This is a genomic window from Paenibacillus sp. NPDC058177 (assembly GCF_042883835.1).
Lineage (GTDB): Bacteria > Bacillota > Bacilli > Paenibacillales > Paenibacillaceae > Paenibacillus_AQ > Paenibacillus_AQ agri.
In genome coordinates this window covers 96,802-212,144 of the sequence record NZ_JBHVVB010000007.1, presented here as the reverse complement: position 1 = coordinate 212,144, position 115,343 = coordinate 96,802, and the positions used below count along the sequence as shown (strand labels likewise).

The following is a 115,343-nucleotide window of genomic DNA, read 5'->3' as shown; positions in this document are numbered from 1 at the left end:
GGCAAGCGTACAGCAATTACATGGCATTCATTTTCTTACTGGTGGGGGCGCAGATCTCTACAGAGCCGCTTGATTGGCGCCTATGTATTTATTATCCTGGGACCGTGTCTGATGGTATCCTATTATTCTTACCGGGCTATCAATAACACGTATGTCCGGGATGCGGTGGAGAAGAACAGCTACTTACTGGAAATGGAGAAGCTGCACATCCTCAACCAGATTGAAGCGATGGAGCGTGCAGCTCAAATGGCTTTTGAAGATAGAGATGTTAAAAGCTATCTGGCCAATGAGCGTGAACCTGATGTCGGAGAGCTTGTCGATTTTAATACAAACGCTTACATTAATTTGATGCGCATTCAGTTTAACAATCCTAACATCGAGCATTTACGCCTCTACTCACAGAGTCCAAGTGTGCATGAAATTTGGCCGATGATCTACCGGGAAGAGCGTGTGATCTCTGAACCTTGGTTCCAGAAGGGCATGCGAGGCAAAGGGCAAGAGGTATGGGCATTTCAAAACACGGATTCAGAGCCAATGCAGAGCTATATCGGGCTGACGCCAAAGAATACACCGAAGATTTCCCTGCTGCGGGAAATGAGCATTCCGGCGGGCCATCATATCGGGATGGTTCAGGTGGATATGCTGCTGGAGCGATTCACGCCCAAGACGTACACCAAAGTGCAGGACAGTCAATCCCAGATGTTCCTTGTCGATAATGAAATGCAGTTATTTACACGAACAGACCATTCCTTTTTGCCGGGCAATCCCAATATGACTAAAGCTATTGCAGACCGTACCCGGAAGTACCAGGAGACGGGGGAATGGGATATTCACTATGAAGAGAACGGTAAAAACTATCTGCTGATTAACACCCCGCTGGATCTCATTCCTGCTTCATTGGTGAATGTCGTGTCCATGGAGGGCGTTATGAGCGATATTTCCCATACACGTAATCTGATTATCGGTGCCAATATAGGCTTCATCGTCCTGGTCACTGTGATTGCCAATGTGCTGAATGCTTTTATATTGAAGAATCTGCGGCGGCTGACGGAAGCGATGAAGAAAGTGCGCAGAGGCGAAGCTTATAGCGGAATTACCATCCGTGGCGGCGGAGAAGTGGGCGAACTCGCGCACCATTTCTCGAAGTTGATGAATACCATCAACACGCTGGTAGCTCAGGCGGTGCAGAAGCAGGCGCTGTCTAAGGAAGCTGAACTTCGCACACTGCATAACCAGATCGACGCTCATTTTCTTTACAATACACTGGAGAATATTAAAATGCTCGCCGAAATCGAGAATCAGCGGACGATCTCTGACGCGTTGACCTCGCTCGGGGGCATGATGCGCTATAACTTTAAATGGTGCGGTGAGTATGTGAAGCTGCGCGATGAAATCCGCCATATTGAAAATTACATTGATGTTATGAATATCCGTTTTGAACACCCCATTGAGTTAGTCCTGAATATTGCGCCCGCCTATCTGGAGCTAGAGGTGCTGAAAATGTCGCTGCAGCCTATCGTGGAGAACAGTGTCAAGCATGCCTGGCCCGGAGGAGATACGGAAACCGCCTCCCGAAAGATTCACATTGAGGTAGAGGAAGCGGATAGCGATATCTTCATTTCGATCCGTGACAATGGTATCGGGCTTACTCCAGAGAGGCTGGCCTCGTTAAATGATGCGATTTTTAATACCAAGGAGCCGGATATTGAGCTGGCCGGACCGGGAAAAGGCAGCCGTCAGGCCGGCGGGATCGGTCTGCGTAATGTCTACCAACGCCTGCAGCTGTTCTATGGTGAATCGTATGGACTTGAAGTACAGAGCAAGACAGGGGAGTGGACAATGGTATCCATGTGTCTGCCGAAAGTTCTATTAACGGGGGAAAACAACTATGATGAAGCTTCTAATCGTGGATGACGAGAAGAATATAAGATATGGGCTGAAAATCATGATTGAACGGGAATATCCGTCCATGTATACGATAACGATGGCTGGAAACGGCGAAGAGGCGCTCGCGTATTACGAGGCTGAGGGGGCCGACATTGTAATTACTGATATCCGCATGCCCGTCATGGACGGCATTGCCCTGCTGGAGCAGCTGTCCGCACAGAACCGGGTGGGGGAAGGTCCCGCACTGGTTATCCTTAGCGGTTATGATGATTTTGAATATGCTAAAAGTGCCATACGTTATCGGGTGAAGGACTATCTGCTTAAGCCGATTCGCCGTGATGAGCTGTTCGGTATTCTGGAGCGTATCCAGAAGGAACGTGACGAGCGGGAGAACAATGTCCGTCTGCAGGAAGAGAAAGCAGCATGTCTTCGCCAAGAGCTACGCGCAAGTAGGCTACGTGGATTGCTAATTCATGAGGAATTACAGCCTAATAGGGAGCAGGCGGAGGAGCTGGTCAGCCTGTCCCTGCCTTTTACCGTTGGGGTTCTGAGTTATTATTACAATGACGGTACAAGGATGAAGCCCGCTGAGATTCAGGGACTAACGGAGCGCCTGTCTGGACCGCTGGAGAAGAAGTATCCGGAAATATTAACAGACTGGGAAGGTAAACTGGTGCTGATCGGTAGGAGCAAGAAGGATTTCATGGAGTTGTCGCGGCAGGCCGAAGCCAGAGAACTGAAGGGACTGCTGATTGGTGTGAGTAGCCTGGGGCGAGAGGGGATGGACATCCGCCGCTGCTATCAAGAAGCTTGCCGGGCGCTACAGTACACCTTCCTGTATCCCCAAGTGAACTTGATTGATTATGAGAATATCAAAGAAGAGCGTTTGAGTTTCCCCAAACCGGATCAGGAGCTTCACAAGCTGCTTAACATGCTCGGTACAGACCGTGAGAAGGAGCTGAAGTCTCTTCTGGCTGCTATTTTTCAAGTAGAACAGATCAAACAGCTCGATCTGGCGTATCTGGAAATGGTGGGGCGTAGGATCAACGAACGCGTGTTGGACGAAGTCTTTCGGGTGCATGGCGAGGCCTCGATGGAGGTGCTAAAACTGTACCGGTCTGTAGGGAGTATGTACAATTTCCGGCATTTTCACGACTATTATCGAACGCTAGAACATTTGCTCCTCTGCGTGAACGAATATATTATTGGAGTAAGGACCGCCCACACCGAGCATAAGGATATGAAGGAGGCGCTGGCTTATATTGAAGCTAATTACAGCCGTCCGCTGAATATGGCTATGGTCAGTAATCACGTTTCTCTGAATTATTCCTATTTCAGCGAAGCTTTCAAGGCATACACCGGTGAGAACTTTATTATATATCTGAAAAAAGTACGCATTCGTCACGCCAAAATACTGCTATCCGAGGATTCTGGCAGGCTGGCCTACATCGGGGAGGCTGTCGGTTTCGAGAATAGTAAGCAGTTCGCGCGGGTCTTCAAGGAACTTGAAGGCATCTCTCCCGGTGAATACAGAAGCAAAGCTCTACAGGAAATGTATTACGCTCAGGAGGAACGGGAGTCCTAGTCTGCTGATGCCGCTCGGCGGCTCTCTTTGCCAGGGGCGTGGCGGGTTTAGTCGCATAGATGTGGAGGGATTTGAGGGTGGAAATGATTCAGGGCGATCTAATTACAGTAGAGACATTGGCGGAGGACTTCCGCCGCCTGGGGGTGCATGAAGGAATGACGCTGGTTATGCACTCTTCGTTTAAATCGCTTGGAGAGTGGGTAGCAGGTGGGCCTGTTGCTGTTATTTTGGCGCTTGAAGAGGTATTGGGGGAAGAGGGTACGTTAGTTATGCCTACGCATTCGAGTGATTTATCCGATCCTTCCGGATGGTCACGGCCCCCGGTTCCTGAGGCCTGGTGGGCTTCAATCCGGGAAAAGATGCCTGCGTATGATCCGGATATGACTCTGCTAAGTGGGATGGGGATCATACCGGATACCTTCCGTAAGCAAAAGGGTGTCAAGCGCAGTGGTCACCCCATTCATTCGTTCGCAGCATGGGGTAAACATAGGGATCGGATCATAGATGGGCATGATCTGGACTTCGGGTTGGGAGAACATTCTCCTCTGGCCCGCATTTATGATCTGAACGGAAGCGTTCTGTTGTTAGGGGTGGAGAACCTCAACAACACCTCACTGCATCTGGCGGAATGCCGGGCGTCTTTTCCAGGCAAACAGGAAATCGTCAGTGGAGCGCCAATGATGGTAGACGGGAATAGGCAGTGGGTGGAGTTCAAGGAGCTAGACTGGGAATCTGAGGATTTCACGACCCTGGGTGAGCAATTCCAGCAGGATACAGGCCGAATTGCTTTAGGCCAGGTTGCAGCGGCTCCGGCTAAGCTGATCCCTCAGCGTGAGATCGTGGATTATGCGGTAAGCTGGATGGAACGGAACCGTACATAAGGAGGAACGGCAATGGGTACAACAACAATTTATTTGACCCGGCACGGGCAGACGGAGTGGAATGTGCAGCACCGCATGCAAGGTCATAAAGATTCGGCGCTGACACCGCTCGGTGTCCAGCAGGCAGAGTGGTTGCAACGGGGTCTGGCCACCGAACGAATAGATGCTGTCTACGCAAGCCCGAGCCCGAGGGCTTGGCGGACGGCAGAGATCATTATCGGGGAGCGGAATATTCCGCTCCAGTCTGCCGAAGAATTCATGGAGATCGGGATGGGCATATGGGAAGGCTGTGACTCCACAGAGCTTGAGGTCATCCACCCGGATCAGTACGAATATTTCTGGAAGGACCCTGCCAAATTCAAGGTGAAGGGCAGCGAGACCTTTGCAGAAGTACAGGAACGGGCACTGGACAGGCTTGCCGCGATCGTAGATGCCCATCAGGGTGAAGCTGTACTGATCGTCACCCATACGGTGGTGATCAAACTGTTAATGGCATACTTCGAGGGTAGACCCCTTCCTAAGCTGTGGGATCTCCCGTATATCCATCCTACCTGCCTAAGCCGGATTGATTTTACAGGGGACATTCCGGAAATCGTGCTGCATGGAGATATCAGCCATTACGAATCTAATGCTGACGAAGTAAAATCCTGACAGATTACTTTATACCATATCATTGAACTATTACTTATAGAGTTGTTGATCAAAAGGAGATGCTCCGTTATGCCGGAACATCTCCTTTATTCGTTGTTAGATGTTGTTTTTGCCTCTGTTTCGCCTCCAGATCTGACAGATCTCCGTTAATTCCTTTTAGAACAGGTAGTAGCATTGCTACTCCTGAACACAGGATAGGAATCAGACCAGCGGCCAGGAAAAGAATAGGCAGACCGTAAGCATGTGCTATTGCTGCTCCGCCCATAGCACCGACTGGTTGCAGGCTGCCGCCAATCAAAAAGCGGATCGAGTTGACCCGCCCCTGCAAATGGGACGGAACCAGGCGCCCATGTAAGGAAGAACTTAGCGAACTGAAGAAGGGGGCTGCCACTCCGGTGATGAACTGAGCCGCCAGCACCAAGGGATAACTCGAAGCAAATCCTATTAATGTCGTAGAGAGGCCGATAACCATGAGGCTTGATAGCATGACCGTCTGCCTTTGTTTGATTTCTCCAAGGAATGAAATCATGGTTAGCCCGACTAAGGTACCCAGTGCAAAAACTGTAGTCAGAGCACCTATAGCGACGGCATCCCTATTCAGCACATCTCTTACAAAGGGAATGATCATCGTCCAGACAGCAATATTGCACATATTACTGATTGCCACCATGCACATGATCGCCAGCATGGCTGGAAAGTTCTTATAGAAAGAGAAGCCTTCTGTAATCTCCCGGATGTAGCGGGCCAAGGATAAATTGCTCCCGTTCTTTGCAGGTGTCTGCATCTTGGGCAGCCATAGTAAAGTAACGATGGCCCCCGTGTAGCAGACGGCGTAAACACCCATGGCCGGCAGCGCTCCGGCGGCGGCTGTCAGAGCGCCGGCCATGGCAGGGCCCAGCAAGGCAGCTGCGTTCTTGAAGCCGTCAATTACGGCAAACGCACGCACTAGCTTGCGAGTGTCCGCCACGTCGGGCACGACAGCCATCGCTGTTGGCATAAAGAGGGCGGCACATGCACCGCTGAGTCCGGCTGCAAGAAACAGATGCCACAGCTGAAGCTGTCCGGCCAGACCCATCGTCAGCGGCACCAGTATGGCCAGCAAACGCACTGCTGCCAGGCCGGCCATAAATCGGCTGCGGTGCAGCCGATCAGACAACGGTGAACCGATGAGCCGGAGGATGAACTCGGGAATGCTGGAGCTGAGCGCTAAGGCACCCATGGCCAGCTTGGAGCCGGTCAAATCATAGACCAGCCACTCCATCGCCAGCAGCCCGAAGGTATCGCCCAGGGAACTGAGCGATATTGTGGCCAGCAAACCGTAGTAACCGCGTTTTAACATGTGATTCCTCCCTAAAGCTTGGGTTCTCCCTAATGTGCCTTTCCCATCAGCTCTTCATGTAATCGCCGATTTGCCGGGGCAGATCGTCCAGTGCCTCCAGGCGCAGGCTATAGTCTGTAGTCTTATTGTTATAGTGCACGATAACAAGTCCTGCCGCTCGAAGGGTGATGAGATGGTAGTGGATCGTGCTTTTGGATAAGCCGACCTCCCGAACGATCTCGGTGAACGTAAGCTGCTTCCCTGTCAGCAAGCGAAGGATGCAGAGTCTTGTTTCATCCGACAGCGCATGTGTTAGCCGCAGCAGTTCTGCGGGCGGCCGGCCTTCTCCGGGCGGAAGAACATCGCAGGAATAGCTGGTGAAAATAACCTCATCATAAATAGCACTGGTCACGAGTGGACGTGTATGATACTGGGGAATGATCACAACTTGCTTCAGAAGATCCGTAGGATACAGCCGCATGCCTTGTGTAGCCTGCTCATAGACCTCCATACTGTTATCTTTGTTCAACATTTCGCGCCTGTACTCGGCTTCGCGCTCAAGGCCCTCAATGATAGCCTGGTTGATGCCGCTGAAGTAATGGGTGTTCCAAACCCGTAAAGCCTCAGAGGCTAGGTCGCGTAGTTCTGGAAGATTAGGAGGAACGCTGAGGTTATACCGGGCAGCGATCTCATAGAGCTCCCCTGAGGAGAGGGCGTCCAGCCAATCCAGGAAGCTGGTAACAGAACGATCACCTGGACAGTTCCAGATATAAGGATAGAGATTGGACTCATCCGTTGCATCCATGGCTTCTCGCATCTTTTGTAGCTGCGCAGGTGATAAGTGCTGCTGAACTTCCCGAACCCAGAGCTTTCCTGAATCCATGACCGCATGACTCTGCTTGCGGAGAAACGCGTTAAAGCTATTCACACATTCATAAATGGGTGCAAAATCTACTTCCACGGTGTAGTTGATAGGGGGCATAGGTTCACTTGTCCTCTCAGAGTTAATTGATATTGATTAGTTAGGTTAAATGCGATCATTGAATATGTTCTATAAATATAGAACTTAATATAGGTTTCATTATAATAGAACAATTTTGAAAATTCAATCCCCGTTTTACCATGGAAATAGCGGTTGTGTTGCAGGCCTGACCTGATGCAGGCTCCGTTCTATGCAAAATAATAAGAGGGACCCGGACGAAAATTTCGCCCAGGTCCCTCTTTATTGATGCTTTACGATCTGTGGTTTAATGATGGATCGACTTGAAGTCTAGTTGATGAAGTGAAGTGACTTCAGAGTCTTCTCCAGCATAGTTACGGCCTCCGCACGGGTTGCCGCTTTTTGTGGAGCGAAAGCTCCGTCAGGTGTTCCCTGGATGATGCCAGCGGCCGCAATTTCTGCTACGGCTTCGCGGGACCAGGCCGGAATACCGGCTGCATCGCTGAACTTGGCCAGTACAGCAGGGTCCGCATTCAGAGTAGCGCCTGTATACTTGATGGCTTTAGCCAATACAGCTGCCATTTCCTGACGGGAAATCTGACTGTCCGGACGGAAAGTCCCATCTGTATAACCAGAGATCAGGCCAGCTGCAGAAGCTGTCTGGATAGCGCCCGCATACCACTTGGACGAGCTGACATCGCTGAACGTTGTTCCGCCGCTAACAGTTTCCAGGCCCAGTGCCCGTGTGATCAATGCTGCGAATTCAGCACGGCTGACCGATTGTGAAGGGGAGAAGGTAGTGCTGCTCGTTCCGCTCACAATCTGTTTGGAAGCCAGCAGATCAATAGATGACTTCGCCCAGTGTCCGGCAGTATCTCCGAACGACTTGCTGGATTGGATCACAGTATAAATGCTGTTGCTGTTGCGTGTAATTGTTACTTCTGTTGTTCCGTCTGCTTTGGCTGTAAAGACGGATGGCACGAAGATTAACTGTCCGCTAGCTTGGTCGAAGACCACTGCTGTAGCGTTCTGTGCATTCAAAGCGCCTGGAACTGTGATTGTCCGCTTAACATAGGTGCTGCCAAAGCTGTTTACTGGAACATTCTTCGTTCCGGCTTGGGCTGTGACGCTGAATTCAATCACAGGTCCGGCAAGGGTAATGGAGCCTTGTTGTGCCGCAGCACTGTTAACACTGCTCAGCGTAACAGAGTCAGCTGGTGTCATAGAGACAGTAACTGTAAAGTCACTTGTACCCAATTGATTAGCAAGTGCAGCTCCTTTGATGATGCTTACAGGCATGGAATAGGAAGTGCTGCCTGCAGTAAAGGTCAGAATAGTATTCGGTTGAGCAGCTGCCTGAGCAACAATAACGCTGCCTGGAAGCACGATTTGTGCGCCACCTGCAGAAGCAGTGACCGGGATGACCAGTTCATTGCTGCCAGCTGGCAATTTAGCCAATTGTGCAGTCAGCTCAGATGGTGTAATGGTCGTCACCTGTTGCGTTGCCGCTGGAGATGGCGCTGCTGTAGGTGAAGTTGTTGCACTTGCTGTTGCTGTTGGTGCTGGAGTGGATCCCGATCCTCCAGATGGACTCGTTGGCACCGGCGTTGGTGACGGTGTTGGTGAAGTCTCAGGTGTAGGTACAGCACCTTTCAGGTCTTTAATCCGTCCCTCAAGAGCGATGTTCACATCACCAATTTGTTTCAGATAATCTGTGAATACTTCATAGTCTGGCAGATATAGCTCATAATAGCGTCCGTCTGCCTTAGCTTTCGCCAGGGAGCGATAGAAGTCACCGCCGCCTGCCATGAAGGAATTCGTGGACAGGATATAGTAACCTTTTGGATCAATAGCAACGTAGCTTCCATCTGCTTGTTTGATCTCTACAGATACCATCCGTTCCCCTTTTTGCTCCAGTACATTGGTGGTCGGGTTAATGATTTCCGGTTTCTTGGATGAATCATAGGTGTACTTCATACCGGATACTTGTGCAAAACGTCCTTGGTCACTTTCCAGTCCGCTCACACCGTTTTCCAGGGATTCAATAATTTCTTGTCCCGTTACTTTCAGGGCTACCAGACTGTTGGAGAATGGCATTACTGTCAGTACATCGCCGAGAGAAATATTACCTTTGTTGATACCAGCGCGGATACCGCCGCCATTTTGAATTGAGACAAAACCTTTGATAGTAGCCAGATCATCAGAAGACAACAGCTTGGTAACCAATTCCTTGGACTTGCTGTTCACGCCGTCTGCGATCAGATTCCCGATAGCTGTCTCTTCCTTACGTACGACACGAGTCGATTTGCCATCGATTTCGCGGTTCACACTTAGCTCTACATTCGTTTTGCCCACCTGGGTGCCACGAATTTCTGTCAGCTCTTTATCATATTTCTCAAGCATAGACTTAGCTGTTGCATCGTCTGCAAATTTGTTGACATCCAGCAGCTTGCCTTTGTAGGAAGTGATAACACCCTTGTCGTTGAAATTAACATCCAACTCACCAAGGTTTTGTCCATACTCGCCGGTTTGCAGAATCAGTGTTGGCTCGGTGTCCTTGTTCTTGATGACAGGTGCATCCAGCTTCGTATGCGAGTGACCGCCGACGATAACGTCGATGCCTGGTACTTGTACAGCCAGTTGCTCATCCACAGTGTAGCCCAGGTGGGAGAGAGCAATGATTTTGTTAATGCCTTGATCTTGCAGCATTTTTACAGTGTTAGCTGCGCTGGTTTTGTAGTCCAGGAAGGCGATGTTGTCGCCTGGCGAAGCCAGTCCAACGGTGTCTTCAGTAGTGAGACCAAAGATTCCGACTTTCTGCCCGTTAACTTCTTTAATGATGGCAGGGTAGATGTGGCCATTTTGAACGGAAGCGTTCAGTCCGCCGATCTCATTCTTGAAGTTGCCCTTCAGCTCATTGTCTTTAGTTGTAAAGTCAATGTTGGAGCTGACAATTGGGAAGTTCGCCTTATCTACAAAGGTCTTCAGTGTTGGCAAGCCTTTGTCGAACTCGTGGTTCCCGAAGGTCATGGCATCGTAACCGATGTAGTTCATGAACTCCAGGTCAGCAAGTCCTTCGAATTTCGTAAAGTACAAAGTACCGGAGAATACATCACCTGCATCTAGCAGGATAGAGTTGTCGGTACGTTCTTGCTTGATTGCTGTCATCCGTTTCACAACAGTCTCAAGGTGACTGTGGGTGTCGTTCGTGTGCAGGATGCGCAGCGGGAATTCTTTGCCTGGTGCTTGCGAGCCTTTCAGATCGGTAATCCGGCCCTCAAGCTCCATATTCACCTCGCCAATCTTTCCTAAATATTCCGTGAATACTTCAAAGTCTGGCAGATAGAGTTCATAGTAACGTCCATCGGCCTTAGCTTTCGCCAGGGAGCGATAGAAGTCACCGCCGCCCGCCATGAAGGAGTTCGTGGACAGGATATAGTAGCCTTTAGGATCAATAGCAACGTAGCTTCCGTCTGCTTGCTTGATCTCTACGGATACCATCCGTTCCCCTTTTTGCTCCAGGACGTTGGTGGTTGGGTTGATGATCTCCGGTTTCTTCTTGGAGTCATAGGTATATTTCATACCAGATACTTGTGCAAAACGTCCTTGGTCACTTTCCAGTCCGCTTACACCGTTCTCCAAGGATTCAATAATCTCTTGACCTGTTACTTTAAGCGCTACGAGACTGTTGGAGAATGGCATTACGGAAAGTACATCCCCAAGGAAGATGTCGCCTTTCTTAATCGGTACGCGGATGCCGCCACCGTTTTGAATCGAGACGAAACCTTTGATCGTGGCTTGCTCTTCTGGAGATAATAGCTTGGAGACCAATTCCTTGGACTTGCTATTCACACCATCTGCGATCAGGTTTCCGATTACTGTTTCTTCTTGGCGTACAACACGTACGGATTTACCATCGATGATGCGGTTGGTGTCCAGTTCCACGTTCGTTTTACCAACCTTGGTTTTGCGTACTTCTTCTAATTTGGCGTCGTAATCCTTAAGCATTTCCTTGGCTTTCGCATCATCAGCAAATTTGCTAACATCCAGCAGCTTGCCTTTGTAGGAAGTAATAACACCCTTGTCGTTGAAATTAACATCCAACTCACCAAGGTTTTGACCATACTCTCCGGTCTGTACGATCAGGGTTGGCTCGCTGTCCTTGTTCGTGATGACAGGTGCATCCAGCTTCGTATGCGAGTGGCCGCCGACGATTACGTCGATGCCTGGTACTTGTACAGCCAGTTTCTCATCCACAGTGTAGCCAAGGTGGGAGAGAGCAATGATTTTGTTAATGCCTTGATCTTGCAGCATCTTCACAGTGTTAGCTGCGCTGGTCTTGTAGTCCAGGAAGGCGATGTTGTCGCCTGGCGAAGCCAGTCCAACGGTGTCTTCAGTAGTTAGACCGAAAATACCGACTTTCTGTCCGTTAACTTCTTTAATAATAGCAGGGTAGATGTGGCCATTTTGAACGGAAGCGTTCAATCCGCCGATCTCATTCTTAAAGTTGCCCTTTAGTTCATTGTTCTTCGTTGTAAAGTCGATGTTGGAGCTGACAAATGGGAATTTCGCTTCATCGATGAAATTCTTCAGTGTCGGCAAGCCTTTGTCGAACTCGTGGTTCCCGAAGGTCATGGCGTCGTAACCGATGTAGTTCATGAACTCCAGATCGGCAAGTCCTTCGAACTTCGTAAAGTATAAAGTACCGGAGAATACATCACCTGCATCCAGCAAGATAGAGTTGTCGGTACGTTCTTGCTTGATCGCTGTCATCCGCTTCACCACTGTCTCAAGGTGACTGTGCGTATCGTTCGTGTGCAGGATGCGCAGCGGGAAATCTTTCTCTGGTGCCGGTGAAGGTGTTGGTGCTGGTGTTTCTGTTGGTATTTCTGTTGGCTTAGGTGATGGCACAGCACCTTTTTGATCCGTAATGCGTCCTTCCAGACCCATGTTCACATCACCATGTTGTTTCAGGTAATCTGTGAACACTTCATAGTCCGGCAGATACAGCTCATAGTAACGTCCGTCTGCCTTGGCTTTCGCCAGGGAGCGATAGAAGTCACCGCCGCCCGCCATGAAGGAGTTCGTGGACAGGATATAGTAGCCTTTAGGGTCAATAGCAGCGTAGCTTCCGTCTGCTTGCTTGATCTCTACGGATACCATCCGCTCCCCTTTTTGCTCCAGGACGTTGGTGGTTGGGTTGATGATCTCCGGTTTCTTCTTGGAGTCATAGGTATACTTCATGCCGGATACTTGTGCGAAACGTCCTTGGTCACTCTCCAGTCCGCTTACACCATTCTCCAGCGATTCAATAATTTCTTGTCCTGTTACTTTCAGGGCTACCAGACTGTTGGAGAATGGCATTACTGTCAGCACATCTCCTAGAGTGATGGTGCCTTTGTTGATCCCTGCGCGGATACCGCCGCCGTTTTGGATCGAGACGAAACCTTTGATAGTGCTAAGTTCAGTAGGAGAGAGCAGCTTGGAGACCAATTCCTTGGATTTGCTGTTCACGCCGTCTGCAATCAGGTTACCAATAGCCGTTTCTTCCTGGCGTACGACACGTACGGATTTACCGTCGATAACGCGATTGACGCTCAGTTCCACATTGGTATTGCCGACCTTGGTGTTACGGATCTCTGTCAGTTCAGCGTCGTACTTGGCAAGCATAGTCTTAGCTGTTGCATCATCAGCAAATTTGCTAACATCGAGCAGCTTGCCTTGGTATGAAGTAATAACACCCTTGTCGTTGAATTTAACATCCAATTCGCCAAGGTTTTGTCCATACTCGCCGGTTTGCAGAATCAGGGTTGGCTCGGTGTCCTTGTTCTTGATGACAGGTGCATCCAGCTTCGTATGCGAGTGACCGCCGACGATTACGTCGATGCCTGGTACTTGTACAGCCAGTTTCTCATCCACAGTGTAGCCCAGGTGGGAGAGAGCAATGATTTTGTTAATGCCTTGATCTTGCAGCATCTTCACAGTGTTAGCTGCGCTGGTCTTGTAGTCCAGGAAGGCGATGTTGTCGCCTGGCGAAGCCAGTCCAACGGTGTCTTCAGTAGTTAGACCGAAGATGCCGACTTTCTGTCCGTTAACTTCTTTAATAATGGCAGGATAGATGTGACTATTTTCAATAGAAGAGTTCAGTCCGCCAATTTCATTCTTGAAATTGCCCTTCAGTTCATTGTCTTTGGTTGTAAAGTCAATGTTGGAGCTGACAAATGGGAAGTTCGCCTTATCTATGAATTTCTTCAGTGTAGGCAAGCCATTGTCGAATTCATGATTACCGAAGGTCATGGCATCGTAACCGATGTAGTTCATGAACTCCAGATCGGCAAGTCCTTCGAACTTCGTATAGTACAGGGTACCGGAGAATACATCACCAGCATCAAGCAAGAGGGTGTTTGGAGTCCGTTCTTGTTTGATGGCAGTCATGCGTTTCACAACTGTCTCAAGGTGACTGTGCGTATCGTTGGTGTGCAGGATGCGCAGCGGGAAATCTCCTGTAGCTTTTACATCAATCTGAGCCATTACAGCATCATGATCGGATACACGTCCTCTGGAGGATGGGAAATCAGCGTTCAGGTGAATAACATCCACATCAGCAGAAGCTGTCAGTTTTTTGCTGACCAGAATATGGTCAAGGACTTGAGAGTTACCGTCATAAGTATACGTATACTGCTCATTCAAAGGCAGTTTGTCGATCAGATTATCCAGTTCGTCGCCTTTCAGAATCGTCGCAGTCGGCGTGAATTGGAAATCGTTTAGGTCGCCAAGTGCTACGATGTTGGCATCAGGATTGGCTGTCAGTACTTGCTTGACGAAGCCATTCACAACAGCCGCGATCTTGTGGCGTTGAGTTTCACTGGACAATACCGGAGGTTGAGTGCTGCCGAAAGGAGCAGTGTCTCCACCTTTGGAGTTGAAGTGGTTGGCAATAACAATGACTTTCTCACCGCGGAAGATAAATTGTGCTGCGAGCGGTTTACGCGAGCTTGTAAATGCTTCGTTGGTTGGATCGATCCGGCCAGGGTTGTAGGTCAGCTTATCGGCTGCTTTATCGTAACCTACCGATTGTGTAGAGGTACCCTTTTGACCATTAACACTGTCTGCCAGCTCTACGCGTTCCGGGTTGTACAAGAAGCCTACGCGGATGTTACCGCCTGGAGCTCCTCCGTCTTTCTTATCCTGTGGAGCAATATCAATGTACTTGTATACTGGACCGCCTGCAGCCTGAATGGCTTGAATAAGCGGAGTGGCGTTGGCTTCAACCGTTCCATTGTCGGTTTCGCCATTGCTGTCTTGCATTTCAACAACGCCGATAATATCCGGCTTTTTCATGTTGGCTGTGATGGATTCGGCGAGTTTTTTGGTCTTGGCATCGCCTACACCCGGGTAATAGTTCTCGATATTGTAGGAAGCGATCAAGAGCTTGTCCGCATTAACCTCAATCGTCGATGTCTCTTGCTTGAACGGGCTTGTGGTGATGGAAGGCAGCTTGCCATACTCCGGAATCACCTTAAAGTTGCCGTTGTTGTAGCCGATTACGCCGGTAATGTCACCGTTGAAAGTATCTCCAGTGCCGACTTCTTGGCCGGGATTGCTATAAGCGATCAGGAGGCGCTGCGGGTTGTAATTCTTGTATTCTGTCAGCGCAAGGCCGCCTGCTGGCGTAATAGCATCTTCAGTTCCGTTATCAATTCTTGTTGCGATGTTGTACACCTGGGAAGTACCGTTACCACTTGTCCAATAAGGACTGAGGATGGTTGGTGAAGGAAGCTTCACCAGCATGCCTTCCAGGGATTCATAAAAATCGATGGCATCCTTATCGGATTGGAACTCAGTTCTGTTGTCGAGCACGGATGTAGGAATGACACGTCCACCCTTACCGAGCACGACTGGTTCAGGGAAAGATACACCTGTTTTAGGCAGTTGTTTGAAGTCTGTCAGAGTAATTTGTGTAGAAGTCAGGTTTGTGCTGCTTCCTTCATTATATTCGGATACTACACCTGTTACGGCTACAAAGTCTCCAACAGCAGGCTTCTTGCTTGCGTTTGTGCTATAAACAAAAATCCCTTCAGAAGTATTCGGATTGTTGTCTGGCTTCGGATCTTGGATAAAGAATCCTTTGTATGAGCCGTTCGCAAAAGTATATCCATATTGGGTAACAATACCTTCTATATCCGTGACGGTCTGTCCGTCAAATTCGGACTTGTGGGTCTCGCCCTGAATATCATGGATACGCGGAGCTTCAGAAGGTGTGTAAGCAAAAGTGTAAACCTTGCTTGTCTGACCTCCAGCCACGGCAATGGCTTTAATAGTAACGTTTTGGTTGACCACAATCGGGGCTGTATACTTGGTGCTTGCCGCTGTTGGGTCTGTTCCGTTGGTTGTGTAGAAAATCTCTGCGCCAGCCGCTGGACTGGAGAGAGTTACCTTACTGCCAGTAATGATGCGGCCTGCGCCTGGGCTGGCCATAACGGAAAGAGTTTCTTCAACCAGTGCGTTCTCATTCAGCGGAATGAACTGGTAGGTCGTATTAAATTGCTTAATTACACCTGTAATGCGTTCAAAAGTTTTCCCGCTAGTTCCAGGATCAAGCTTGGACAACGGAGAATAAATTGTGAATTCTTGATCGCCTTGTTTTGCGGTTACTGTGCTTCCGGCTTTTTTAACGATAGTGACATTTTCCATCGTTACAAGTTGAGCTTCAAGTTTCTCGCCGTTAGCTGTGCTCAAATCAGCTGCAGTTATCAATTTTGGAGCAGGTACGCCTACATTGGGCGTAATGACTTTCTGAGACAAGCCAGCTTGCGGCTTGATTTCTTGCAGACCGTTATAAATTTCCATCACACCGGAGGCTTCAACTTCATCTCCAATGTTAGCAAATGCCGGGAAACCATAGAGAACGATCCCTGCATCTCCATCCTGTATGTACATTTCAGCGCCGTCGATATGCGTCACGATGCCTTTTGTCCACACATTTTGCCCTTTTTCCATAACTCTTGTAGCAGGAATGGTACTTTGGTAGAGCACCGAGTAAACAAAATTAGCGACAGGACTGTCAGCCAAACCAGGGGCCGAAGCAAAAGCGTTAATTCCTGTATCAGCAATTAATTGAATCGGCTGATCGAAGAGCTGATAGTCTCTTGTACCGCCGTTGCCATACACGGCAGCATAGACAGACGCTCCTACAGTAGGAGAGCTAAGGGAGATTGAAGTCCCTACAGGCCATGCATTCGGAGCCGGTGAGGCCACGACAGGAGCTGCCGCAGTTGGCGCTTCCGGCGCTTGTCCGTAGCTGCTGTTGCGCGGGCTTGGTGACTCCACTGTGAAGTCGTTGAGGTTATTGTCAGTATCCAGTCCGCGGTTATCAACAGGGCCTAAGGTATGCGCCTTGCGGATCGCGGATGTGGAATTGGTTAGAGCTGGGGCAGGTTTGCCCTCGAAATCACTGGCTGTTGGGCCATAACTTATCAGGTCCAGTCTTTCGCCGGAGCCGTTAACGAGGTCAACTTTTCCGCCTGTTCCACTCATTGCTATTTCGCCAATGATATCTGGTATAGGTAGACTTGCAGCGTTGTTGGTGCCTGCAGCTTCCTGAATAAGATAATATCCGTTCGCAGGAATGGTTCCTTTTAACTCAGTAGTATTTGAAAAAGCACCCGTTAGGCTGGCATAGCGAACTTTCCAACCACTCAAATCTACTGAGGAATTCGTAGGATTGTATAATTCAATGAAGTCATTTTTATACGGTGCTCCACCGTTTCCTCCGCCGCCATAAACCTGCGATATGACCACCGCATTATTATCCGGCGCTGCTTGGGCGGTATGGACAGCAGGGAATACATTGCCGACCGTAATCAGCATCGCTAGCCCTGCTGCGAGCCATTTCCTTACCCTTTTAGAGATAACCATTTGTTTAAATCTACCCCTCTCAAGAACTAAATTTGACAACCTATACAATCCTACCATTTGATTGTTAAATGAAAGGTTGCCTCACATCAATATATATTAATTTAATGTTAATTTGAACGGATTTATAATAAATTTATAGTTAATAAACTTAAAATAAAGAGAAAGTACCATGAAAATTATAATACATTGGTTAATTATATGTATTATGCACTATTGATTTCATCTTTTTCTTGATTTGTGTAAAATGCATGTTAAATATACTTGTATCTTCATGTTAGATATATCTTTAGGACTAGATGTTCCTATTAATATGCCCACAGGTAAGCAGACAGCACTAAAAGGCAGCGGGAATCCGCTGCCTTTAGGAGTGACTCTATCTATTTTTTTCAAAAGGTGACTCTTCGAAATTACTAGCCTTCTTTGGCGTTAGAGATTGAGTTTGGTTTGCCCATCCATATATTTGCGCAAGGCCTGGGGAATATAGATGCTGCCATCCTCTTGTTGATGGTTCTCCAGGAGTGGAATCAGAATCCGCGGCGTAGCCACGGCAGTGTTGTTCAAAGTATGGCAATACTGTAGTCGTCCATCGTAATCCCGATAGCGAATGCCCGACCGCCGAGCCTGGAAATCCAGCAGATTGGAGGCCGAATGGGTCTCTCCGTATGCGCCTCTGCTAGGCATCCAGGTCTCGATATCGTACTGCTTATGCGTCTTTAGGGCCATATCCCCAGTACAGACGGCAACTACTCTGTAAGGCAGTTCCAGCAGCTCAAGAATATATTCGGCATTGGCCGTAATTTCCTGAAGAAGGCTCTCCGATACGCCCTCATCTTTCCGGCAAAGAATAACCTGCTCAATCTTCGAGAACTGATGCACCCGGTACAGTCCGCGTACATCCCGTCCCGCTGAGCCGACCTCGCGCCGGAAGCAGGCCGACATGCCGGCTAGGCGAAGGGGGTTATCCAATTCTACAATCTCGTCGCTGTATAGCGAGACGAGCGAGACCTCCGAGGTTCCGGCGAGCCAGCGATTTTCCCCGTTCAGCTCATAGGTCTGGTCCATACCGCCAGGGAAAAAGCCGGTGCGCTGTAGTGTCTCCGGACGAACTATCACTGGCACATCCATAACGGTGAAGCCGCGCTCGGTCAATACATCCAGCGCGAGCCGCTGTACTGCAAGGTGCAGGTAGAGTCCGGCTCCCTTAAGCACATAGCTGCGCGGTCCACCGGCCTTGACACCTCGCGGGATATCCAGAATATCATGCATTTCACCGAGTTCTACATGATCACGCGGCGTGAAATCGAATTCCGGCGGTGTCCCGACTCGGCGCAGCTCGACATTATCGCTATCATCACGTCCTACGGGCGTATCCAGCGATACAGGGTTCGGGGCGAGCAGCATCAGCTCGCTACAGCGCTGCTCAGCTTCGGCCAGACTGGCCTCCAGCCCCGTTAGCGCGCTATTGATCTCGCGCACACGTTCCTTAGCGGCCTCTCCGGCAGGGCGGTCGCCCTCTCGTAGCCGTTGCTCCACCTCTTTGGTCAGCACATTGCGCTTCGCCCGCAGCTGTTCCGTCTCCTGAAGCAGGCTGCGCCGCTTATCCTCCCATGCCAGCAATTCATCCAGTGGAAATACCACATTCTTCTGCGTTGCCGTGTTTCTGAGAGTCTCCGTGTTGTCCTTGATCCAATTCATATCCAGCATACCGTTTCGCTCCTTTTGTCTTATAAAAACACAAAAAACGCCCTCATCCATGGGACGAGGAGCGTCAGCTCGCGGTGCCACCCAGGTTGACCGAATCACCCTATAGCATGATGAATTCGATCCTCTTTGGTCTTCGCGGTAACGGGCGAAACCCGGTAAACTTAGGGAACACATAGAATTGCTCCGGTCGCAGACGCCTCACGGTTGGATGCCGGTCATTGGCCTGATCTCAATTTAATATTGTTGCTTAGTATAACGTAAGAAAGAAATCAACGCAAGGGGGAGCGACTTCACGTTTATGTTTGACAAAAATCCGCTCCCTTTGTTACGATTAGATTTAATTTAAAGTATTTTAGTCGGAATAAACAGCGCAAGCTGATAAACAGAACAGAAGAGGTGGAGAAGTTGGCTAAAATTGTTGTCATTAACGGAACGCCATCCCTGGTATCACGCATCAATGCAGTCATCGAATATGCTGAGGCGGATCTGGTCCGTCGCGGTTTTGAGGTTGACCGTATTAATGTAGCGGAGCTGCCAGCGGAGGATTTGATTCATACCAAGTTTGAGAGCGAAGCCATCGTTAAAGCGAATGGCCTGGTCGCGGAAGCGGATGCCGTAATCGTAGTCAGCCCGGTATACAAAGCCTCTTACACAGGCGTGCTGAAGACTTTCCTGGATCTGGTTCCACAAAAAGGGCTAGCCGGCAAAGTCGTGCTTCCGCTCTTTATGGGCGGCAGTCTGGCGCATTTATTGTCTATTGACTACGCGCTGAAGCCTGTGCTATCCGTACTGGGTGCACGTTACATCCTGGGCGGCGTATACGCTGTGGACTCCCAGGTCGTTCGTAACGATCAGGGCCAAGTGAACGTCGCCGAGGAATTGCAGCTGCGTCTGAATGCTGCTCTGGAAGAGCTTGCTGAGGAAACCGAGCATCGTGTTGCCCGGGGAGTTAATGCCTAAGAGGGTAGCAATTATTCCGCTATCATAATATGAATGAAAGAAGCGTCTCTTCCGCACCGTTAGGGTGGGAGAGACGCTTTTTATGTAATGGCATCAGAAATAATCAATATAATGCAGCCCATTTGTGATTAAAGGGTATTACCTCAACCGTTCTCATCGTCAACCTCCTTGATACACTCATTTATTCCTAAATAAACAAGCACAAGAGCGGCTTCATTTTAACAGATCTATAAAAGAAAAAGCAGAACCGCACTAGACGGTCTGCTTATTTTTATCTTACAAATCATCAAATCCGTTATCGTCGCCTACCTTGCCGTAGTTGCGGGACTTGGCTTCGAAGAAGTCGGTTTTGGTCGCGTTCAGTGCGTCATCAGAGAAAGGCTTGATCCAAGGCATGCAGTTCACATCTACACCTTCATAAGCTTTTTCCATACCCATCAGGGTTAGGCGCTTGTTCGCAATGTACTTGATGTAGTCGCCGAGTTCGTTCAGGTCAATGCCTTCTACATTCGAGAGGGTGTAATGAGCCCAGTTGGTCTCCAGTTCCACCGCACGGTCAAAAGTACGATAAACATAATCCATATTTTCCTTGGTGTTCAGCTCCGGGAAATCGGCCAGCAACTGCTTGAATACTTCAGCGAAGAAGTAGCAGTGCTGATTCTCGTCACGTTGGATATAAGAGATCATCTGGCTGGTCGCCATCATCTTCTGGTCACGGGCCAGATTATAGAAGAAGGCAAAGGTGCTGTAGAAGAAGACCCCTTCGAGAATGAGATCGGCTACGAGCGCACGGAAGAAAGTGTCCTTGGACGGCTCATCGCGGAATGCTTGATAGATTTCGGAGATGAACTGATTGCGTTCCAATAGCACAGGATCTTTTTTCCAATATTCGAAAATTTCCTTCTGCTCGCCCTCCGACACGATGGAAGAAAGGACGTAGGAATAGGACTGGTTGTGTACAACCTCCTGCTGTCCAATAATGGCGGAGATTGCCTCCAGCGAGGAATCGGTTAAATACCGCTTCACATCACCTACATACATCGTTTGCATGGAATCCAGCACGGCCAGCAGGGCGATGTTGATTTTGAATACACGCTGCTCCTCAGGGTCCAGGTTCGGGAATTGTTGAGCATCCTTGGACATTGGAATTTCATCGGCGATCCAGTGGTTCAGCAGCAGCACCTTGTACAGTTTGTACATGTGGGGCATGCGGATATCGTTCCAGTTCAGAATCCCGGAGCATTCACCTTCGATGATGCGTGTGGATTGGTTGGGTGCTTCGGTGTTGAATATTTTTTGCAATTGCATTTATTTTTCCCTCCATTTTTTGCGCGTTTAAACTAAGCAGATCGTTTTAAAATCCGAAGCCTTAAAAGTCACTTCGAGCAATGTTTGAATTTCCAGTCACTGTAGACAGCCTACGTTGCGAGCTTTCCTACGGAAAGCTTTCAGGCGAACGCTATGCTCCTACAGTTCCAAACGTTCCTCTCCGTGACTACGGCTGTGTAATTAACGGCATTTTTGTACCTTAAAATTACTGTACTACCGGGGTTAGTGGTAATTAAGGGCAATTTTGTACCTTAAATCTGCTATAAGACCTCTTTTTAGAGCATTTTTTCTAAAATAAGGTACAATAATGCGCTTATTTCCTTTATTCACCTTCATTTAATAAATATAAGGTACAAAAATGCTCTTAGTTGGGGAGGTAACCCCTTCACTTCTTCCCGCCCTTTATTAGCTCGCGCAAGATTCGCACTCTTCAATAGTTAATGCACGGCTGCGCACATAATAAGTCGATTTCAGGCCGCCCTTCCAGGCGTTCAGGTGCAGTTCCAGGAACTCTGTTGCTTTGATGTCAGGGCGCACATACAGGTTGAAGCTTTGCGCTTGATCGACATGGCGCTGACGGGCCGAAGCCATGCGGATCGACCAGTTTTGGTCAATCATGAAAGCTGTTTTATAGTACCAGATAGTCTTCTCGGACAGATCTGGGGCAGGGTTAGCAATCTTGTATGTTGTTTTCTCCTCGTAGGAGAGCAGTTCGTACAATGGGTCAATACTGGCTGTAGAGCCGGCGATGATCGAAGTGGAGCCGTTCGGCGCAATCGCGAACATCCAGGCGTTACGAACGCCATCCTTGGCAACTTCTTCTTGCAGTTCACGCCATTGCTCAGTGGTCACATACTTGCCTTCTTGCTCGCCGCTGGTGTAGCCGCGTGAAGTAAAGTATGCGCCAGATTCCCAATCGGAACCTGCGAATTTCGGATAACGTCCTTTTTCGCGGGCAAGCTCCATGCTGGAACGTACCAGTAGATAGTTAATATGCTCGTACAGATGGTTGTTGTATTCTACGGCCTCTTCGGATTCCCAACGGATGCCTTTCAGGGCCAGCAAGTGATGCAGACCGAAAGTTCCGAGGCCGACGGCACGGTATTGGCTGTTTGTATATTGAGCTTGCAATACTTCAATGTTGTTGATGTCGATAACGTTATCCAGCATACGAACCTGGATCGGTACCAGACGCTCCAGCACACCTGCAGGAACTGCACGGGCCAAGTGGATGGAGTTCAGGTTGCAGACTACGAAATCACCAGGGATTTTGGAGATAACAATCCGGGTCTGGCCGTCTTTGGTTACCAGTTCTTCCTGTTCAATAACAGTAGCGGATTGGTTCTGCATGATCTCGGTGCACAGGTTGGAGGAGAAGACCATACCTGCATGTCTGTTCGGGTTAGCACGGTTAACGGTGTCACGGTAGAACATGTATGGTGTGCCTGTCTCAAGCTGAGACTTCATAATCCGTTTCATAATGTCGATGGCAGGAACTGTGATCCGGGACAACTCCAGGTTAGCCGTAGCTTCTGCATATTTCTCACGGAAGGTGCCTTGTCCAAGCTCTTCGTCGTAGAAATCTTCAAGACCGAGCGGGCGGCCATTCTCGTCCTTCCAACCCATCACTTTTTTGATTTCATGCGGACAGAACAGGTTCCAGTGGCTGCGTGCTTCTACAGCTTCCATGAACAAGTCTGGCAGGCAGACGCCGTGGAAAACGTCATGCGCGCGCATCCGCTCGTCGCCGTTGTTCAGTTTAAGATCCAGGAAGGCCAGAATGTCCTTGTGGAAGACGTCAAGATATACAGCCACGGCGCCTTTGCGCGTACCTAGCTGGTCTACGCTGACAGCGGTATTGTTCAGCTGGCGAATCCACGGGATAACGCCGGAGCTGGTGTTCTTGTGACCACGGATATCGGAACCGCGGGCCCGGACTTTACCAAGGTAGACACCAATACCGCCGCCCATTTTGCTAAGCCGAGCTACGTCAGTATTGGAGTCGAAGATCCCTTCGAGAGAGTCGTCTACGGTGTCGATGAAGCAGCTGGAGAGCTGACCGGCTACTTTTTTACCTGCATTGGACATAGTTGGAGTAGCAGCAGTCATATAGATGTTGCTCATCGCCCAGTAGGCTTCTTTTACAAGCTCCATACGTTTCTCTTCCGGCTCGGTGTGCATCAGGTACATCGCAATGATCATGTAACGCTCTTGCGGCAATTCCATGACACGGCCGTCAAAATCATGCGCCAAATAGCGGTCAGACAGGGTCAGTAGGCCAATATAGTCAAACAGCAGATCGCGGGTATAGTCAATTGTAGCGCCAAGCTCGTTAATTTGTGCCTTCGTATAGTGGGAGAGCAGTTCTTCGCGGTAGATCCCTTTTTTCACCAGATCAGCAATCAGGGGATATAGCTCACCGTAGGGCTCTTCCGGATAGGCTTTATAACGGCGGTTTACAGCAGCTTTCTTATATAATGAAGTTAAAAGCGAACGTGCAGCAGCAAATTTCCATTCCGGCTCTTCTTTGCTTACCAGTTCCAGGGCGCTCATCGTGAATGCGCTGCTGATTTCTTCTCCGCTCACTTCGTCACGGCGTAGCTTAGATTGTACTCCACGCAGGAGGGACTCCTTGCTAAGTTGTTCAAGTCCGTTCAGAATGCGGTCAGCGTATACGGAAAGGCGGATTTCATCAAAAGCCAATTGGCGATTATCGGGTTTTACTACGAGTTGCGGCATAATTGTACATCCCTTCATATTTTGAATTTAATTATGATTATTAAAAATTGATCTATTAGACCGTAAAAGGCGCCAAAAACGGCTAAAGCGTCGTTGGCTGCCAAAGTACGATGTCAGGGCCGGCAAGGCTGGCCTCAATATCAATAATGCGCTGATTGGAGCTCCCGCGGTAGGGGAGAGTGGTATCCTTTAATGCTTCTTCAAAACGTCCGTCAATCAGCACCTGACACTGGCTGAGCAGACGCCATTCCGGCGAACCGGAGACCACTGTAATCTCTTCGTACGTGTACCCGCTGTAGATCCAGACGGGGAAGTCTGGGAGCGTGGCACGAAGTTCCTCAATGAACTCTACTACTTCTTCTGCAGAAAAGAAAGGGTCACCGCCTGCCAATGTTAGTCCGTCCAGTAGGGGGTTGGCCGCAATCTCCGCGATTAGCTCGCGTCTGCGCTCCGGGGTAAAGGCTTCCCCGTAATTAAAATTCCACGTCTTCGGATTGAAGCAGCCCGGGCAGCGGTGGCGGCACCCGCTAATGAAGAGGACGGCCCGCAGGCCCTCACCTTCATTGATTGACTCGGGGTAGTAGCCGCAAATATTCATAGATGCTTAACCCGGTCCCTTACTTCCGCCTGCTTGGCCGCATTGAAGCGGGTCTGATAATCTCCGGTCAAATATCCCGTTACCCGGCGTAAACGCCGGATATGAACTTCATTCTCATGGGCGCCGCAGGAAGGGCAGTTCGTGCCGATAACCCCTTCATAGCCGCAGCCCTGGCAGCGGTCTATAGGGTGGTTGATGCTAAAGTAGCTAATCTCCTGCTGGAGAGCGTATCGGATAATTTTTACAAAAGCGGCCGGGTTGCTGCGTGCGTTGCCATCTAATTCGACATACGAGATCGCACCGGCATTGCAGTACTCATGGAAAGGAGCTTCCAGACTGATCTTCTGGGCAGCGCCCAGAGTGTAGTATACAGGAATGTGAAACGAGTTGGTATAATATTCGCGGTCGGTGACACCGGGAATGGATCCCAGTACCTTATGATCGATCTTCGTGAACTTGCCGGACAATCCTTCGGCAGGTGTAGCGAAGAGGGTGATATTGAGATTATATTCCTCGCTCTTCCGATCGCAATATTCCCGCATGTGGCGGACGATAGCCAGCGCTTTGGTGTGAACATCCATGTCTTCTCCGTGGTGCTTACCGTACATCGCCTTCATACATTCGGCAATCCCGATGAAGCCAAGGGACAGACTGCCATGTTTCAGTAGCTCACCAACGCTATCCTCTGGCGCCAAATGTTCGCCGCCTTCCCAGACTCCTTCACGCATCATGAAATCGGATGCTTTGGCCTTCTGGGAGGCTTGAATGCGGAAGCGGTGAAGCAGACCGTCCAGCGCAACGTCCAGATAATGATCAAGGTCTCTATAGAAGCCTTCTTCGTCGGCTACCATGCGGCGACCTGTGACGATGCCATGTGCCAAACCGAGTCGCACCAGATTCAGCGTATTAAAGGAAAGGTTACCTTTACCAGAGCAATGATTGCGGCCAAAACGGTCGCTAAGCACGCGGGTGCGGCAGCCCATGGTGGCGAACTCGGTATCGGGATTAGAAGAATCATAATACTGCATATTGAGCGGTGCGTCCAGGTTGGCGAAGTTCGGATATAGTCTGCGTGCAGAGCACTCAGCCGCCTTGATGAACAGTTCGTAGTTCGGATCACCTGGCTGCTGGTTGACACCTTGCTTACACTTGAAGATTTGAATCGGGAACACTGGCGTCTCGCCACTGCCGAGTCCGTGCATCGTTGCCGTCAGCAAGGAACTGATCACAAGTTGGCCTTCCGGCGAGGTGCAAGTTCCGTAGTTGATGCTGGTGAACGGGATTTGTCCGCCGGACCGGCTCGACATGGTGTTCAGGTTATGTATCATACTCTCGGCGGCCTGGAGTGTTTCACTTTCGGTTTCTTTTAGCGCAAAACGGAACGCCTTAGGATACTGCTCTGCCAGATCCGTACGGCTCATATGAATCTCGCCAAGGTCTAGCGGTTCTGTGGTTTGGATCTCTTCAAAATAATCCAGGCCCTTGCGGAACAGCTTGGCAAAGGACTTGGTGACATAAGGAGCCAGATCGTAGTCCAGCTTATTGGCGGATACGCCGCCGTATTGGGCATTTTGCTGGGATTGGAAAATAATCGCTACCAGCGCCATTGCCGTCATAATCGAGTTCGGGGGGCGTACACTGCCATTCCCCGTGTTGAAGCCTTCACGCAGAAGCTTCTCGAACGGGATAAAAATACAATTGGTCGTTCCGATCGCATATTGGTCCAGATCATGCACATAGACGACGTTGTCCTTGATGGCTTGTACCAACTGCGGCGGCATCGTGAAGTTACGGGCATACCATTTGGAATATTCACTGCCGAACTTGCTCATTTTACCGGAGAAACTCTCCCCGTTCAAATTTGCGTTCTCCCTGAGCAAGTCCAAGTCTCTGCTGTCAATAATATCGCGCCCCAAATGAATAACTTCTTCCAATAAAGATTCCTGTGCCTGTTGACCACTGTTGTACGGCTTCTCCAGCAACGTCATGTACTGATCTCCTCCCCATATAAAAAGACATCCTCTGCTGTGACATACAGAAAATGCCCGTGTGCTTGTCGTAACTATCCTGTGATGTAGGCTTGCATGCGGACACTGTTTCTACTTCCTGCACACCTCTATTAATCTCCCTGTTACAGAAGGTTGAAATAACTGTTTCCTACTATATTTTGTCGATAGAGACTACATTACATCAATATATTGTGTTTGTCCACCGAATTCTGTGAACCCTTGCCACGCCTGAGATCATCCCTTTTCTCCACAGGAAGTCCACAGAACCATCCACAGGTAATCCACAAATCATCCACAAAAAACCCTGAAATGATTCATAATTTATCCGAAAATATGCCACAAACCGTCCATAAATGAGATATGGGTTTTTACTAGATTTTGTGCTACGAGAGCTAGAGTTCTCTAAGGGCAGGAGACAATTATACATCCGGTTTGTAGGAGAGACGGAGAGTGGGTACAATAAGGGAAAGTAGTTTTTTTTTCAAAAATGAAAAGACAAGGGAGGGATTTAGCATGCCGATAGCTGAAGTTACGGTCATTCCGATTGGCACGGGCAGTACCAGTCTCAGCGCTTATGTTGCGGATATGCAGCGTGTGCTGGAGACAGTGGAGGGAGTGACGTATGAGCTTACATCCATGGGAACCATTATTGAAGGCCCGCTACAGCGGATTCTCGCCGCCGTGGAAGCCCTGCATGAGTCTCCTTTTACTAACGGAGCCCAGCGTGTTTCCACTGCCGTCAAGATCGATGACCGCCGCGACAAGCCCTCTAGCAGTAGAAGTAAGCTTGAGTCCGTAGAGCGTAAGCTCCATGCCGATCCGGCGGAATAGGCGCCTTGCAGACTGCTTTAAATGAGGTTGCATTTTCCATAATACGGAGTATAATATTTTTTGTTTGACGAAGGTAAAGCTTCAAGCTGGTGTAGCTCAGGGGTAGAGCAACGCACTCGTAATGCGTAGGCCGGGGGTTCAATTCCCTTCACCAGCATCCTCAATAAGACGATAATGGCGCGGATTCCGAATTTTTTGGAACTGCGCCTTTTCTGTTCTTCTACCAATTTCCTAAACTAATTTAATTAATTCTCTTTAGTTCTTCATCAATAAAGTTTTGTGTAGCTCTTTCTTTAGAAAATTTATCGTTATTATATTCTTTAGATCCATGCTTTGGAACAGATAAACTTTCCCAACCACTCTTCTTTAGAACTTTTGCAGCGTAAATGATTTGCCCAACGTGATATGGGTAATGTGCCAATTGTCTATTGATTGCTTCAATAACGGTGTGCCCTTCGTTCCTTATATAAATAATTTGTGATAATTGATCGGCATGAATTGAATCAATTGCATTGAATAAACATGTCCAGCCTTCGTTCCATTTTATTAAAAGATTCTCTTTAGTCTTAATGTCATTCTCAAACTCCGAATCTCTATCTCTCCATGATTTTTCTCCGTCAGTGCTTAAAAAATCTGTCCATCTTGAAAGCATATTTCCCCATAAGTGTTTTACTATAGTTGCAATGCTATTGGAATCGTCATTAAAAGTTACAAATAATTGTTCGGGATCTACTTGATTAATGGCTGCTTCCCCAAGGGTTTTGTAATAAAGAAATTGTTTTTTGATACTTTCCAAATAGATTTGCTCATTATCCATTCAAACACCTTGCTTTCGTATATTATTTTTAATGATCTTATTCTATCAGAAGTCCATTATTTCTGTTCGGACACAGGGGCTAATAGAACTCAATAACACATAAATGTGTTGCATTCGTAATGCGTAAGCCCGGGGTCAAATCTCTTCACCAGCGTCCCCAAAAAGACAATAAAGGCGCGGATTCCGTGGGTTCGGAGCCGCGCCTTTTTTTAATTAAAGTACTCGTTAAATTATTTATTTCTTTGCCAAAGTGACGGCTGCTTCTTCTGCTTCTTTAAATGCTTTCTTTAATATCTCGTCCTTGTCCAGTAGAGCAGTCCCTTGTACTCTAAGGGTTTGGAAGTCCTCGATACCAAAGAAATTAAACATCGACTTCAAATATTTATGTGAGTATTCAACTTCAGTATACCAGTCATCATTGGTATAGATTGAACCACTTGCCTGAATGACTACCGTGCTTCTCCCATCCTTTAAAAGTCCCACTGATCCTGTATCGGTATACTTAAATGTCTCCCTTGCAATCATAATGTTATCGACATAATCCTTAAGCTTTGATGGAACGTTGAAGTTATGCAGCGGGTGAACAATAAGATATTTATTAGCACTTTTGAATTGTTGCAATACTTCATTCATTCGTCCGGTTACTTCTTTTTCTTGACTTGTTAGAGTTTCACCCTTTGCAGACTTGTCCCAAGCACCTAGGACAGTCTTATCAATTAAAGGAACCTCATCTTCATATAGGTTAATTTGTTCGATGATTTCATTATTAGGTTTATGCTCTTCATAAGTCTCCATGAAGTGTTTGAATACATTAAGACTGAATGAAGTAGTTGAATCAACTAGAGGGTGTGCGTTAATGATAAGTAGCTTGCTCATTGGATAGTGCCTCCATAATAGTTTTTTTTGTTGTACATTTATGTAGACAAATGAGCAGGGCTATCTGTGACACTAAATCACAAAAAAAGAACTTTTGCTGCATGGTTGTCTTGGTTAATTTTGTCCGGATTTTTCATGGTATATGCAAGTGCGTTCTCGAAGGAGCACGAATCCCAGACACTCGCATTTAGAGTCCAATGGTTATCCTCTTCTTTTACAGACACATCAAAAAGGGATTTTCTATGTGAAATGCAAAAAAAACGCACTCCGATTCTCAGGAGTACGGTTCATATACCATATACGCTGACTTTGCTCGTATGACAAAGTTTCATGCTACTGCTCAGCGTCCCTTTTTAAATACCCTCAATAAAAATAAGACAAGAAAAACAAAAATGAAGACAATACATAGAGCGGTTAAAAGCATTGTTTAGGGGAGGTAATGAGATTAATTAACGTTGAAACGATGACGATAATTACTGAGTATAAAAATGATTTTTTTAACATAGTTATGATGCCTTTCAATTTAAGTATAATTTTATTATATTGGAGTTTCTTAAAAAGCGAAATTTTTATTAAAGCCATATGACGTTCATTGTAATCACCCAAAAAGCTATTGTCACAGCCCTTTATTCCAGAATTATTCAGGTATAATCCGGTCGATCTCATGAATTCGGACAAATATTAAATGAGAAATGGAGGAGTACAAGATGGAGAACGGATATTTTGTGGGCTGGGGTACGCTTGCTTTAATTAATGCCGGACTGGCACAGGGCAAAAACAGAAGTGGACTGAATTGGTTCCTAATCTCATTATTGTGTGGACCGCTTGCGACTTTGTTTATTGTGGTGTTGGATAAGAAGTTCGATATCTAGATAAAAGAGCTATAGTAGGGATATACACCTGATAGCTCAGCGAAATAAAGAAGGAGATAACACAACATGCGTTGCTTAACAATACGGCAGCCCTGGGCTACATTGGTCGCGCTTGGTGAGAAAAACTACGAAACTCGTTCATGGCGAACGACATATCGGGGAGAACTGGCAATCCATGCCGGTCTTAAAATAGACAAGGCAGCATGTAGACGAGAGCCGTTCCAATCAATACTCGCAAAGCACGGCTATACAGAAGAGAATTTACCCACGGGTGTTATTATTGCTACAGGTAAACTGAAGGAGTGCCATGAAATTACCGGATTGAATAGTGTGGCGCAGTGGATAGGCGAGAACGAACGGGCTTTTGGCGACTATACAGAAGGACGCTTCGCTTGGGAGCTAGAGAATGTTCGTCCGCTGGTTCATCACGTTCCGGCCAAAGGTCGGCTAGGATTCTGGGAGTATCCCCTTTCTGAAGAGGAGGAGCATTTCTGATCCTTGTTTAACAAAAATCGTGATATTTTTTAAGCTAATTTTTATCTTAAGATCAGCTTATTTTCAGGTTCGGGGGTTATATTGGATTTACCAAACGCCCCCCAGTGTTTAGTGGTATAGATTTGGGTCCTGCCAACTCCCATGGCAGGGCCTATTTTTTTAACCGATCCTTGGCATAGGGTGGATTTAGAGTTGAGGGGCAGGCTTGATTCCATATTGCTCCTGCTCATTTCGGAAAGCTGAAATATCCAGTCCTAGGTATCTGCGCATATGGATTCCTGCTTGGGCGGCAATGAGTTCATTCAGCAGCAGCATCCGTTCGTGATATCCCCGGCAGATGAATTTGGCTTCAAGGCCATGCGGGAGCTTATGTTGTTCATATACTTTGATGCCGCGCATTCTCATCTCCGTGCGGATATCCCTGAGATCTGCAGTAGCTGCACTGGCTGCCGTATCCAGAACTTCAAGATAAGGTGAAGGTGTTCGAAGCTGTGCGGAAATGATGCTGGCATCGCGTTCAAAAGCGGATAGGATCAGCGGGAGAAGCAAATACGATTTTACCAGATGATTGTCTATACTCTCGGCTTTGTGCATGCATATCACCACCTAAAATGAGAACGTATATTCCTATTCTACTCCGGATTTCAAAAAATATTCAATGGTATTTATAAACAAACATATATATGTGATTTAATTCACAATTTATTTGGAGGAATGATATTATATTTAATTTGAAATACTAAAAAGAAGACTATTGTAATATTGAAGGAGAAGTGGGCCATGGAGCATGAGGGGAATATTTGTCGGGGGATGCTGTTCGGACTGTTCCTGAGTATTCCGTTATGGATATCAATTATCGGCTGGATACAGCTGTTCTAAAAAGAGGATAAAATGACGATTTGAAGCGCCTTTTGGCGCTTTTTTTATTTAAAGATTGTACAAAAAGGAATTCGTTGACAATGTGATAACGCCAAGCTAAACTATTGGTAAATTCATAATAAAACCCATTACATGGGCCTATCGTATGCTGTTTTGCGGGTATTTCTAGCAATTTATTATCGTCATGTATAATAGCAAACCGTCTGAAAAGGCGGGACGCAAAGTCCAGGAGTCTAAAGTGCTAATCAGTGCCATGACCGTCCGACTGCCATGAAGAGAGCTTCTCTACTTCTTGGTGGTCTTTTTTTGTTGTCATCGTAGCTGCTACGAGATCATATAGAATTTAATAGGAGGTGTAAGCATTGAGGAAAAAAATGAAGTCGGCAGTGAAATTGTTCCTGGCAGGGCTGCTGACTGTGGGAAGCACGTTTTCCCTGGGCGTCCCTGTGAACGCAACATCGGGCTTGCCGTATACCCCGACGCCAGTCTTGGGGGTTGCCGGGAATTTTAATGCTTTTGTGTTTGGAGATTTCACGCAGTCGAGCGACCAGATTCACGGGCGACTTGCCGCCGCAGGGAATATCAGCCTGAAAAGTTATGGTGTATCTAAGGATGCCCCGGGCGGCGATGTTCTAATTGCGGGAGGAAACATTAATCTGACTGATGGAACTGTGTATGGCACAGCCGTTTACGGGGGGTCTTTGACCAAGGAAAGGGCTGATATCAAAGAAGGCGAGAGAAAGGCTACTCCAATTGATTTTGCTAGAGAAAAGCAATTTCTGATTAATAAATCGGCTGAGCTGGCGTCTCTCCCTGAAGCAGGATCGTTCACTAAAGAGTACGGGAAAATAACGATTAACGCCCCGGGAGCTTTTAATGTAGTGAATTTATCTGCCTCTGATTTGAAGGATGCCAATGGTCTTCAGTTCAACATTTCAAACAATGGCACTGTTATAGTCAATGTTAGCGGAGGCGCAGTCAGCATTCCGAGTTTTCAAATCTGGGGAGGAAGCCCCCGGAAGGTATTATTTAATTTTTATCAAGCAGGCTCAATCAGTATAGCTAATACAACCATAGAAGGTACAATTCTGGCGCCGAAAGCAAGTGTGTTCTACAATTACGCGGAATTGCATGGTACGTTGATAGCCACTTCATTCAACGGTTTTGTGCAAATGCACCATTATCCGTTTGAAGGAACCACCCCGTCAACAACGCCTACGCCTACGCTAAGCCCAAGCCCAAGCCCAAGTCCGACACCAACCGTGACACCAACACCGTCACCAAGTGCAACGCCGAAGCCGACAGCAACACCGACAGCAACGGCCACACCAAGTGCGACGCCAACAGCTACACCGACAGCGACGGTAACACCAAGTGCGACGCCAACGCCAACACCGACGGCAACGCCAAGTGCGACGCCAACCGCTACACCAAGTGCGACGCCAACCGCTACACCAAGTGCGACGCCAACGGCTACACCGACAGCGACAACTAAACCAAGTCCAACGCCAAAACCAACGTCCACACCAAAGCCAACACCGTGCCCAACACCAGCACCAACGCCAACACCGACACCGTGCCCAACGCCAACACCAACACCAAAGCCGACAAAAACACCCAAGCCAACGGTAACGCCGAAGCCGACAGCAACGCCGAAGCCGACAGCAACGCCGAAGCCAACAGCAACGCCGAAGCCAACAGCAACGCCGAAGCCAACAGCAACGCCGAAGCCAACAGCGACACCGACGCCAACGGCAACGCCAACAGCGACGCCGACGCCAACACCAACGGCAACACCGACACCAACGGCTACGCCGACACCAACGGCAACGCCAACAGCGACACCGACGGCAACGCCGACACCAACACCAACGGCAACGCCGACAGCGACGCCGAAGCCAACACCGACACCAACGGCTACGCCGACAGCGACGCCGAAGCCAACACCGACGGCAACGCCGACAGCGACACCAACACCAACGGCTACACCGACACCAACGGCTACGCCAACAGCGACACCGAAGCCGACACCAACGGCAACGCCGACAGCGACACCAACACCAACGGCAACGCCGACAGCGACACCAACACCAACGGCTACGCCGACAGTGACGCCGAAGCCGACACCAACACCAACGGCTACGCCGACAGCGACGCCGAAGCCGACACCAACACCAACGGCTACGCCGACAGCGACGCCGAAGCCAACGCCGACACCAACGGCTACGCCGACAGCGACGCCGAAGCCAACACCAACACCAACGGCAACGCCGACAGCGACGCCGAAGCCAACGCCGACACCGACACCAACGCCAACAGCGACGCCGACACCAACACCGACACCAACGGCTACGCCGACAGCGACGCCGAAGCCAACACCGACACCAACGGCTACGCCGACAGCGACGCCGAAGCCGACACCAACGGCAACGCCGACAGCGACGCCGAAGCCAACACCGACACCAACGGCTACGCCGACAGCGACGCCGAAGCCGACACCAACACCAACGACTACGCCGACAGCGACGCCGAAGCCGACACCAACACCAACGACTACGCCGACAGCGACGCCGAAGCCGACACCAACACCAACACCAACGGCTACGCCGACAGCGACGCCGAAGCCGACACGAACACCAACGGCTACGCCGACAGCGACGCCGACACCAACACCAACGGCTACGCCGACACCAACACCAACGGCTACGCCGACAGCGACGCCGAAGCCAACACCGACACCAACGGCTACGCCGACAGCGACGCCGACACCAACACCGACGGCTACACCAACACCGACGGCTACACCAACACCAACGCCAACGCCAACGGCAACGCCGACACCAACACCGACGGCTACACCAACACCAACACCAACACCAACACCAACGCTAACGCCGACACCAACACCGACACCGACACCGACGGCAACACCAACACCAACACCGACGGCAACACCAACACCAACACCAACACCAACACCAACACCAACGCTAACGCCGACACCAACACCGACACCGACACCGACACCGACGGCAACACCAACACCAACACCGACGGCAACACCAACGCCAACACCAACACCGACGGCTACACCAACACCAACGGCAACGCCGACACCAACACCGACGGCTACACCAACACCAGCGCCAACGCCGACACCAACACCGACGGCTACACCAACACAAACGCCAACGCCAACGCCGACACCAACACCGACGGCTACACCAACACCAACGGCTACGCCGACAGCGACGCCGACACCAACACCGACGGCTACACCAACACCAACGCCAACGCCAACGCCGACACCGACGCCGGAAGTAACACCGACGCCAACACCGGAAGTAACGCCGACACCAACACCGGAAGTAACACCGACGCCAACACCGGAAGTAACGCCGACACCAACACCGGAAGTAACACCGACGCCAACACCGGAAGTAACGCCAACACCGACATGGACGCCTGAAACACCAACATGGACGCCAGCACCACCAGTGGTTACACCGCAGCCAAGTCCAACGACTCCACCTGTAATTGGCACAATTGTTGTGGATCGTGATCCGGTACCGGCTGGACCAGTGTCAACACCAACAGCAACGCCGACACCAACGCCAACACCGGACAATGAGGAAATCATCATTGAAGATGAGCAAGTACCACTGGCACCGGTGCCGACGTCCACGCCGACACCTTCGAAAAAACCGGCAACGCCTTCTATTGTCTTGGCCAATAACAGCGTTCCGCTGAGTGGTCCGGCTGTAGATCAGTTGCCAAAGACGGGTGAATCGAGTCCTGTCCCTTATTATGTAACCGGGCTAGGTTTAGCCGCTCTGGGATTGCTGGTAAGATTCAGATTCTCCAGAAAAAACAAATCTTAACCGGCAGACAGGATCATAGGTTGTTGTGCCGTAAATAACAGCAGAGTCGCTTTCGGATTTTCATTTTCCGGAGAGCGGCTCTTTTCTATGAGCTAGATCCTTCACTTTGGTCTCTTTGCAGGGCATGCTATACTAGCTTCATCTGGGAAAATTATGATGTTCAATAGGAGGGGAATGGAGATTGTCGTGGACTTTGATGATTGGCGCAGTGATTGTTATCATTGCAGCGGCGGTGGTATACGCCGGATTCTTTTTCTACGGAGTTGCAGTCAAGCGGGCGCCCAAAGAATTTCTGGGTAGCAGTCCTGACCTGAAGGTCGATCCTCCGGTTGCTGGTCCATCCTGGGGCGAGGGGAAGGAATGGATCTCACGTCAGACCTTTCAGGACGTCAGCATTGTCTCCGAAGATGGACTGGAATTGAAAGGGTATTTCCTCCCTTCGGAGCGTGCGGAGGGACGTACGGCTATCATTGCTCATGGCTATTCTGGTCAGGCAAAAGATATGGGGGCCTACGCCAAATTCTATTATGAGAATCTCGGTTACAATGTGCTGCTGCCCGATGCCAGAGGGCATGGTGCGAGTGCTGGGAATTATATCGGCTTCGGCTGGCCGGAACGGCGCGATTATTTGCAATGGATTCATTATGTGACCGAGCAGACAGGGCCGGGTGCACAGATTGTTCTGCACGGGGTATCCATGGGCGGGGCAACGGTGCTAATGACTTCTGGCGAGGTGCTTCCACAGCAGGTGAAAGTCATCGTCGCAGATTGTGCCTACAGTTCGGTTACAGCCCAGCTAACGTATCAGTTGAAGCGTATGTATAAGCTGCCTAGCTTCCCGTTTGTACAAAGTGCCAGCACAGTGACCAGGTTGAAGGCGGGCTATCGGTTCAGCGAAGCTTCAGCTCTCAAACAGGTACGCAGATCACAAGTGCCGATTCTCTTCATTCATGGTGATGCCGATAAGTTTGTACCTTTTGCTATGCTGGATGAGCTATATGAGGCTTGCCGAAGCCCCAAGGAGAAGTTTGTTGTTCCGGGGGCCGGTCATGGACTGGCCTATGATATGGACAAAGAAGCTTACAAAGCCAAGGTAGCCGGATTTGTAACCCGATATGTACATTGAGCGAAGGATTGCCGAGAAAATGTCCTGAAACGTAGACGGCGCCCGATATCCGCGAAAAACGGTTATCGGGCGCCTAATTTTTCCACACATGGCCAGTGTTCCTGAGCAAGAGGGACTATGTACCATGCATCTCGTTATATTTATCCCCTGCCGTCGTGAGCAACGGGGTCATTATTCCTTGTTATTTCCAGCAGCCGTATGGCGAGAGTAATCCTTCCAAAACGACAAAAGCCCTACCTCTCTTTTGTCCTTGCGGCTCCGTGGCCGCGCCAGTGCGAATCGGAATGCTATGTTCGAATTTCATCTCATAAAAAGGAAGAGTTCTGCAAGAAAACGTAAGAGATTGTGTCCAAAATGCCGATAATAATAATGAAAGCAACGATCGGCCTGACATCTTCTTGATGGGGATACATATAGCGACAATCAAATATTATTAAACCTTAGCATATAAATACAAATAAAGCAAATATGTCACTGACATCATGGAAAGACCGGGATCGGAGGAACAAATGATTTTATATACAGCATTTATAAGGAAACAGATCCGAAATTACTTGTTCGGCTCTGTTGTCGCTGTACTCGCAGTAGGCAGTGTATTGCTGATCTCTTCCCTGGAGCTGTCGGCACTGGAGTATGGGCGCCTTTTTTTGGTCTTGCTATTTTCCTTCCTGGTGATGGCCCTATTGGAGATCAGCTTGTTCATGAAGCATGTCAAGCCCATCCGCAACGCCCTGAGGACAGCTGACCCCAGTCTGGAGCTACTGGAGAAGGCTTACCAGTATACTCATCGCCTGCCCAAGCATGCTGTGTACCGGATTCTTGGTCCGCACCTGTTTGGAATGGCGGTGCCTGCGATTCTGATGACCTATTGGATGATTCATACCGATCTCGTCAGCTTACCGTACTCCGTTCTCTATCAGGCGGTAACAGGTGCGGTGCTGATCGCATGCATGCATGCTTTGATTGAGTTTTTCCTGACCTGTTCTGCTATTATTCCTCTAATCAAGGAATTCCGGAATCGGACGCTTGAACGTTATAATGTCGATTTCTCTCTTGAAGGCAATGTTTTTGTTCCGATCGGTCCCAAGTTCATGGTCAGCTGCATGCTGATTGGCACTTTCCCGCTAGCGCTGTTCATTATGGCGACTAATGTGCGGCTGCATGATACTGCGCTTAGCAGAACCGGAATTCAGAATTTCTGGGGCTGGGCGGGGATGGTGCTATTCATCGGTACAGCGTTCTCCGCCATTGCTGCATGGTTGCTGACTAAAAGTGTACAGCATCCTATCAATGAGTTATATAAGGCGACCAATAACGTTAAGGACGGACAGCTGCTGCAAATCCAGGATGAATATTTGGATGAATTCTCCAATCTGGTCGCCGGGTTCAATATGATGGTACGTGGCCTGCAGGCCCGGGAGGAGCAAAACAGACAGCTGCTGGACAGCTACTTTACTACCTTGGCCGTAGCGCTCGATGCAAGGGACCCCTACACAGCCGGACATTCCTTACGGGTAGCCGAGTATTCGGTTATCATTGGACAGTTGGCCGGGATCACGGGTGTGGAACTCGACAATCTGCGCAAGTCGGCACTGCTGCATGATATCGGCAAAATCGGTGTGAGAGACAGTGTGTTATTTAAAGAAGGAAAACTTACGGATGAAGAGTTTGATCAGATCAAGGCCCACCCAGTGTTGGGTGAGAATATATTGCGGCAGATTGAACCTTTGGAGAAAATGACTCCTTATCTGGGTGGCGTGAGATCCCATCATGAACGATACGATGGCAAGGGCTACCCGGATGGGCTTGCCGGACAGGCGATTCCGTTATACGGAAGAATTATTGCCGTAGCTGATGCCTATGATGCCATGACCTCAGATCGTCCTTACCGCAAGGGGATGGCTCCCGAGCAGGCACTAGGAATTCTGGAGCAGGGGAGAGGTACTCAGTGGGACCCTGTTTTTGCTGGATTATTCCTGAAATATTCCCGGGCAAAATAATAAACTTATACAAACGGATTATCCCGCTACAACGGGATAATCCGTTTTCTCGTAAGAAGAGACGATCCGTTTTTGCAAAGATAGGAAAGGTTCGTGCCTATTTTGTGAAATTATGCACTTAAAGGTGACAATAAACGCCTACATTCATTGAAGGATTGATAGAGGACCGTTATAATTAATAAGTCCGGATTTTAATTAAAAAATAAGGGAGAATTTTATGAAACGCGCAGATGTATGGCTGATTTCCATCGTTCTGGTGGCTGCGCTCGCTTTTCTCGTACCGCGTTGGTTTTCAAATGACGAGAGTAAAGGTGGGATTGGCGACAATCTAGTGGCCAATGTGACGGTGGATGGAAAATTATTTAAAACAGTTAAGCTTACTAAAGAAGAGCAAACCATTGATATCCGCACAGATCGGGGCTACAACATTTTGAAGGTGCATGACTATGGCATTGAAATGTATGATGCCGACTGCCCGGATAAAGTATGTCTCGGTTTTGGAAGAATTACCCGGACCAAGCAAACGATTGTCTGTCTGCCGCACCGGGTGCTGGTGGAGATTGCTAGTGTGTCGGGGGAGGATGAAGTAGATGGGTATGTCCAGTAGTGAATCAGCTACGGCGCTGAAAAGAACAGTCATTATCGCGATTTTTGCTGCAGTGGCTGTAGTGCTGAGTCTGGTTGAGGCCCAAATTCCATTGTCAGGAATGGGGTTGGTACCCGGTGCCAAGCTAGGCCTGGCGAATATCATGATATTAACCTGTATTTTCTTTTTGCGCGGGCGCGATGCCTTCCTGCTCGTTGTCCTGAAGACACTGCTTACCGCATTTATTTTAGGCACTTTTTCCAGTTTATTGTTCAGTCTGTTCGGATCGTTGTTCAGTTTCGTTGTGATGTACCTGCTGATGCTGATTGGCGGAAAGCAGCTGAGCCTTATCGGAATCAGTATAGCCGGCGGGGTCGCTCACAATATCGGACAGCTGCTGGCAGCGTCGATGGTCTTTGCTTCACTGAAAATATTCTACTATTTGCCGATGCTGCTCATTACAGGGGTGGTTACAGGGGTGGCTGTAGGATTTGCTGTCCGGTATCTGGTCACCTCACTGTCTAAAATCTCGTTGTTCGAAGAGTTTCTGGACGATCCGGGAGACGCAGCGAAAGGATGACTAATATGAAGGAAGCGCATGAAGAACAAGCTAACGGAGCGCAGGCGGGACAAGTGGTGATCAAGCTGGAGGGTGTCTCATTCGGCTATGGTCCGGAGCATCCGATTCTGCAAGACATATCGTTCGCCATTCCTCAAGGACAGTGGGTAAGCGTCGTCGGCCCTAACGGCTGCGGCAAATCCTCGCTGGTGAAGCTCTTTAATGCTCTGCTTCCTGCAGGGGCGGGAGAAATTACCGTATGCGGGATGAAGCTTGAAGAGGCATCGATTGGTCCTATCCGGCAGAGCATCGGCATGATCTTCCAGAATCCCGATAACCAGTTTATCGGGGCTACTGTAGAAGAAGATATTCTCTTTGGCCTGGAAGGACTCTGTCTATCCCACGAAGAGATGGAGAGTCGTCTGCAGATCTATTCGGAGCGTTTAGGGATTGCTCATCTGCTGGCCAAGCACCCCGGGGAGCTGTCGGGAGGCCAGAAGCAGCGTGTCGCCATCGCCTCTATCCTTGCGATGGAGCCAGGCATCGTCATCTTTGACGAGGCCTCTTCTATGTTGGATGAGGGAAGCCGCGATGAATTGCTTAGCATCCTGAAAGGAATGCACGCCGAAGGCAGATATACCCTTCTGATGATTACGCATGATGCGGATGAGATTCTGGCCTCGGAGCGGGTGCTTGCTCTTCATGGAGGCGGCCTGGCTGCGGATGTGACACCAGCCGAGCTGTTTCGCAATGAGGAGCTGCTGGAGAGATGTCATCTGCGCGCGCCATATGCATGGCGGCTGGCAGGCGAGCTGGAGGAGCGCGGGGTTCAAGTGGACGTTCCCGGCAGTGAAAAGGAGCTTATAGAGACGTTATGGCCATACAATTACAGCAAGTAAGCTACACCTATGCCGACCGGAGCCTGTGGAAACAGACCGCGCTGCACGACATTGATCTAAGCATTCCGCAGGGCTCTATTGTAGGTATTGCTGGGGCGACAGGCTCCGGGAAGTCTACGCTGCTCCAGTTGTTCAATGGCATCTTGAAGCCTTCGGCGGGCACTGTATCTGTGCTGGATGTCACGCTTCGTGCCGGAGAGAAGTCACCCCGGCTGTTGCCGCTGCGCCGGCGCGTAGGCCTGGTTTTTCAATTTCCGGAGCAGCAGATGTTCGAGGAGACGGTAGAGAAGGATCTCTGCTTCGGCCCGCTGAACTTTGGAATGAGTCCCGAAGATGCAAAAGAACGTGCCCGCAAGGCGATGCTGGACATGGGACTGGATCTGGACCTTCTGGCGCGTAATCCGTTCAAGCTCAGCGGCGGTCAGATGCGCAAGGCAGCTATCGCCTCTGTGCTGGCGATGGACCCTGATATTATTGTGCTGGATGAACCGACAGCCACCCTTGATCCCATCAGCCGTACAGAGCTGATCTCGCTGCTGGAACGGTTATGCCGGGAGCAGGGCCGGACGGTGGTTATTGTAACTCACCGGATGGATGAGCTGTTGCCTGTGGCAGATCGCTGGATCGTGTTAAAGGAAGGCCGAACAGCCTTTCAGGGCAGCGCCAGTGATCTTGCTAAGGACCCGGCCATCCTGGAACGCTGTGGTCTTACCGTGCCACAGTCGCTCCGTTACTGGCGCGCAGTCGCTGACCGATTGGGGTTAGAGGGCGAGGTGCCTCGACTGACAGCTGAGAGTCTTGCTGAGCTTATTGCCTCACTGCGTACAGAAGGCAAGGGTCTTGACGGGGCTGGCGGAAAGAGGGATGACCATGAATGAGAGGCTACTGCTGGGTCGCAGCATTGAAACTGGATCATGGGTACATAAACTGGACGCCAGGTCCAAAATTACCGGGATGTTGCTTTATGTAGTAGTCATTCTGCTATCCCGTTCCTGGATGGCGATGGCGCTGCTAGCGGTATTCTCGGTGGTGGTCATGGCTTCGACCCGAATTCCGCTGAAGTATTTTCTTAAAGCAGCCAAACCGCTGCGCTATCTGATGCTATTTATTTTTATCGTACAGGTTGTATCCGTAAAAGAAGGAGCAGTCTGGTTGTCCATTGGTTCTTGGGACTTGTACGAAGACGGGCTTCGTCTGGGTGCCTTCTCGGTGATTCGTATGTTTTTCCTGATCACCTTCTCGGCGCTGCTGACCTTCACTACAACTCCGGGCAAGCTGAATCAGGGTCTGGAAGGAATTCTGGCACCGTTCAAAAAGATTGGGCTATCGCCGGACCGCATCACGCTCATGATCGATATCTCGCTGCGGTTCATTCCTACGATTCTCGATGAATCTCAGATCATTATGAAGGCGCAGGCTTCACGCGGTGCTGATCTGAAGGAACTGCCCTTGAAGGAGAAAGGGCGGATGCTGGTGTCGTTGCTTGTTCCCGTTATCGCCAGCGCCTTCCGCCGCGCACAGGATTTGGTCTACTCCATGGAAGCTCGTGGCTTCCGTATGGACGCGCCGCGCAGCCGGTATCACCGCCCGATATGGGGCGGGGCCGATACTGTTTTTATACTAATGTTTGTCGTAATGGGCGTTGCAGTAGCTTGGCTATAGCGCACGTTCTGAGCGGCAATGCATTTATAGAGCAAGATCAACTTGGGAGGGAACAACTATGGCACGTTATTTTAATGGTAGAGAGATTGAATTGCTCGCACCGGCAGGTACCTTCGATATTTTTAAGGAAGTCATTCAGTCTGGCTGCGATGCTGTCTATTTGGGCGGCCCTGTTCTTAATATGAGAATGATGCGCAAGGGATACAATCTGTCGCATGAAGAGATCGTAGAGGCGCTGGCTATCGCCCATCGTTTGGACAAAAAAGTATATATCACAGTCAACAACCTGTTTAGCGAAGAGGATGTCGAGGAAGCCCGCGAGTATTTGCGTTTTCTGGATAGCGTGCGTCCCGACGCCTTGATCGTACAGGATATGTCGGTGCTGGAATTGATCCGCGAGATGGGGCTCAGCCTAGAGGTTCACTCTTCAGTCATGATGAATGTGCACAACTTAGAGATGATTTACGCGCTGCGTGATCTTGGCGTCACCAGAGTCGTCACTTCACGGGAAATGGATCTGCAAACAGCCAAGCTGCTGGGCCAGCGGAGCGGAATGGAACTGGAATACTTCATGCATGGCGATATGTGTTCCGTGCACGGGGCGAATTGTTACTTCAGCTCCCAGGTGTTCGGGATGAGCAGCAACCGGGGCAAGTGTATGAAGCCGTGTCGTTGGGACTACCGGGTGAAGAAAGACGGTTATGTCTTCCCGGCGGAGTACCCGCTTGCTGTCAAAGATATGTACATGTATGAGCATATTCCTGAGTTAATTGAATCGGGCATCACCTCCTTCAAGATCGAAGGCCGGATGCGTGATAAAGAGTTCATGGTGACGCTGGTGAACAGCTATGGGGATGCGATTGACCGGTACATCGATGATCCTGTAGGTTTTGAACGTACGGTGGATTCGAAGCTGCTGTATCAGAACCGCAAACGTGATTTCTCTACAGCCTATGCTTTCGGCAAACCTGGTCTGTCCAATATTAATCGGCGTTATGAGGGAACCGGCAAGTTCTACAGCACTGGTAAAGTTTTCAGCACCCCAACAGCAGAGCGCGAACTTTCCCAAGAACGCGTAACCTTACTACGGGAGCGGATGGCACAAGCTGGGCAGAAGAGACACTCTAAACCGGAGCTTGCGGTACGCGTCAACAACATGGAGCAGGCGAGAATGGTGCTTGCACAGGGTGTAGACATTCTGCATCTTCCCGGAGATGTATTTGAGCCAGATCGTCCGTTCACGAAGCGTGATATACAGGAGCTTGGAACATTAAAGGGCGATACAAAAATCTATCTTGGCATGCCGCGCATGATGACTGAGCTTCATTTTGACCAATATGACCAGTTGTTAAACGGTGAACGCCTGCCAATCGACGGACTGCTCGTAACCAATCTTGGAGCCATCCGCCGCTACAAAACGACTGGCTACCCAATGATCGGCGACAGCAATCTGAACGTGTACAATCATCTATCTGCCGGATTTTATGCCGGATATGGTCTGAACAAGCTTACGGTATCACCGGAAATGACGCTGGAGCATTTCACTACCTTTGCCGCCCGCTGTGAGCAGCCGCTGGAAGTGGTCGTGCATGGCACACCCGCGCTGATGTATATGGATCATGATCTCTATGAGAATACAGAAGTTATGGAACCGATTGCTCAGGAAGACAATCTGTATGTAAGCAATGAAGTACTGGTGCTCAAAACCGACAAAGGCGAGAATCCGGTCTATCGCGACCAGCACGGACGCTGTCATCTATTGTTCGCTAAAGAGCTATGTTACCTGCCGATGCTTCAGGAGATGAGTGGGCTGGGGATTGCCAGCTTCCGAATTGAGGGAGCCACGTATACGGTGGAGCAACTGCGTGACATTATTATTTCGTACCAACATGCGATACAAGGCTTGAACCAGAACGACGAGCTGCTCGGTGGCCTGAAGCCTGTTTATGCGGGCTATACTTTAGGGGCCTTGCAATTTAATTAAAATTTTAAATAAACGGGGTTGGGGAAAAATAGCGGTAGTTGACGAGCTGTATTGTTATTTTTTTCACAAAGTATTTATTTTATTCACCGATCATGCCGCTATATAAGTTAAAATTAAACTAATATGTAGCCTGCGAGTAATCCCAAGTCTCGGGTTATCAAGCAACAGAAAGTGAGGGAATCATCGATGGAACAAGGAAGCTATATTGGAAGAGAAGCGGTAGCTGCCAAACGCAAACAATACTATTATCCCTGCACAGCGCATTTTTACCGCGATTCTCCACAGATCGTACGGGGAAACATGCAGTTTGTCTATGATGAGAAGGGGAAGGAATACACGGATTTCTTCGCTGGCGTCTCTGTAGTGGCTTGCGGTCACTGTAATCCGGCGATTACCGAACGGACGATAGCACAGCTTCAGCAGTTGCAGCATACAACAACGATCTATCTAACGCAGCCAGCTGTAGACCTGGCGGAGAGACTGGAGGAAGTGCTACCAGGTGACTTGCGCCGGACTTTCTTCGTTAACAGCGGATCAGAGGCTAATGAGGGGGCGTTGCTCCTGGCCCGGATGCACACCGGACGCAAAGGATTTATTGCCCTGGAAAGCGGTCTGCACGGCCGGACTAACCTGACGATGAGTGTGACAGGGCTGCCTATGTGGCGCACGGATCAGTACCTTGATGAGGATGTTACGTTCATTGAACGGCCCTATCATCCGGAGCTGACGCTAGAAGAGGCGGCAGAAATTTCGCTGAAGAGTCTGGCACGTGTGCTGGAGGAAAAAGGAGACACCATTGCCGCAATGATCGCCGAACCGATCCAGGGCAACGGAGGCATGATTATGCCGGTATCCTGGTACTTCCGCGAGGTGAAGGCACTGCTGGATCAATACGGTGTGCTGCTGATTGCCGATGAGATTCAGACCGGCTTTGGGCGGACGGGTGCCCTGTTTGCGATGGAGCATTTTGACGTTGTGCCGGATATCATCAGTATGGCCAAAGCGCTTGGCAACGGCGTGCCGGTTGCAGCTTTCGCTACCACGGATGAGATCGCACTTTCGCTGAATCGTCCATCTGCCTCCACCTTTGGCGGAAACCCGGTATCAGCTGTTACAGCCCTTGCTGTGCTTGATTATATCCGTACTGAGGCGCTGCAAGAACGTGCGGCCTCGCTCGGCGCTCATCTTAAGGCAGGTCTTAAGTCGCTGCAAGAACGTTACCCGGCGTTGATCTCTGATGTGCGGGGGACCGGATTTATGCTGGGTGCGGAGCTTACTGGAGTTGATGCCGCTGCTGCCGGAGCTTTAACGGACGACATTTTAGAAGAGATGAAGGACCGCGGTTATCTGATCGGGAAGAACGGAATCAACCGCAATGTATTGGCTTTTCAGCCGCCGCTTATCGTTACAGCCGAAGATATTGATGGTATGATTACAGTATTGGATGAGGTGCTGCGGCAGGTCTCGAAGTAATGTGCAAGCAACGGGTCTGACCCGTGGGCGAAGCCGCATGCAACAGGAAACGAAGAAAGAGGAATCATGCTATGGTGATATTCAATGCTTTTAAGAATGCTGCTCTAAAAATAAAAATGTTCGGCGAATTGGTCATGTTCTCCCACACGCTGTTCTCGCTGCCGTTTGCCATTATCTCAATGGTCTGGGCTGCAGGCGGCTGGCCATCCGGCCGGGTCATGCTCTGGGGACTGATCGCCCTGATCGGCGCCCGCAATGGTGCGAATGCGTTCAACCGGCTGGCAGACCGCGCTTTTGACAAAGCCAACCCGCGCACAGCCCACCGCCATCTGCCACAACGGCTACTGGTGGAGAAAGAAGTCATTCTATTTATCATTATCAACTATGCTATCTTTATTGTGGCTTCGGGGATGCTGAATCTGCTCTGTCTGGTGCTATCGCCGGTAGCGATTCTGCTAATCTCCTCATACTCGTATACCAAGCGTTTTACGTTCCTTAGCCATCTGTACCTGGGGTTTGTGATTGCCTCGGCTCCAATCGGTGCTTGGTTCGCTGTGACAGGAAATATTGCCTTCACCCCATTTGTCATTGGGACGGTAGTCATGCTGTGGATTGCCGGCTTTGACATTATTTACGGCACGCAGGACATTGAATTTGACCGCCGGCATGGATTGTGGTCCATTCCCAGCTTTTTCGGCCTGGAGAATGCCCTGCGCATCGCCCAGGGGCTGCACTTTATCATGATTATGCTGCTGCTCTTCCTGTACGTCTGGCGTGATCTCGGCTGGATCTATCTAGTCGGAATCGGCATAGCGACGATCTTACTAATGACCGAGCACAAGATCATCAAGCCTTCGAATCGCAAATTGATGAAGGTGGCTTCGTATAATCTGAATCAGGTGATCAGTATGGTGATCTTGTTGTGTACGCTGGTGGATTATTTTTATTTTAACTAAGGCTGAGGGGTAGGGCGTTTATATTCGAAACGGGACTACCCGTGGAAAAAGCTTGCAGGTGAGCGCCCGCTTTCTCCCGCATCAGGTCAAAATGTAAAGGCTCTGTTGGATTGAAGGATATCCATCTAACAGAGTCTTTTATTTGCATATAATTAAATTTAAACTTTACCTGTAAGGTCCGCCTTGCCTATAGTATGCTTAGAGATATATGGCATAAATCATCGGTTATTTGTAATTTATATGAAATCTAAAATATCTTCAGGAATGGGGAACGAACCTTGACCATTGCTTTACTAGTGATTGATATGCAGACCAACTTTTTGGAAGATCAAGTAGAAAAAGCGGTTGTTCATGCTGCCTGTGAATATATTAATCATGTTGCTGGTCTGCTTCGCGAGAACAACCACGCTGTCATCCATGTGAAAGATATTGAAGGGGCGGATGAATCTAGCGTTGCTAAACTGGATTTTATCCCTGAGATCGTAATAGGACAGGATGATATTCAGATCAACAAAGAGTATTCTAACGCATTTTGGAAAACAGAGCTTGAAGCCGTATTAAGCGATAAAGGAATCCAACTGGTTATTGTGTCCGGATTTGCAGCAGAGCATTGCGTACTTTTCACATATAACGGTGCACTCGAACGGGGATTTAAGGCGGCAATATTGCAGAAGGGGATACTTAGCACTCAAAATGCGGTAATTGACCAGACCTATCGAGATAGACATGTTGTAGCTTACCCTGTGATTGAGTACTTGGTAAGTCAACAAGCTTCGGTAACACCAAATTAGTATCCAAAGTAGAAGAATCATGCTGAGACTTGCCACTGACGTTGTGCTCTGTTCATTTATGTGCGATCGGCAATAAAAGAACAGCAAACACGGACAACAAAAAGGATACCAGCCCATGTGCATGGGGGTATCCTTTTTGTTGTCCGTGAAGGCGGGGGGATTGAGACCCCCGCCGCTAGTGGTCACGCGCTGAGAAGTATTCCAGCAGCGTGACCAGGTCGGTATGTGCCGGGTAGGATGACAGCTGCTGGATAATGACAGCAGCTTGATCCAGGTAATCCCGGCTGACCTGCTCGGCCCGCAGCAGCGCATCGCTGCGGGTGATGAGGCCCAGTACATGGGCAATCTCGGCATCCGAAGAATCGGGGCCGATCATGCGGATGGCCGGGGCCAGCCCAGGGTCCTGCAGGGCGAACAGCACCGGCAGCGTGACTTGACCATGGCGCAGGTCACTGCCGGCTGGCTTGCCGAGGACCTCAGCAGACTGCGTGAAATCCAGCAGGTCATCCTGGATTTGAAAGGACATGCCCAGCGCTTCACCGAAGTTGTACAGCAGGCTTGCGACCTCTGTTGTGCTTTCGGAAGATAAGGCGCCGACGCGCAGGCATGTAGCCATCAGCAGCGCAGTTTTGTTGCGCGACTTCTCCAGGTATTGCTCCATGGTGAAGTCGTAATCATAGGCATGCTCCAACTGCTGATATTCGCCCAGACAGAGTTGGGCTGTGGCGACAGCAGACAGATCATGAACATAACGATTTTTGTCTCCGGTATATTTGCTTAACAGCTCGATGACCCGGGCAGACATGTAATTCCCGATATGTACGGCGGGACCTACGCCGGTGATGACATGCAGGGCAGGTCTTCCGCGGCGAACTTCTGCATCATCAATAATGTCATCATGAATCAAGGAGGCGGCGTGAATGAATTCCGCGGCTGCGGCTAGCTGGAGAGCTCGGCGTCCGGGAAGCTTGCGGCCAAAACGGCTTCCGACGATGACCATCAACGGTCTAAGCCGTTTACCGCCGGACCCGACTAATTGCAGAATGCCTTGGGCAAGCTGCGAATTCTTGGGCACATCCTTGTCACGCGCCACCAGATTCTCGATCTCCCGGTTTATTTCCTTCAGGTCGATGTTCAAGGCCTCATGCAGCTTCATCTTAATGATCCCCACCTGTCAAATGGCTTTGCTCGTGCGTCCCTGTTGTCTTTGTTCCCTGATCAGGAACTCTTCCATTATAACAGCCAGATTCTCTTCCGCGAAGTTTCCATTTGCCCGTCTAATCTGCATTTTTTTGATCGAAGGAGCCAAATAAGCTACGAGATCCAGCTCGCGGGTTTTCACCGCAAATTGTAAGTAAAAGCTGTATAAATAGTCTCCATCCAAAATGTTGCGGGTAAGGTCGGGATGATGTGGTACACATTCCAGATGGCGTTTCGCAGCCAAGGTGAGAATGATATAAATACCTAGCAAATGAACTTTGCGGCTGTATTCCAGATCATGGCGTTCCAGTACCGGGAGCAGTTGCTCACATTCCACCGGAGAGAGATGAAGCTGAATTCCGGCGATGGGTGACATGTCAGCCTGCAGCAACCGGAAGGTCTCTTGAGCGAGTTGATTATTCACAAGAATCTCTCCTTCTTGTCGGTTTTGCTGGAAGGAACCATTCCCGATCATCCCTACAAAACCACTCGTAAATAAGTAGAGTAATGTGTCCGTGGACACATTACTCTGAAGAATACAAATATTAAGCTGAAAGAACATATAAACTTCACATTTTAACGATATAAATAATTAATATAATGTGAATGCTAATGAAACAAGGAAATTAGCGTCAGTCGGTGAACAGGTACCAGCGCCTTACGAGCGGAATTCTCTTCCACTGCTTCTTGAGCCAAGGCAAGACATAGTAATCCAGACCAAGCGTGCTGCCGGAACCGCCGATGCAGGCAACAGCTGCTGCAGCGTACCAGAGCATTTCCGTCGAAGCCATCTTGGATGACCAGATCATAACGGCCATACCTATGGTGGCTATAGAAGAAATAGCAGTGAACAGACCGACGATCAGCATAACACCAAAGACAATCTCGGCGGCAACCATACCGATTTGGAACCATTTTGCCAGGAAAGTATAGCTTCCGTCAGCTTGATAGAACATCAAATCCATGAACCAGTTAGTAATGCTGTGTACAAAGTTTGGAACCGGCAATGCTTGAACTGCTTCTTTAGCAGTGGAAACAGCTGAAGCTGCGGATTGCGCATCCACCGTATCCTTAACGGCATTGACTGCTTCACTTGCTGCGGAAGAAGCATCTACAGCATGCGGTGCGGCAGGAATCAGGAAGATTTTATTAGGATCAACCCATATCTTCTTCAGCTTATCAATACCTTCATACAACCACATACCACCAAGCAGAACGCGAAGCGGAACGAGCCAGAAGTTCGGCGAACGTTTGGAGAAATGGCCGCCGAGGAAGCTCTTGCGGTTCTCCACATGGAAGAATTCATGCATCATATAAGTCCATACTTTGTTAAAGCCCACAACCTGGGACAGATAGAACATATTGATAGCGTGCTTGGAAAGCATAGCCATGAACCCGGTAAGCATGAACAGTTTGCCTGGAAGACCAACGTTTGCTACACCGTAGCGGCTACCGATCGATACCATGGTACCGTGGAAGCCCGGTTTGTAGGCTTTTTTCGCCGTACCTTTAATGTCAGCTTCAATGTTGCCTGCAACGATTGGAGCTGCTTGCTCAGCATTCTCAACCATCTGTGGAACAGGACGGGTCTCACCTTCAGGGATGAAGAAAATGTTATCCCCGACAACGTACACGTTCTTGTGATCTACACTTTCGAGATGCTCATTCGTAACGATACGTTTGCGGCCCTCTTGTTTAACTTCACCTTCGAGGCTTCCCACAATTTCAGAGCCTTCAACACCGGCAGTCCACACTACAGTATGCGCAGCAACGACATTCTTCTCGCCGAGAGCAATGCTGCCTTTGCCTACTTCAGTGATCTTGGCACCGGTAACGATCTCTACGTTCAACCGTTTCAGGTAAGCTGTTGCTTTGGAAATCAGCTTATCTGGAAGAATAGGTAGAATCTTAGGCGCCATATCTGCAACGATCAGCCGAACTTCGGATGGATCGATATAGAATTCTTTGCAAAGCTCTTCGCGGTACTCAGCCATTTCGCCGACCAGCTCAACACCGGTAAATCCTGCACCAATGATTACAAAGGTAAGCATAGAACGGCGTACTGCCGCATTCTTTTCCTTTGCCGCCAGGGTGAACATATCGCGAATCTGGCGTTTGAGCGCAACCGCATCATCATTGGACCAGAAGGAGAAGGTGTTCTCCTCTGCGCCTGGAATGCCGAAGTAGGTTGGCTTGCTGCCTGTACCGATGACAAGGTAGTCATACGCATAGGTAGCTTTCTCAGATTTAAGCTTTTTACCTTTAAAATCAATATTGCTGATTTCATCCAGTACAACATCGACTTTCAATCCGGCAAAGATTTTTTTGAGATCAATCTTGATCGAATCTTCAGGAGCGCGGTTTGCAGCAACTTCATGTAGTTCAGTCAAGAGAGTGTGGTACGGATTCCGGTCAATAAGCGTAATTTCGATTTCTTTGTTGTTCTTAAATTTCTTTGCCAGTTTTTTAGCCGTGAGTACGCCGCCGTAGCCGCCGCCCAAAATGACTATTTTTTTCAAAAGAAATTCACCTCATTCGTCTGATTAGCTATAAGAGGGAGCTGTCGTTAAATTACTTTGCTCCTTCAAGCGCTTTTGCTGCCAGTGTGTAGTACTCTCCAACGTGGATCGACACACCGGAGATTGCATCTGTTTTGCCTTCGGCATCCAGAGCAGGAGCAGTGCCTTTGTTCTCTACGAAGTAAGCTTCTGCTTTGGCGATCTCTTCGTGCCACTCCGCTTGAGCGCCGCCTTTTTTCATGCCGTACTTGCCATCAATGGAGAATTGTTTCTTGTCATCACCGGCAGCATTTACACCGCTGAAGTTAGCAGCGACAACGTTCCCGTCTGCAACAGTCAAGGCTACAGTGGATTTCCAACCGGACTGAGGGTCCATTTCGCCTTCTGCAGTGTAACCACCGTCTTTGTAAGGGCCTGCTTCGGAAGGTCCGGCAGCCAGGGCAGCTTTAGCGGCTTCAACCAATTCACCAACGTGAATGGATACACCGGAGATTGCATCTGTTTTGCCTTCAGCATCAAGGGTAATTGCCGCAGGGTCTTGTTTGTCGATCAAAAATGCTTCAGCTTGTGCAGCTTGCTCGTGCCATTCCGATTGAGCGCCGCCTTTTTTCATACCGTACTTGCCGTCTTCAGAAACTTTCTTCTTCAGATCACCAGCAGTTTTTACATTGAAAGCATTCCAGTCGGCTTTAGTGATTTTTCCGCCTTCAACAGTCAGAATAGCGTAGGATTCCCAGCCAGTTTTTTCATCAGCAGGTGCAGTTCCATAGTAGACGCCGTCTTGATACTTGGCAGTTTCAGCTCCGGCATTTCCGGAGTTTGCGGCAGGTGCAGTTGTTTCAGCGGGGGTGTTAGTTGCAGTCGCGGCGTTGTTACTGTTGTTGCTGCCACAGCCCGCAAGCAAACCAAGGATCAGGGCACTCGACAAGATTACAGAAGCTTTTTTCATTTGGTATGACCTCCAAGAAAATAGTTTAAAATATATATATTAAAATGTAAAACATTTTAACGACTTTGGAAGTGATAAAAATCACTTTATAAATGACATTTGTCACTTTAATTTTGGGGTAACTCCCCTGAATGTAACTTTTACATGACATATATCGGTTATGTATAATGAAAAATTTAATGAACTTGTTTCATCTTCGATGGCATTCTAGCACAGAAGCGACGCTTAATTATGTGAAAATAATCACTTAAATTTTTAAAAATTAATTTATATATGTAGTATATCAAATTTTAGAAAATATTGAAAGCTATTTTAAAGATTATTATGTGACAAAAGACGACCTCTTTCTCCAAGGGTGAAGAGACAAGTTAGGATTCATGCTGTCAAATGAGGGGTAATAAGCCGTTGATGACATGTCTATATATGAAGGACGCTGCGGAAGAAGAATATAGACCCGGGGACGTTCGTTCCGGGATTGATAGGCAACAATAGCATAGGAGAAGAGCGCAAATCGCATCTGGTTTGCGCTCTTCTGCTGCCGCTGAGAAGGGCTGCTTAATTAGATACCGGAGGTTGTAGAAATAGCGCCTGTTATTCAATGAATCAGGTGGATTAATGTGCTAGTATTACTGGTAGTTGCTAATATTTAGGCCAGGAGTGATGCTATGGAATATTTAAAAATATTTTTCGTGAACACGGCTGTGTTGATCACCATTGCCTATCTGGCCAATTTATTATACAAGCATATCATCACGTATGCGCCAAAACGCGTGAAGCAGGTAAGCTGGGTATTGCTGGCGATTTTCGCCGGATGGATCAGCTCTTTTTTTGGATATAGACTGGATGATCATGTCATCTTTGATTTAAGGTTCGTGCCCATCATTATAACGACAATTGCTTTTCCGCAGCCTTTTCCACTCATATTGATCGGATTTGGAACGGGTCTGACCCGGTTGACCTTCGGATGGAACGAAGCTGCGCTGGCGGGAATGCTCAATTTATCGATCCTTGGTTTCCTCTGCGCCGGGCTCAGCTTCTGGATTACCCGTTCGAATGCTTTCATAATAAAAAAAGGCTTCATCGTCATTCTGGCGGTCAATGTCATGAACGCACTGAATATCACCATATTTGGTGTAATCCCTGCAACAGAGTACATAACGGAAATTATGCCGATCACATTTCCTTCTGGATTGCTTCTCAGTATTTTATTTGCCCTCATCATCTGGGACTTCCAAATGGAGCTTTCGCGGAATGAGCAGATACGGCGTGCCAACGAGCTATTGTCCGCTCAAACAGAGGAACTGCACAAGAATGAAATCGTGCTGGAAGAAAGAGCGAAGCAATTGATGCTGGCCTCGCAATACAAGTCGGAGTTTCTGGCCAATATGTCACATGAACTGAGAACCCCTCTGAACAGTATAATCAATCTCTCGCAATTAATAGAAGAAAATGATAATTCCACTACCGGGGAAGAGATTGCTGAGTACGGCGGCATTATCCATCGTTCGGGCGAAGAACTGCTGATGCTCATCAATGATATCCTTGACTTGTCCAAGGTGGAGGCAGGCCGGCTGGATATTATCAAGGAACAGGTGAATGTAAGCGAGATTCCGGAGCTATTGTCTCTTCAGTTCAGTGTGATCGCGAAGCAAAAGGAGCTGGAATTTGTGGTCAGTGTAAGTGAAAATCTCGCGCCGACCATCATCTCAGATCCACAGCGGCTGCAGCAAATCTTGCGGAATCTGCTGTCCAATGCGTTTAAATTTACACAGATGGGCAGCGTAATGCTGAGCATCCGAGCGGAACAGCGTTGGGAAGACGGGCAGGATCTGAACTGGATGGTATTTGAAGTCAGGGACAGTGGCATCGGGATTGCCGAAGAGAAGCGAATGATCATTTTCGAAGCCTTCCGGCAGGCGGACGGGACGATTAGCCGCAAATACGGCGGAACAGGGCTGGGGTTGTCCATTAGTCATGATCTTGCCAGACTGCTCGGCGGCTTCATCACTGTTCAAAGCGAGGAGGGGAAGGGCAGTATCTTTTCACTGTATCTGCCTATTTAGGACAAGAGGAATTTCGGGAACGGGGCTCCAATTTTATTTGTGATTTCGCCATATTGACAGGAGATTGATGCGGAGTAGAATGAAGCCAAAGCCGCATCAAAGGAGTGTTATCGTCCCCATGAGCATCATGAGAAACAGGCAACCGGTTCATCGTCCCAAGCGTATTCGCAAAGCCTCTGTACAGCGCAAGAATTTACAGATAGCCACATTTGAGGGGATTCCTGCGACGATCTTCCAGGTCCTGCTTCAAGGGCAGTTTCTTACGGGCTTTCTGTTATATTTGGGAGCTACCTCCAGTCAGATCGGTTTTGTACTGGCGTTGACGACGCTGGTCAATATCGGCCAGATTGGTGTTGCGTTCCTGATCCAGAAGCTGCCCAGCCGCAAGTGGGCTATGGTCACTTTTGTTGCCCTTCACCGGATACTGTGGAGTTCTACCGGCCTGGTGCCGTTTATCTTCCCAAAAGAATACTGGGTAATAGCTTTTATAGCGTTATATACAACCGCTTTCATTGCAAATACAGCAGGCTCCGTGTTATGGAGCTCTGTTATCAGTGATCTGGTTCCGCCGAAGGTGCGCGGCCGTTATTTCGGAATCCGTAATACTTTTCTGAACGCTCTGGGCAGTCTGGTGATGTACGGCGGCGGCATCGTTCTGGACCGTTATCCCGGAGGCCATGGTTTTCTCATTTTGTACATTGTGGTATGGATTTTCTCAACGGCTAACATTATTGTCTACCTGTTCTACCCGGATGTGCCGTTTGAGAAGTCTGAAGAAAACAAGTTTCTGCCGATGCTCAAGAAACCGCTTCACGATACACTGTTCATGAAGTCTACATTGTTCCTTGCTGGCTGGCTTTTGCTGCAAAACCTTGTTGTTCCACTGTATTCTTATGTGATGCTGCAACTGCTGAATATCAATTATCAAACTATGTCGTTGCTCAACGTATCACAGACGGTGTTCATGATGGCCAGCTTCTATGTCTGGGGGAACTTGAATGCGAAATATAGCAACAAACGATTGTTGCTTTGGACGCTTCCGATTATTGCTGTTTCCTCGCTGATCTGGGGTCTGCTCTCGGTGCTGCCGATGCTGGTGGTGCTGTTCGCCGCCCATATTGTCTTCGGAGTGGGAGTTGGTGGCTTCAATCAGCTGGCCTTCAACTTTATTATTGGCGATACACCTAAAAAAGAGCGGCCGATGTATATGGCTGTGTATGCAGCACTTACAGGGATTTCCTCGTTTTTTGGTCCGCTGATCGGCGGTAAAATCTATGAATGGATTGAGGATTGGCCGCGCTGGACACAGGTGTTCGGAACGCAGTTAGTCGTCGGATTACTGATGATCGTGCTGGCTGCAACGCTCGGGCGGAAAATTCTTAAAGATGCGTAAAGGTGATATGATTTATGATGATTTTTTTGAAAAAGGAGGCTCTGCAATGTCACGAATAGCGATGGTGCTGGGAGCCACCGGTTTGGTAGGGAAGGCAGTGACCCAGGAGCTATTGCGCCGGGGAGCCTGGGATGAGATCAGGGTGCTGGTCAGGCGTCCCATCGGGATCAAGCATCCTTTACTCAAGCAGACCATAGTGGACTGGGAGCAGTTGTCCCGGTACAGAGAGCAGTTCCAGGGAGTGCAGGTCATGTTCTGCTGTCTTGGTACGACGATCAAAACCGCAGGCTCACAAAGCAGCTTCGAACGGGTCGATCTTGGATATCCATTGGAGGCTGCTGCTATAGCAAAGGAAGAGGGAGTGAGGCAGCTGCTGGCGGTCTCCTCGATAGGGGCCGACGCGAAGTCCCGCAATTTCTACAGCCGAACCAAGGGACGTGCTGAAGAGGGACTAATCGCGGCCGGCTTCCATGGTCTGCATCTGTTCCGCCCTTCCCTGTTGCTGGGACAGCGTAAGGAATTCAGACTTGGGGAGCGGGTGGCGGCTCGCCTGATGACGGCGCTGGATTTTGCCATGGTTGGTAAAGCAGCCAAATACAAGGCCATCCCGGGAGAGACGGTAGCCCGGGCTATGGTGAATATTTCGCTGGCTGGTACCGCTGGCGTACATATCTATCCTAATGATGTGATACATGTAATCGGAAAGGGCTAAAGACAGGCGGCTTCACGTCTTACGCAGATTGATGTTTGCATTAGATAGAGATCAGGACGTACAATGGGACCATAAATAATCCATGGATATGGGAGGAACACAATTATGAGTAAGAAACAAGTAGCAACATCCAAAGCGCCTGGTGCAATCGGGCCATACAGCCAAGCTATCGCTACGGGGAGTTGGGTACACACTTCCGGTCAACTCGGTTTGAATCCAGAGACGGGAGAACTGGCGGAAGGCGTACAGGAACAAACCCGTCAAGCTCTGAACAACGTCAAGGCTATTTTGGAAGAGGCAGGCGCTTCACTGGATCATGTAATTAAGACTACAGTGTTCCTTAAGGATATGAATGATTTTGTAGCGGTGAACGAAGTGTACAGCACCTTCTTCACAGAGCCTTACCCGGCACGCAGCGCGATTGAAGTAGCGCGTCTGCCGAAAGATGGGCTGGTTGAGATTGAAGCGATTGCCCGCAAGAAATAAACCGCACAAAAATTCCAGCAGTATAGGACAAGCTATCCTGCACCGCTGGGAGTCGACATGAAATGCAATAGAGAGTACACAAGTCAGGGAGTCGCGGCAGGAATGCTGTGGCTCCCTTTTGCTGTTGTCCGGTTGTGGCCTGAATAAGCATCGGGCTTCAGCCTTCAGCTTGGGTTTCTGCTGATAGGGAATCCTATTGCTCCCAGGTGCGGCTGTGCTTTTTGTCAATAAGGGTGACCGAAAATCCTCTCAGCTGTCCGCTTTCCATGCTGGTAGTTCCTGTTGCAGGAAGCTGAAATTCAGCAGTGTAGCTACCGCTATCATGGGGCTTCAGCTCAAGGGAAGAGAGGGGAATGGAGCCCCCGGCTAGCGGGTGTCCTTCGAGCTCAGGCAATTGAAGGACTACTTTTGCCACGACTCCGTTGACACTGTAATTGCGCACAGGCAGCTGACATTGACCGTTGTAAGTTGCCCCCTCAAGCTTGTATGTACATATTATTTTTTCGGGTTTTAGTTCAAGTGCGTACACACCTGAAGCGAACATGCGCTGGTAGCTACTGACCAACCAGTGAGGCACATTGGTTAGTAATATCATGAATACTATGAACAGGAGCAGCCGATGACGTGACAGAGACATGTTGAAAAAGGCAATTGAGGCTAGAAGCAAAATTAGTGATACTATACCGGAATAGTGCAGGCCGGTCCGGGTTGCTGGTGAGCTGTATAGCGGAATCCCGAAGGTATTCATCAGGATATCCAACCAGGAATCCGTCCCGGGGTAGCGGATGCTAAGCACAATAAGTGCACCGAGTAAGATCAAACCCGTCATGAATTGTCGTCGATTAAGGATTAATGGGACTTGCGATTTGATCCGTGCCACCTCCTGTTAAATAATCTCAATTATAGCATACGGACGGAATTGTCTCCGGTTGCAGAGGGGATTGCATGAAAATCTGCAGAAAAAAAGCAGAAAGGTTTTTAAATCGGCGCTTTTTCGTATATGATGATGAGATGAAGTCTTTTACTTCAAGGATATTTGATCCTTTATATATTTGAATTATTTATTAGGAGATCATCAATGAATAAGCATCTGTATGCAATATGGTTAGGAGACGTTTTATTTTGCTTCTCCGGCGAGACATCTGAGCCGAAGGTAGATGCGTGGACCCGGGTGGTCAAGCGTCTGGAGCTGCAGGGAGGACTGCGTCCTTTTGTGAGCGCAGCGCTGCGCTTGGCGGAAGTGAAATATCCAGTCTTGCCTGTGGAAGGGAAGCCGGCCCGCCGCGCGCTGCCGGGCCGTACCTTTGAAGGGCTGGCCTTGGCGCCCAAAGATGCTTTTGAATTGCTGCTCGCGTGGGACGCGGAGCAATGTCTAAGCCAGGGCGTGGAGCCAGGAGGCGAGCTGCGCTACTGGGCAGCCGCGGCCCGGTTCGCCCTGGAGCTGATGGGCACGGGCGGGTTTGTTCCCGGTGCCCAGCCGCTGCGTCCGGTAGGCTCACGCCGCCGGGGCGGCGAGCAGGCAGCTGCGGCCTGCTGGTCGCCAGTTTTTCGCAAACCGGAGGACAGGGAGTACTTTCTTCAGCTGGCAGCCTCAATGCCGGTATTGGCATTAGGAACGCACACAGCTGAAGCCAGCGAGGTCACGTCCCGCGAAGATGCGGGGGCGTATGTGCTGTATTCTTTCTTGCAGGCGATCATGACAGCCGAGATCAAGCGGGTTATCGCCGGGATGGAAGGGGAGCTGTCCCCCTTCAAAGCTAATTATCGGCGCGGCACCTCGCCACTGACGGAGCTGTGGTGGGACAGTCTACTGACCGGCAGCCGTGACATTCCGGTACAGGGGACCCAGGCCGAGGTTGATGAATTGCTGGCCGGTGTGAATGAAACCGCGGGAAGCGGAGTTCCGCATACCGCGGCCGAAGAGGAGCAGAGCGGGCAGCTTGGACTGGGTCTGCGACTGGAGCCACCGGTAGAAGACGCAGAAGTCTGGCGATTGTCTTTTTGGGCAGAGAATCGGGAAGAGGGAGAGTTCTGGCTTCCCGCTCAAGCTATCTGGGGCAGTAGAGAACAGGAATTTACGCTGTGGGGCAGGCGCTACCGCAACATCCAGCAGCAGTTTCTGACGGCGCTCGGAAGTGCGGGCAAGATATCGCCTGATATCCAGGCGGGGCTTAATCATCCAGCCCCTGAAGGTGTAGATTTGGAGCCGCATCGTCTGCATTTCTTCCTGAAGGAGACCGTGCAGCAGCTGACCGCCCGGGGAATAACGGTGCAGATGCCTTCGCGCTGGAGCCGTGAGGGGCGCCGGCGTGTAGGTATGAAGATGAAGATGCAGCCTCCTGGAGGATTAGACGGTCCGCCAGCAGTTGCCCTCGGCATGGAGGAGCTGATCTCCTTCCGCATTGAGGCTTCATTAGGAGATACCTCTATCACTGAAGAGGAATTGCAGGCATTGGTAGAGGCAGGGGTTCCTTTTGTCCGTTTTCGGGGTGAGTGGGTCGAGGTGGATCCGAAGGAGATTCGCCAGGTTCTAAGATATATGAAGCGTCATGAGAGTGGTGAGATGACTGCTGCGGACTGGATGAGGCTGGAAGCGGAAGATGGCGAAGATAGGCTTTGGAAAGGCATGTCCGTTACGGGCATGGAAACTTCCGGTCTGCTGGCTTCGATCATGCACGGCGATGTGCTGCGGGGTGAGAGCCATCCCGTCCCGCATGTCCTTCAGGGCACGCTACGGCCTTATCAGGAGCGGGGCTATCAATGGCTGGCTGCCTTGGGCAATCTCGGATTTGGGGTCTGTCTGGCCGACGATATGGGTCTTGGGAAGACGGTCCAGGTGATTACCTGCCTACTGGATCGCGCACTTACAGCTCCTGAAGGGGAAAAGAAGGGGCCGGTGCTGATTCTGTGCCCGACCTCGCTCCTCGGCAACTGGCAGCGTGAGCTGCAGCGGTTTGCACCTTCGCTATCGCTGCACATCCATCACGGCAGTCGCCGGGTCCGCGGCGAGGGCTTTCTGGATCTGGCGGACAGCCACGACATTGTGCTGACGACGTATCACCTGGCAGGCCGGGACAGTGAGGATCTTGCAGGCGTGCAGTGGTCAACGGTTGTGCTTGATGAAGCGCAGTATATCAAGAACCACCGCACCAAGCAGGCGCAGAGCGTGATGAAGCTCTCCGCACCACATCGGATCGCGATGACGGGGACACCGGTAGAGAATAGACTTGGCGAGCTGTGGTCTATTTTCCACTTTTTAAATCCCGGCTATCTCGGCACCTATCATTCCTTCCGCCAGCGTTATGTATCCGGCGAAGGTGGAGAGCGGCTGCGCGAGCTGCATCGTTTGGTATCGCCTTTTCTACTAAGACGGCTTAAGAGCGACCCGGACATTTCCAAAGATCTTCCGGAGAAGCTGGAGCTCAAATCGTATTGTCCGCTTACGGATACCCAGGCAGCGCTCTATCAAGGGGTTGTGGATGAAATGCTTGGGGTGATCGGCGAACGCTCCGGCATGGCCCGGCGTGGTCTCGTATTGTCCTCCCTTACGAAGCTGAAGCAGATCTGCAATCATCCTCAGCTGTTCCGTCGGGATGAAGGCCGGGGCTTGCGGAGTGAGCAATCCGGCAAAATGGAGGTCATGTTCGAGGTACTGGACAGTATTGCGGAGCTGGGCGAATCAGCGCTGATCTTTACTCAGTATGTTGCGATGGGCGAATTGCTGGTCAGCAGGTTATCGCGTCGTTACGGAAGAGCGCCGTTGTTCCTGCATGGCGGGATTTCGAAACGCGAGCGTGACGAGATGGTACATGATTTCCAGAATGGAGACCAGCCGACATTCTTCGTGCTTTCCTTGAAGGCCGGCGGGGTTGGGCTCAATCTGACGCGGGCGAACCATGTGGTGCATTATGATCGCTGGTGGAACCCGGCCGTGGAAAACCAGGCGACAGACCGGGCCTTCCGCATTGGCCAGCACAAAAATGTGCAGGTTCACAAGCTAATCTGTCAGGGGACGCTTGAAGAACGGATTGACGAACTGATTGAACGCAAAAAAAGCCTTTCCGAGCAGGTGGTTGGTTCTGGCGAAACATGGTTGACTGAGATGTCCAATCATGAATTGAAGGAGCTTATTGAGCTGCAGGGTCAGGACTGGATGTAGAACGGGAAGGGGAACAGGAGGGATCACATGAGTGAGTTATCAGAGCCAAAGCTGAAGTTGGAAGTCTCCCCCGGCAAAATAAATGCAGTATGGGACGTTGATGACAGGGTCAGTCTGGAGGTTCCGCTCTGGGCGGCGGATGCCAAGAGAGGTATCATACGTATGCTGGCGGACCAGGCCGGTGAAGTGTATGGGCTGCTTCAGGGGCGTATAGCCGATGCGATTCTTGAAACCTATCTTTTGCCGTCTGCGGCTGAATTGGAGGGAGGGAGTTATAGCCTCCTCCATGAAGGCAAGAAGACCGAACTGCTTAAGCTGCTGAAGAACCAGTTGGCTCATGATCCATGGCTGGCTTTTGCGCTGCGGGGGATGACCCAGGTGGAGCTGCTGAACGGAGTATTTGCGTTTTGGGCAGAGGAGAAGGGGCAGGAAGCTGTCGAGGACGAACCGGCAAAGCCTAGTGATTTGGCATCCGAGCTGGTCCGGCTCGAGCGGAAAGGACCGCCGATCACCTCTGGAGAGTGGCTGGCCGAGGCGGCGGCCGAGGGCTCCCTGCATCAGCCAGGTACGTTATTTCATGAAATCGCAGAACGTGCTCTCCCCTCCGCACCGGTTACTGCGGATACGAAGGAAGAGTGGGAACGGCTTCTGCCCCAGACTCCGAAAGCCCGCGAGGGACTGCATCTGGTCATGCGACGGGTGTCCGAAGCTGCTGTTAAGCGGGCGCAGAACATACGCAAGGCTTGATATCGAGTTGTGGAATAACGCGGGAGATTTTTGTGAAGTGTAGTGCTGTACAGTAGAGGGAAGTACGATGAAGTATAACGAGTACAGCAAAGGTTTTGCCTGTGTGGAACAGGTGAGGTAGGGGTTTAACAGGAATTTCTCACGTTAATTTGCTGAATTGGCGAGTTATCCGCTAATTATCAGGAAAAACTCCTGTTAATATTGTCATTGGGCCGGATAGTGGGGGATATTAAGCGAATTAGCTGGAGAATTTCCAGTTAAATGAAGGGTGATTGAGTTTTAGCTCTGAATAACTGGAGATAATCCTGTTATTTTTAGAATTGAGATAATGAGCGATGGATAGGGTGCAGGTAATAAGCAGGAAGTAGAAAGTAAGCAGTGAGTGATAAGCAGTGAGTGATAAGTAGAGAGAAGTAAGTGGTAAACAGTGAGAAGTACGTGCTAAGTAGTGCAGTGGCGATAAGTAGTGACGGATTATTAGTGATAATTGGTAAGAAGTAAGTAATGAGTATAAACCAAAAGAACCCTCACCCCGCTACTCAAGCTCGGGAACGAAGGTTCTTTTTAGATAGCGCAGAAGTTGTTCAATCAATACTGTATAGGAAGCAGCCTATTGAGCCATTGAATTAATTCTTCACATCGGTTTGAAATTCTGTTCAACTACTCTGTGTATGTTAGTCTGCTCAAACAGAGCAGTTCTTAAGTATTACGCAGGCCGCTACTGCTCCCGCTGCTGTCTCCTTCGGTTAGTTCCAGGATCTCTCTGCGCAGGCGGAGCATTTTTTGATCGAGTTCATCTGCGGCGCGGGCGGCTTCTTTGAGTTCGTCCGCAACATGTGTCGGAAGCTGTTTATCGAATTTATAATACAGGATGTGTTCCATGCTTGCCCAAAAATCCATAGCAAGGGTACGAAGCTGAATTTCTGCCTTCACCCAGCGTGTCCCTTCGAGCAGGATCAGCGGGATAGCGACGATAACATGCAGGCTCTGATAGCCGTTCGGCTTAGGATGGGCGATATAGTCCTTGATCTCCAGAACGCGCATATCCTCACGCCTGCTTAAATGATCCACTAAACGGTAGATATCTTTGACAAATGCACAAACAATTCGCATACCGGCAATATCATGAATATAGTTCTCCATATTCTCAAGGCAAAGATCGTATCCCTTGCGCTCCATCTTTTGGATGATACTCTTAGGTTCCTTGATCCGGGATTTGACATGCTCGATCGGACTAAAGCCGTCCCGAACCTGCCATTCTGTTCTGATGATATCAATTTTATTCTGAAGCTCATTAAGAGCATGACGGTAAAGGGCCGGTAATGCCTTGAATTCCTCAATCTGTCTGGCAAAATCCTCATTGGCCTTCCATTGCTGAAGATCCTTTACGTGTACCTGCAACTGACTCAGCGTAAGCTGACGGCTTTCTTGTTCGTCTTCCACTGCTTCTCTCCCGATTTCGTTATGTGTGACTGACTCTATTTTAACCGATCTATATCCCCGGAAGCAAAAAAACGAACCCCGGAGGATTCCCCTCCGGGGTCCGGTCAGCGGCTGTTCAAGGATTCTTCACAAACATTCCGGGCTAAATTACGTATTACTGTTCATATAGCCGCTGCATCATGAGTATCTATTTGTTCAGGGGTGTGCCCCCGCCATAACCTTTGTCTTGATAAGCGGTGTTCTCCAGCTTAGTTAGAACATTAAGGGACTTAATCATTTGTCTGGTGTCGTTGCTGCCATGTTCGTACAAATATTGGTATAAGGCAATGGTCTGATCATCAAACTCCTCGGCGGCGTCATCGTGATCGGCGGATTTAAACGGAACAAAGGCACGGCGGAACGTATAATCATCGTCGCTCTCCAGATTAGTTAACAGATCCTGCAGGATTGTAAGCTCCTCATCATTCAGGTGCACTTCAAACTCATTGGACTCGTTGCGGATATTCTGTATTACGCCATGGGCTGCAGAGACAAAATAACGTTTTTTCTGGTCATTGGCCGGCATCGTGAATCCCTCCGTTTTCCGTTATATTGCCCTAGGGTTCATTTTTTACTATTATACACAGAACGGTAAATAATGAATCTGTGCGGTACATTTGGTATGATAGAAGCACGTTTCACTGTGGAGAAGGAGGAGCATCGATGAACTTATTGCAGCGTATCAAGGACGGTGCCAGCCGGGTTACCGAAAAAGCACAAGGTTCTGTGGAAATCGGTAAGCTGAATAGCCAGATTTCAGATATCGAGCGTGAGATGGAAGTTGAATTTATGAAAATGGGCCGGCTTTTCTATGAAGGATATCGTTTGAGAGATATGTCAGAGGCCGAAGGGAAAATGGTGGAGCTGTCGCGTGTCTGTTCAAGACACCAGGAGAGAATTGACGTATTGCGTTCCCGCATAGCTGAGCTGAAAAATGAACGGCTGTGTGCCTGTGGCCAGGTTGTGGCCCTGGACGCCAATTTTTGCCCGCACTGCGGACGCAAGCAGGAAGAACCGGCTTTTACGTATAAGGCGCCTGCCCCGCCAGAGCCGGTGTACACCGTGCAAGAGGAAGAAGATGAGCATCAATACTATGGTGCTGAGGACCTGACCGATGAGGAGCGGGAGATCGCGCTGAAGATGAGTCCGGCTGGCGTGTATCCCGAAGCAGGGCTTGCAGAGGATGAACTTCCACTCGAAGAGAATGATGAGAGTAACCCGGATGTTGACAAGGAACGTCGTCATGCCGATGAATTGGAACGTGAACGGTTGCGGCAGCTTGAATTGGATCGGCGCATCCGCGATTGGAAATCGGGAGAACAACAAGATCCGGCAGCGACTAGCGAGGAGCATGGTGTGCGGGATATGGTGAAATGCCAGATCTGCCGCACAGATCTTCCAAAAGGCTCCATGTGGTGCCCGCGCTGCGGTTCGGAGCAAATCTAGTTTTACAGTCAGCTTAGGGGGACATAAGAATGGAACAGTTGCTGCTGCATCTGCGCAATCTGGGCTTCACAGAGATGGAGTCCAAAATTATGGTGGAGCTGGCGACCAAAGGTCAAGCTTCGGGCTATGAAGTAGCCAAACAGCTCGGAGTATCGAGATCTAACGTATATGCTGCGTTGCAGCGCCTGACACAACAAGGATATGTGCGATGCGGGGAAGGAGAGCCTGCACGGTATAGTGTGCTTAATCCGGAGGAACTGTCGACGATGATCTCCGGGCGGATTCAGTCCTCCCTCGCTTATATGGAGAATGAAATGCCGCGCGGCGGACCGGTAACCCCGTCATTTTACAATGTTGAGGGAGACCGCAACGTGCTTGGCGCACTGATACATCAGCTGAATCTGGCCGAGCAGGAGATCGTGGTTGACGTATGGCGGGAGGAAGCAACACTGCTGCGCAGCGAGCTGGAACAAGCTGAGCTGCGGGGAGTTAGGCTCCTGTGGGCGTTTGACGGCGACAATGCCGTTGCAGCTCCACCAGCCTGGACGCCGCTGGGCGGAAAGCCGCCGCGCAGTGATGGCCGCAAATTCTCGTTTGTGATCGATCGGAGCTGGTGCATGCTTGGTATGCGTTACAGTGACGGTACGGCACAGGCTGTCGTCACTGAACATCCGGTGATGGTGGAACTGCTGTTGAATCATTTTACACAAGAAATGGTACTTTTCGAGCTGGAGCAGGATATGGGCGCCGAACTGGAACAGCGGTACGGTGATCGCTATAGCAGCATCTATAGCAAATATGTAATGCACAGCGAGGATGGGCAAGAATAAGGCTGAGCCTTTCAGCCCGAAACGAAATTATTTCAGGGAGGTGAAATGTATGGAATGCATCGTTCATTTTGAAGTTGTGCATCCGGAAGGTCCAAAGCCACTGCGCGGACTGTTGTTTTTGGATGAAGGTGCCACTCCGGGTGAGGCTGAGCTGATTGGCATGTTCAAGGACATGAAATTCGAGGTGCGGCTGGCGGACCGGGAGAAGCTGATTTTCAAACCGGTGAATGCAGGGGCTAACTATTCGGAGATTCGGATTACCGGGTATGACACGGGTAATGCTAAGGATCAGCATAAGGAAGACCATGATTTGAAATCCATTGTAGGCAACCTTTTGCCTCAGAAGCCGACCGGGCTGTAGCCTGTGAGGAGGTAAGGGTCCATTTTGTGGGAGAAGGAGGAGTACATATGGAGTTGTTGAGGCGAAAAGTAATCGATGAAGGCATCGTTCTCGGCCAAGGTGTGCTCAAGGTAGATTCTTTCTTGAATCACCAGATGGATCCGGTTCTGATGCGGGAGATCGGGCGCGAGTTTACCCGCCGCTTTAACGGGGAAGAGATCACGAAAGTGCTGACCATCGAGTCCTCTGGCATTGCGCCAGGCATCATGACGGCTTTGGAGCTGGATGTGCCGCTGATTTTTGCCCGCAAGCAGAAGTCATTGACACTGACAGAGGATATCTATGTGGAGAAGGTATACTCTTTTACGAAAAAAGAGACCAATGAAATCACCGTCTCCAAGAAATTCATCGCTCCAGGAGAGCGGGTTCTGATCGTCGATGATTTTCTGGCGAACGGCGAAGCCGCCTTCGGGCTGGCGAGGATTGTGGAACAGGCCGGAGGCAGCGTGGCCGGGATTGGTATTGTGATTGAGAAATCCTTCCAGCCGGGTCACCGGCTGCTGCAGGAAGCGGGCTATCGTGTGGAATCGCTCGTGCGAATCGCTTCGCTGACGGAAGGACAAATTGCATTTGTGGAAGACGATGAGGTGCTGCCGGGTTAGACGGCAGCACCCCGGAGTAACAAGCCAGAAACCCGGGCAGCTGCCCATGGTTTCCGGCTTGTTTCGCTGCGGCTACTCTGCGCCGCAGCAGAAGAAAGGCCAGCACGCGTGGTTCTACGCGTGCTGGCCTTATTGTCGTGCCGTCCTATCCGGCACGACGGGGATCCCCTGCCTAGCCGCTGGCTTGGCAGGATCTCTGCGCCGCGGCTGTGCCCTGCGGCGACAGCACGCGCAGCGCGCCAGGCACGCAGCGCACGGCGAGCGGCGCGAGGCCGAGGCTCTCGCCGTCGCCGATGGCCTGCCGGGGCTGCTCGAAGGTCACAGCTACGCTGCGTCCTCGCAGCATGGTGACGAAGGGCAGAGACACGTGTTTGCCCTTCAGCACCGTAGGGAACAGCCGCAGGAGCTGCCCGCGGCTGCACCCGTGCACAACGCAGACGTCGAGCTGGCCGTCCCCGGCCTCCGCCTGCGGGCAGATCTGTAGCCCGCCGCCATAGCCCGGCAGGTTGCAGACCGAGACGAGCCAGGCCGTCTCGAAGGAATGCTCCTTGCCATCGCAGGCTACGTTGACCCGGCAAGGCTTGAAGGTCAGCAGCGTATGCAGGATGCCGATAATATACGCCAACTGTCCGGCGCCGATGGCGTTGCAAAAACGCTTGTAGCGGCTGGTATTCACATTAACCGCTACTTGGGCGTCAAAGCCGCTAGCGAAAGCGGTCAAAGTGAATCCGTCCCTGCCGGAGAGCAGGTCGCTGTCCAGCCAGCGACCACCGGTGGCTGTCGCCAGTGCCGTCTCCGGATCCAGAGGGATGCCGAACCCGCGGGCTGTATCATTGCCGGAGCCGGCCGGAATTACCGCAAGCCGGATTCCGGTCTGATGAAGAGCGCCGAGCACGCTGTGAATCGTGCCGTCGCCTCCGACAACAACAGCAGCTTCCCAATGCTCCCGCCGGGCCAAGGCCTCCAGTACGGCACGTTCCGCGCTTGCAGCATCCTTAGTGAACAGGGTCTCGTAAGAAATGAGCCGCTGCTTCAGCAGCTTCTCTACGATCCGCCATGTTCGCTGCCCTGTGCCTCCCCCGGAACGTGGATTTATGATAAATAAGTACATTTCTTTTCCCCCAGCTTCAAAGATCCAGTGTAATCTATTCTCCATTGTAAGGAGTGGAAGAGTGAAAGGGAATCTTTTTTACGCAAGAGGACGGAGATTAAATGTGGCGAAGCTGTTGTTCCGCGAAAGTTCCCGCCCAGGGCAGCCGATACCATCGGCCACCCAGCGCGTGATAAACCATCAGGAGCCAGATCGCCAGGCCGCAAAGGGAGAGAATGGCGGCAATGAGCGGACCAATAAGCGGCAGCAGGCCGCTAATTACATGTCCGACCATCAGCGCGCCGAAGGCGATCAGCGATTGCAAGGCATGGAAAAGCACAAAGCGGCTTTTTTTCTCCAGAGCCAGAAAGACGATGCCGCCTGCAAAAGGGAAGAAATAGCATAGCGCACCCGCGATATTGTCGGGCAGGCCTGTAGATGATCTGAAAGGGGACAAAGGGATCACACTCCTTCTCCCCATCATTCTATGAGGGCGGTGGACAAAGTATGTGATCCTCATCAGCCCATAGCAGGGATCAGATATTGCTCCACTAGTCTCCGTGGATTCTTCCACTGCCTGACTTTAGTCTCTGCGGTGAAGATCACAGCAGCATCCAGACTTGGCAGCAGTAGAATCTGCTGTCCGCCATGGCCGTGCGCAAGCTTAAAGGGTTGTCCGCTCATCGTCCCGTTCCAGAACTGGTACCCATAGTCGCCGAAGGAGGGATAGCCGGATGTCTGAGGTTCGAGAGCTTCCTGTAACCATGCCTGCGGGACAATCTCTTCGCCCGCCCAGAGACCGCCGCTCAGGAGGCAGATGGCTGTCTTGGCCATATCCCTGGCGGTCATGAATAAACCGATATGGCCCATGCTATGCCCTTCGGGGCTTGAGTTCCAGGTAACATGAGTAATTCCCAGTGGAGTGAAGAAATGCTGGCGGGTATAGCTGAAGGCATCTAGACCTGTGGACTCCGAGAGCATCATAGAGATCAGATGGGTATCGGTACTGCGATACTGAAAGGTCCCGATACTGCCAGGAAGAATCGGCAGACTTAGGGCAAAGGTTCCCCAGCGGCGGCTATTGTGAAACTTGCGAATGAGTGGCTCCCCCAGCTTCTTTCCCGTGATCCAACTGAAGCCGGCGGTCATGGTCAGCAAATGGCGGAGGGTGAGCTCTTCGAGCTGGGGCGAAGGCTGGGAGAGCATATGACGATGCAGCACTTCGCAGACCGGGGTTTCAACACAAGGGATGTCCCCGCGCTTGATTGCAATCCCCGTTATTAGTGAGACGAAGCTTTTGGTGGCTGAACGCAGATCATTTAGCGACCCAGCTTGATAATCGCCATAATAACGCTCAAAGATGAGCTTTCCTTGGCGTACTAATAGCATACTGTGCATTTTGGGATAGCTCTGCAGGATGGTCTGATGTGCTTGCTCCAACAGGAAGCTGTCAGTGTTTGTGTCTTCAGGGAGCGCTGTTTCGATGAAGGAGACGGGGCTATGGGGTGAATGAAGTAAATTCAATGGATGATTCATCATAGAGGTCCCCTTTTCTTGATCCAGACAGGCATGCTAGCCGAGTTGAAATATGAGTGTATTTTACCCGGAATCCGGAAAGCTCACCCCAATTACATGCCATAAAATAAAAATATTTCCCATAAGCACATTTTACATGGAAAGGTGGAAGTTGCGCCGGAATATGATACAATATAACGATAAGGCCCGAAAGGAGTGATTCAGTAAGTGGCTCTTCGGGTAATTAAAGTGTCGAGGTGCTTTCATTACAGGCATCTCAAGCTCTCAGCCCAAATCACGACGAACCTGCTTCTCCTGCAAGATGATGTATCCACTTCAATAAGTTATTGGAGCAGCGTCAAGCGGATAGTGCGAGCTACGTATGTGTAACGGATACTGACTTGCATTTCGGAGTTACGGCGGACTTTTCATCATGCATTCTCTACAACGGAGCATTCATTTTCAATGTTTTGGGAGGGAACTGATCATGGCAAGTAAAGGTCATAACGAAGTTAAGGAAAGTCTACGGGAAATGACACGTATTTTCCGGCCCAAAGATCCCAAGAAATTCGTAAAGGAGTACGTCCGAAAGTATCGGATCACGGGAGGCTATGAAGAAGAGCTGACCATGGTCGTAGAGCATGAACTGGTAAAGATGAATTCATCCGTCTCCTAAATACAAGAGAGGATCATCACCCAGACGTTCTTACGACAACATTCTGAGTAACTACATCCATGAGGATTCTCATAAACCGTGTCCGGCGGCGTGCCGCTTCAGGAAGCGGTTTTTTTTGCGTTCCAACACTGGTGAAAAGTGGAAGAAAATCCGTTGAAAGCAAGCCCCGCAATGAATACGCGAATTTTTCATTAAACAATCAGAGAATAAATTAGTCAAATGAATTAATAGACACATTTTAAAATGCAATCGCTTTCATTATATAATTGTATTTGTATACGTTTTCAGAAAACGTTATTAAATTCAGTAATGACAGGCTTTTTGGCCTTCTGAAAAGACTTTGTGAACTAGCTGTGAACGATTGACAAAACCCACCCTTAAACTTATATTAATAGTGATTGTTATAATTGACAGGGAAAATACGGTAAATTATGAAATCGGGAAAAGCGGGGTAGATCTATGATGAAAACGTGGCAAGCTGTAAGGCGACTCCTTCCCATGATCGCAGTTTTTGGACTCATTCTTCTTACCGGTTGCGGACGCGCGGACTTGTCGGCACTCAGGCCGCAGGGACCGGCGGCAGAAACCTCGTACGGACTCATGAAACTGTCGATTACCATTATGGTTATCGTGCTGCTGATTGTCTTCTCCATCGCGGCATTTGTGATGATCCGGTTCCGCAGAAAGCCGGGACAGAGCGAGATTCCTGAACAGGTGGAGGGCAGCATCAAGCTGGAGATTCTATGGACCGTGATTCCGCTGATTTTAGTAGTTGTTCTGGCGGTTCCAACGGTAAAAGCGGTGTTTGCTGCTGGTAATGATCATTGGAATGACAAAAATGCAATTAAAGTAAAGGTAACAGGTCACCAATACTGGTGGGAGTTTGAGTACCCTGATTACGGCATAACTACGGCGCAGGATCTGGTGATTCCTAAGGGAAAGGATATCGCCTTTGAATTGAAGACTGCCGATGTAATACACTCCTTCTGGGTGCCATCGCTCTCTGGTAAGCTGGATACGAACCCGGCGGGTACCATTAACCGCTTCAGCTTCAGTGCGCCAAATGAAGGCGTTTACCGAGGCAAGTGCGCGGAGCTGTGCGGACCTTCTCACGGCCTGATGGAATTTAAGGTCAAGTCCGTCAGTGAAGAAGCATTTCAGAAATGGATCGATGGTATGAAGAAACCGGCAGCGGTGCTTCCTGAAGATCCGGCCCTGGCCAAGACCTTCAAGGACCAATGTCTGAAATGCCATGCGGTAGGTGATCAGGGGATATCCGTTGGACCGAACCTGACGGGGATTGGCTCACGGGAAGCTATAGCCGGGATCTTGATCAATGATGATTCAGGAGTAGAGGGTGCTTCTGTTGAGGAGAACTTGAAGACCTGGCTGCATGATCCTAAGAGCGTGAAGCCGAACAATCTGATGCCAAGCCCCAAGGATTTGGGACTGACCGATGAAGAGATTGACGGCATTGCCCATTACCTGGCTAATTACAAATTGAACTAGTCCTTTCAACCATTAAACCAAGCAGCAATTTTGAAAAGGGGGTACGAATCTTGGCTCAAGCAGCTCCTGTCCTGAACCATTCCAAGCCGTTGAAGCATGGTCATACCGTCAAACGGCACACCGGACTGATGGATTGGATCACCACCGTCGATCACAAGAAAATTGCAATTCTGTATTTATGGGCCGGAGGTTTGTTTTTTGGCATTGGCGGTCTGGAAGCGATCCTGATCCGAATTCAGCTCATCAAGCCGATGAATACCTTTCTAAACGCTCAGCTCTTCAATGAGTTGATTACGATGCACGGAACCACGATGATCTTCCTTGGCGTTATGCCGATTATCTTCGCCCTAATGAATGCGGTCATTCCGCTCCAGATCGGGGCACGCGACGTTGCTTTTCCTTTTCTTAATGCGCTTGGCTTTTGGACCTTCCTGTTCGGCGGCCTGCTGCTCAACCTCAGCTGGGTTATGGGTGGTGCACCTGATGCCGGCTGGACAGCCTACGCGCCATTGTCTACCAGCACTTATAGTACGACACACGGAGTAGACTTTTATACCATCGGATTGCAGATCGCGGGCTTAGGTACCCTGATTGGGGGCATTAACTTTCTGGCAACCATTATCACAATGCGTGCGCCGGGGATGTCCTACATGCGGATGCCGATGTTCGCCTGGACCACATTTATTACTTCCGCTATTATTCTCTTCGCTTTTCCGGCCATTACGGTGGGCCTGGTACTACTGACCTTTGACCGAATCCTTGGAGCTAACTTTTTCGAGGTTGGTGCCGGCGGTAACCCCGTGCTTTGGCAGCATATCTTCTGGATTTTCGGACATCCCGAAGTGTATATCCTGATCCTGCCTGCGTTCGGGATCATCTCCGAGATTATTCCGACCTTCTCGCGCAAGCGTCTGTTCGGGTACAGCTCGATGGTCTTCGCTACGATCTTGATCGCCTTTCTCGGCTTCATGGTCTGGGCGCATCATATGTTCACTACGGGTCTTGGACCGGTCGCGAACGCGTTGTTCTCGGTTTCGACGATGCTTATTGCCGTACCTACCGGAATCAAAATCTTCAACTGGCTGTTCACGATGTGGGGTGGACAGGTGCGTTTTACCACGCCGAATCTGTTCGCAGCCGGTTTCATTCCAACCTTTACAATGGGCGGTGTCACCGGGGTCATGTTGGCCTCTGCACCAGCAGACTTTCAGTTCCATGACACGTATTTTGTCGTCGCCCACTTTCACTACGTTATCGTAGGCGGCCTGGTGCTTGGCCTATTCGGAGGGCTGCATTACTGGTGGCCGAAGATGTTCGGACGCATGCTGAGCGAGAAACTCGGCAAGTGGACCTTCTGGACCTTCATCCTTGGGTTCCACATGACATTCTTTGTGCAGCATTTCCTTGGACTAATGGGTATGCAGCGCCGTGTCTTCACGTATCTGCCGAACCAGCAGTTTGATCTCCTGAACTTGATTAGTACGATCGGTGCGGGTCTGATGGGTGTGGGAACGATTATCTTCCTGACCAACGTATTCCTGACTTCCAGAAAGCCTGTGGGTGCATTAGATGATCCTTGGGAAGACGGCCGGACATTGGAGTGGAGTATCCCTTCTCCTCCACCGGAGTATAACTTCAAGCAAACGCCACTAGTGCGTGGCATTGATGCTCTCTGGAAAGAGAAAACAGCCGGAAATAAAGGGATGACGCCTGCGGAGCCAGTCGGTTCCATCCACATGCCTTCCGCTACCGCATTGCCGTTCGTCATGTCCGTGGGAATCTTCATAGCGGGACTTGGGTTTATGTTCAGCAGGGATGATTTCGGCAACGCGTTTATGAGCTTTATTTTCAATAATTACATTGTAACGGCAATCGGGCTTCTCATTACATTTGGGTCGATGGTGCTGCGTTCCGTGTTCGATGATCACGGCTGGCATATTGAACCTGAAGAGCTGGAAGAGGGGTGAGGATGGAATGACAACGGCACACGCAGAAGCAGCTAACGGCACGCTTCCACACGAACCGGAAAAAGCGACCCTGGAGGGACGCAATAAAGTGCTCGCCTTCTGGCTATTTCTGGGCGGGGAAGCGGTGCTCTTCGGCACCCTGTTCGCCACCTTCCTGGCCCTGCGCAATCAGACCAATGAAGGCCCGACAGCTAATGAACTATTTCATCTGCCATTGGTTGCAGCGGCAACCTTCATCCTGCTAGTGAGTAGTCTGACGAGTGTATTCGCCATCCAGGCGATGCACCGGAATCGTCCGGCTGTGCTGCGAAACTGGCTGCTCATTACAGTCGTTCTGGGACTCGGCTTTCTTGGACTGGAAATCTATGAGTTCAGTGAGTATATAAGACATGAAGAATTCGGAATGACTACAAGCGCATTCAGCTCCGCGTTCTACACGCTAGTCGGGTTCCACGGCGCACACGTTGCCTTCGGGATAGTCTGGATTGGAATTCTGATTGCTCAGCTGGCTCGCAAGGGACTGAACGTTATCACTGCGCCGAAGATTTATGTCTCAGCCATGTACTGGCACTTTATCGACGTGGTCTGGGTATTCATCTTCACAGTGGTATACCTGCTTGGAAAGGTGGGCTAGATCATGACGACGGATCAACAAACGCCACAAGGCGGAGTTAAGCACCGCTACCGGCATGAAGGACCGCAAAAGCATATTGTCGTATTCATCTTCTCGATTGTGCTGACCTTGATCGCTTTCGCTGCAGTTGCGGCAGGCGGAGTGAATGCATCGTTCGCGGTGATTCTGCTGTTGGTAATGGCTGTACTGCAAGTGTTTGTGCAGATGGGGTACTGGATGCACTTGAAGGATAAAGGGCATATGCTGCCCATCCTGTTCATGATCGGTGGATTTTTTGTAGCAGGTACTTGTATTATCATGTCACTCTACTGGGTATGGTGGGACTAAAGGTGATTTGCGGAAGAGGAGGGCAGTTCATGCCCCCTCTTTTTGGCATTATGGCTGCGTGAACAATCACCTTATACCCGCCTTCCTACCAAGGAGGCATAAATAAGATATGCTGGGATTACAATATTTTAGCTTCGCCGATTTATGGAGCCCGTTATTTTTGGCGGGGATGCTGCTGGTTACAGCGGCCTATTTTGTGTTGATCGGACCGCTGTCGTCACGGTTCTCGGGTGCTGCCCCTGTATCGTTCTTCCGCAGAACACTATTTGTGTGCGGGATGGTGGCGCTGTATTTGGCACAGGGGGGACCGGTTAGCTTACTGGGGCACATCATGTTCTCTTTTCATATGCTGAGTATGGCCTTGTCCTATCTCGTCGCGGTGCCTCTGATTATGCTAGGTATTCCCGACTGGATTTGGCGTGCTGCCCTGAAGGTCAATCCTTTGCGGCGTTTGTCGTTTTTGGCTCATCCGGTAGTGGCGGCGCTGCTGTTTAACGGATTATTCTCGCTGTACCACGTGCCGGTGATTCATGATTATGTTATGCTGCATTTTACGGTTCACCGTCTCTATTATATGATTCTCTTCCTGACAGCTGCCTTGATGTGGTGGACGCTGATTAACCCGTTACCGGAACGTAAGATGGCCTCGGGACTCGGCAAGATCGGCTTTATCTTCCTCAACATGGTATTGCTGACACCGGCTTGCGGACTGATTATTTTTGCTGGCCAACCACTCTACGCCACCTACAGTGATCCTGATGCATGGGCCAAAGCTATGGGCTATTGTGTGTCCGGTGATCCTGCTGCGCTCTTGAAGGCATTTGGGGGTCCAACGTTCTTCGGATGGCTGTCGCCAAAGGTGGATCAGCAGGTAGGAGGCATAGCGATGAAGTTCATTCAGGAATTTATTTTCGCCTCTATGCTTGCTTATGTGTTCTATCATTGGTATAAAAAAGAGAACGGGCAAGACGACAGGGAAGATTCCGGACCCTCTTCCGGTCTGGAAGGTGTCGTTTGATCCGTGATAGCTGGGAATGCCAAGGGGGATAATCATGGATATTTTTACGCTGTTTCCAACGATCAGTACATCGTTCATCGTAATTAGTGCGGTGCTGGTGGCAATTGGCTGGGGACTCATCATTAAGGGCAAACGTGAGGCGCACAAGAACACGATGATTGCTGCCGCTGTCGCTGCTCTGCTGTTCTTTATCGTGTATGTATCAAGAACGCTGTTTGTGGGGAACACCTCATGGGGCGGACCGGACGAACTGAAGACCATTTATCAAGTATTTCTGATCTTCCATATTGTACTGGCCACTGTGGCTGCTGTATTCGGGTTAACTACGCTTACGCTAGGGTTCAAGGCAAAGTATGCCAAGCACCGCAAATGGGGCAGAGTGACCTCTGTAATCTGGTTCATTACCGCCATTACAGGCGTAATGGTGTATGTGCTGTTGTACATGCTGTATCCGGGCGGACATACGAAGCCGGTATGGGAAGTCATTATGGGCGCATAGACGCCAGCGGAACAGGCCTAGTGGATTTGTATGTCTCCTGCACGGAAGCATGCAGCCACAGGCCTGTTTTTTATCAGGAAAGTGAGGAATATGTATACTCTTTATAAGGCCGCTTTCCTGCTGGGAAGTCTCTGCTATACCGACAACTGCAGATCTGTGAGTAGCAGAAACTGATCTACGATCTGACTGTCAAACTGTGTGCCGGCGTGAGCGCGGAGTTCATCCCTGGCCTGCTGGATGGAGGTTCGTTCCCGATAGGGGCGGAAGGATTGCATGGCGTCATAGGCGTCAATGACAGAACAGACCCGAGCAAGAAAGGGGATGTCCTCTCCCTTCAGTCCGTAGGGATAACCCGTGCCATCCCATCGTTCATGGTGATAGCGGATTACGTCGTTTACTTCGCTGTCTATACCTGGGAAATCTTTGGCAAGCTCGGCTCCGAGCAACGGGTGCAGCTTCAAGATATTCCACTGTTCCTCCGTTAAGGGCTCTTGCTGGTCAAGAATCTCCACGGGAATTAGAGACTTGCCGATGTCGTGCAAAAAGCATCCTCGCACCAGAATGTTTTTCTCTTTCTCTATTAGTTTCATGGAGCCTGCCAGTTCCTCTGCCATCATGGCTACTCTAATGGAGTGCCTGTGCGTTTCCGGGTGTTTGTCCCGCAGAAAATTCATCCAAACGCTCACATGGGCCTCTTCCGTTAGAGCAATGTGCACCTTTTTGACTAGTGCGGCTAATTCCCCCAACCTATTCTCCCTCCTCAATCTCTTGGCAAAACCCTCACCTGATCAAGCAGTAAGCGTGCAAACTGTACGAAAATAGAAGAAAGACAGCAGAAAAATGTCGTACAATATGGCTTATGCGACATTTTTAGTGCCAAATATAGGTCTGTTTCGCATTTATGCATACACACAATACTATGTAAGTATTATAGGCCATTTGTATATTACTGTATAGTTATTATAAGAGAATTATTCTATTTTTTGTCTGAATTTGTCGTAATCTATAACATCTCGCAGACAATGCTTTATCAGATAATGAAAGTGCGGACCGGACACGGGGGTGTCTGGTTTTTTTATATGGTCATGGAGATTGGCTGTAAATTATTTTGAATTAAATATTGACGATGGAAAATAAAGGACATATACTGTGTATATAGATATATACAGTAAGCACAGGTAACACAGTGCATAACTCATTGTTTTTCAAATTGAGATGCTAAAGCGAGGTAACTGTTTATGAAGATGTTCAAGCAGTCTTGGTTCATTATTCGGGGTGACTTTCGCGGGTCTAAGTTAAGGATCCTGTTCCCGGTAGCGTTTTCGCTTCTTTTTATGGCATATCTGGGCGGGTTAGCAACACTAGTTCTGAATGACTCGTTGGGTGGGAAGGATCGGAATGTCATATCAGATTTCTTGCTACTTTCTATAGTTCCGATACTAGGATTCACATATTCCCGCAGGACCATGAAATATTGGAGCGAGGATTCCTACACCAAGATGCTCATGTATCTGAAGAGTCTCCCTATCCCGATGGAGGTTATTGTGAACAAAAGAAAGATCCAGTCCTTCCTGTCCTTCGGCATGAATGGTATCCTGTTCTTCGGACTTATCTATGCCTTTGGTGAACATGTTCAAGCGAACTTGAACTGGATCGAATATCTTTCCTTCGCCTTCACTTGGATTGGTTATGGTTTGATGATTGCAGGTCTGTACATCTACATTGAGTTCTTGTTCAGTGGAAAAGCCTACGGCTGGCTTACCCTGCTCATCATGGGCCTCTCGCTGGCGACAGCGGCGATCATCAGGATATCAGGTGGGAATGTATTCATCTTTACCATAGAAAGCTCGAAGGAATGGGGCTTGTTATCTCCGGTGATGTGGGGGATGCTGCTGGTGGGTTTAGCCGCCTTACAGGTAATCTCAAAATGGACAATACACCGGCTGAAAAGACGGAACTTCATATGAAGAGTCTAAAATTGCAAGGAAGCATTTCGGCTCGCCGGAATGAAAAGCGGGGTGTAAATCGTGTGGATACCGGTGCAAATTGATGAGAACAGCGCAGAGCCGCTGTATCACCAGATAGAGACACAGCTAAGATCGCTGATTATTAGCGGGGTGATCGCAGAGGGAACATTGCTTCCCTCGATACGTGAATTTGCCGGAGATTTGAAATGTAGTGTCATTACCGTTCGCAGGGTCTATCAGGACTTGGAAAATGAAGGGCTGCTGCGGACGCGGCAGGGTACAGGCACCTTCGTCTCTAATGTCGGGGAAGGTGCGAGAGAGAATTATAAGCGTGATGCTGTGACAAAAGCGCTGGAGACCGCGGTGGATGTTGCGCATTCGGTCCAGTGCACGAGGGAAGAGCTTGTCGAGCTGTTTAAAGAAATCGTGGAGCGCAAATATACAGGTCAGGAATGAAAGGTGGAGGTACTGAAATGGCACAATTGGCAATCGAGCTGCGAAATATAAGCAAAAAAAGGCGGAACAAAACGATTGGTCCACTTAATCTGGGCCTGCCGCAGGGACACATCATCGCGCTTGTCGGTCAAAATGGCTCCGGTAAAAGCACTTTACTGCAAATGCTCCTCCAACTGACGCATCCCGAGGAGGGTGAAATTCTCTGGTTCGACAAAACCCATAACGAAGGTATACCGCTGGAGGTGCGCCAGACTATAGCATATGTACCAGAGAACTCGCTTACCGAAGAGAATCACTGGAGTGCCGAGGAGGCAGCAGCCTTCCGCAGCCACTGGTACCCACAGTGGGATCAGCCTTACTTTCAGGAATTGATCGATATCTTTGAGGTTCCACGGAGCATCAAGCTGGGGAAAATGTCCAAGGGGGAGCGCCGTAAGTTCGAGATTGCTGCAGCTCTGGCTGCAAAGCCTCAGTTGCTATTGCTCGATGAGCCTTCTTCCGGACTGGACCCTTTTGCCTGGAAAGCTATGATAGAGGCCTTGCGCAAATATATGGATGGGCATAATGCAACGATCCTGATCTCCACCCACATCGTCGATGAGGTAAGAAGACTGGCCGATTATATTGTGCTTATGCACAAGGGCCAACTGCTAGGCATGGCGGATAAAGACAGCCTGTTCGGGGCTTGGAGCGAGGTTTGGGTGAATGTGGCGGATCAGGAGGAGCTTGCCGAGCTTGCGGCGGAACTTCCGGGTACACTGAACCACACAATGGATGGCAAAGGAGTGGCCTCGTTCGTTACCGGTCAATTTGAACAAATTGAGAAACGCTTGCACCATATGGGCGTAAAGGTAGTTAAGAGCCGTGTGTTGGAGCTGGATGAGATTTTGGGCTTATGGACACAGGGATATCGTCCAATTCTGGTTGATGACAAGAAAGGGGACTGAAGATGGAAGCTTTGAAGCTGGAGCAAGTAGTGAAGCAGTATGGAGAGAAAACCGCTGTAAATCAAATTAGCCTGAAGGTAAATGAAGGGGAGATTTATGGATTGCTTGGCGCCAATGGTGCGGGCAAGACAACAACCATGCGTATGGTGCTGGGGTTGATTTATCCCGATGAAGGCAAGATTCTCTACAATGGAAAATCATTTAACAGTGAGCTTCAGCGCATTATGGGCTACCTACCAGAGGAGCGCGGATTGTATCCGAAGGTAAAGATTAGTGACCAGATCACTTATTTGGCCCAGCTTCGTGGCATGTCAAGGAGCGAGGCCGACAAGAGCCTGCGTTACTGGTTGGACCGCTTCGAAGTTCCTGAGTATTACAACAAGAAGATTGAAGAGCTATCCAAGGGAAATCAGCAAAAAATGGGCTTTATCGCTGCGGTTGTCCATAAACCTCAAATCCTCATTCTCGATGAGGCTTTCAGTGGCCTGGACCCTGTAAATGTCGAACTGCTCAAGGACACAGTCAAGGAATTACGTGATCAAGGTACGAGTATCCTGTTCTCCACACACCGGATGGAACACGTCGAAGAGCTCTGCCGGAATATCACCATTCTCGATCGCTCCAATACCGTGGTGCAAGGTGAGATCCGTGAGATCAAGAAGGGGTATCCACGCGAGCAGGTGCTGCTTCGCACCCCTGGTGAAGTTTCCGGACTGGAGTCTATTGCAGGCGTAACAGCTGTGAAACGACAGGAACGGGGTTATTTGCTGACAATCAGCGAGATTGAAGCCGCACAGCGCATTTTACAGCAGGCAATCGGACAGGGTGAAGTGGAGCATTTTGAAATTAAGGAACCGACATTAAACCAAATCTTTATCCGGGCGGTGGGTGAATCTCATGAATAAGATGGGGACAATTATCGGCTTTACCTTTAGGAATAAAGTAAGAACGAAATCATTCATGATTACTACGTTGATTATCGTATTGCTGCTCAGTATCGGGATGAACATCCCGTACATGATTAAAGTGTTCAAGGGTGATGATACCGCTAGTGGTACGGCAGGAAGCACCACAGTGATCGGACTTGTAGCTGACAGCGGAAATCCGGCAGCTGAACTGCTTAAGGCTTACAATCCTCCAGCAGGAATCCCGAAAATTACGCTGAATTCTTATGCCGCAAGTGATGATCCCGAGCTAAAAAAGGCGCTGGATGATGAGAAGGTGCAGGGCTACCTCTCTCTGGGAACAGCATCCGCTTCAGGTCTGCAGGAAGTGACCTACTTCAGCCGCGATGGCAAGCTTAAAGGGGAAGTGCAATCCTATCTGCAAGGGGCATTGCAGCAGGTTAACGCACAGCTTATCGCCGGAGATAAGCTGACGCCAGAGCAGATCAGCGCGATGAATACGCCGGTAGCGATTGGTACCAAACAGCTTAGCACGACAGGTGAAGTAGAAGTGGAACCATCCCATCCTGCTATTAATTACGTGATAGTATATGTGCTTTTAATTCTGTTCTTTATGTCGATCATGATGACAGGCAATATGATCGCAGCAGAAATTACTTCAGAGAAGAGCTCTCGTATTATGGAGATTCTGATCACAAGCGCTTCGCCACTGGCGCAGATGTTCGGTAAAGTTATCGGGATCTTCCTGGTTGGATTAACGCAAATTGTAATTATCGCTGCGGCAATTGCCGCCAACCTGAAACTGCCGCATAATGCGACAATTATGAGCGACTTTGATCTGAATTTCAGTCAGTTTAATGTTGGTTTACTGACATATGGCATCATCTTGTATATCCTGGGCTACTTCCTCTTCGCTCTTATGTACGCAGCCGTTGGCTCCATTGTCAGCCGTACTGAAGATCTCGGACAGGCGATTATGCCGATCATGATGCTGGGCTTTGCAGCTTTCTACATCCCGTTGTTCAGCATTGCTAGTCCAGATACCCTGCTGGTCAAGGTTGCAAGCTTTGTACCATTCACCTCCCCATTGACTCTGTTGCTGCGAATTGGTGTAGGTAGTATAGCGTTGTGGGAAATTATCGTCTCGCTGGCGATTCTCCTGGTAACGACGTTCTTCTTCGGCTGGCTCGCCGCGAAGATCTACCGTACCGGTGTCCTGATGTACGGTAAACGCCCGAGCATCAAGGAAATCAGAAAAGCCATGAAGGCTTACAAAATTTGATTTGGTTGTACCCATATCCGAAAGGGGATTGATAATAATGAATGCAAATAACGTTCAGAAAACCAATGAAGAGAAAAACCAGATCGGTGCGTTTCTATTCTTCTCCTCCATGTTCTGTTTTTTCGGTGCTTGGATGGACCCCGGTGATTCCGGGCTACGGCTGGGAATCAAGATCGGAGTGGGAGTTTTGGGTGCGGTAGGCGCGGTATGGGGACTATACATGTATGGGAAGCTGCGTCAGAAAGAGAAAAAATAATAATGTGAAAAAACAAAAACCTTGTTGGCTGCTCATCCGGTCAACAAGGTTTTTTGCTGTGTTTGCAGAGAGACTGATCTGCTATATTCCATAAAGGTGTGAACTAAGCGTACAACCGTTGTATTCACTTAACCCTGCTCCTTAATGATTTGTTTCCGGTAATCCTGCGGAACTAAACCCATTTGTTTTCGGAAAATAAATGTGAAATAACTTGCGCTTTGAAAACCACATGCGATGGAAATCTCGCAAATCGATCGTTTCGTTTCCTTTAACATTTCACAGCCTTTTTGAATGCGGTATCTTGTCAGGTACACGGTTGGAGTTTGGCCTACATATTTATTAAATAATGTACAGCAGCGGCTTCTACACACAGCTCCTGCGGCTGCTATATCATCAAGAGTGATTTTATACTCATAATTTTGATGGATGAAGCTCGTCATCTGCTGGACATTTGTCCATAATTGAACGTCCTCAGAATGCCCCGATTTTTGCTGCACCTGATCTCCAATGCAAGCGCACAGTGCTAAAGCCCGTGATATTAAGCGAAGGGGATTGGGCGTGGAATCCGTATGCATCTCATCATATATTTCTTGCAGGGAAGTGAGAACTTCCCGGTGCCAGCCTATTTGATTTGTAAGCAATATAAAGTCTTCCATCATGGCGCTGAACTTGTCTTCCCAGTACGTTTTTGCCAGAGATGAACCTTCGCCAAGAAGCGAGGGATGGATCACGACGACGATAAATGAGCAATCGGTATGATCGTGGGAAAATCCAAAATGCAAACGACTGCTATTCACGAAAATTCCCTCTCCTTGATCAATACGTATTGTACATCCATTAACAAAATAGTCCATAGATCCTTCAAGAACGTAAATGAACTCCAAGTCGACATGCCAATGGGCTGTAGCTGCATAATTGTGAAACTGATCCAAGCTTCCTTTTCGAATATATAAGGGTAAATCAGGGAAATTATAATTCAAACGTTCAGATAAATCAGAAAAAATCTCCAATGGATTTTTCAAAATGAAGTACTCCTTTAAACTAAATACGATTTTTATAGGATTATATTCGATATTGGTGGAAAAGAACAATGAATTTATTCTATCTTGATAGTGTGAATCATTAAATGAGGGGGAAGGGTTGTGGAGTGAACGAAAACAAACAAATCACAACAACTGTGAATCGTTCTTTCAATCGTGAGTTGATGACTTTGGTCATTCCCATTGCATTGCAGAATCTAATTTCAGCAACGGTTGTATCAGCGGATATCGTCATGCTGGGTATGATTAGTCAATCTGCGATGTCGGCTGTATCGCTTGCAGGACAGATCACTTTTGTATTGACCTTGTTTTATATGGGGCTCTCTACAGGGGCTGGTATCCTGACTGCACAGTATTGGGGGAAGAAGGACCAACAAACTATACAGCGTATCCTAAGCATTGCATGCCTGTTCTCGTTCATTATTTCTGTGTTGTTTTTTTCGTCTTCCTTTTTATATCCGGAGACATTAATGCGAATTTTTACAGATGATGGCGATTTGATTATGTATGGTGCGAGGTTTTTGCAATTAAATGCGTTCTCTTATCTTGCAATGGGCATCTCGCAGATGTATCTCAGCGTGATCAGAAGTATGGAAAATGCCAAACTTAGTGCCTGGATTAGTGCCGTATGCCTGATCTTAAACATCATCTTCAACGCTCTTTGCATATTTGTATTCTTTCCGGGTAAGCCGGAACTGGCTATCACGGCGGTTGCTCTCGCTACAGTTACCGCGCGTTCCATTGAACTGGGTTGTTGCCTTGTTCACTCCTTTACGCGGGGCCCCATCCATTTCCGCTTGCCTGTACGCGATAGTATTCAACGAAAACTATTAAGGGATTTCTTTAAGTATACCCTGCCTGTGCTGGGCAATTATATCGTTTGGGGTGGAGCTTTGACTGCGACGGCAGCGATTATCGGTCATGTTAGTGCTGATATGGTGGCAGCAAATTCAGTTGCGTCGGTGGTTAAGAATCTGGCCATTGTGTTATGTGGAGGTATTGCCAGCGGTGGAGCTGTACTTATTGGAAAATACCTGGGGAATGGACAGATTGAGAAAGCAAAGCAAGCGGGCAAGAGGATGAATCTCTATGCTCTAATATTCGGTGTGCTGGCAGGATGTACTATTTTGATGATAAAACCGCTGGTATTCTACATGGTGAATTTAAATGAAGTTGCGCAAAATCAATTGAATGGAATGCTTTATATCTGTGCTTATTATTGTATTGCAAAGTCATTTAATTCTAATACCATTGCAGGTATCTTCACCGCTGGAGGAGATTCCAAATTTGGTTTTTGGTGCGATACTGTCGTGATGTGGGGCATTATATTGCCACTTGCTTATCTCTGTGCTTTTGTCTGGCAAGTGTCTCCCCTTGTGTTGTACGTCGTTATTAGCCTGGATGAAATCATTAAGCTGCCTGTGGCGTATATTCGATTTCGCCAATACAAATGGCTAAACAATATTACTAGGGATTTTGCGGAAGTCGGATAAGAATTGGATCCATGGCTTCTAAAAGAAAAATATGAATTATAAAGGGAGAATAACCTATGAATATTCAAGAACGAATGGCAAGCTGCCAGCTATTTACTGACCATGATCATAATTATCCCGAGGAAGCTGAAGCTCTGGCACGTGCACGTCAGCGCGGCAAAGCAATCTGTTATGAAATCAATCGCTTGCATCCGGATGATTTGGAAGGACGCAAGTCTTTGATGAAACAACTCTTTGGGAGCATGGGCGATAATGTATGGATGGAACCTCCAATTCGCATGTCGTATGGTTCAAATACTACCGTAGGTAACAATGTGTATATCAACTTTAACTTAACCGTTGTAGACGATTATAAAGTTACCATTGGAAACGATGTGATGTTTGGTCCAAATGTAACGATCGCTGTGACCAGTCATCCCGTACATCCTGAAAAGCGCAAAGAGGGAGCGATGTTTGCTCTGCCCGTAGTTATCGAGGATGGGGCTTGGATTGGTAGCGGTGCAATTATTGTTCCAGGAGTCACAATTGGAGCGGGCAGCGTGATTGGAGCCGGGAGTGTCGTAACTAAGGATATTCCCGCCAATGTAATAGCCGTCGGTAATCCCTGCAAGGTACTCCGTGAAATCACGGATAACGATAGAATATATTATCACAAAAACATGCGCTTCGATCAGGTTGAGTGGTGACTCATCATTCCTAAAATCAGTATGTAAAAGGAGTTCGACAAATGAACATTAAAGATAAACTTCACAATGGTAGTTTATACTTGCCTGGCGATGAGCAACTCAGTAAAGAGCAGACCATGTGCCTAGAACGACTTTATGATTTTAATATGACCCGACCATTAGAATTTGAGAAAAGAGTAGCTCTGCTTCAAGATATGTTTGCAGAAATAGGTGAAGGCTGCTATATTGAACCGCCATTCCACTCGAATTGGGGTGGTAAGCATGTACATTTTGGCAGTAATATTTATGCAAATTTTAATTTGACTTTAGTAGACGACACCCATATACATGTTGGTGATTACACGATGTTTGGACCAAATGTAACTGTAGCAACAGCAGGGCATCCAATTCTACCTGAACTTCGAGAACAAATATATCAATTCAATGCCCCTGTCTACATTGGGAGGAACTGCTGGATAGGAGCTGGCGCGGTTATACTTCCCGGTACTTCTATTGGGGATAATACGGTAATTGGCGCAGGGAGTGTTGTTACCAAGGATATTCCTGCAAATGTTGTAGCCGTGGGTAATCCATGTAGAGTTCTTCGTGAAATTAATGAACGCGATAAAATGTATTATTTCAAGGATCGCAGAATAAATGAAGACTATTTATAACCAAAACGCCCGAATTGTTCGTAACTTCTTATTTCTCTTATTTGCTCTACCAGGGGTAATCTTTGCTTCGTGGGTGTCTAGGACTCCTGATGTTCGAGATTTACTGCAAGTATCAACTGCAGGTATGGGTATCCTTATATTTGCACTAGCAGCAGGTTCGCTTGCTGCTTTGCTTTTGGCCGGTTCGATTATTGCCCGTAAAGGTGCACGGTTTGTTATATTAATTAGTTCTTTCATGATTGCCACAGGTTTTATAACGATTGGAATCGGTGCGGCTACGGCAATAGCAGCTGTTGTTACAGGCGGACTGCTGTTATTTGGTTTCGGTTATGGAGCTGCGGAGGTGGCATTAAATGTTGAGGGTGCTGCAATCGAAAAGAAAATGAAACGAACACTCTTACCGGCGTTTCATGGTTTTTTTAGTGTCGGAACCCTCGTTGGGGCCATGCTGGGAGTAGTAGCTCTCGCCATTCAACTTCCGATTCTGATCCACTTTTCAATCCTCGCCTTGCTAATGGCGGTTATCGTTGTTTATTCCATTCGTTACTTACCAGAAGGAACCGGGAGGGAACAGAAGGAAGCTACAGATCAAACAAGATTCAATATAAAGCGACAGTTTGAGGTATGGAAAGAAAAGCGGACCTTGCTCATTGGTATTATGGTTTTAGGTATGGCGTTTGCTGAAGGCTCTGCTAATGACTGGTTGCCACTCATCATGGTAGATGGTTATAGTGTCAGTTCATTGGAAGGCTCCTTTATTTATGGCTTGTTTGTTACAGCTATGACAATAGGACGCTTTGTAGGGGGATCGCTATTAGATCGTTATGGGAGAGTTCGTGTTCTGTCGGGATGCGCAATTTCGGCCAATTTGGGATTGGTTTTTGTAATTTGGGGACAGCATTATTGGGTTGCTTCGGCTGGTGTACTCTTATGGGGATTCGGCGTTTCACTTGGCTTTCCAGTAGGTTTGTCTGCTGCAGGAGATGAATCCCGAGGTGCTGCTGCAAGAGTGAGCGCTGTGGCTACAATGGGTTATCTTGCATCTTTGGTAGGTCCACCAGTACTAGGTTTTCTCGGAGAGCATTTTGGGTTATTACGTGCAATGATTGTAGTTCTACTGGGGATTGTTGTCTCAGGATTTCTGACCCGCTCCGCAAAGCCGGTACGAAATTCAGAAAATTCACTTTACGATATTAGGGGATAGGAAATATATGAAAACAGAAAAACAAAAGATGCTGGATGGAGAACTATATGAAGCTTGGGATCCTGAACTGGTGCGTGAGCGGGCCTATGCCAGAAGGATGACACGGATATACAATCAGACAACTGAAGCAGATGATGAAATGAGAGTTCAGATGCTTAAAGAACTGCTTGGGTCGACTGGGAAAAACATAGGTATGGAGGCGAATATCCGATTTGACTATGGCTATAACATTCATGTAGGTGAAAATTTCTTTTCAAACTTTGATTGTACGATTCTCGATGTCTGTGAAGTGCGCATAGGAGACAACTGCATGTTTGGCCCGGGTGTTCATGTGTATACAGCTACGCATCCTGTGGATCCTTACGAACGGATTAAGGGACCCGAATACGCCAAACCTGTGAGGATCGGCAATAATGTATGGGTTGGCGGACGAGCTGTTATTAATCCGGGAGTGAAAATTGGAAATAATGTCGTTGTTGCCTCAGGAGCAGTAGTAACTAAGGATGTTCCAGACAATGTGGTAGTTGGCGGTAATCCTGCAAGAGTCATTAAAAATATCGCTATTGGATAAGAAATGATATCGTTGTCCATCCATTCACTGAATATCTTCACACTATAAAAAGCAAAGTTTGACTCAGCACTCAACCTTGTTGTACCTCATGTGGGTCAACAAGGTTGAGTGCTGCTTTTTAATGTCTGTTGGTAATATTTCATGAGAAACGAGACTAGCTCAATCAAGCTTAAGGGGCTTAACTTTTAAAATATCAGAACTGATTTAAAACAATAAAATAATAATAATTCTCATATAAAAGTTTATATTCTATTGTATATGGTTATTTATCCATGTTGGCCAACTAATGTTTAAACGAATTTGTAATATAAAACCATTAAAGGAGTTGCTTGATAAGTGTTGAAGAAAACAAAGATATTTACAGGACTATTTGTTCTATTTTTAGCCACTAGTGCACAATCGGCTGTTTATGCTGACACACAATCACCAAGTGAACAAGAAATGAAATATGCAATTCAAACAAGTTATCAATTTTCCACTAATTTTGTGAATGATCTTACCCAAAATGACCTAATCTATTATTATAATAACATCTCTGAACTTCAAGATGTTTCTTATAAAGATAACTATTATAAAATTGAGTATGTACCTGTAAATGATCTTAATCGTACATTTATTACTGATCCATCAAGTTATAAAAAAGTCGTTACAGAAGTCTCAAAAGAAGAGGCTGAGATAGCTGCTGCCCTGCAGAATTCACCTATTAAACCCCACGGAACAACGCCTGTCATCACAAGTTGGCTTAAACTAGAGACAACGGTGGAAAAATACAGTTCTACAGAAGGTGGAGTATCAGGTCGATTCGAGTGGTTGACTTCCCCATTCTTTAGAGGAAAAGATGCCTTAGCAGTTGGGTTAAATGCCAATTCAAGTTCAATTCCAGGCACATCATCAGCAGTTTATAAATATATGTTTTACACGGATAGTGGAACTTTAGTATCCGATGAAGTAAACTACTCTAAACCTGATACCGACGTTGCTGCTGGAATTTCCTACTTTATGAATTTAACAAAAACAAGTAACTCGGTGTATAATGCTGGTTATATGAAATATAGGTTTAAACCCAATGTCAGCAACCTTACCGTTGCTGACGCATACTCTATGTACGCACACAACGAGTCTACATTGACCATCAATCCGTCTGTTTCGTTTCCAGGAGGTGGTAGTGTGTCTATCAGCCCAGCGACTAAATATGACAAAGTAACAGGACATGCAATTATCAACTGGTAGGAGGAATCAAAATTAAGAAGAAGATTGTTGTAATACTCTCCGCAGTGATGGTTGTTCTAGTCATTTTGAATCTCTATCAGCTGAGATTGATGACTACTTATAACAGAACAATCTCTAATGTAGATAACAATTTGATTGCTGAACTTAATGGCTTAGCGCAAAGAATCAAAGAAGATACTGTTCCTGATAGTTTGGTAATCAGCCAGGCCAGCAAGGTTGCTGCGCTTTCAGATTTTTCGAGCTTTAAATTTTACTATGGCCATACGCTTGAGACAAGGCTTTTAGAATTGCACAATAATAATCACCCCCTGCATAAGGTAACTGAAATAAAAAATACTATTGCATTGTTATCAAAAGATTTCACAAACGACAAATTAATATCGCAGTTAGATTCTTTGCTGAATGGCAATGAATAGCATGAACCGGAGCCTACAATGTGGCTCCGGTTTTTTATTTACCTCAAAACCATCACTATACTGCTCACCCCCTTTATTGGCGTATACTCCCTTGCCGCACGGGTCACAATAAGTACAACCTAATTTTGCTAAATGAGAGGTGGCTTCCATGCAACTGGTATCGGATTCCGGGAAATTGCTGGACGCTGATCTGCACAACAATATTCGGTCGATACGGGAAGCATTGGGTAACAGTCCGGATCTAATTGTTCGTGAGATGGTGTTGGCTGATCAGTGGGGAGTGGCCTTGCTATTCATCAACGGTCTGGCCGACCGCACCATGATCCAGACATCTGTACTGAAATCACTGACTAACCTGGGGGCATTAAAACCGGAGCAGGAATCATCCTTCAGGGAGGCCCCGCTGGCCTATCTGAAGGAAAAAGCCCTTACCGTGGGAGACATCGGCTATGTCGATGGAATAGACACTCTGTTCACACATCTCCTGTCAGGAGATGCCATTCTTCTGCTCGACGGATATGCGGAGGGGCTCCGAATCGGGGTGACCGGACGCGAAGACCGGACCGTGGGCGAACCGACCTCCCAGCCGAGCATTCGCGGGCCGATGGATGCTTTTACCGAGAATATTCAGACTAATATCTCGCTCATCCGCCGCAGGATCAAGGACCCGCAGCTATGGCTTGAAATCCACCCCATTGGCACAATAACGAAGACTAGTGTCGCTATTATGTACCAGAAAAATATTGTGAGCGGGCAGATCCTTAAAGAAGTGCGAACCCGGCTGGATGCTATCGATATTGATAGCATTCTGGAGAGCGGCTATATCGAGGAGTTCATTCAGGACAAGACGGCGACTCCATTTCCTACCGTATACAACAGTGAACGTCCAGATACCATCGTGGCGGGAATCCTCGAGGGGAAAGTGGCGATCATCATAGATGGTACGCCGTTTGTCCTGCTCGTTCCAGCGCTCTTTGTACATTTCTTGCAGACTCCAGAAGACTACTACCAGCGCTCAGACATTAGCACCCTGATTCGGATGATCCGCTTTATGTCCTTTTTGATTGTTCTACTTGCCCCGTCATTCTACATCGCTATTACAACCTTTCATCAGGAGATGCTGCCCACGAATTTGCTGCTAAATCTGGCCGCGCAGCGGGAAGGCGTCCCTTTTCCGGCTTTTATTGAGGCGTTGATGATGGAGATTGTCTATGAAATTTTACGGGAAGCCGGCATACGGATGCCAAGAACGGTAGGTCAGGCCGTGTCCATTGTAGGTACACTCGTCATCGGGCAGTCTGCGGTAGAAGCGGGCATTATCTCCGCGGCGATGGTCATCATCGTGTCCATTACGGCGATTTCAAGTTACGTCATTCCGGCGAATACAATGTCTATTTCTGTGCGAATGATCCGGTTTGTATTGATGGGGCTGGCAGCTTCATTTGGCCTGTTCGGTATTCTGGTGGGGGTTATCATCCTGGTGCTGCACCTGAATACGCTCCGCTCCTTCGGCGTTCCTTATCTGAGCCCGCTCGCTCCGTTTAATCTGGACGCTCAGAAGGATTCACTGTTCCGCTTGCCTTGGCCAGCTATGCGCAATCGGCCGAAGATGTACAACCGCAAGAACCCGGTGCGGCAATCACGCAAATAAATAGCTATCGTTGAGGTGCATCCATGAAACGTATTACAGGGGGGATTTTAGCGGCAGTAGTGATCCTTGTGCTGTTGACAGGGTGCTGGAGCCGCCGGGAATTGAATGAGCTGGGCATTGTGTCGGGCATCGCAATCGATAAATCCGGGGATCAGTACCATTTGACCGTACAGGTGGTTATACCGGATCAGGTGAATAGCCGGACGGGCAAGCAAGATATTCCGGTGGCGGTTTATAAGACGGTGGCACCGACCCTCTTTGAAGCTTTCCGCAAGCTGACAGAGACAAGCCCCCGAAAGATCTATACTGCCCACATCCGTACACTGGTTCTAAGTGAAGAGGTGGCTCGGGACGGCATTGCCAAAGTGATAGATATTCTGGTGCGGAATCCGGAGACAAGACCGGATTATTACGTATTGATCGCTAGGGATGCTTCAGCAGAGGATATTCTGAAAGTCCTGACACCGCTGGAGAAAATCCCTGCAGAGGCGTTATTCTATTCGCTGGATACTTCAACCAAGGTCTGGGCACCAGTGGCTGCAGTGACCGTTGACACGTTGATGGACCAGCTCATGACTACGGGAATGAGTCCTGTGCTGCCGGGGATCTCCATTTTGGAGAATGATAGTTCGGATACTAAATCTGAGGATATGAGACTTATCGATCATCCGGTAAAACTGGGGTATTCAGGCATGGCAGTCTTTCGTAATGACAAGCTGATTGGATGGATGACCAAGGACGAAGGTAAAGGCTATAACTATATCAGAAACACGGTTAGCAGCACGGCAGGGCATTTGAAATGTCCGGATGGCAAGTATATTAGTCTGGAAATTATCCGCTCAAACACGGAAATGAAAAGTCGCCTGGAGGCGGGTAGACCTATCATTGAGATCAGCGCCAAAATGGAGGGCAACATCGGGGAATTGGAGTGCGGTCTGAACATTAATGATCCAATGGTGCTGGAACAGCTACAAGCTGCTGGAGAACAGGAACTGGAAGATTTGATGAGGAAATCGGTTGAGGTGGTCCAGCGCCGTTATAAAGTCGATGTTTTCGGGTTTGGACAGGTGATTAATAACGCATACCCCAGGCTGTGGAAGAAGATGGAACCGCGATGGAATGATGAATTTCCCCATCTGAAAGTGGTGTATAAGGTGGATGCTCATATTCGTAACACAGGCATGATCAGCAATTCGATTGAGCGTCGGATGAAGGAGAAATAGACATGACACTTACGATCATTGTAGTCAGTTGTTGGTCCCTCGCCATCGCTGCCTTCGAGCTCCCTCCATTGATCAGGAAAGGCTGGGCGCGAGAAACGCTAATTTTCACAGTTATGCTGGTTGCCGGGGCAATCGTCAGTATTGTGGCTTTACAAGGAATCCAGACACCCAGTCCAATGAGGGTTCCTGAGCTGATCTACAAACCACTGTATCAATGGATGCAGCACATTCTACAGGTAAAGGATGATTGAGGCATGGAAAACGGGAGAATCAGATCCAGACAACTTGCTGTGCTGGTCATCTACTTTATTATTGGTGATATGCTGTTGATCCTGCCTTCGCTTACAATATCGGCAGCTAAGCAAGATGGATGGATTTCCGGAGGGATGGGCCTGTTAATCGGATGGCCGATTGCCTGGTTTCTATACCGGTTCAGCCGCCTGTTTCCCAAACTGACGATTATTCAATATAACCGGCGCCTCTTGGGAAGATGGATCGGAGGGCTGATTTCTTTATTTTATCTGTACTATTATTTGGTCACCACAGCCATGCTACTCCGGGAAGCCGGCGATTTTCTCACTACGCAGATTTTTACGGAGACGCCGATTAACGCGATTCACTTCATGATGATCGTTACGTTGGTGTGGGGGACCAAGAGTGGACTGGAAGCTATTGCCCGGTCGGGAGAGACTTTTTTTCCACTGTATATCTTTCTGTTTCTGGCCCTATTCGTTCTGTTGCTGCCCCAAGCCGAATTGTCCAGACTCCAGCCTGTAATGGGTGAGGGACTTCGGGCGATTACACATGGTTCATTATACAGCAGCACCTTCACGTTCTGTGAGCTGAATACTGTGCTGATGTTTCTGCCTTATGTAGTTACCAGCAAGACTACGGAAAGGGATTATTTAATCGGCGTTTTCCTTGGAGGAATGGCTATCTGCTCTATTATTCTGCTTACCCTGCTTGTGATTGGACCGAATCTGGCCTCCAGCTATCTCTACGCTACCTATGCCGCCGCACAAAAAATCAACGTGGGGAACTTTCTGCAGCGGGTGGAGGCCATACTGGCTATCAATTGGATTTTATCTACATTTTTCAAAACAATCCTGGACTTCTATGCCTTCCTGCTCGGGACCGCGCAACTCTTCAAGCTACGTGATTATCGTCCGTTGTCTATTCCTGGGGGCATGCTTGTCTTCGGGCTGGCGTTCGCCATCACAACCAATACTGTTTATTTCGATTATATTGTTGATTATTATATCTTCTGGGATTTCACCTGTGCGTTTGTCCTTCCGCTGATGCTATATGTGGTGTACAAGTTCAGGAGCCAGACGATGTTAAGCAAGTAGTGAGGAAGAATCGTGGGCCGTGCGCATGTCTTCGCGCAGGGCTCTTAGCTGTATCTTCAGCTCCGGGACGGGGAGAGGCAGAAGTGGTACTGATATCTGCCAAGGGAAGGCCCAAGCCGTAGCGCAGTGCGGAGAGGACGAGCCGATCGCCCGCCGGCTGTCCAGGCTCGCCCGCCAGGCGTGCGGCGGGCGTACGTGAGCATTGCGACAGGCAGGTCCGGTAGACCTGGATGGAGCCGGGCAGGGAAGAACCAGGCGTAAGCCGGGAGGACCTGCCCAGCGCTGTGAAGGTGTGGACCGCAGCCTGCTCAGCGAGCTGCGGGTCCTTCAGCAGCAGGATACACAGAGTGTAGACGCTGTCTGCGTACTGCTCCACCAGCCCGCGGAAGGGGGGCAGGGAGGAGCGGGCTGATTTTGCGGGTAAAGGGGCGGACATCGTGCGCACCTTCCTTTCGAAGTGGAAGAATGTTGACATTACAGAATGGAATAATAGGCGACGGAGTGTTCCACCAGCCAGTCTGTGTCCAGGCTGATCCATGCTGGCGGCGATGAGGTAGCTCCAGGAAGTTGTTCCACGGATAGATGGAGCAGCTTAGGCTTTCGATTCTCCTGCCTGAACATTCCGGCAAGGACAGGCGGGTACAGAGTTGCCTGCAAATCCTGCAAGGCGGTCTGTACCATTGCAAACTGGCTCGGTTGCCAGCTCTGGCTGGTAACCTGCGTAACCCCGACAGCTTCACTCAGGCTACATTGCCGGATACACCGCAGAAAGTTACCCCATCTTACCAGGTCGACCCCTTTTCCCTCGGCTAGGATGCTGCACAACCCCCAGCCGCAGTCTCTCTGACAGGATAACTTCAGGATGATGTACAATGGTTTTTCACAATCGGCTGTGGAGCCATGGATAGCCGCGGAAGCAGGGACAGCAAAGATTTCTATTCGTGTCAGCTTATGATGTTGTTCTATGTCCACTTTGAATCCTCCCCGAAGCAGTAGCCCATTTAATAACTATAGCCGCCGTCATCACAACACGATACGCCAAAGTACACCCGCGTCAGGCTCTTCGGATCCAGAAGTTCTGGATGTGTACCAAAATAATAGTTGTTCATTTCCTTTTAGCTAATGATGTGATCGTAATCCGAATCATACGCCGCACCGCTTTCTTTTGTAAAAAGAGAAAATCTTTCATAGTAACGTCTATCCGCGGAATTTCAGCAACCAAGGGAGAGAAAGGGGACTAAAAGCATGTTTATTGCCCGTTATGAGGCCTCTATCTTCCTCAAGCACCGCTTTTCATATTTACACGGAAAACGGGCGAAAACCTTGAAATTCCATCCTTTGGAGAAAAAGAATTCTGTTCTGCCTAAAATTTTCGATAATCGTGACAAAAACGTGAAAATAGGAGAAATAGAGAGATTGAACATCAAGAAAGCGCTACCTGATATGAAAAGGGTTTTCTTTATGCATTATTTTGGCATCCTTGACGTTTTACAAGAATTCCTGCGCGAGAGTATGATTACATCTGTTTCAACCACAACCGAATAGTTGATCCGCTTAATTTCCGTCAAGGAAAGCGGGGGAACCAACAATCGGCAGCCGATGTGAGAGTCGGAGCCGGTTATGGGGTGAATCCTGTATGGATGCGTCAAATGTGCATCTGTACGGGTAGGGCGACTCTCACCGCCCGAATCCGACAGCTAACCTCGTAAGCGTATGTAGAGAGGATGAGTGCAATGTGACCGTTAGCGAGCCACAGAGGTAATCCTTTGTGGTTTTTTGCTGTGCTTTTATAAGCAAAACGCTTGTAAGGCAGCGTCTGGTGACGTGACACAGCCACAGATGGCTGTGCCCGAAAATGACGATAGGTCATGATCCTTTCGGAGATTTTCGTTGCCTCCTTGTTGTTGTACTAGAGCAGGAGGAGATAAGAGATATGGCGGATCAGATAGAATATGTGCTGGTATGCGCACCGACAAAAGCCGGAGAGCATTTTATCAAGATTTTAAAATTTAGAGGCATCCCGGTAGCAGGGTTGACGAACAATCAGGAGGAGAAGGAGCGTTTAGAGGAACTGGGAGTTGAGAACACTATTCTTGTAGATACCCGTCACCAGAAAACGTGGTTTCGTCCATCTTTTCCAGTAAGCCGTGTCTATCTGTTCGAGAGCAGCTTTACGCTGTGCTGCCGTTACATCCAGATGTGCCGGGCCTGGACCACACAGCCCATCTTTGTCATCACATCCTCCTTGAATCCCAGATTGGTCTATAAAAGACTGGGTGCAAGTTATGTCATCTATTCCCATAGCGGGGATGCCGTTTTTTTGGCGGATAAATCATCCCGTGATCAGGGATAAACAAAGGGGCTGGAAACAATGCTGGACCTGTATATGATTGCTGCGCTGGCCGTTACGTACGGCTTATTCTATGGATTTGTACAATGGTGTTCGGGTGTAGTCCGGGATGCAGGGGGGCATGAGCGGTGATTGTGATTATTGCTGTGACTGTGCTGCTGTTCATCTATCTGGTCTATGCGCTGATTCACCCGGAGAAATTTTAGCTACATCTAACGCGAGGAATGGGAACAGAAATAGAAGTCTTGCTAAGGAGGGACATTCATGGGCACTCTGCAAATGGTCGTAGTTATCTTAATCCTGCTGCTTCTGGTGAAGCCAGTGGGCACCTATGTGTATCATGTATTTTCGGGTGAGCCGAATCGCACAGACCGATGGTTTGGTCGTACAGAGAATGGCATCTACCGCCTGATAGGGCTGAAGCAGCGTGAAGGGATGTCCTGGAAGAAATACGCGCTAAGCTTCATTTTAACGAATATCGTGCTGGTAGCCTTTAGTTATATCATTCTGCGAGTGCAGCGGGGACTGCCGCTTAATCCAAATGGGATTTCTGATATGGAGCAGACGCTCACGTTCAACACGGTAATCAGTTTTATGACAAATACGAATCTTCAGCATTACAGCGGAGAGACTGGTTTGTCCTATTTCTCGCAAATGGCTGTGATTACGATGATGATGTTCACCTCTGCTGCCAGCGGCTTCTCCGTGGCGATAGCGTTTGTCAGAGGAATCACCGGGCGGGAATCGTTGGGGAACTTTTTTGAAGACTTTGTAAAAGCACATGTGCGGATTTTTCTGCCGCTGGCATTATTGGTAACGCTGATTCTGGTGGGCCTGCATGTGCCGCAGACACTGAAGCCTACGCTTGACGTCACAACACTTGAGGGCCAGACGCAACACATTGCGATAGGGCCTGTGGCTTCACTGGAATCGATCAAACATCTCGGAACAAACGGTGGCGGGTTCTTCGGGGCCAACTCGGCGCATCCGTTCGAGAATCCAAGTCCGCTTACGAATGTGCTGGAGATTCTTTCGATGTGGATGCTGCCCGCAGCGCTTCCGTACACGTACGGCATGTTTGCCAAGAACAAACGCCAGGGCTGGGTGATTTTCACCGCGATGATGACGCTCTTCGTGCTGCTGCTGGGGCTGAACTATTATGCGGAAACCCGTGGGAATCCGGCGATCAATGCCTTGGGCATCGAATCCTCACAGGGCAGCATGGAAGGCAAAGAAGTTCGCTTCGGGATTCCACAGTCCTCCCTGTTCACAACGGTAACAACCGCGGCGACCACAGGCAGTGTTAACAATATGCATGACACGCTGACACCACTGGGTGAGATTACGCCGCTGGCGCTTATGATGCTGAACAATGTGTTTGGCGGTAAGGGTGTAGGGCTGATTAATATGCTGATGTATGCGATTATGGGTGTTTTCCTGTGCGGACTCATGGTCGGCAGAACCCCGGAATTCCTTGGAAGGAAGATCGAAGCCAGGGAGATGAAGCTGATCGCCATTGCGATCCTGATTCACCCGCTCATTATCCTGGTACCGACCGCGGGGGCCTTCCTGACAGAGCTCGGCAAAGGTTCAATTACCAATCCGGGCTTTCACGGGATGACTCAAGTGTTATATGAATATGTCTCCTCGGCCGCCAATAACGGCTCCGGCTTTGAGGGACTGGCGGATAATACCTCCTTCTGGAATATAACGACCGGGATCGTCATGCTGCTGGGCCGATACGTCTCCGTTATCGCTATGCTGGCGGTTGCCGGGTCCTTGCTCCGCAAGAACACTGTGCCGGAGACTACTGGAACCTTCCGTACAGACAACGGCTTGTTCACTGGTATTCTGATCGGTACTGTTCTAATCATCGGTGCGCTGACCTTTTTGCCAGTCATTGTGCTGGGGCCGGTTGCCGAGTACTTGACCTTGCGGTAAGCAGTGGCTGTTCATGGCAAGCTTTGCTTAAGCAAAGCTTAGAAAGAGAGGGCGAACAAGATGAGTACTGCGAAAAGAAAAAAGCTGCTGACCGGACCGATACTCCTCAGCGCTGTGAAAGATAGTTTTGTGAAGCTGAATCCGGTGACTCTGCTGAAAAATCCGGTAATGTTCGTAGTCGAGATTGGTACCATCATCGTTCTGCTTATGGTGCTGGCACCCGGATACTTTCATGCCGAGCAGTCGATAGGTTTTAACATTACGGTATTCTGCATTTTGCTCTTTACCGTTCTGTTCGCTAATTTCGCCGAAGCGCTTGCCGAGGGTCGCGGGAAGGCCCAGGCCGATTCGCTGAAGAAGACCAAACAGGATATTACAGCTAATAAACTGGTCGGAACGGCAATAAAGACCGTTTCTTCCTCTGAGCTGCGTAAAGGTGATATCGTGGTCGTCAGCCAAGGGGAACTGATCCCGGGTGACGGTGAGGTGATTGAGGGATTGGCTTCAGTGGATGAATCGGCCATTACCGGCGAGTCGGCACCGGTTATCAAGGAAGCAGGCGGCGATTTTGGCTCCGTTACCGGGGGCACCCGGGTTGTCAGTGATGAGATCAAGGTACGGATTACGAGTGATCCCGGCGAATCATTCCTGGACCGTATGATCTCCCTTGTAGAAGGGGCCAAACGTCAGAAAACGCCGAACGAGATTGCGCTGAACACTCTCTTAATCAGTCTGACGATTATCTTTCTAATCGTTGTTGTTACCTTGCGGCCGATTGCCGGCTACTTGGGCATTGCGCTCGATATTCCGGTCATGATTGCCCTGCTGGTCTGTCTGATCCCGACAACCATCGGCGGGCTGCTCTCGGCGATCGGTATTGCGGGTATGGACCGGGTCACCCAGTTCAACGTGCTGGCTATGTCAGGGAAAGCAGTTGAGGCTGCCGGGGATATCAATACGATGATTCTGGATAAAACCGGAACTATTACCTTCGGGAACCGGATGGCAAGTGAATTTGTGCCTGTGGGTCAAGAGACCGAATCGGATCTAACGGCGTGGGCTGCGATCAGTTCCCTGAAGGATGAGACACCTGAGGGGCGGTCCGTGATTGAACTCGCCAAGAAGCTGGAACGCAGCTATGACAGCAGCCACGGGGACGGCGGTGAATTTGTGGAATTCAAGGCAGAGACCCGGATGAGTGGTATCGACCTTCGTGACGGACGCAGTGTGCGCAAGGGAGCCGTTGATTCCGTGAAAAAATGGGTATTGTCGAAGGGTGGGCAGATTCCGGGTGATCTGGACAGCCGCTCCGATGACATAGCCCGGCTGGGGGGTACTCCCCTTGCGGTTGCCGTAGACAACCGCATCTATGGACTCATCTACCTGAAGGACACTGTTAAGCCCGGCATGAAGGAACGGTTCGAAGAGCTACGGCAGATGGGGATTAAGACAATTATGTGTACTGGCGATAATCCGCTGACCGCTGCCACCATTGCCCGTGAAGCCGGCGTGGATGATTTTATTGCCGAGAGCACACCGGAGGACAAGATTGAGGTGATTCGCCGTGAACAGGCACAAGGAAAATTGGTGGCTATGACTGGTGATGGAACAAATGATGCGCCCGCACTGGCTCAGGCAGACGTCGGGCTGGCGATGAACAGCGGTACCACAGCAGCCAAGGAAGCGGCCAATATGGTTGATCTGGACTCCGATCCTTCCAAAATCATTGAGGTGGTCGCGATTGGGAAGCAATTGCTGATGACACGCGGGGCGTTGACGACGTTCAGTATCGCGAACGATATCGCCAAGTATTTTGCCATTATTCCGGCCATGTTTACCCTGGCAATCCCGGAGATGGAGGTCCTTAATGTTATGGGACTTGGCTCGCCAAGCTCGGCCATTATCTCTGCACTGATCTTCAATGCGATCATCATTCCGCTGTTGATTCCTCTTGCTATGCGGGGGGTGTCGTACAAACCAATGAGCTCGTCCCGACTACTCGGCCGCAACCTGTTTATCTACGGCTTCGGTGGCGTGGTTGTACCGTTCGTAGGTATTAAGCTGATTGATATGGTTGTAAGTATATGGATCTGACGGCTGATTAAATCAGGAAAAGGGTGAGGATGTCATGAAAAACTCTAATTTCTTTATCATTGTACGGCTTGCTCTGGTATTCATTGTTCTATGCGGGGTAGTTTATCCGCTGGCTACGACAGCTATTGCCCAGGTGCTCATGCCTTCTCAAGCTAACGGCAGTCTGATTAAAAATGAAGCTGGAGCTGTTGTTGGCTCGGAGCTGATCGGTCAGAACTTTACAGACCCGCGTCTGTTCCACAGCCGGGTGTCGAGCATCGAGTATAAAGCGGAGGCTTCCGGCTCGAACAACTACGGGCCCTCCAATCCGGATATGCTAAAGCGTACGAAGGATTTCATCGCACAGTGGCAGAAAGACAACCCCGATATCGCCCTGAACAAGCTGCCCGTGGATTTGGTCACCAACTCGGGATCAGGGCTTGATCCCCACATCTCCCCGGCTGCGGCGGCTGTGCAGATTCCGCGAATTAGCAAGCTGACGGGAATTCCGGCGGCGGAGCTGGAGCAGCTCGTAGCGGCGCATACACAAGGGCGTGATTTGGGATTGTTCGGCGAAGAACGTGTGAATGTGCTTGAGCTGAATTTGGATGTGCAGAAAGTGATGAAGCCATAGAGTGAAGTCAGAAGTCAGCATCCCTGCCCGAGGTCTGTAATTGGGTAGGGATGCCTGTGCTATGCAAGGGAGAGGATCTGCATGGGAACATTCCGGAGAAAAACACCGGAGGAGCTGCTGTTGTCCTTATATGAGCTGCATCGCGGCCGTCTGAAGATTTATATCGGCCCGGCAAGCGGGTCGGGCAAGACGTATCAGATGCTGCGCGAAGGGCAGATGCTTAAAGCGCAGGGGATTGATGTGGTGACCTGCGCGGTCTCCACCCATCAAAGCCCGGAGACGTTGGATCAGCTCCGCGATCTGGAGCGGATTCCCAGCATCCATTGGCACAAGAAGGGGATAGAAAAGAAAGATTTGGATGTAGAAGCCATCTTGCAGCGTAACCCGGAGGTTGTGCTCACGGACGGCGCGGCACACCGGAATCGGGAGGGAGCCGAGCGGGCAGGGCGGCTGGAGGATATCCAGTTCCTGCTGAGCCATGGCATCAGTGTCATCACTACAGTGAATGTCTATGAAGTGGAGGGAGCTGCAGAGCTGGTCCGGCAATGGACGGGGATGAAGGTGGAACATTTTGTTCCGGTGAATGTACTTGCTCTGGCCAATGAGCTGGTACTTGTGGATGTGACCCCAGAGAAGATTCTCCAGCGCTTGTCCGAGGGCCATCTGGGCGGAGAAGCCAGCACTCATCTGTTTAATAAGGGCAATCTGGGCAAGCTGCGGGAGCTGGCCCTCCGTCTTGTAGCTGAGGATGTGAATCACTCCTTGGAGAAGCATAGGGAGGAGCAGGGCCTTCAGGGCGGAGCCGGCATCGCTGAGAAAGTATTGGTTTCCGCACAGTACTACTGGAATGGCTCGATTCATATCCGCCGCGGGCAGCAGATTGCCAAGCGTCTGAATGCAGAACTGGAAGTGGTGTCGTTCTGGAAGGAGGGGCTTGCTATGCCCTCCAACGCAGCCACCTTTAAGCGTTCGTTATGGAAGCTGACCGATAAAATTGGTGCTTCCATCAAGGAGATTCCCTTCCGCTCGAGGAGAGAGATTCCTCTTCTTCTAGTGCAGTATGCGACAAAGAACAAGGTTACCCGAATCGTCATGGGCCACTCCAAACAAACAGCGTGGCAGGATTTTTGGGAAGGCTCGATCGCGAGCACGCTGTTGAAGCAGATCCGCAATGTGGATGTGTTCTTTGTGGCAGATCGTGCGGAAGTGGAGGGGCAGCGGGTGCTTCCGACCCGGCAGATCCGCAGCGGAGAACAGGAGGCGCATGCCTACCACAGATTGAGCAATCAGGAAGTGATGGAGAAAATCGAGGATTTTCGGCGCGGTACCTTCAAGGTGTACATTGGCGCGGCCCCGGGTGTAGGGAAGACCTACAAAATGCTGCGCGAGGGAAATGACCTTTTAAAGAGAGGAATCGATGTTGTTATCGGGCTGCTGGAAACCCATGGCCGTAAGGAAACGCTGGCACAAGTCGCCGATCTGGATACTGTCCCCCGTCTGCAGATGGATTACCGGGGAACGGTGCTGGAGGAAATGGACACGGAGGCGATCATCCGGCGTAACCCTGAGGTGGTGCTGGTTGATGAACTGGCGCATACCAATGTGCCGGGCAGCAAGCATAGAAAGCGTTATATGGATGTTCTGGAATTGCTGAATGCAGGGATTTCGGTCATTTCGACCGTAAATGTACAGCATCTGGAGAGCCTGAATGATTCTATTGAGCAAATCACGGGTGTCCGGGTAAGGGAGACAGTGCCCGATAGCATTCTTCAACAGGCCAGTGAAGTAGAGCTGATTGATGTGACGCCCGGAGCGCTGCAAGAGCGGATGAAGGAGGGCAAGATTTATGATATGGCCAAGGTGGATCAGGCGCTGGGGAATTTCTTCAAAATCGGCAACCTGATCGCCCTTCGTGAGCTGGCCCTGCGGGAGATTGCCGACGATGTTGATGAACGTCTGGAGGCTTGGGAGCGTGACGGATCGCTGCGGGGGCCTTGGCGGCGCAAGGAAGCTATTTATGTTTGTGTTACCCTGGGACATCAGGCCGAGCGGCTCATCCGCCGTGGCTTCCGAATTGCTTATAGGCTTAAGGCTTGCTGGTACGTTACGTATGTTCAGGAATTCAAGCAGGGGAGTGAGGTTCAGGAGGAGCGCATCCGTAAACTCAAGGAATTGACGGAAAGTCTCGGGGGTATTTTCAAAATAATACCGGGTACGGCGCGTGGCCGCGTGGCGGCTCTGCTGCTAGAGAGGTCGCAGGCTCTTCAAAGCACGCAGATCATTATCGGGCAATCGAGCCGTTCATGGTTTCGCAAATGGATGCGGGGTGATGTGACCAAGCAAATCCTGCGTTCCGCCCGGCATGTCGATGTTCTGGTTGCGGCCGATTACAGGCCCGAAACTTCGCCTCCGGTAAAATAAAAAGGGGATCTCTGCAGCCTGATGGCTTGAGAGATCCCCTTTTGTATAAAGTACATAATGCTTAATGTATTAAATTATTTAGCAGCTGATTCAATCAGCGATTTAAGTTCCTCGTGGTTGAACCCTTTGACTGCGTGTGTACCGGATACGGTCACTGGAATGCCCATGAAGCCCAATTTCTCAACTTCTTCTTGATAAGTAGCGCTGGTCATGATGTCTCTTACTTCAAAGGGAACGCCTTGTTCAGTAAGGAATTGCTTGACCAGGTTGCAGTCGCTGCAGCCCGATGTGGAATAGACAATCACTTGTTCGCTCATTGGTTTACAGCCTCTTTGATAGCGTCTTTAGTGATCTTCCAATGGGAGGTATTCCAGCGGACCTCGCTGTCTTCCAGAAGGAAGAGCTGTGGCGATTCATGTTTAATGCCGAAATCTTCAGCAATTTGATTGGAGACCGGGCGATCTTCAATGACATGAACGATGGCTGCTGTAGTGTCCGAGTCTTTAAGGAAGGCTTGGAACTCTTCATGCGCTTTGGCGCTGATCGGGCAGGTTGTGCTGTGTTTGAAGAGCAGCTTCTTGCCTGGCTGCCCAACATATTGTTGTAGATCATCCAGTGTATGCAGTTGTTGAATAGACAAATGGATCACCTTCCTGTACGTTTTTTTATTTAAATTTAAGGCATAATCAGGGCGATTGGCAACCTGTAATCATGATTGTAACATAGTTAAAAATTAAAGCAAAAAAATTATTATCCGTGTTTATAATGGCCGCTCCGGCGGTTGGTCCGGCAGGTATTGAAAAATCTATTTTCGCATGCTAAGGTGAGGGGGTTAATGAAATAATTACCATTCGACGGGAGTGACCAAAGCAATGAATAAGGTTGCTTGTATTACCGGTGCGGACCGGGGACTTGGGCTGTTTCTTACCCGCTGGCTGCTGGAGAATCAGTATCAGGTATTTGCCGGTCAATACTTGGAAGATTCTGATTTTCTGAAAGCGCTTAAGGATCAATACCCGAATCAATTGGATCTGGTTCCGCTTGATATTGGGGACAGTGACAGCGTCAAGAGAGCTGCAAGAATGATTGCCAGCAGAACAAGGCATGTCGATATCATCATTAATAATGCAGGGATTATTCAATCCTCCGATTATGCTTCGATACTGGTGGATATGGACATTGAAGCGATGCAGCGTATTTATAATGTCAATACACTTGGATCGCTAAGAGTCAGTAATGCACTGATGGGACTGCTGCTTCAGAGCGAGCAGAAGTTAATTGTCAACATCTCGTCGGAGGCTGGCAGTGTTGGCCGCAACAAGCGCACTAACATGTATGGTTACTGTATGTCCAAGTCGGCGCTCAATATGCAGTCCTCCCTGCTGCACAATCATCTGAAGGAGCTGGGCGGACAGGTGATGATCTTCCATCCAGGCTGGCTCCAGACCTACATGGGTGGGAAGATCGATGAGAATGCGACTACAACGCCAGAAGAATCGGCCTACAAAATTATGGCGCTGGTACAGAATCATAAGCAGTATTTGAGCGAAGAGCCTGCGTATCTGGATCTGGATGGCCAACCTTGGCCTTGGTAGGCTGTAGTGAAGAGGTAAATATTCTAACTTAAGGATGTGTACAAATGACTACAATAAAAGCACTAGCCCTGGGCAGCTACTCCAATGTAAAGTATCACCCGTTCAAGGATGTAGATCGTGAATTTGAAGATATCTTCAGAGGTGAGGTGGAGGTGCATTGCACCGAGGACCTAGATTCTCTGAATCCCGAGACGCTGGCTGGCTATGAACTCATCATTTCTTATACCGAATTTTCAGATCAGCCGCTTTCTCCACAGCAAACCGCGGCTCTGATTTCTTTTGTCGCCGGAGGAGGCGGACTCCTTGTTGTACATAACGGAATCTCCATGCAGCGTACGCAGGAGCTTGGCACGGTGCTGGGCGGATATTTCACCCACCATCCAGAATATACGACGCTCCAAATCGAATTCCCGCAGCCGGAGCATCCGATTGTGCAGGGCATCGAGGCATTCGCTATTGACGATGAGCCGTATTATTTTGAAATGCAGCCGCATTTCAAGACAACGGTGCTGGCGCAGTATCTCCATGAAGGAGCTACGAGAGAAGCGGCTTGGTGTCATGGATTCGGTCAAGGGCGCGTGGTCTATCTCATGCCTGGACATCATCTGCCATCCTTCTCGGTAGAGCCGTTCCGCCAATTGATTCTGCGGAGCGGATTATGGGCTGCGGCCCGGCTATAGTCATCATACGGTTATAAGATAGTATGACCCTGGAAAGAGTCCAGCTGTGGAATCCCCGCAGACTGGACTCTTTTTGTATGTGTGCATGAATAATCCTGCTTTGGTGAAAATATGGCTACAGCTCTTAAGCAGGAGGCGGTAATGATGTGGAGCGTGATCACGGGGTGGTTCCCCGGCTGGAGCGTCATGTTCCAGGGACTTATTCTTCTGATTGTCCCCATAGTTATCACACTGACAGTGGATTGGATCAGAACATTTGAGGGGAAAGTCAGCAAACGGGGCCAGAAAGCTAAAGCCGCCTTAAACAAGGATGGTGGAGCAACTTCTTTAAAAGGCACAAAAGGTGCAGAAGGTACGAAGTCGAACAAAACTACATTCATTGCAGGAAAAGATGACAGTGGTGGATCTGGAAATAATGATGAACAAGAGAATCCAGAACAATCCTATACAGGCAATGTTGACAAGGACCTTCGGTTATTCAAGGAGATCAGCAGCGATATGGCGGATGTGAATATCAGAGAGCTACGTATCGGAGCTCTACAGATCAAGGCCGTGCTGCTGTTCGTGGATGGCTTGACGGACAAGGACAGCATGGACCGCAACATCCTGAGGCCATTGATGAATGCGGTTCTACCCTTTGAAGGGATGACCGAGGCACCAGAAGCGGAGGAACTGAAACGGATTATTGTTGAGCGAATCATCCATGTCTCGGAGATTGAGTACACTATTGATCCGGTAAAATCACTGAAAAAGGTACTGTTCGGTTCTGCTGTGCTGATGGTGGACGGCATGAAGGAATTGTTCGTGCTGGGCACGCCCAAAGGCAGAACAAGAGGCGGGGAAGAGCCGGTATCTGAAGCGCTACTGCGCGGTTCGCGTATTGGCTTTAATGAGACGCTCAGTGATAATACGGCCATGCTGAGAAGGCATGGGCAGAACACGGAACTGGCAATGATTTCTTTTACCGTAGGCAAAAGAGTGGAGAAGGAGCTTGTTCTCACCTATATCCGGGATATAGCCAATGAGGCACTGGTGGAGGAGATCAAACGCAGGCTGCTCACGATAGATATTGATGATGTACAAGAGTCCGGTTTTGTAGAGCAACTGATCGAGGATGACTTTCTTAGTCCCTTTCAACAGATTCAGAATACCGAACGACCTGACCGTGTAATGGCTGCCATGCTGGAGGGAAGAGCTGCGATCTTGCTGGATGGGACCCCATTTGCCTTGATTATGCCGGTGACGTTCGGGATGCTGCTGCAATCGCCCGAAGATTATTTTGACCGCTGGATGGCAGGGTCTCTGCTACGGACATTGCGGTTCTTCGCGGCATTAGTCTCTTTGTTTGCCCCGGCTTTGTATATATCCTTTCTTTCTTTTCATCCCGGTCTAATTCCGACCAAGCTGGTGATATCTATCATCAGTTCCCGTCAGGGCGTCCCCTTTCCCTCGTTAATTGAGGCGCTGATTATGGAGGTATCCATTGAAATCCTAAGGGAGGCGGGTCTGCGGCTGCCCAAGCCGATTGGCCCGGCAATGGGGATCGTCGGCGGTCTGATCATCGGTCAGGCTGCGGTAGAGGCGGGAATTGTCAGCCCTATTCTCGTAATCGTCGTTGCAGTTACAGCCATCTCTTCCTTCGCCATGCCGATGTACAGTGCGGGTATCACTCTGCGGCTGCTGCGTTTCGTGGCGATGTTCTTCGCAGCGGTGTTCGGGATGTACGGTGTTATCATGTTCTTTCTGCTACTGAGCAGTCATTTAATCAGGCTGAAGAGCTTTGGGGTACCTTATTTGGGGTTGATGGTGCCCTCTCATCTAAGGGACTGGAAGGATTTTATTATCAGGCTGCCTCTGCATCTGCTTAAGCGCCGCCCTGCGCTATTGAAGCCGAAAGACCCGATCCGGAAAGGCTAAGCAAGCTTAATCAAAGCAACGGAGGTGAAAGGCTTAAATATGGAAACGAGGGACCGGATAACAACGACCGAGTTAATCATTATTGTGGTGAACTATGTACTTGCAGCAGGTGTGTTTACCCTTCCTCGGACCACTGTTGAGCGGGCAGGAACCCCTGATGTCTGGATTTCTGTAATCCTTGGAGGGCTACTCTCCATGATTACAGGACTGATCATTGCCAGACTCAGCCAGCGCTTCCCTGGGCAGACCATTTATCAATACAGTGGGAAGATTATCGGTCGTCCGCTGGCAATCCTGCTGGGAGTGGTGCTCATTGGTTACTTTGTGTGTATTGGCAGCTATGAGATGCGTAATGTGCAGGAAGTGACTGTCTTTATTCTGCTGGAAGGAACACCTGGTTGGGCTATTGCCGGTATCTTCATGTGGGTCGCCCTTTATCTATGCAGGGGAGGGATCAATGCGATCTCTCGCATGTGCCGGTTGATGATTCCCATTACCTGGACCGTGTTCTTTGGCGTGAGTCTGCTCAGTCTGCAGGTCTTCGATATCAACAATTTGCGCCCTGTACTGGGGCAGGGCATGAGTCCGGTTTGGCGGTCTATTAAGCCAACGGCCCTGACCTTTACCTCTGGGGAAGCCCTACTCTTTCTGGTTGCTTTTATGGATAAGCCGAAAAAGACGATGAAGGTAGTTGTTTCTGCTACACTAATCGCTATGGTTTTTTACATTGTGGCAGTTGTACTTTGTATCGGAGCCTTTTCTGTAGATGGTGTGGTTACCCGGACATGGCCTTTCATTGACCTTATTCGCAGCTTTGAAGTGAACTATCTGGTGTTCGAGCGTTTCGAATCCTTATGGCTGACCATCTGGATTATGCAGATTTTTTGCACCTTCTGCATTGCCTTCTATGGAGCAGCACTCGGGTTGTCACAATTGACGAAGATCCCTCTGAACCACTGTTTATTTGCCCTGCTTCCCGTTATATATATCGTGACAGAAATTCCTCGTAGTCTGAATGGGCTATTTGCCTTTGGTGCAGGGATTGGCAACTGGTCATTCTTTCTGTTCGGGGTGCTGCCGCTGCCGCTATTAATCATTGCACGTCTTAGGGGGGCACGCTCATGAAGCATTTGTTGAAGCAAGGCAGTAGTCTGAGTCTGCTGATCGTTGCTTGTCTGCTGCTCTCTTCCTGTTGGAGTAGCTCGCCGATTGAGGATGTTAACCTGGAAGCGGGAGTCGCTCTGGATGTCGCGGAAGAAACGGAGACTGAGCAGGATCTTGCGCAGAAAGGCGGAGAATACCCGAAGCGAAATAAAGTTTCCTGTACCTATCAATTTCTCATTCCTCAAGGTGCTATCGGTTCCAAGAAGGAGGGAGCCCAGTCCAAAAACTACTATAATGCTACGCAGACTGGCGATTCTATCTTTGAGGCAGTACGTGAGCTCTCTCTGCGATCCAATCGCCTTCCCATCGGCCATCATTTGAAGACCATTGTCATTGGAGAAGAGCTTGCACGGACAACGAAGCTCTCCGAACTCATTGAATTCTTCAGCAGAGATAACGATATTCGGCCAAGTGTGCTGCTGTTCATCAGTAAAGGCAAGGCGCGAGAGGTCTTTCGCGATTCGCTCCCGGGTCAGACCCCTGCTTTTGTGCTGAATGGAACCTTCAATAACCGGAGGAGGATCACAAGGATATGGGAGCCTGTATCGATGGCGAAGGTGGTAGGTCCGCTGCACGGTCATACCACCTTTGCCCTGCAAAATGTGGTTGTATCGGGCAAGGAAACCAAGTTTTCGGGAGTAGCGGTTATCAAGGGGTCTACCGGAAAGCTCGGCGGTTTCCTGGACGAAGCGGAACTGGATGGATTGGTCTGGCTAACAGGAAAAGGGGAGGGCGGTTCCGTCAAAACCTACAGTTCTGACAATAACAAGCTCGTCACGTATGAGATTACAGGGATGGACAGCAAGATCAAGGCCAGCGTAAATGGAGACAAGATCTCCTTCCACGTCCTCATAGAATCGAAAGGCAGAATTGCCGAGGCTTACTTTGCCGGCGGAGAGAGGCTGGTGGGTGGAACCATACGGAAGGCGAGAGAGACACTGGAGAAGAAGGTGCAGGATATGGTCAAGACCACTGTGCGCAAAATGCAGCATGAACTCCAGGCAGATGTTGCCGGATTCGGTAAGAGTCTGCAGATTCAGCATCCGTCCGTATGGAACAAAGTGAAGACGAACTGGGATACGGTCTTCAGTAGTGTGCCGATTACTTATGAGGTAAAGCTGAATATTGAAGATTATGGGGCCTCAAGCACAACATCGGATTAGGAGGTCTCTTTTCAAAAAAAATAGATTGACCCTCACACTGATGTGAGGGTTTATACTATGTGTAGACCATTTCTCATGAACCCGGGGAGAATGCCATGAAAATAGGTGAGCTTGCACGCCAGACGGGCGTTAGTGTCCGTTCATTACGTTATTATGAAAGTCAGGGCTTAATTGCACCGGTCCGTCAGGCCAACGGTTATCGGGAATATTCGCCGCTTGCTATAGAGACTGTGGAGAGCATCAAATTGTATTTGAATCTTGGATTATCCACGGAGGAGATTGCCGGTTTCCTGAATTGTGTACTGAAGAACAAAGAGTCCTTCTGTGCGGAAGTGATGCCGGTGTACCAAAGTAAACTGGAAGAGATTGAAAAGCAGATCCTGCAATTGAACCAGATCAAGCTGAATCTGGAGCAGCGGATATCTTCGATTTTAGAAGAACAGCACGATCAGGATATCCTTATAGATAAGGAATATGGGAGGGATTAAGCATGGCTATTCTCGATGTAGAGCAAGCTGATAGTCTGCGGTTAAAATTGAGCGGTGAGGGCATAGTGCTGGTAGATTACGGAGCGCCTTGGTGCCCTCCTTGCAAGGTTTTGCTGCCATTGCTGGAGGAACTGGACGGAGAGTATGGGGGAGAGGTAACCATCGCCAAGGTCAATTGTGATCATCTGCCGGAGCTGGCTTCGGAAGCTAGCGTGATGGGGCTGCCGACAGTGATTGTCTACAAGGACGGTCAGCCGATGGAAAAGCTGGTCGGCCTTCAGCCGAAAGTTGTCTACCAAGGCGTGTTGAACAAATATAGCGGTGCGAAAGCAAATCATTAAACTAAGTTAGAGGCGTGAAGGGCAGGATGATAGTCTGTCTTTCACGCCTTTTTTGAAATCCTGGTAATACGTTTATTTGCTGTTATCCCTGGCAGGCAGCACACGATTATGCTGCAATGCCTCCAGCACCTCTGCCTGCAGTTCAGCCGTGAAAGCCTCCCAAGTTTTTTTACCAACATCAAGTTTTTTTCGGCCAATCTTATTCAAGGTCTGTAACCAGATCCGCTTATCGTTGATCTCCCCCAGCTGTGCCTGAACGTCTTTATAGATGCCCTCATCGGCCTGAAACTTCGGGTCCAGTGTAAAAGCTGCCGCTCCGGCTGTATACCGCAGTTCCTTAGCAGCAATCCGCAGCTTGTGGAGTGTCTCGAAAGCCTTTTCTGATGGAGAAGACAGGTCTTTGAAAAGGCCTTTACAGGCTTGTTTCCTCTGCTCAAAAGCTACCTCCAGCTCACGCATCACCACATTGGCATCTCTTCTTGCGACCATGCTCTCTAATTGCGTGCTCAGGAAAACCGCCCATCGCTCGTCCAGGGCAGAATTGGCCAGCTTCGGCAGATCCTGCGCCAGTTGCTCACGGTACTTTTTCCGCGTGTGTTTTTGATGCTTGATGACAGCTGTTAGTAGTTTGACCGTCTTGGGCTTGCCATCGGCCTTGGCCTGCTGTCTTCTTTCCTTGAACGACTGGATTAGCACATCGGCATCCCGGACCTTACCTAGCCGTTTCTGGGCTTTTTTGAATATAGGGTACAGGCCAGAAGAATGCTCCGGATCAAGTATGGCTAACAGAGTCAGCAGCTTGCGACAGTTCACTCTGGCCTGATGGATATCCTCGTCATCAAATTTGCGGAGCGCTTCCTTGCTATAATCTTGAAAGTTGAAATACAGCAGATTCAGTGCGTGCTCCCATTGCTCTGTTTGGCTTGCCGGCCTGCCCTTACGAGCCTGTTCGGCTGTCATGCGGCACCACTCCTGAAGGTTATTAGTTGTTTGATATAGTATTACCCAAAAGTCAACATAATTAGATTCCTAAGGTTGAGTCAGATTCAAGGATTATGTGATTTAAACTCGATGGCTAAGAATAGCGTGATTGAAGGCTCTTTTCAAGCTTCGCGAGGGCAGGCAGATGGGTTACAATGAGATTATGATTACGGCAGAATATAGCATATAACTGCGCTCGGGGGTTATTCATGAACAGGATACCATTGAATGAGAAAACTGAAGGGGAAGGAAGCACGCTTCCGCCGGTTATGGGGCTGTTTGAGCATTTGCTCGAAGAAGAAAATAACGGAGAGGGCCGGTATCCGGTCTCCGCGCTAAGTGGCGATTTGTTGCTCCCGTTCGCCTTTGAAGAGATGTTATGCCGGGATGTGGGCGCGGGCCTGATTCTCCCCTCTTTGCATCTCTGGACCCATCCGGGCGGGGTAGCCCTGGGGCTGCGGGACAGCAAGCTGCCTGGGGCTGCCAGGACAATGGACAAGCTGGAGAGCCGTGGCATCCGCACGGCTGTCCGGCATTCTGGCGGCGCGGCTGTACCATTGGACGCCGGAATTGTGAACGTGTCCCTGATCCTGCCCAAGAGTCACGGCAAGCAGGACTTTCATGACGATTTCCGGCTACTGGCGGCAATAATTACGGAAGCCGTAGCCGTAAGTCATCCTGAGGCAGCGACACAGATTGTGGCGAAGGAGGTCGTAGGCTCCTATTGTCCGGGAGATTTCGACCTCTCCATTGGCGGCCGCAAATTCTGCGGGATTGCCCAGCGCAGACAAAGTCAGGCCTACTTCGTGCATGCCTTTGTCGTAGTCTCCGGCTCGGGACAGGAGCGAGGCGAACTAATTCGCAGCTTCTATGAGGACGCAGCCGCAGGGGAGCACGGATTGTCTTATCCGCAGGTGCGCCCGGAGACCATCGCCGGGCTGGGCGAGCTGGGCGGACCAACGACCACCGCGGCTTTCTGTAGCGGGATCAGAGAGGCCTTGGCTCGCAGGGCGACAGAGCTAATCCCTTCCGGCAGGCTAGAGCGGGAGACGGGATATAAGCTGGAATACAGCGACCAGCGTGTTAAAGATGCCGCACAAATGCTGCGGGGACGTTATTCTCAGTTGTAGATATGATAAATTACAGAGTACACAGGAAGGGCGTTACGGAGAACTGGTTAGAAACCAGTGATCGTAACGCCCTTCCTGTATGTATGCAATATGGGTTGCTTTAGAATTTAGACGTATAGATCAGGCCGTCTGTCCGAGAATACCGGGATCTGCGCCCGTACCTCACGTACCTTCTGCCAGTCAATCACACCGCTGACGATCTCCTCACCTTCAGCAGCTTCGCAGACGACTTCACCCCAAGGATCAATGATCATGGAATGTCCTGCAAAGGTATTCGCCGGATCACTTCCGGCCCGGTTGCAGGCAACGACGTAACATTGGTTCTCGATTGCGCGGCTGATCAGCAGCGCTCGCCAGTGGGACAGGCGCGGCAACGGCCATTCGGCGCTGATGAAGAGTATCTCGGCGCCTTGCACGGTGTGGGCGCGAATCCATTCGGGGAAGCGAATATCGTAGCAGATTAGTCCGGCACAGGATGCTCCGTCCAAGGTGAACAAGCCCTTGGCTTCCCCCGGCTGAAGATAGAGATGCTCATCCATCAGCCGGAACAGATGGAGTTTGCTGTATTCCCCCGCCAGCTCTCCCTGACGGTTAAAAATGAACATACTATTGGTTACACTGCCGCCGGGATGTCTGTTAGCCACAGAACCCGCCACAATATTAATGCTGTATTGCTTGGCAAGTGCGGATATGAATGCCTTGGTAATGCGTCCCTCCGGATCGGCGATTTCTCCAAGCCGGGTCAGGTCATATCCTGTCGTCCATAGCTCGGGGAGAATCAGGCAGTCAGGCCTGTCCGCCGCAGCCTCCCGGATTTTACGTTCTGCCGCAGCATAATTAGCCTCTGGATTACCAAATGCTATATCGAGTTGAATAAGGGCTATCTTCATTCACAGATCCTCCTCCTTAGTTCAAGACTATAGAATTCCCTGTCGATAAAAGCAACCCTATTTTTGGTGTGTGATCTTATTAGTTGACAGGTCAATGAATTATGAGTAATATAATTAGCGTCTGATTGATTGTGCACAATTCAATGGAATGGGGAGGTATATTTTGCCTGAACAATACCCCGAGGAAGAGCAGATTTTCGAGCTGCTGCAAAGCCTCAGCAAAGCTATTAGTCCAAAGTTTGAGCGGTTGGTGAACATTAGTCCGACCCGGCTTCGCCTTCTTCATGAGCTGTACGATGGCGATGAGATTAGCCAGTCTTTCCTGCAAAAGGAAGTGGATATAGATGGGGCCGCTGTTACCCGCCACCTGAAAGGGCTGGAGGAGTGCGGCATGATTACTAGGCGCAACAATCCTGAAGATAACAGGGTTACCCTGGTGTCCCTCACAGAGGCAGGACGGGGGAGAATTGCCTCGTTATGCGAAGAAAAGAAGAATTTTATCAGTAACTTATTCAGCAGCATCACACCGGAGGAGCGAACCGCACTTATCGATATGCTGACCCGGATGCAGCAGAATATTAAGCAACTGTAGATCACATCCTATATCAATCAAAGGAGATTCATCACATGAACAATACACAACTTAACGATTTCAAAGCCATTATCACTGGCCGCCGCTCTATTCGCAAGTATGATCCTTCGGTCAAAATCAGCAAGGAAGAGATGACGCAAATTTTGACCGAAGCGACGCTTGCACCATCCTCAGTCAATTTGCAGCCTTGGCGTTTTCTTGTCATTGAGAGTGAAGAAGGCAAAGCCACTCTGGCACCTCTGGCTAAATTCAACCAATCCCAGGTAGAGACTTCGGCAGCTGTGATTGCCGTCTTTGGGGATTTGAATAACTTTGATTACGCGGAGGAGATTTTCAGCGCTGCCGTGGAGCGTGGCTTCATGCCAGCAGAAGTAAAAGAAAGACAAATGGGTGTCCTGAGTAACTATTTCCCAACGCTGCCGCGTGAAGTTAAAAAAGATACCGTGCTGATTGATGGCGGACTCGTGTCCATGCAATTGATGCTGGTGGCACATGCACATGGCTATGACACCAATCCTATCGGTGGTTATGAGAAAGACAAAATTGCTGAAGCTTTCGGACTTGATAAAGAACGTTATGTTCCAGTTATGCTGATCTCTATCGGTAAAGCTGCGGATGCAGGTTATGCTTCGGTTCGTCTGCCTATTGAAAAAGTTGCCCAGTGGAAATAAGAAGGAGCTGACAGAAGATGATTATTATTCATGCTGTTTTTCATGTGAAGCCGGAGCGCCGCGAGCAGTTCCTGACAGAGGTTAAGCCTCTGATTGCCTCTTCACAGACAGAAGAAGGCAACCTCGCCTACGAGTTGTACGAGCAGTCCGGACAGGACAATGTATTCATCATGGTGGAAACCTGGCGCGATGCCGAGGCCGTAGCAGCCCATAATGCCAGCAGTCATTTCACAGGATTTGCCGGTCAGGCTGGCGAATTCCTGTCCGCACCGCTGGATGTTAAGGTCTACAACGCGGAGCAGGTCAGATAAAAGGATTACGAATCAAGGGATGTCCTATGCTGCCATGGCGGGGACATCCCTTTTTTATACCAAGAATCCCCTTCGTTCCAAGGCTCATGTATAATAATGTTGAATACTTATACGGATGGAGATTATGCAATGAGAATAACAGTGGCCCGGAACGGGCTCAGGAAGAATGAAATTTTCTTCACTTCAGCATACGGAGAAGGCCGGGGGATTTGGCATGGTGCACATGCAACACCGCTGGAAGAGATCGACGTGGAGTTCGAGCTGACCCAGCTCTTCATGCGATGGATGGATATCGTTCCTGCCGACAAGGGGGAGTCCGGGATTGCCATGGATGGGGACAGGGTTGTCTTTACCGGTGTTCTGGAGGATATCGACGAGGACGGAACGGGCTATCTGCGGCTTGGTGAGAGTGTACTCATGTTCGAGAGTCTGGGCGAACCGATGGCCTTGGGGATCTTTGTTAGTATTTCAGTGAAAGAACCGGGCATTTATCCGATTGTTGTTTAGCTGAAAGAGGGAGATAGAATAAACCACATTTCGGGGCCGGTAGTTTATGACACGATAAGGCTATGCTATGATAGCATTAGATTTCAGAAGTAATGCTATTCGAGGAGAAAATGTCTATGAACTACGAAATTCAGCAATTTAAGACGGAGTTTTTCAAGGCGCTGGCCCATCCGATGCGTATCCGCATTCTGGAGCTTCTGAGTGAAGGCGAGAAGAATGTGAACGAATTGCAAGCCATTCTGGGTTCGGAAGGTTCTGCTGTATCCCAGCAGCTAGCCGTTCTGCGTGCGAAGAATGTAGTCGTCAGTGTGAAGGAAGGCACCTCCGTGATTTACTCTCTTCGTGACCCTCTTATTAAGGATCTTTTGGCTGTAGCGAGGCAAATTTTCGATAACCATCTGGTCAATGCGATCTCCCTTCTGGAAGGCATGCGCGGTGAATAGCAGCAAAGTATACTGAACATTATTTTTGCGTTGACAAGAGCGTCGCGCAGGAGTAATGTTTTTTTATATTCAAATAATCAGATATTCAGATAAAAGAAAAGAAGGTTGGATTATGATTGGATGGGGTCGGTTCGAGGGCTACAGCCTTGCTTCTCTGCGTAAAGATGTCATCTCGGGAATCATTGTCGGTGTTATTGCCATTCCGCTCGGAATGGCTTTTGCTATTGCTTCGGGTGTCAAGCCGGAATATGGGATCTATACCACGATTATAGCGGGAATTCTGATCTCGCTGC

General features: G+C 49.3%; 105 protein-coding genes, 1 tRNA gene and 2 riboswitches (2 of these 108 only partly in view). Of the genes, 78 read left to right on the top strand and 28 right to left on the bottom strand.

Annotation, left to right across the window (positions count from 1 at the left end; translation table 11 throughout):
- From ACFVU8_RS24490 to ACFVU8_RS24475, 4 genes are all read left to right on the top strand, one after another.
- Window positions 1-1,914: the 3' portion of a cache domain-containing sensor histidine kinase gene (locus ACFVU8_RS24490; protein WP_387430754.1), read on the top strand. Its footprint begins 9 nt before the window's first position; 1,914 of the gene's 1,923 nt are visible here — the last part of the coding sequence; its start codon lies beyond the left edge, outside the window; its stop codon occupies window positions 1,912-1,914.
- On the top strand, window positions 1,889-3,472 hold the full coding sequence (locus ACFVU8_RS24485; RefSeq protein ID WP_387430752.1) for a response regulator: 1,584 nt from the start codon (window positions 1,889-1,891) through the stop codon (window positions 3,470-3,472). The genes ACFVU8_RS24490 and ACFVU8_RS24485 overlap by 26 nt, the downstream gene beginning before the upstream one ends.
- 77 nt (window positions 3,473-3,549) lie before the next feature.
- On the top strand, window positions 3,550-4,353 hold the full coding sequence (locus ACFVU8_RS24480; RefSeq protein WP_387430750.1) for an AAC(3) family N-acetyltransferase: 804 nt from the start codon (window positions 3,550-3,552) through the stop codon (window positions 4,351-4,353).
- Window positions 4,354-4,365: 12 nt separating this feature from the next.
- Window positions 4,366-5,004, top strand: a complete 639-nt coding sequence (locus ACFVU8_RS24475) for a histidine phosphatase family protein (protein ID WP_387430748.1) — start codon at window positions 4,366-4,368, stop codon at window positions 5,002-5,004.
- 67 nt (window positions 5,005-5,071) lie between these two features.
- Here the strand turns inward: ACFVU8_RS24475 and ACFVU8_RS24470 are convergent, their stop codons facing one another.
- From ACFVU8_RS24470 to serS, 4 genes are all read right to left on the bottom strand, one after another.
- A complete protein-coding gene (locus ACFVU8_RS24470; protein WP_387430746.1) occupies window positions 5,072-6,343 on the bottom strand; it encodes an MFS transporter in 1,272 nt (423 codons plus the stop codon).
- A gap of 46 nt (window positions 6,344-6,389) precedes the next feature.
- Window positions 6,390-7,304, bottom strand: coding sequence for an ArsR/SmtB family transcription factor (locus ACFVU8_RS24465; protein ID WP_387430744.1), 915 nt, complete (start codon window positions 7,302-7,304; stop codon window positions 6,390-6,392).
- Window positions 7,305-7,592: 288 nt separating this feature from the next.
- Window positions 7,593-17,180 (bottom strand): 5'-nucleotidase C-terminal domain-containing protein, encoded by a 9,588-nt coding sequence (locus tag ACFVU8_RS24460; protein ID WP_387430742.1) that lies wholly within the window; start codon window positions 17,178-17,180, stop codon window positions 7,593-7,595.
- A 426-nt stretch (window positions 17,181-17,606) separates the two neighbouring features.
- On the bottom strand, window positions 17,607-18,884 hold the full coding sequence (gene serS / locus ACFVU8_RS24455) for a serine--tRNA ligase (RefSeq protein ID WP_387430740.1): 1,278 nt from the start codon (window positions 18,882-18,884) through the stop codon (window positions 17,607-17,609).
- 405 nt (window positions 18,885-19,289) lie between these two features.
- Between serS and ssuE the strand changes: the two genes are divergently transcribed.
- Window positions 19,290-19,844, top strand: coding sequence for an NADPH-dependent FMN reductase (ssuE, locus tag ACFVU8_RS24450; protein ID WP_387430738.1), 555 nt, complete (start codon window positions 19,290-19,292; stop codon window positions 19,842-19,844).
- Window positions 19,845-20,120: 276 nt separating this feature from the next.
- On the opposite strand, the gene ACFVU8_RS24445 is transcribed toward ssuE, so the two are convergent.
- The 4 genes from ACFVU8_RS24445 to ACFVU8_RS24430 form a co-directional block, all read right to left on the bottom strand.
- Window positions 20,121-21,152: a ribonucleotide-diphosphate reductase subunit beta gene (locus tag ACFVU8_RS24445; protein WP_175370827.1), complete on the bottom strand. Its 1,032-nt coding sequence runs from the start codon at window positions 21,150-21,152 to the stop codon at window positions 20,121-20,123.
- A gap of 426 nt (window positions 21,153-21,578) precedes the next feature.
- Window positions 21,579-23,912, bottom strand: coding sequence for a ribonucleoside-diphosphate reductase subunit alpha (locus ACFVU8_RS24440; RefSeq protein WP_066374731.1), 2,334 nt, complete (start codon window positions 23,910-23,912; stop codon window positions 21,579-21,581).
- 82 nt (window positions 23,913-23,994) lie between these two features.
- A complete protein-coding gene (nrdG, locus tag ACFVU8_RS24435) occupies window positions 23,995-24,510 on the bottom strand; it encodes an anaerobic ribonucleoside-triphosphate reductase activating protein (protein WP_379467159.1) in 516 nt (171 codons plus the stop codon).
- The gene (locus tag ACFVU8_RS24430; RefSeq protein ID WP_387430736.1) at window positions 24,507-26,498 is read right to left on the bottom strand and encodes an anaerobic ribonucleoside triphosphate reductase; all 1,992 of its coding nucleotides are present in this window, start codon (window positions 26,496-26,498) and stop codon (window positions 24,507-24,509) included. The genes nrdG and ACFVU8_RS24430 overlap by 4 nt, the downstream gene beginning before the upstream one ends.
- 534 nt (window positions 26,499-27,032) lie before the next feature.
- Between ACFVU8_RS24430 and ACFVU8_RS24425 the strand changes: the two genes are divergently transcribed.
- Window positions 27,033-27,350, top strand: a complete 318-nt coding sequence (locus ACFVU8_RS24425) for an MTH1187 family thiamine-binding protein (protein WP_379467161.1) — start codon at window positions 27,033-27,035, stop codon at window positions 27,348-27,350.
- 85 nt (window positions 27,351-27,435) lie between these two features.
- Window positions 27,436-27,507 (top strand) — tRNA-Thr (locus ACFVU8_RS24420).
- Window positions 27,508-27,591: 84 nt separating this feature from the next.
- Here the strand turns inward: ACFVU8_RS24420 and ACFVU8_RS24415 are convergent.
- Window positions 27,592-28,167: a DUF1572 family protein gene (locus ACFVU8_RS24415; protein WP_387430734.1), complete on the bottom strand. Its 576-nt coding sequence runs from the start codon at window positions 28,165-28,167 to the stop codon at window positions 27,592-27,594.
- 234 nt (window positions 28,168-28,401) lie between these two features.
- On the bottom strand, window positions 28,402-29,043 hold the full coding sequence (locus ACFVU8_RS24410) for an FMN-dependent NADH-azoreductase (RefSeq protein ID WP_387430732.1): 642 nt from the start codon (window positions 29,041-29,043) through the stop codon (window positions 28,402-28,404).
- Between the two features lie 707 nt (window positions 29,044-29,750).
- Between ACFVU8_RS24410 and ACFVU8_RS24405 the strand changes: the two genes are divergently transcribed.
- Window positions 29,751-29,915, top strand: coding sequence for a hypothetical protein (locus ACFVU8_RS24405; protein WP_175370822.1), 165 nt, complete (start codon window positions 29,751-29,753; stop codon window positions 29,913-29,915).
- Between the two features lie 66 nt (window positions 29,916-29,981).
- Window positions 29,982-30,410, top strand: a complete 429-nt coding sequence (locus ACFVU8_RS24400; protein WP_387430730.1) for an ASCH domain-containing protein — start codon at window positions 29,982-29,984, stop codon at window positions 30,408-30,410.
- Between the two features lie 186 nt (window positions 30,411-30,596).
- Here the strand turns inward: ACFVU8_RS24400 and ACFVU8_RS24395 are convergent, their stop codons facing one another.
- A complete protein-coding gene (locus ACFVU8_RS24395; RefSeq protein ID WP_175370820.1) occupies window positions 30,597-31,004 on the bottom strand; it encodes a YhjD family protein in 408 nt (135 codons plus the stop codon).
- 468 nt (window positions 31,005-31,472) lie between these two features.
- Window positions 31,473-31,562: riboswitch (cyclic di-GMP riboswitch) on the top strand.
- 89 nt (window positions 31,563-31,651) lie between these two features.
- On the opposite strand from ACFVU8_RS24395, the gene ACFVU8_RS24390 reads away from it, so the two are divergent.
- The 12 genes from ACFVU8_RS24390 to ACFVU8_RS24335 all read left to right on the top strand — a co-directional run bounded on the left by ACFVU8_RS24390 (window position 31,652) and on the right by ACFVU8_RS24335 (window position 47,206).
- On the top strand, window positions 31,652-35,170 hold the full coding sequence (locus ACFVU8_RS24390; protein ID WP_387430728.1) for a choice-of-anchor A family protein: 3,519 nt from the start codon (window positions 31,652-31,654) through the stop codon (window positions 35,168-35,170).
- A gap of 196 nt (window positions 35,171-35,366) precedes the next feature.
- Window positions 35,367-36,296, top strand: a complete 930-nt coding sequence (locus tag ACFVU8_RS24385) for an alpha/beta hydrolase (protein WP_387430883.1) — start codon at window positions 35,367-35,369, stop codon at window positions 36,294-36,296.
- Window positions 36,297-36,805: 509 nt separating this feature from the next.
- Complete coding sequence (locus ACFVU8_RS24380) at window positions 36,806-38,296, top strand: HD domain-containing phosphohydrolase (RefSeq protein WP_387430726.1); 1,491 nt, start codon at window positions 36,806-36,808, stop codon at window positions 38,294-38,296.
- 217 nt (window positions 38,297-38,513) lie between these two features.
- Window positions 38,514-38,903, top strand: a complete 390-nt coding sequence (locus ACFVU8_RS24375) for a NusG domain II-containing protein (RefSeq protein WP_379467168.1) — start codon at window positions 38,514-38,516, stop codon at window positions 38,901-38,903.
- On the top strand, window positions 38,887-39,462 hold the full coding sequence (locus ACFVU8_RS24370) for a Gx transporter family protein (RefSeq protein ID WP_066374702.1): 576 nt from the start codon (window positions 38,887-38,889) through the stop codon (window positions 39,460-39,462). Before ACFVU8_RS24375 ends, ACFVU8_RS24370 begins: the two co-directional genes overlap by 17 nt.
- Window positions 39,463-39,467: 5 nt before the next feature.
- Window positions 39,468-40,340: an ATP-binding cassette domain-containing protein gene (locus ACFVU8_RS24365; protein WP_387430881.1), complete on the top strand. Its 873-nt coding sequence runs from the start codon at window positions 39,468-39,470 to the stop codon at window positions 40,338-40,340.
- Window positions 40,316-41,218 carry an ATP-binding cassette domain-containing protein gene (locus ACFVU8_RS24360; RefSeq protein ID WP_379467169.1) on the top strand — a complete coding sequence of 301 codons (903 nt, stop codon included), beginning with the start codon at window positions 40,316-40,318 and terminating at the stop codon, window positions 41,216-41,218. Before ACFVU8_RS24365 ends, ACFVU8_RS24360 begins: the two co-directional genes overlap by 25 nt.
- Entirely contained in the window at window positions 41,211-42,002 is a 792-nt protein-coding gene (locus tag ACFVU8_RS24355; RefSeq protein WP_387430724.1) for an energy-coupling factor transporter transmembrane component T family protein, read from the top strand. The genes ACFVU8_RS24360 and ACFVU8_RS24355 overlap by 8 nt, the downstream gene beginning before the upstream one ends.
- 58 nt (window positions 42,003-42,060) lie before the next feature.
- Window positions 42,061-43,986 (top strand): peptidase U32 family protein, encoded by a 1,926-nt coding sequence (locus tag ACFVU8_RS24350; RefSeq protein WP_387430722.1) that lies wholly within the window; start codon window positions 42,061-42,063, stop codon window positions 43,984-43,986.
- A gap of 186 nt (window positions 43,987-44,172) precedes the next feature.
- Window positions 44,173-45,459, top strand: a complete 1,287-nt coding sequence (locus tag ACFVU8_RS24345; RefSeq protein WP_387430720.1) for an aspartate aminotransferase family protein — start codon at window positions 44,173-44,175, stop codon at window positions 45,457-45,459.
- Between the two features lie 71 nt (window positions 45,460-45,530).
- On the top strand, window positions 45,531-46,415 hold the full coding sequence (locus tag ACFVU8_RS24340) for a UbiA-like polyprenyltransferase (RefSeq protein WP_175372250.1): 885 nt from the start codon (window positions 45,531-45,533) through the stop codon (window positions 46,413-46,415).
- 278 nt (window positions 46,416-46,693) lie between these two features.
- Window positions 46,694-47,206, top strand: a complete 513-nt coding sequence (locus ACFVU8_RS24335) for a cysteine hydrolase family protein (RefSeq protein WP_379467174.1) — start codon at window positions 46,694-46,696, stop codon at window positions 47,204-47,206.
- A gap of 175 nt (window positions 47,207-47,381) precedes the next feature.
- Here the strand turns inward: ACFVU8_RS24335 and ACFVU8_RS24330 are convergent, their stop codons facing one another.
- The 4 genes from ACFVU8_RS24330 to ACFVU8_RS24315 form a co-directional block, all read right to left on the bottom strand.
- A complete protein-coding gene (locus ACFVU8_RS24330; protein WP_379467175.1) occupies window positions 47,382-48,362 on the bottom strand; it encodes a polyprenyl synthetase family protein in 981 nt (326 codons plus the stop codon).
- A gap of 18 nt (window positions 48,363-48,380) precedes the next feature.
- The gene (locus ACFVU8_RS24325; RefSeq protein ID WP_379467176.1) at window positions 48,381-48,830 is read right to left on the bottom strand and encodes a hypothetical protein; all 450 of its coding nucleotides are present in this window, start codon (window positions 48,828-48,830) and stop codon (window positions 48,381-48,383) included.
- A gap of 208 nt (window positions 48,831-49,038) precedes the next feature.
- A complete protein-coding gene (locus ACFVU8_RS24320) occupies window positions 49,039-50,925 on the bottom strand; it encodes an FAD-dependent oxidoreductase (protein ID WP_175372246.1) in 1,887 nt (628 codons plus the stop codon).
- Window positions 50,926-50,977: 52 nt separating this feature from the next.
- Window positions 50,978-51,874, bottom strand: a complete 897-nt coding sequence (locus tag ACFVU8_RS24315; protein WP_175372245.1) for an FMN-binding protein — start codon at window positions 51,872-51,874, stop codon at window positions 50,978-50,980.
- 665 nt (window positions 51,875-52,539) lie between these two features.
- On the opposite strand from ACFVU8_RS24315, the gene ACFVU8_RS24310 reads away from it, so the two are divergent.
- From ACFVU8_RS24310 to ACFVU8_RS24295, 4 genes are all read left to right on the top strand, one after another.
- Window positions 52,540-53,937 (top strand): ATP-binding protein, encoded by a 1,398-nt coding sequence (locus ACFVU8_RS24310; RefSeq protein ID WP_387430718.1) that lies wholly within the window; start codon window positions 52,540-52,542, stop codon window positions 53,935-53,937.
- Between the two features lie 118 nt (window positions 53,938-54,055).
- Window positions 54,056-55,330 (top strand): MFS transporter, encoded by a 1,275-nt coding sequence (locus ACFVU8_RS24305; RefSeq protein ID WP_379468591.1) that lies wholly within the window; start codon window positions 54,056-54,058, stop codon window positions 55,328-55,330.
- A 46-nt stretch (window positions 55,331-55,376) separates the two neighbouring features.
- Window positions 55,377-56,042 (top strand): oxidoreductase, encoded by a 666-nt coding sequence (locus ACFVU8_RS24300; protein ID WP_379468589.1) that lies wholly within the window; start codon window positions 55,377-55,379, stop codon window positions 56,040-56,042.
- Between the two features lie 105 nt (window positions 56,043-56,147).
- Window positions 56,148-56,528 (top strand): RidA family protein, encoded by a 381-nt coding sequence (locus tag ACFVU8_RS24295; RefSeq protein WP_175372241.1) that lies wholly within the window; start codon window positions 56,148-56,150, stop codon window positions 56,526-56,528.
- Window positions 56,529-56,721: 193 nt separating this feature from the next.
- Here the strand turns inward: ACFVU8_RS24295 and ACFVU8_RS24290 are convergent, their stop codons facing one another.
- Entirely contained in the window at window positions 56,722-57,357 is a 636-nt protein-coding gene (locus ACFVU8_RS24290; protein WP_387430716.1) for a hypothetical protein, read from the bottom strand.
- Window positions 57,358-57,606: 249 nt separating this feature from the next.
- Here ACFVU8_RS24290 and ACFVU8_RS24285 point away from each other — a divergent pair, with 249 nt between their 5' ends.
- On the top strand, window positions 57,607-60,687 hold the full coding sequence (locus ACFVU8_RS24285; RefSeq protein ID WP_387430714.1) for a DEAD/DEAH box helicase: 3,081 nt from the start codon (window positions 57,607-57,609) through the stop codon (window positions 60,685-60,687).
- A gap of 27 nt (window positions 60,688-60,714) precedes the next feature.
- The gene (locus ACFVU8_RS24280) at window positions 60,715-61,434 is read left to right on the top strand and encodes a hypothetical protein (RefSeq protein WP_387430712.1); all 720 of its coding nucleotides are present in this window, start codon (window positions 60,715-60,717) and stop codon (window positions 61,432-61,434) included.
- Window positions 61,435-62,133: 699 nt separating this feature from the next.
- Here the strand turns inward: ACFVU8_RS24280 and ACFVU8_RS24275 are convergent.
- Both ACFVU8_RS24275 and ACFVU8_RS24270 read right to left on the bottom strand, forming a co-directional pair.
- Window positions 62,134-62,835 carry a GTP pyrophosphokinase gene (locus tag ACFVU8_RS24275; protein ID WP_379468609.1) on the bottom strand — a complete coding sequence of 234 codons (702 nt, stop codon included), beginning with the start codon at window positions 62,833-62,835 and terminating at the stop codon, window positions 62,134-62,136.
- A gap of 229 nt (window positions 62,836-63,064) precedes the next feature.
- Complete coding sequence (locus ACFVU8_RS24270; RefSeq protein WP_387430710.1) at window positions 63,065-63,442, bottom strand: hypothetical protein; 378 nt, start codon at window positions 63,440-63,442, stop codon at window positions 63,065-63,067.
- Between the two features lie 137 nt (window positions 63,443-63,579).
- Here ACFVU8_RS24270 and ACFVU8_RS24265 point away from each other — a divergent pair, with 137 nt between their 5' ends.
- Genes ACFVU8_RS24265 through ACFVU8_RS24250 form a run of 4 tightly spaced genes read left to right on the top strand, consistent with a single transcriptional unit; the run spans window position 63,580 to window position 66,194 of the window.
- Complete coding sequence (locus ACFVU8_RS24265; RefSeq protein ID WP_387430708.1) at window positions 63,580-64,362, top strand: zinc ribbon domain-containing protein; 783 nt, start codon at window positions 63,580-63,582, stop codon at window positions 64,360-64,362.
- A gap of 29 nt (window positions 64,363-64,391) precedes the next feature.
- Window positions 64,392-65,192 carry a TrmB family transcriptional regulator gene (locus tag ACFVU8_RS24260; protein WP_387430706.1) on the top strand — a complete coding sequence of 267 codons (801 nt, stop codon included), beginning with the start codon at window positions 64,392-64,394 and terminating at the stop codon, window positions 65,190-65,192.
- 49 nt (window positions 65,193-65,241) lie between these two features.
- Entirely contained in the window at window positions 65,242-65,553 is a 312-nt protein-coding gene (locus tag ACFVU8_RS24255) for a hypothetical protein (RefSeq protein WP_379468576.1), read from the top strand.
- Between the two features lie 47 nt (window positions 65,554-65,600).
- The gene (locus ACFVU8_RS24250; RefSeq protein WP_175372233.1) at window positions 65,601-66,194 is read left to right on the top strand and encodes a xanthine phosphoribosyltransferase; all 594 of its coding nucleotides are present in this window, start codon (window positions 65,601-65,603) and stop codon (window positions 66,192-66,194) included.
- 172 nt (window positions 66,195-66,366) lie between these two features.
- On the opposite strand, the gene ACFVU8_RS24245 is transcribed toward ACFVU8_RS24250, so the two are convergent.
- The 3 genes from ACFVU8_RS24245 to ACFVU8_RS24235 all read right to left on the bottom strand — a co-directional run bounded on the left by ACFVU8_RS24245 (window position 66,367) and on the right by ACFVU8_RS24235 (window position 68,823).
- Window positions 66,367-67,305, bottom strand: coding sequence for a diacylglycerol/lipid kinase family protein (locus tag ACFVU8_RS24245; protein WP_387430704.1), 939 nt, complete (start codon window positions 67,303-67,305; stop codon window positions 66,367-66,369).
- Between the two features lie 97 nt (window positions 67,306-67,402).
- Entirely contained in the window at window positions 67,403-67,741 is a 339-nt protein-coding gene (locus ACFVU8_RS24240; protein WP_379468571.1) for a DUF4870 domain-containing protein, read from the bottom strand.
- 62 nt (window positions 67,742-67,803) lie between these two features.
- The gene (locus tag ACFVU8_RS24235; protein WP_387430702.1) at window positions 67,804-68,823 is read right to left on the bottom strand and encodes a serine hydrolase domain-containing protein; all 1,020 of its coding nucleotides are present in this window, start codon (window positions 68,821-68,823) and stop codon (window positions 67,804-67,806) included.
- Window positions 68,824-69,286: 463 nt separating this feature from the next.
- On the opposite strand from ACFVU8_RS24235, the gene ACFVU8_RS24230 reads away from it, so the two are divergent.
- From ACFVU8_RS24230 to ACFVU8_RS24200, 7 genes are all read left to right on the top strand, one after another.
- On the top strand, window positions 69,287-69,475 hold the full coding sequence (locus ACFVU8_RS24230; RefSeq protein ID WP_042123803.1) for a hypothetical protein: 189 nt from the start codon (window positions 69,287-69,289) through the stop codon (window positions 69,473-69,475).
- Window positions 69,476-69,934: 459 nt separating this feature from the next.
- Window positions 69,935-70,984 carry a cytochrome c oxidase subunit II gene (coxB, locus tag ACFVU8_RS24225; RefSeq protein WP_379468567.1) on the top strand — a complete coding sequence of 350 codons (1,050 nt, stop codon included), beginning with the start codon at window positions 69,935-69,937 and terminating at the stop codon, window positions 70,982-70,984.
- A 128-nt stretch (window positions 70,985-71,112) separates the two neighbouring features.
- Window positions 71,113-72,951: a cytochrome c oxidase subunit I gene (gene ctaD / locus ACFVU8_RS24220; protein ID WP_175372271.1), complete on the top strand. Its 1,839-nt coding sequence runs from the start codon at window positions 71,113-71,115 to the stop codon at window positions 72,949-72,951.
- Window positions 72,952-72,958: 7 nt separating this feature from the next.
- The gene (locus tag ACFVU8_RS24215; RefSeq protein WP_066374645.1) at window positions 72,959-73,585 is read left to right on the top strand and encodes a cytochrome (ubi)quinol oxidase subunit III; all 627 of its coding nucleotides are present in this window, start codon (window positions 72,959-72,961) and stop codon (window positions 73,583-73,585) included.
- 3 nt (window positions 73,586-73,588) lie between these two features.
- A complete protein-coding gene (locus ACFVU8_RS24210; RefSeq protein WP_175372229.1) occupies window positions 73,589-73,912 on the top strand; it encodes a cytochrome C oxidase subunit IV family protein in 324 nt (107 codons plus the stop codon).
- Between the two features lie 109 nt (window positions 73,913-74,021).
- The gene (gene ctaG / locus ACFVU8_RS24205) at window positions 74,022-74,930 is read left to right on the top strand and encodes a cytochrome c oxidase assembly factor CtaG (RefSeq protein WP_387430700.1); all 909 of its coding nucleotides are present in this window, start codon (window positions 74,022-74,024) and stop codon (window positions 74,928-74,930) included.
- A gap of 34 nt (window positions 74,931-74,964) precedes the next feature.
- Complete coding sequence (locus ACFVU8_RS24200; RefSeq protein WP_379468562.1) at window positions 74,965-75,429, top strand: DUF420 domain-containing protein; 465 nt, start codon at window positions 74,965-74,967, stop codon at window positions 75,427-75,429.
- 134 nt (window positions 75,430-75,563) lie between these two features.
- Here the strand turns inward: ACFVU8_RS24200 and ACFVU8_RS24195 are convergent, their stop codons facing one another.
- Window positions 75,564-76,175, bottom strand: coding sequence for an HD-GYP domain-containing protein (locus ACFVU8_RS24195; protein WP_387430698.1), 612 nt, complete (start codon window positions 76,173-76,175; stop codon window positions 75,564-75,566).
- A 492-nt stretch (window positions 76,176-76,667) separates the two neighbouring features.
- Here ACFVU8_RS24195 and ACFVU8_RS30000 point away from each other — a divergent pair, with 492 nt between their 5' ends.
- The 6 genes from ACFVU8_RS30000 to ACFVU8_RS24165 are packed head-to-tail and all read left to right on the top strand — an operon-like array spanning window position 76,668 to window position 81,242.
- Complete coding sequence (locus ACFVU8_RS30000; protein ID WP_483875013.1) at window positions 76,668-77,396, top strand: ABC-2 transporter permease; 729 nt, start codon at window positions 76,668-76,670, stop codon at window positions 77,394-77,396.
- A 60-nt stretch (window positions 77,397-77,456) separates the two neighbouring features.
- Complete coding sequence (locus ACFVU8_RS24185; RefSeq protein WP_387430696.1) at window positions 77,457-77,852, top strand: GntR family transcriptional regulator; 396 nt, start codon at window positions 77,457-77,459, stop codon at window positions 77,850-77,852.
- A 17-nt stretch (window positions 77,853-77,869) separates the two neighbouring features.
- Window positions 77,870-78,799 (top strand): ATP-binding cassette domain-containing protein, encoded by a 930-nt coding sequence (locus ACFVU8_RS24180; RefSeq protein ID WP_387430694.1) that lies wholly within the window; start codon window positions 77,870-77,872, stop codon window positions 78,797-78,799.
- Window positions 78,800-78,801: 2 nt separating this feature from the next.
- Window positions 78,802-79,704, top strand: a complete 903-nt coding sequence (locus tag ACFVU8_RS24175) for an ABC transporter ATP-binding protein (RefSeq protein WP_379468553.1) — start codon at window positions 78,802-78,804, stop codon at window positions 79,702-79,704.
- Entirely contained in the window at window positions 79,697-80,986 is a 1,290-nt protein-coding gene (locus tag ACFVU8_RS24170; protein ID WP_387430692.1) for an ABC transporter permease, read from the top strand. The genes ACFVU8_RS24175 and ACFVU8_RS24170 overlap by 8 nt, the downstream gene beginning before the upstream one ends.
- A gap of 37 nt (window positions 80,987-81,023) precedes the next feature.
- The gene (locus ACFVU8_RS24165; protein ID WP_387430690.1) at window positions 81,024-81,242 is read left to right on the top strand and encodes a hypothetical protein; all 219 of its coding nucleotides are present in this window, start codon (window positions 81,024-81,026) and stop codon (window positions 81,240-81,242) included.
- Window positions 81,243-81,370: 128 nt separating this feature from the next.
- On the opposite strand, the gene ACFVU8_RS24160 is transcribed toward ACFVU8_RS24165, so the two are convergent.
- Window positions 81,371-82,264 (bottom strand): AraC family transcriptional regulator, encoded by an 894-nt coding sequence (locus ACFVU8_RS24160; RefSeq protein ID WP_387430688.1) that lies wholly within the window; start codon window positions 82,262-82,264, stop codon window positions 81,371-81,373.
- A gap of 125 nt (window positions 82,265-82,389) precedes the next feature.
- On the opposite strand from ACFVU8_RS24160, the gene ACFVU8_RS24155 reads away from it, so the two are divergent.
- The 13 genes from ACFVU8_RS24155 (at window position 82,390) to ACFVU8_RS24095 (ending at window position 93,170) form a co-directional block, all read left to right on the top strand.
- Entirely contained in the window at window positions 82,390-83,775 is a 1,386-nt protein-coding gene (locus ACFVU8_RS24155) for an MATE family efflux transporter (RefSeq protein WP_379468537.1), read from the top strand.
- Between the two features lie 56 nt (window positions 83,776-83,831).
- Entirely contained in the window at window positions 83,832-84,461 is a 630-nt protein-coding gene (locus tag ACFVU8_RS24150; RefSeq protein ID WP_379468535.1) for a sugar O-acetyltransferase, read from the top strand.
- Between the two features lie 41 nt (window positions 84,462-84,502).
- Window positions 84,503-85,114 carry a sugar O-acetyltransferase gene (locus ACFVU8_RS24145; RefSeq protein WP_387430686.1) on the top strand — a complete coding sequence of 204 codons (612 nt, stop codon included), beginning with the start codon at window positions 84,503-84,505 and terminating at the stop codon, window positions 85,112-85,114.
- Complete coding sequence (locus ACFVU8_RS24140) at window positions 85,098-86,318, top strand: MFS transporter (protein WP_387430684.1); 1,221 nt, start codon at window positions 85,098-85,100, stop codon at window positions 86,316-86,318. The genes ACFVU8_RS24145 and ACFVU8_RS24140 overlap by 17 nt, the downstream gene beginning before the upstream one ends.
- Before the next feature lie 7 nt (window positions 86,319-86,325).
- On the top strand, window positions 86,326-86,889 hold the full coding sequence (locus ACFVU8_RS24135) for a sugar O-acetyltransferase (protein ID WP_387430682.1): 564 nt from the start codon (window positions 86,326-86,328) through the stop codon (window positions 86,887-86,889).
- A 336-nt stretch (window positions 86,890-87,225) separates the two neighbouring features.
- Window positions 87,226-88,119 (top strand): hypothetical protein, encoded by an 894-nt coding sequence (locus tag ACFVU8_RS24130; RefSeq protein ID WP_387430680.1) that lies wholly within the window; start codon window positions 87,226-87,228, stop codon window positions 88,117-88,119.
- An 89-nt stretch (window positions 88,120-88,208) separates the two neighbouring features.
- Complete coding sequence (locus tag ACFVU8_RS24125; RefSeq protein ID WP_387430678.1) at window positions 88,209-88,535, top strand: hypothetical protein; 327 nt, start codon at window positions 88,209-88,211, stop codon at window positions 88,533-88,535.
- A 148-nt stretch (window positions 88,536-88,683) separates the two neighbouring features.
- Window positions 88,684-90,186 (top strand): spore germination protein, encoded by a 1,503-nt coding sequence (locus ACFVU8_RS24120; protein ID WP_387430676.1) that lies wholly within the window; start codon window positions 88,684-88,686, stop codon window positions 90,184-90,186.
- Between the two features lie 23 nt (window positions 90,187-90,209).
- Window positions 90,210-91,409, top strand: a complete 1,200-nt coding sequence (locus ACFVU8_RS24115; protein ID WP_387430674.1) for a Ger(x)C family spore germination protein — start codon at window positions 90,210-90,212, stop codon at window positions 91,407-91,409.
- A gap of 2 nt (window positions 91,410-91,411) precedes the next feature.
- Window positions 91,412-91,660 (top strand): hypothetical protein, encoded by a 249-nt coding sequence (locus ACFVU8_RS24110; protein WP_387430672.1) that lies wholly within the window; start codon window positions 91,412-91,414, stop codon window positions 91,658-91,660.
- A gap of 3 nt (window positions 91,661-91,663) precedes the next feature.
- Complete coding sequence (locus ACFVU8_RS24105; protein ID WP_387430670.1) at window positions 91,664-92,758, top strand: GerAB/ArcD/ProY family transporter; 1,095 nt, start codon at window positions 91,664-91,666, stop codon at window positions 92,756-92,758.
- 19 nt (window positions 92,759-92,777) lie between these two features.
- A complete protein-coding gene (locus ACFVU8_RS24100) occupies window positions 92,778-92,957 on the top strand; it encodes a hypothetical protein (RefSeq protein WP_387430668.1) in 180 nt (59 codons plus the stop codon).
- 3 nt (window positions 92,958-92,960) lie between these two features.
- Window positions 92,961-93,170, top strand: a complete 210-nt coding sequence (locus tag ACFVU8_RS24095) for a hypothetical protein (protein WP_387430666.1) — start codon at window positions 92,961-92,963, stop codon at window positions 93,168-93,170.
- Between the two features lie 62 nt (window positions 93,171-93,232).
- Here the strand turns inward: ACFVU8_RS24095 and ACFVU8_RS24090 are convergent, their stop codons facing one another.
- Window positions 93,233-93,730 carry a hypothetical protein gene (locus ACFVU8_RS24090; protein WP_387430664.1) on the bottom strand — a complete coding sequence of 166 codons (498 nt, stop codon included), beginning with the start codon at window positions 93,728-93,730 and terminating at the stop codon, window positions 93,233-93,235.
- A gap of 273 nt (window positions 93,731-94,003) precedes the next feature.
- Between ACFVU8_RS24090 and ACFVU8_RS24085 the strand changes: the two genes are divergently transcribed.
- The 7 genes from ACFVU8_RS24085 to ACFVU8_RS24055 all read left to right on the top strand — a co-directional run bounded on the left by ACFVU8_RS24085 (window position 94,004) and on the right by ACFVU8_RS24055 (window position 102,177).
- Entirely contained in the window at window positions 94,004-94,303 is a 300-nt protein-coding gene (locus ACFVU8_RS24085) for a hypothetical protein (RefSeq protein WP_387430662.1), read from the top strand.
- A riboswitch (cyclic di-AMP (ydaO/yuaA leader) is annotated at window positions 94,300-94,486 on the top strand. It overlaps the preceding gene by 4 nt.
- 205 nt (window positions 94,487-94,691) lie before the next feature.
- Complete coding sequence (locus ACFVU8_RS24080) at window positions 94,692-95,111, top strand: hypothetical protein (protein WP_379468513.1); 420 nt, start codon at window positions 94,692-94,694, stop codon at window positions 95,109-95,111.
- Between the two features lie 125 nt (window positions 95,112-95,236).
- A complete protein-coding gene (gene kdpF / locus ACFVU8_RS24075; RefSeq protein ID WP_387430879.1) occupies window positions 95,237-95,314 on the top strand; it encodes a K(+)-transporting ATPase subunit F in 78 nt (25 codons plus the stop codon).
- Between the two features lie 58 nt (window positions 95,315-95,372).
- A complete protein-coding gene (gene kdpA / locus ACFVU8_RS24070; RefSeq protein WP_387430660.1) occupies window positions 95,373-97,049 on the top strand; it encodes a potassium-transporting ATPase subunit KdpA in 1,677 nt (558 codons plus the stop codon).
- Between the two features lie 60 nt (window positions 97,050-97,109).
- On the top strand, window positions 97,110-99,143 hold the full coding sequence (gene kdpB / locus ACFVU8_RS24065; protein WP_387430658.1) for a potassium-transporting ATPase subunit KdpB: 2,034 nt from the start codon (window positions 97,110-97,112) through the stop codon (window positions 99,141-99,143).
- A gap of 34 nt (window positions 99,144-99,177) precedes the next feature.
- Window positions 99,178-99,756 (top strand): potassium-transporting ATPase subunit KdpC, encoded by a 579-nt coding sequence (kdpC, locus tag ACFVU8_RS24060; RefSeq protein WP_387430656.1) that lies wholly within the window; start codon window positions 99,178-99,180, stop codon window positions 99,754-99,756.
- Window positions 99,757-99,837: 81 nt separating this feature from the next.
- Complete coding sequence (locus ACFVU8_RS24055; protein WP_387430654.1) at window positions 99,838-102,177, top strand: histidine kinase; 2,340 nt, start codon at window positions 99,838-99,840, stop codon at window positions 102,175-102,177.
- Between the two features lie 74 nt (window positions 102,178-102,251).
- Here the strand turns inward: ACFVU8_RS24055 and ACFVU8_RS24050 are convergent, their stop codons facing one another.
- Both ACFVU8_RS24050 and ytxJ read right to left on the bottom strand, forming a co-directional pair.
- Window positions 102,252-102,494 (bottom strand): glutaredoxin family protein, encoded by a 243-nt coding sequence (locus ACFVU8_RS24050; protein WP_175372202.1) that lies wholly within the window; start codon window positions 102,492-102,494, stop codon window positions 102,252-102,254.
- Complete coding sequence (gene ytxJ / locus ACFVU8_RS24045) at window positions 102,491-102,817, bottom strand: bacillithiol system redox-active protein YtxJ (RefSeq protein ID WP_175372201.1); 327 nt, start codon at window positions 102,815-102,817, stop codon at window positions 102,491-102,493. Before ytxJ ends, ACFVU8_RS24050 begins: the two co-directional genes overlap by 4 nt.
- Window positions 102,818-103,049: 232 nt before the next feature.
- On the opposite strand from ytxJ, the gene ACFVU8_RS24040 reads away from it, so the two are divergent.
- From ACFVU8_RS24040 to ACFVU8_RS24010, 7 genes are all read left to right on the top strand, one after another.
- A complete protein-coding gene (locus tag ACFVU8_RS24040; RefSeq protein WP_387430652.1) occupies window positions 103,050-103,772 on the top strand; it encodes an SDR family NAD(P)-dependent oxidoreductase in 723 nt (240 codons plus the stop codon).
- Between the two features lie 44 nt (window positions 103,773-103,816).
- Window positions 103,817-104,452 carry a ThuA domain-containing protein gene (locus tag ACFVU8_RS24035; RefSeq protein ID WP_387430650.1) on the top strand — a complete coding sequence of 212 codons (636 nt, stop codon included), beginning with the start codon at window positions 103,817-103,819 and terminating at the stop codon, window positions 104,450-104,452.
- 144 nt (window positions 104,453-104,596) lie between these two features.
- Window positions 104,597-106,369 carry a spore germination protein gene (locus tag ACFVU8_RS24030; RefSeq protein ID WP_387430876.1) on the top strand — a complete coding sequence of 591 codons (1,773 nt, stop codon included), beginning with the start codon at window positions 104,597-104,599 and terminating at the stop codon, window positions 106,367-106,369.
- Window positions 106,370-106,408: 39 nt separating this feature from the next.
- On the top strand, window positions 106,409-107,494 hold the full coding sequence (locus ACFVU8_RS24025; protein ID WP_175372199.1) for a GerAB/ArcD/ProY family transporter: 1,086 nt from the start codon (window positions 106,409-106,411) through the stop codon (window positions 107,492-107,494).
- Entirely contained in the window at window positions 107,491-108,696 is a 1,206-nt protein-coding gene (locus ACFVU8_RS24020) for a Ger(x)C family spore germination protein (protein ID WP_387430648.1), read from the top strand. Before ACFVU8_RS24025 ends, ACFVU8_RS24020 begins: the two co-directional genes overlap by 4 nt.
- A 95-nt stretch (window positions 108,697-108,791) precedes the next feature.
- A complete protein-coding gene (locus ACFVU8_RS24015) occupies window positions 108,792-109,184 on the top strand; it encodes a MerR family transcriptional regulator (RefSeq protein WP_387430646.1) in 393 nt (130 codons plus the stop codon).
- Between the two features lie 2 nt (window positions 109,185-109,186).
- On the top strand, window positions 109,187-109,525 hold the full coding sequence (locus tag ACFVU8_RS24010; RefSeq protein WP_387430644.1) for a thioredoxin family protein: 339 nt from the start codon (window positions 109,187-109,189) through the stop codon (window positions 109,523-109,525).
- A gap of 72 nt (window positions 109,526-109,597) precedes the next feature.
- Here the strand turns inward: ACFVU8_RS24010 and ACFVU8_RS24005 are convergent, their stop codons facing one another.
- Window positions 109,598-110,485: a CHAD domain-containing protein gene (locus tag ACFVU8_RS24005; RefSeq protein ID WP_387430642.1), complete on the bottom strand. Its 888-nt coding sequence runs from the start codon at window positions 110,483-110,485 to the stop codon at window positions 109,598-109,600.
- A 230-nt stretch (window positions 110,486-110,715) separates the two neighbouring features.
- Between ACFVU8_RS24005 and ACFVU8_RS24000 the strand changes: the two genes are divergently transcribed.
- On the top strand, window positions 110,716-111,636 hold the full coding sequence (locus ACFVU8_RS24000; RefSeq protein ID WP_387430640.1) for a lipoate--protein ligase family protein: 921 nt from the start codon (window positions 110,716-110,718) through the stop codon (window positions 111,634-111,636).
- Window positions 111,637-111,743: 107 nt separating this feature from the next.
- On the opposite strand, the gene ACFVU8_RS23995 is transcribed toward ACFVU8_RS24000, so the two are convergent.
- Entirely contained in the window at window positions 111,744-112,526 is a 783-nt protein-coding gene (locus ACFVU8_RS23995; protein WP_387430638.1) for a carbon-nitrogen family hydrolase, read from the bottom strand.
- Window positions 112,527-112,674: 148 nt separating this feature from the next.
- Between ACFVU8_RS23995 and ACFVU8_RS23990 the strand changes: the two genes are divergently transcribed.
- From ACFVU8_RS23990 to ACFVU8_RS23965, 6 genes are all read left to right on the top strand, one after another.
- Window positions 112,675-113,118, top strand: a complete 444-nt coding sequence (locus ACFVU8_RS23990; protein WP_175372192.1) for a MarR family winged helix-turn-helix transcriptional regulator — start codon at window positions 112,675-112,677, stop codon at window positions 113,116-113,118.
- A gap of 35 nt (window positions 113,119-113,153) precedes the next feature.
- Window positions 113,154-113,789, top strand: coding sequence for a nitroreductase family protein (locus tag ACFVU8_RS23985; RefSeq protein WP_379468482.1), 636 nt, complete (start codon window positions 113,154-113,156; stop codon window positions 113,787-113,789).
- 17 nt (window positions 113,790-113,806) lie between these two features.
- Window positions 113,807-114,100: a putative quinol monooxygenase gene (locus ACFVU8_RS23980; protein ID WP_379468480.1), complete on the top strand. Its 294-nt coding sequence runs from the start codon at window positions 113,807-113,809 to the stop codon at window positions 114,098-114,100.
- Between the two features lie 129 nt (window positions 114,101-114,229).
- Window positions 114,230-114,607, top strand: coding sequence for a hypothetical protein (locus ACFVU8_RS23975; RefSeq protein WP_387430636.1), 378 nt, complete (start codon window positions 114,230-114,232; stop codon window positions 114,605-114,607).
- Between the two features lie 116 nt (window positions 114,608-114,723).
- Window positions 114,724-115,050 carry an ArsR/SmtB family transcription factor gene (locus ACFVU8_RS23970; RefSeq protein WP_175372188.1) on the top strand — a complete coding sequence of 109 codons (327 nt, stop codon included), beginning with the start codon at window positions 114,724-114,726 and terminating at the stop codon, window positions 115,048-115,050.
- A gap of 112 nt (window positions 115,051-115,162) precedes the next feature.
- Window positions 115,163-115,343 carry the 5' portion of a SulP family inorganic anion transporter gene (locus ACFVU8_RS23965; protein ID WP_387430634.1) on the top strand. Its footprint extends 1,583 nt past the window's final position, so only the first 181 of its 1,764 coding nucleotides appear in the window; its start codon is at window positions 115,163-115,165; its stop codon lies beyond the right edge, outside the window.

Coding starts and splice junctions, on each gene's coding strand:
- ACFVU8_RS24485 (WP_387430752.1), top strand. CDS start 1,889: ATGATGAAGCTTCTAATCGTGGATGACGAGAAGAATATAAGATATGGG.
- ACFVU8_RS24475 (WP_387430748.1), top strand. CDS start 4,366: ATGGGTACAACAACAATTTATTTGACCCGGCACGGGCAGACGGAGTGG.
- ACFVU8_RS24470 (WP_387430746.1), bottom strand. CDS start 6,343: ATGTTAAAACGCGGTTACTACGGTTTGCTGGCCACAATATCGCTCAGT.
- ACFVU8_RS24465 (WP_387430744.1), bottom strand. CDS start 7,304: ATGCCCCCTATCAACTACACCGTGGAAGTAGATTTTGCACCCATTTAT.
- ACFVU8_RS24460 (WP_387430742.1), bottom strand. CDS start 17,180: ATGGTTATCTCTAAAAGGGTAAGGAAATGGCTCGCAGCAGGGCTAGCG.
- serS (WP_387430740.1), bottom strand. CDS start 18,884: ATGCTGGATATGAATTGGATCAAGGACAACACGGAGACTCTCAGAAAC.
- ACFVU8_RS24445 (WP_175370827.1), bottom strand. CDS start 21,152: ATGCAATTGCAAAAAATATTCAACACCGAAGCACCCAACCAATCCACA.
- ACFVU8_RS24440 (WP_066374731.1), bottom strand. CDS start 23,912: ATGCCGCAACTCGTAGTAAAACCCGATAATCGCCAATTGGCTTTTGAT.
- nrdG (WP_379467159.1), bottom strand. CDS start 24,510: ATGAATATTTGCGGCTACTACCCCGAGTCAATCAATGAAGGTGAGGGC.
- ACFVU8_RS24430 (WP_387430736.1), bottom strand. CDS start 26,498: ATGACGTTGCTGGAGAAGCCGTACAACAGTGGTCAACAGGCACAGGAA.
- ACFVU8_RS24425 (WP_379467161.1), top strand. CDS start 27,033: ATGCCGATAGCTGAAGTTACGGTCATTCCGATTGGCACGGGCAGTACC.
- ACFVU8_RS24415 (WP_387430734.1), bottom strand. CDS start 28,167: ATGGATAATGAGCAAATCTATTTGGAAAGTATCAAAAAACAATTTCTT.
- ACFVU8_RS24410 (WP_387430732.1), bottom strand. CDS start 29,043: ATGAGCAAGCTACTTATCATTAACGCACACCCTCTAGTTGATTCAACT.
- ACFVU8_RS24405 (WP_175370822.1), top strand. CDS start 29,751: ATGGAGAACGGATATTTTGTGGGCTGGGGTACGCTTGCTTTAATTAAT.
- ACFVU8_RS24400 (WP_387430730.1), top strand. CDS start 29,982: ATGCGTTGCTTAACAATACGGCAGCCCTGGGCTACATTGGTCGCGCTT.
- ACFVU8_RS24395 (WP_175370820.1), bottom strand. CDS start 31,004: ATGCACAAAGCCGAGAGTATAGACAATCATCTGGTAAAATCGTATTTG.
- ACFVU8_RS24385 (WP_387430883.1), top strand. CDS start 35,367: ATGATTGGCGCAGTGATTGTTATCATTGCAGCGGCGGTGGTATACGCC.
- ACFVU8_RS24380 (WP_387430726.1), top strand. CDS start 36,806: ATGATTTTATATACAGCATTTATAAGGAAACAGATCCGAAATTACTTG.
- ACFVU8_RS24375 (WP_379467168.1), top strand. CDS start 38,514: ATGAAACGCGCAGATGTATGGCTGATTTCCATCGTTCTGGTGGCTGCG.
- ACFVU8_RS24370 (WP_066374702.1), top strand. CDS start 38,887: ATGGGTATGTCCAGTAGTGAATCAGCTACGGCGCTGAAAAGAACAGTC.
- ACFVU8_RS24365 (WP_387430881.1), top strand. CDS start 39,468: ATGAAGGAAGCGCATGAAGAACAAGCTAACGGAGCGCAGGCGGGACAA.
- ACFVU8_RS24360 (WP_379467169.1), top strand. CDS start 40,316: ATGGCCATACAATTACAGCAAGTAAGCTACACCTATGCCGACCGGAGC.
- ACFVU8_RS24355 (WP_387430724.1), top strand. CDS start 41,211: ATGAATGAGAGGCTACTGCTGGGTCGCAGCATTGAAACTGGATCATGG.
- ACFVU8_RS24350 (WP_387430722.1), top strand. CDS start 42,061: ATGGCACGTTATTTTAATGGTAGAGAGATTGAATTGCTCGCACCGGCA.
- ACFVU8_RS24345 (WP_387430720.1), top strand. CDS start 44,173: ATGGAACAAGGAAGCTATATTGGAAGAGAAGCGGTAGCTGCCAAACGC.
- ACFVU8_RS24340 (WP_175372250.1), top strand. CDS start 45,531: ATGGTGATATTCAATGCTTTTAAGAATGCTGCTCTAAAAATAAAAATG.
- ACFVU8_RS24330 (WP_379467175.1), bottom strand. CDS start 48,362: ATGAAGCTGCATGAGGCCTTGAACATCGACCTGAAGGAAATAAACCGG.
- ACFVU8_RS24315 (WP_175372245.1), bottom strand. CDS start 51,874: ATGAAAAAAGCTTCTGTAATCTTGTCGAGTGCCCTGATCCTTGGTTTG.
- ACFVU8_RS24310 (WP_387430718.1), top strand. CDS start 52,540: ATGGAATATTTAAAAATATTTTTCGTGAACACGGCTGTGTTGATCACC.
- ACFVU8_RS24305 (WP_379468591.1), top strand. CDS start 54,056: ATGAGCATCATGAGAAACAGGCAACCGGTTCATCGTCCCAAGCGTATT.
- ACFVU8_RS24300 (WP_379468589.1), top strand. CDS start 55,377: ATGTCACGAATAGCGATGGTGCTGGGAGCCACCGGTTTGGTAGGGAAG.
- ACFVU8_RS24295 (WP_175372241.1), top strand. CDS start 56,148: ATGAGTAAGAAACAAGTAGCAACATCCAAAGCGCCTGGTGCAATCGGG.
- ACFVU8_RS24290 (WP_387430716.1), bottom strand. CDS start 57,357: ATGACGGGTTTGATCTTACTCGGTGCACTTATTGTGCTTAGCATCCGC.
- ACFVU8_RS24285 (WP_387430714.1), top strand. CDS start 57,607: ATGAATAAGCATCTGTATGCAATATGGTTAGGAGACGTTTTATTTTGC.
- ACFVU8_RS24280 (WP_387430712.1), top strand. CDS start 60,715: ATGAGTGAGTTATCAGAGCCAAAGCTGAAGTTGGAAGTCTCCCCCGGC.
- ACFVU8_RS24270 (WP_387430710.1), bottom strand. CDS start 63,442: ATGCCGGCCAATGACCAGAAAAAACGTTATTTTGTCTCTGCAGCCCAT.
- ACFVU8_RS24265 (WP_387430708.1), top strand. CDS start 63,580: ATGAACTTATTGCAGCGTATCAAGGACGGTGCCAGCCGGGTTACCGAA.
- ACFVU8_RS24260 (WP_387430706.1), top strand. CDS start 64,392: ATGGAACAGTTGCTGCTGCATCTGCGCAATCTGGGCTTCACAGAGATG.
- ACFVU8_RS24255 (WP_379468576.1), top strand. CDS start 65,242: ATGGAATGCATCGTTCATTTTGAAGTTGTGCATCCGGAAGGTCCAAAG.
- ACFVU8_RS24250 (WP_175372233.1), top strand. CDS start 65,601: ATGGAGTTGTTGAGGCGAAAAGTAATCGATGAAGGCATCGTTCTCGGC.
- ACFVU8_RS24245 (WP_387430704.1), bottom strand. CDS start 67,305: ATGTACTTATTTATCATAAATCCACGTTCCGGGGGAGGCACAGGGCAG.
- ACFVU8_RS24235 (WP_387430702.1), bottom strand. CDS start 68,823: ATGATGAATCATCCATTGAATTTACTTCATTCACCCCATAGCCCCGTC.
- ACFVU8_RS24230 (WP_042123803.1), top strand. CDS start 69,287: ATGGCAAGTAAAGGTCATAACGAAGTTAAGGAAAGTCTACGGGAAATG.
- coxB (WP_379468567.1), top strand. CDS start 69,935: ATGATGAAAACGTGGCAAGCTGTAAGGCGACTCCTTCCCATGATCGCA.
- ctaD (WP_175372271.1), top strand. CDS start 71,113: ATGGATTGGATCACCACCGTCGATCACAAGAAAATTGCAATTCTGTAT.
- ACFVU8_RS24215 (WP_066374645.1), top strand. CDS start 72,959: ATGACAACGGCACACGCAGAAGCAGCTAACGGCACGCTTCCACACGAA.
- ACFVU8_RS24210 (WP_175372229.1), top strand. CDS start 73,589: ATGACGACGGATCAACAAACGCCACAAGGCGGAGTTAAGCACCGCTAC.
- ctaG (WP_387430700.1), top strand. CDS start 74,022: ATGCTGGGATTACAATATTTTAGCTTCGCCGATTTATGGAGCCCGTTA.
- ACFVU8_RS24200 (WP_379468562.1), top strand. CDS start 74,965: ATGGATATTTTTACGCTGTTTCCAACGATCAGTACATCGTTCATCGTA.
- ACFVU8_RS30000 (WP_483875013.1), top strand. CDS start 76,668: ATGAAGATGTTCAAGCAGTCTTGGTTCATTATTCGGGGTGACTTTCGC.
- ACFVU8_RS24180 (WP_387430694.1), top strand. CDS start 77,870: ATGGCACAATTGGCAATCGAGCTGCGAAATATAAGCAAAAAAAGGCGG.
- ACFVU8_RS24175 (WP_379468553.1), top strand. CDS start 78,802: ATGGAAGCTTTGAAGCTGGAGCAAGTAGTGAAGCAGTATGGAGAGAAA.
- ACFVU8_RS24170 (WP_387430692.1), top strand. CDS start 79,697: ATGAATAAGATGGGGACAATTATCGGCTTTACCTTTAGGAATAAAGTA.
- ACFVU8_RS24165 (WP_387430690.1), top strand. CDS start 81,024: ATGAATGCAAATAACGTTCAGAAAACCAATGAAGAGAAAAACCAGATC.
- ACFVU8_RS24150 (WP_379468535.1), top strand. CDS start 83,832: ATGAATATTCAAGAACGAATGGCAAGCTGCCAGCTATTTACTGACCAT.
- ACFVU8_RS24145 (WP_387430686.1), top strand. CDS start 84,503: ATGAACATTAAAGATAAACTTCACAATGGTAGTTTATACTTGCCTGGC.
- ACFVU8_RS24140 (WP_387430684.1), top strand. CDS start 85,098: ATGAAGACTATTTATAACCAAAACGCCCGAATTGTTCGTAACTTCTTA.
- ACFVU8_RS24135 (WP_387430682.1), top strand. CDS start 86,326: ATGAAAACAGAAAAACAAAAGATGCTGGATGGAGAACTATATGAAGCT.
- ACFVU8_RS24125 (WP_387430678.1), top strand. CDS start 88,209: ATGACTACTTATAACAGAACAATCTCTAATGTAGATAACAATTTGATT.
- ACFVU8_RS24120 (WP_387430676.1), top strand. CDS start 88,684: ATGCAACTGGTATCGGATTCCGGGAAATTGCTGGACGCTGATCTGCAC.
- ACFVU8_RS24115 (WP_387430674.1), top strand. CDS start 90,210: ATGAAACGTATTACAGGGGGGATTTTAGCGGCAGTAGTGATCCTTGTG.
- ACFVU8_RS24110 (WP_387430672.1), top strand. CDS start 91,412: ATGACACTTACGATCATTGTAGTCAGTTGTTGGTCCCTCGCCATCGCT.
- ACFVU8_RS24105 (WP_387430670.1), top strand. CDS start 91,664: ATGGAAAACGGGAGAATCAGATCCAGACAACTTGCTGTGCTGGTCATC.
- ACFVU8_RS24085 (WP_387430662.1), top strand. CDS start 94,004: ATGTTTATTGCCCGTTATGAGGCCTCTATCTTCCTCAAGCACCGCTTT.
- ACFVU8_RS24080 (WP_379468513.1), top strand. CDS start 94,692: ATGGCGGATCAGATAGAATATGTGCTGGTATGCGCACCGACAAAAGCC.
- kdpA (WP_387430660.1), top strand. CDS start 95,373: ATGGGCACTCTGCAAATGGTCGTAGTTATCTTAATCCTGCTGCTTCTG.
- kdpB (WP_387430658.1), top strand. CDS start 97,110: ATGAGTACTGCGAAAAGAAAAAAGCTGCTGACCGGACCGATACTCCTC.
- kdpC (WP_387430656.1), top strand. CDS start 99,178: ATGAAAAACTCTAATTTCTTTATCATTGTACGGCTTGCTCTGGTATTC.
- ACFVU8_RS24055 (WP_387430654.1), top strand. CDS start 99,838: ATGGGAACATTCCGGAGAAAAACACCGGAGGAGCTGCTGTTGTCCTTA.
- ACFVU8_RS24050 (WP_175372202.1), bottom strand. CDS start 102,494: ATGAGCGAACAAGTGATTGTCTATTCCACATCGGGCTGCAGCGACTGC.
- ACFVU8_RS24040 (WP_387430652.1), top strand. CDS start 103,050: ATGAATAAGGTTGCTTGTATTACCGGTGCGGACCGGGGACTTGGGCTG.
- ACFVU8_RS24035 (WP_387430650.1), top strand. CDS start 103,817: ATGACTACAATAAAAGCACTAGCCCTGGGCAGCTACTCCAATGTAAAG.
- ACFVU8_RS24030 (WP_387430876.1), top strand. CDS start 104,597: ATGTGGAGCGTGATCACGGGGTGGTTCCCCGGCTGGAGCGTCATGTTC.
- ACFVU8_RS24025 (WP_175372199.1), top strand. CDS start 106,409: ATGGAAACGAGGGACCGGATAACAACGACCGAGTTAATCATTATTGTG.
- ACFVU8_RS24020 (WP_387430648.1), top strand. CDS start 107,491: ATGAAGCATTTGTTGAAGCAAGGCAGTAGTCTGAGTCTGCTGATCGTT.
- ACFVU8_RS24015 (WP_387430646.1), top strand. CDS start 108,792: ATGAAAATAGGTGAGCTTGCACGCCAGACGGGCGTTAGTGTCCGTTCA.
- ACFVU8_RS24010 (WP_387430644.1), top strand. CDS start 109,187: ATGGCTATTCTCGATGTAGAGCAAGCTGATAGTCTGCGGTTAAAATTG.
- ACFVU8_RS24005 (WP_387430642.1), bottom strand. CDS start 110,485: ATGACAGCCGAACAGGCTCGTAAGGGCAGGCCGGCAAGCCAAACAGAG.
- ACFVU8_RS24000 (WP_387430640.1), top strand. CDS start 110,716: ATGAACAGGATACCATTGAATGAGAAAACTGAAGGGGAAGGAAGCACG.
- ACFVU8_RS23995 (WP_387430638.1), bottom strand. CDS start 112,526: ATGAAGATAGCCCTTATTCAACTCGATATAGCATTTGGTAATCCAGAG.
- ACFVU8_RS23990 (WP_175372192.1), top strand. CDS start 112,675: ATGGGGAGGTATATTTTGCCTGAACAATACCCCGAGGAAGAGCAGATT.
- ACFVU8_RS23985 (WP_379468482.1), top strand. CDS start 113,154: ATGAACAATACACAACTTAACGATTTCAAAGCCATTATCACTGGCCGC.
- ACFVU8_RS23980 (WP_379468480.1), top strand. CDS start 113,807: ATGATTATTATTCATGCTGTTTTTCATGTGAAGCCGGAGCGCCGCGAG.
- ACFVU8_RS23975 (WP_387430636.1), top strand. CDS start 114,230: ATGAGAATAACAGTGGCCCGGAACGGGCTCAGGAAGAATGAAATTTTC.
- ACFVU8_RS23970 (WP_175372188.1), top strand. CDS start 114,724: ATGAACTACGAAATTCAGCAATTTAAGACGGAGTTTTTCAAGGCGCTG.